At 50.6% G+C, this 115,343-nt stretch carries 116 protein-coding genes, 1 pseudogene and 1 riboswitch (1 of these 118 cut by a window edge); of the genes and pseudogenes, 48 read left to right on the top strand and 69 right to left on the bottom strand.

Going from position 1 to position 115,343, the window contains the following annotated elements:
- From PQG83_RS06660 to PQG83_RS06670, 3 genes are all read right to left on the bottom strand, one after another.
- On the bottom strand, positions 1-538 hold the beginning of the coding sequence (locus tag PQG83_RS06660) for a 2-dehydropantoate 2-reductase (RefSeq protein ID WP_312748030.1). 821 nt of this gene lie to the left of the window's left edge; 538 of the gene's 1,359 nt are visible here — the first part of the coding sequence; it begins with the start codon at positions 536-538; the stop codon falls past the left edge of the window.
- A 218-nt stretch (positions 539-756) separates the two neighbouring features.
- Entirely contained in the window at positions 757-1,221 is a 465-nt protein-coding gene (trmL, locus tag PQG83_RS06665) for a tRNA (uridine(34)/cytosine(34)/5-carboxymethylaminomethyluridine(34)-2'-O)-methyltransferase TrmL (protein ID WP_312748032.1), read from the bottom strand.
- Positions 1,222-1,255: 34 nt separating this feature from the next.
- Positions 1,256-1,606: a DoxX family protein gene (locus PQG83_RS06670; RefSeq protein WP_312748034.1), complete on the bottom strand. Its 351-nt coding sequence runs from the start codon at positions 1,604-1,606 to the stop codon at positions 1,256-1,258.
- A 228-nt stretch (positions 1,607-1,834) separates the two neighbouring features.
- On the opposite strand from PQG83_RS06670, the gene PQG83_RS06675 reads away from it, so the two are divergent.
- On the top strand, positions 1,835-2,074 hold the full coding sequence (locus tag PQG83_RS06675; RefSeq protein WP_312748036.1) for a hypothetical protein: 240 nt from the start codon (positions 1,835-1,837) through the stop codon (positions 2,072-2,074).
- A 105-nt stretch (positions 2,075-2,179) separates the two neighbouring features.
- On the opposite strand, the gene PQG83_RS06680 is transcribed toward PQG83_RS06675, so the two are convergent.
- Both PQG83_RS06680 and PQG83_RS06685 read right to left on the bottom strand, forming a co-directional pair.
- Positions 2,180-2,425, bottom strand: a complete 246-nt coding sequence (locus tag PQG83_RS06680) for a hypothetical protein (protein WP_312748038.1) — start codon at positions 2,423-2,425, stop codon at positions 2,180-2,182.
- 241 nt (positions 2,426-2,666) lie between these two features.
- Positions 2,667-4,253 carry a PGAP1-like alpha/beta domain-containing protein gene (locus tag PQG83_RS06685; protein ID WP_312748040.1) on the bottom strand — a complete coding sequence of 529 codons (1,587 nt, stop codon included), beginning with the start codon at positions 4,251-4,253 and terminating at the stop codon, positions 2,667-2,669.
- Between the two features lie 275 nt (positions 4,254-4,528).
- Here PQG83_RS06685 and PQG83_RS06690 point away from each other — a divergent pair, with 275 nt between their 5' ends.
- Complete coding sequence (locus PQG83_RS06690; protein ID WP_312748042.1) at positions 4,529-5,524, top strand: HEAT repeat domain-containing protein; 996 nt, start codon at positions 4,529-4,531, stop codon at positions 5,522-5,524.
- A 159-nt stretch (positions 5,525-5,683) separates the two neighbouring features.
- Here PQG83_RS06690 and nhaA read toward each other — a convergent pair whose 3' ends face one another.
- The gene (nhaA, locus tag PQG83_RS06695) at positions 5,684-6,991 is read right to left on the bottom strand and encodes a Na+/H+ antiporter NhaA (RefSeq protein WP_312748044.1); all 1,308 of its coding nucleotides are present in this window, start codon (positions 6,989-6,991) and stop codon (positions 5,684-5,686) included.
- Positions 6,992-7,020: 29 nt separating this feature from the next.
- On the opposite strand from nhaA, the gene PQG83_RS06700 reads away from it, so the two are divergent.
- Positions 7,021-7,233, top strand: a complete 213-nt coding sequence (locus tag PQG83_RS06700) for a hypothetical protein (protein WP_312748046.1) — start codon at positions 7,021-7,023, stop codon at positions 7,231-7,233.
- A 156-nt stretch (positions 7,234-7,389) separates the two neighbouring features.
- On the opposite strand, the gene PQG83_RS06705 is transcribed toward PQG83_RS06700, so the two are convergent.
- Positions 7,390-8,223, bottom strand: coding sequence for a DUF4412 domain-containing protein (locus tag PQG83_RS06705; protein ID WP_312748048.1), 834 nt, complete (start codon positions 8,221-8,223; stop codon positions 7,390-7,392).
- 547 nt (positions 8,224-8,770) lie between these two features.
- Between PQG83_RS06705 and PQG83_RS06710 the strand changes: the two genes are divergently transcribed.
- The 11 genes from PQG83_RS06710 (at position 8,771) to PQG83_RS06760 (ending at position 17,231) form a co-directional block, all read left to right on the top strand.
- The gene (locus tag PQG83_RS06710) at positions 8,771-10,528 is read left to right on the top strand and encodes a DEAD/DEAH box helicase (protein WP_312748050.1); all 1,758 of its coding nucleotides are present in this window, start codon (positions 8,771-8,773) and stop codon (positions 10,526-10,528) included.
- A 136-nt stretch (positions 10,529-10,664) separates the two neighbouring features.
- On the top strand, positions 10,665-11,399 hold the full coding sequence (locus PQG83_RS06715; protein WP_312748052.1) for an SIR2 family NAD-dependent protein deacylase: 735 nt from the start codon (positions 10,665-10,667) through the stop codon (positions 11,397-11,399).
- A gap of 84 nt (positions 11,400-11,483) precedes the next feature.
- Positions 11,484-11,684 carry a sulfur carrier protein ThiS gene (gene thiS, locus PQG83_RS06720; RefSeq protein WP_312748054.1) on the top strand — a complete coding sequence of 67 codons (201 nt, stop codon included), beginning with the start codon at positions 11,484-11,486 and terminating at the stop codon, positions 11,682-11,684.
- Positions 11,681-12,610 carry a cysteine synthase A gene (gene cysK, locus PQG83_RS06725; protein WP_312748056.1) on the top strand — a complete coding sequence of 310 codons (930 nt, stop codon included), beginning with the start codon at positions 11,681-11,683 and terminating at the stop codon, positions 12,608-12,610. Before thiS ends, cysK begins: the two co-directional genes overlap by 4 nt.
- A gap of 219 nt (positions 12,611-12,829) precedes the next feature.
- Positions 12,830-13,660: a HesA/MoeB/ThiF family protein gene (locus tag PQG83_RS06730; protein ID WP_312748059.1), complete on the top strand. Its 831-nt coding sequence runs from the start codon at positions 12,830-12,832 to the stop codon at positions 13,658-13,660.
- A 31-nt stretch (positions 13,661-13,691) separates the two neighbouring features.
- A complete protein-coding gene (gene thrC / locus PQG83_RS06735) occupies positions 13,692-14,930 on the top strand; it encodes a threonine synthase (RefSeq protein WP_312748061.1) in 1,239 nt (412 codons plus the stop codon).
- On the top strand, positions 14,927-15,202 hold the full coding sequence (locus PQG83_RS06740; protein WP_312641811.1) for a ubiquitin-like small modifier protein 1: 276 nt from the start codon (positions 14,927-14,929) through the stop codon (positions 15,200-15,202). Before thrC ends, PQG83_RS06740 begins: the two co-directional genes overlap by 4 nt.
- Complete coding sequence (locus tag PQG83_RS06745; protein WP_312641817.1) at positions 15,199-15,441, top strand: NIL domain-containing protein; 243 nt, start codon at positions 15,199-15,201, stop codon at positions 15,439-15,441. The genes PQG83_RS06740 and PQG83_RS06745 overlap by 4 nt, the downstream gene beginning before the upstream one ends.
- A 14-nt stretch (positions 15,442-15,455) precedes the next feature.
- Positions 15,456-16,256, top strand: coding sequence for a molybdopterin-synthase adenylyltransferase MoeB (gene moeB, locus PQG83_RS06750; RefSeq protein ID WP_312748063.1), 801 nt, complete (start codon positions 15,456-15,458; stop codon positions 16,254-16,256).
- 4 nt (positions 16,257-16,260) lie between these two features.
- The gene (locus PQG83_RS06755; protein WP_312748065.1) at positions 16,261-16,770 is read left to right on the top strand and encodes a M67 family metallopeptidase; all 510 of its coding nucleotides are present in this window, start codon (positions 16,261-16,263) and stop codon (positions 16,768-16,770) included.
- A 110-nt stretch (positions 16,771-16,880) separates the two neighbouring features.
- Entirely contained in the window at positions 16,881-17,231 is a 351-nt protein-coding gene (locus PQG83_RS06760; RefSeq protein WP_312748067.1) for a hypothetical protein, read from the top strand.
- 171 nt (positions 17,232-17,402) lie between these two features.
- Here the strand turns inward: PQG83_RS06760 and PQG83_RS06765 are convergent, their stop codons facing one another.
- From PQG83_RS06765 to PQG83_RS06835, 15 genes are all read right to left on the bottom strand, one after another.
- Positions 17,403-18,602, bottom strand: a complete 1,200-nt coding sequence (locus PQG83_RS06765) for an XRE family transcriptional regulator (protein ID WP_312748069.1) — start codon at positions 18,600-18,602, stop codon at positions 17,403-17,405.
- Between the two features lie 164 nt (positions 18,603-18,766).
- Positions 18,767-19,447 carry a hypothetical protein gene (locus tag PQG83_RS06770; protein ID WP_312748071.1) on the bottom strand — a complete coding sequence of 227 codons (681 nt, stop codon included), beginning with the start codon at positions 19,445-19,447 and terminating at the stop codon, positions 18,767-18,769.
- Positions 19,440-19,961 (bottom strand): peptidylprolyl isomerase, encoded by a 522-nt coding sequence (locus tag PQG83_RS06775; protein WP_376753578.1) that lies wholly within the window; start codon positions 19,959-19,961, stop codon positions 19,440-19,442. The genes PQG83_RS06770 and PQG83_RS06775 overlap by 8 nt, the downstream gene beginning before the upstream one ends.
- A 26-nt stretch (positions 19,962-19,987) precedes the next feature.
- A complete protein-coding gene (locus PQG83_RS06780) occupies positions 19,988-21,055 on the bottom strand; it encodes a ligand-binding sensor domain-containing protein (RefSeq protein ID WP_312748075.1) in 1,068 nt (355 codons plus the stop codon).
- A 58-nt stretch (positions 21,056-21,113) separates the two neighbouring features.
- Positions 21,114-21,914, bottom strand: a complete 801-nt coding sequence (gene tatC, locus PQG83_RS06785; protein ID WP_312748077.1) for a twin-arginine translocase subunit TatC — start codon at positions 21,912-21,914, stop codon at positions 21,114-21,116.
- Positions 21,915-21,952: 38 nt separating this feature from the next.
- A complete protein-coding gene (locus PQG83_RS06790) occupies positions 21,953-22,198 on the bottom strand; it encodes a DUF465 domain-containing protein (RefSeq protein WP_312748079.1) in 246 nt (81 codons plus the stop codon).
- Positions 22,199-22,245: 47 nt separating this feature from the next.
- Positions 22,246-22,800: a ribosomal protein S18-alanine N-acetyltransferase gene (gene rimI / locus PQG83_RS06795; protein WP_312748081.1), complete on the bottom strand. Its 555-nt coding sequence runs from the start codon at positions 22,798-22,800 to the stop codon at positions 22,246-22,248.
- Positions 22,801-22,844: 44 nt separating this feature from the next.
- Complete coding sequence (tsaB, locus tag PQG83_RS06800) at positions 22,845-23,540, bottom strand: tRNA (adenosine(37)-N6)-threonylcarbamoyltransferase complex dimerization subunit type 1 TsaB (RefSeq protein ID WP_312748083.1); 696 nt, start codon at positions 23,538-23,540, stop codon at positions 22,845-22,847.
- A gap of 51 nt (positions 23,541-23,591) precedes the next feature.
- Positions 23,592-24,404: a hypothetical protein gene (locus tag PQG83_RS06805; RefSeq protein ID WP_312748084.1), complete on the bottom strand. Its 813-nt coding sequence runs from the start codon at positions 24,402-24,404 to the stop codon at positions 23,592-23,594.
- Complete coding sequence (gene radA / locus PQG83_RS06810; protein ID WP_312748086.1) at positions 24,405-25,784, bottom strand: DNA repair protein RadA; 1,380 nt, start codon at positions 25,782-25,784, stop codon at positions 24,405-24,407.
- 112 nt (positions 25,785-25,896) lie between these two features.
- Entirely contained in the window at positions 25,897-26,763 is an 867-nt protein-coding gene (locus PQG83_RS06815; RefSeq protein WP_312748088.1) for a hypothetical protein, read from the bottom strand.
- Positions 26,764-26,792: 29 nt separating this feature from the next.
- The gene (locus PQG83_RS06820; protein ID WP_312748089.1) at positions 26,793-27,032 is read right to left on the bottom strand and encodes a hypothetical protein; all 240 of its coding nucleotides are present in this window, start codon (positions 27,030-27,032) and stop codon (positions 26,793-26,795) included.
- Positions 27,033-27,161: 129 nt separating this feature from the next.
- Positions 27,162-27,449 carry a DUF507 family protein gene (locus tag PQG83_RS06825; RefSeq protein ID WP_312641850.1) on the bottom strand — a complete coding sequence of 96 codons (288 nt, stop codon included), beginning with the start codon at positions 27,447-27,449 and terminating at the stop codon, positions 27,162-27,164.
- Positions 27,450-27,495: 46 nt separating this feature from the next.
- Positions 27,496-27,777, bottom strand: coding sequence for a DUF507 family protein (locus PQG83_RS06830; protein WP_312748091.1), 282 nt, complete (start codon positions 27,775-27,777; stop codon positions 27,496-27,498).
- Positions 27,777-28,172, bottom strand: a complete 396-nt coding sequence (locus tag PQG83_RS06835; RefSeq protein ID WP_312748093.1) for a cyclophilin-like fold protein — start codon at positions 28,170-28,172, stop codon at positions 27,777-27,779. Before PQG83_RS06835 ends, PQG83_RS06830 begins: the two co-directional genes overlap by 1 nt.
- A 110-nt stretch (positions 28,173-28,282) precedes the next feature.
- Between PQG83_RS06835 and PQG83_RS06840 the strand changes: the two genes are divergently transcribed.
- Both PQG83_RS06840 and PQG83_RS06845 read left to right on the top strand, forming a co-directional pair.
- Positions 28,283-29,056 (top strand): ribonuclease H-like domain-containing protein, encoded by a 774-nt coding sequence (locus tag PQG83_RS06840; protein ID WP_312748095.1) that lies wholly within the window; start codon positions 28,283-28,285, stop codon positions 29,054-29,056.
- Positions 29,053-29,832 (top strand): Stp1/IreP family PP2C-type Ser/Thr phosphatase, encoded by a 780-nt coding sequence (locus PQG83_RS06845; RefSeq protein ID WP_312748097.1) that lies wholly within the window; start codon positions 29,053-29,055, stop codon positions 29,830-29,832. The genes PQG83_RS06840 and PQG83_RS06845 overlap by 4 nt, the downstream gene beginning before the upstream one ends.
- 21 nt (positions 29,833-29,853) lie before the next feature.
- On the opposite strand, the gene PQG83_RS06850 is transcribed toward PQG83_RS06845, so the two are convergent.
- The gene (locus PQG83_RS06850) at positions 29,854-30,594 is read right to left on the bottom strand and encodes a HalD/BesD family halogenase (RefSeq protein WP_312748099.1); all 741 of its coding nucleotides are present in this window, start codon (positions 30,592-30,594) and stop codon (positions 29,854-29,856) included.
- Positions 30,595-30,835: 241 nt separating this feature from the next.
- Here PQG83_RS06850 and PQG83_RS06855 point away from each other — a divergent pair, with 241 nt between their 5' ends.
- The gene (locus PQG83_RS06855; protein WP_312748101.1) at positions 30,836-31,504 is read left to right on the top strand and encodes a DUF6445 family protein; all 669 of its coding nucleotides are present in this window, start codon (positions 30,836-30,838) and stop codon (positions 31,502-31,504) included.
- 81 nt (positions 31,505-31,585) lie between these two features.
- Here the strand turns inward: PQG83_RS06855 and recN are convergent, their stop codons facing one another.
- From recN to PQG83_RS06870, 3 genes are all read right to left on the bottom strand, one after another.
- Positions 31,586-33,316, bottom strand: coding sequence for a DNA repair protein RecN (gene recN / locus PQG83_RS06860; RefSeq protein ID WP_312748103.1), 1,731 nt, complete (start codon positions 33,314-33,316; stop codon positions 31,586-31,588).
- A gap of 25 nt (positions 33,317-33,341) precedes the next feature.
- Positions 33,342-33,689, bottom strand: a complete 348-nt coding sequence (gene trxA / locus PQG83_RS06865; RefSeq protein WP_312748105.1) for a thioredoxin — start codon at positions 33,687-33,689, stop codon at positions 33,342-33,344.
- Between the two features lie 164 nt (positions 33,690-33,853).
- Positions 33,854-34,414 carry a tetratricopeptide repeat protein gene (locus PQG83_RS06870; protein WP_312748107.1) on the bottom strand — a complete coding sequence of 187 codons (561 nt, stop codon included), beginning with the start codon at positions 34,412-34,414 and terminating at the stop codon, positions 33,854-33,856.
- 442 nt (positions 34,415-34,856) lie between these two features.
- Here PQG83_RS06870 and PQG83_RS06875 point away from each other — a divergent pair, with 442 nt between their 5' ends.
- Positions 34,857-35,426 carry a cell wall hydrolase gene (locus tag PQG83_RS06875; RefSeq protein ID WP_312748109.1) on the top strand — a complete coding sequence of 190 codons (570 nt, stop codon included), beginning with the start codon at positions 34,857-34,859 and terminating at the stop codon, positions 35,424-35,426.
- Between the two features lie 10 nt (positions 35,427-35,436).
- Here PQG83_RS06875 and PQG83_RS06880 read toward each other — a convergent pair whose 3' ends face one another.
- The 3 genes from PQG83_RS06880 to PQG83_RS06890 all read right to left on the bottom strand — a co-directional run bounded on the left by PQG83_RS06880 (position 35,437) and on the right by PQG83_RS06890 (position 39,007).
- The gene (locus PQG83_RS06880) at positions 35,437-36,315 is read right to left on the bottom strand and encodes a sigma-70 family RNA polymerase sigma factor (protein WP_312748111.1); all 879 of its coding nucleotides are present in this window, start codon (positions 36,313-36,315) and stop codon (positions 35,437-35,439) included.
- A gap of 85 nt (positions 36,316-36,400) precedes the next feature.
- Positions 36,401-36,491: riboswitch (cyclic di-GMP riboswitch) on the bottom strand.
- 301 nt (positions 36,492-36,792) lie between these two features.
- Entirely contained in the window at positions 36,793-37,881 is a 1,089-nt protein-coding gene (gene lptG, locus PQG83_RS06885) for an LPS export ABC transporter permease LptG (protein WP_312748113.1), read from the bottom strand.
- A 28-nt stretch (positions 37,882-37,909) separates the two neighbouring features.
- Positions 37,910-39,007: an LptF/LptG family permease gene (locus PQG83_RS06890; RefSeq protein ID WP_312748115.1), complete on the bottom strand. Its 1,098-nt coding sequence runs from the start codon at positions 39,005-39,007 to the stop codon at positions 37,910-37,912.
- 318 nt (positions 39,008-39,325) lie between these two features.
- On the opposite strand from PQG83_RS06890, the gene PQG83_RS06895 reads away from it, so the two are divergent.
- The 6 genes from PQG83_RS06895 to aspS all read left to right on the top strand — a co-directional run bounded on the left by PQG83_RS06895 (position 39,326) and on the right by aspS (position 49,194).
- On the top strand, positions 39,326-39,547 hold the full coding sequence (locus PQG83_RS06895; RefSeq protein ID WP_312641881.1) for a cold shock domain-containing protein: 222 nt from the start codon (positions 39,326-39,328) through the stop codon (positions 39,545-39,547).
- A 271-nt stretch (positions 39,548-39,818) separates the two neighbouring features.
- Entirely contained in the window at positions 39,819-42,761 is a 2,943-nt protein-coding gene (locus PQG83_RS06900; protein WP_312748117.1) for a 6-bladed beta-propeller, read from the top strand.
- A 276-nt stretch (positions 42,762-43,037) separates the two neighbouring features.
- A complete protein-coding gene (gene guaB, locus PQG83_RS06905) occupies positions 43,038-44,498 on the top strand; it encodes an IMP dehydrogenase (protein ID WP_312748119.1) in 1,461 nt (486 codons plus the stop codon).
- A 56-nt stretch (positions 44,499-44,554) separates the two neighbouring features.
- A complete protein-coding gene (gene guaA, locus PQG83_RS06910; protein ID WP_312748121.1) occupies positions 44,555-46,111 on the top strand; it encodes a glutamine-hydrolyzing GMP synthase in 1,557 nt (518 codons plus the stop codon).
- 2 nt (positions 46,112-46,113) lie between these two features.
- Positions 46,114-47,352 carry a pseudouridine synthase gene (locus tag PQG83_RS06915; protein WP_312748123.1) on the top strand — a complete coding sequence of 413 codons (1,239 nt, stop codon included), beginning with the start codon at positions 46,114-46,116 and terminating at the stop codon, positions 47,350-47,352.
- Between the two features lie 57 nt (positions 47,353-47,409).
- On the top strand, positions 47,410-49,194 hold the full coding sequence (gene aspS, locus PQG83_RS06920; protein ID WP_376753579.1) for an aspartate--tRNA ligase: 1,785 nt from the start codon (positions 47,410-47,412) through the stop codon (positions 49,192-49,194).
- Here the strand turns inward: aspS and PQG83_RS06925 are convergent.
- On the bottom strand, positions 49,191-50,222 hold the full coding sequence (locus tag PQG83_RS06925) for a molybdopterin-dependent oxidoreductase (RefSeq protein WP_312748126.1): 1,032 nt from the start codon (positions 50,220-50,222) through the stop codon (positions 49,191-49,193). The genes aspS and PQG83_RS06925 overlap by 4 nt on opposite strands.
- 100 nt (positions 50,223-50,322) lie before the next feature.
- Between PQG83_RS06925 and PQG83_RS06930 the strand changes: the two genes are divergently transcribed.
- Both PQG83_RS06930 and PQG83_RS06935 read left to right on the top strand, forming a co-directional pair.
- Positions 50,323-51,339: a UDP-glucuronic acid decarboxylase family protein gene (locus tag PQG83_RS06930; protein WP_312748127.1), complete on the top strand. Its 1,017-nt coding sequence runs from the start codon at positions 50,323-50,325 to the stop codon at positions 51,337-51,339.
- A 175-nt stretch (positions 51,340-51,514) separates the two neighbouring features.
- Positions 51,515-52,705: an amidohydrolase gene (locus PQG83_RS06935; protein ID WP_312748129.1), complete on the top strand. Its 1,191-nt coding sequence runs from the start codon at positions 51,515-51,517 to the stop codon at positions 52,703-52,705.
- 310 nt (positions 52,706-53,015) lie between these two features.
- Here the strand turns inward: PQG83_RS06935 and PQG83_RS06940 are convergent, their stop codons facing one another.
- The 20 genes from PQG83_RS06940 to PQG83_RS07035 form a co-directional block, all read right to left on the bottom strand.
- Positions 53,016-53,351: a hypothetical protein gene (locus tag PQG83_RS06940; protein WP_312748131.1), complete on the bottom strand. Its 336-nt coding sequence runs from the start codon at positions 53,349-53,351 to the stop codon at positions 53,016-53,018.
- A 352-nt stretch (positions 53,352-53,703) separates the two neighbouring features.
- Positions 53,704-55,122: a TolC family protein gene (locus PQG83_RS06945; RefSeq protein ID WP_312748132.1), complete on the bottom strand. Its 1,419-nt coding sequence runs from the start codon at positions 55,120-55,122 to the stop codon at positions 53,704-53,706.
- A gap of 77 nt (positions 55,123-55,199) precedes the next feature.
- A complete protein-coding gene (locus PQG83_RS06950) occupies positions 55,200-58,409 on the bottom strand; it encodes an efflux RND transporter permease subunit (RefSeq protein ID WP_312748134.1) in 3,210 nt (1,069 codons plus the stop codon).
- Between the two features lie 32 nt (positions 58,410-58,441).
- Entirely contained in the window at positions 58,442-59,536 is a 1,095-nt protein-coding gene (locus PQG83_RS06955; protein WP_312748136.1) for an efflux RND transporter periplasmic adaptor subunit, read from the bottom strand.
- A 1,104-nt stretch (positions 59,537-60,640) separates the two neighbouring features.
- Positions 60,641-62,176, bottom strand: a complete 1,536-nt coding sequence (locus PQG83_RS06960; protein WP_312748137.1) for a proteasome accessory factor PafA2 family protein — start codon at positions 62,174-62,176, stop codon at positions 60,641-60,643.
- Between the two features lie 22 nt (positions 62,177-62,198).
- Positions 62,199-63,017 carry a hypothetical protein gene (locus PQG83_RS06965; RefSeq protein WP_312748138.1) on the bottom strand — a complete coding sequence of 273 codons (819 nt, stop codon included), beginning with the start codon at positions 63,015-63,017 and terminating at the stop codon, positions 62,199-62,201.
- The gene (locus PQG83_RS06970) at positions 63,010-63,804 is read right to left on the bottom strand and encodes a proteasome subunit alpha (protein ID WP_312748140.1); all 795 of its coding nucleotides are present in this window, start codon (positions 63,802-63,804) and stop codon (positions 63,010-63,012) included. Before PQG83_RS06970 ends, PQG83_RS06965 begins: the two co-directional genes overlap by 8 nt.
- 2 nt (positions 63,805-63,806) lie before the next feature.
- Positions 63,807-64,022 carry a ubiquitin-like protein UBact gene (locus tag PQG83_RS06975; RefSeq protein ID WP_312748142.1) on the bottom strand — a complete coding sequence of 72 codons (216 nt, stop codon included), beginning with the start codon at positions 64,020-64,022 and terminating at the stop codon, positions 63,807-63,809.
- Between the two features lie 21 nt (positions 64,023-64,043).
- Positions 64,044-65,567, bottom strand: a complete 1,524-nt coding sequence (locus PQG83_RS06980) for a proteasome accessory factor PafA2 family protein (protein ID WP_312748144.1) — start codon at positions 65,565-65,567, stop codon at positions 64,044-64,046.
- Between the two features lie 59 nt (positions 65,568-65,626).
- Positions 65,627-67,408, bottom strand: a complete 1,782-nt coding sequence (locus PQG83_RS06985; RefSeq protein ID WP_312748146.1) for an AAA family ATPase — start codon at positions 67,406-67,408, stop codon at positions 65,627-65,629.
- 201 nt (positions 67,409-67,609) lie between these two features.
- Complete coding sequence (gene rbp / locus PQG83_RS06990) at positions 67,610-67,939, bottom strand: RNA-binding regulator (RefSeq protein WP_312748148.1); 330 nt, start codon at positions 67,937-67,939, stop codon at positions 67,610-67,612.
- Between the two features lie 280 nt (positions 67,940-68,219).
- Positions 68,220-69,500, bottom strand: a complete 1,281-nt coding sequence (gene clpX, locus PQG83_RS06995; RefSeq protein ID WP_312748150.1) for an ATP-dependent Clp protease ATP-binding subunit ClpX — start codon at positions 69,498-69,500, stop codon at positions 68,220-68,222.
- A gap of 122 nt (positions 69,501-69,622) precedes the next feature.
- Positions 69,623-70,654, bottom strand: coding sequence for a WD40/YVTN/BNR-like repeat-containing protein (locus PQG83_RS07000; protein ID WP_312748152.1), 1,032 nt, complete (start codon positions 70,652-70,654; stop codon positions 69,623-69,625).
- An 82-nt stretch (positions 70,655-70,736) separates the two neighbouring features.
- Positions 70,737-71,654, bottom strand: coding sequence for a M48 family metallopeptidase (locus PQG83_RS07005; protein WP_312748153.1), 918 nt, complete (start codon positions 71,652-71,654; stop codon positions 70,737-70,739).
- A gap of 73 nt (positions 71,655-71,727) precedes the next feature.
- Entirely contained in the window at positions 71,728-73,215 is a 1,488-nt protein-coding gene (locus PQG83_RS07010) for a M16 family metallopeptidase (protein WP_312748154.1), read from the bottom strand.
- The gene (locus PQG83_RS07015) at positions 73,212-74,771 is read right to left on the bottom strand and encodes a M16 family metallopeptidase (protein ID WP_312748155.1); all 1,560 of its coding nucleotides are present in this window, start codon (positions 74,769-74,771) and stop codon (positions 73,212-73,214) included. The genes PQG83_RS07010 and PQG83_RS07015 overlap by 4 nt, the downstream gene beginning before the upstream one ends.
- A 287-nt stretch (positions 74,772-75,058) precedes the next feature.
- Positions 75,059-76,171, bottom strand: coding sequence for a dipeptide epimerase (locus PQG83_RS07020; RefSeq protein ID WP_312748157.1), 1,113 nt, complete (start codon positions 76,169-76,171; stop codon positions 75,059-75,061).
- Between the two features lie 254 nt (positions 76,172-76,425).
- Complete coding sequence (locus tag PQG83_RS07025) at positions 76,426-77,559, bottom strand: hypothetical protein (protein WP_312748158.1); 1,134 nt, start codon at positions 77,557-77,559, stop codon at positions 76,426-76,428.
- A 238-nt stretch (positions 77,560-77,797) separates the two neighbouring features.
- The gene (traT, locus tag PQG83_RS07030; RefSeq protein WP_312748160.1) at positions 77,798-78,481 is read right to left on the bottom strand and encodes a complement resistance protein TraT; all 684 of its coding nucleotides are present in this window, start codon (positions 78,479-78,481) and stop codon (positions 77,798-77,800) included.
- Between the two features lie 176 nt (positions 78,482-78,657).
- Positions 78,658-79,302, bottom strand: a complete 645-nt coding sequence (locus tag PQG83_RS07035; RefSeq protein WP_312748162.1) for a sulfite oxidase-like oxidoreductase — start codon at positions 79,300-79,302, stop codon at positions 78,658-78,660.
- 400 nt (positions 79,303-79,702) lie between these two features.
- On the opposite strand from PQG83_RS07035, the gene PQG83_RS07040 reads away from it, so the two are divergent.
- Positions 79,703-80,242, top strand: coding sequence for an FKBP-type peptidyl-prolyl cis-trans isomerase (locus tag PQG83_RS07040; protein WP_312748164.1), 540 nt, complete (start codon positions 79,703-79,705; stop codon positions 80,240-80,242).
- A gap of 103 nt (positions 80,243-80,345) precedes the next feature.
- Here PQG83_RS07040 and smbP read toward each other — a convergent pair whose 3' ends face one another.
- A complete protein-coding gene (smbP, locus tag PQG83_RS07045; protein WP_312748166.1) occupies positions 80,346-80,729 on the bottom strand; it encodes a small metal-binding protein SmbP in 384 nt (127 codons plus the stop codon).
- A 616-nt stretch (positions 80,730-81,345) separates the two neighbouring features.
- Entirely contained in the window at positions 81,346-82,617 is a 1,272-nt protein-coding gene (locus tag PQG83_RS07050; RefSeq protein ID WP_312748168.1) for a DEAD/DEAH box helicase, read from the bottom strand.
- Between the two features lie 323 nt (positions 82,618-82,940).
- Between PQG83_RS07050 and PQG83_RS07055 the strand changes: the two genes are divergently transcribed.
- Together PQG83_RS07055 and glgC are read left to right on the top strand one after the other, a co-directional pair.
- The gene (locus PQG83_RS07055) at positions 82,941-83,441 is read left to right on the top strand and encodes a glutathione peroxidase (RefSeq protein ID WP_312748170.1); all 501 of its coding nucleotides are present in this window, start codon (positions 82,941-82,943) and stop codon (positions 83,439-83,441) included.
- Between the two features lie 125 nt (positions 83,442-83,566).
- Positions 83,567-84,790, top strand: coding sequence for a glucose-1-phosphate adenylyltransferase (gene glgC, locus PQG83_RS07060; RefSeq protein ID WP_312748172.1), 1,224 nt, complete (start codon positions 83,567-83,569; stop codon positions 84,788-84,790).
- A 41-nt stretch (positions 84,791-84,831) separates the two neighbouring features.
- Here the strand turns inward: glgC and PQG83_RS07065 are convergent, their stop codons facing one another.
- Entirely contained in the window at positions 84,832-85,470 is a 639-nt protein-coding gene (locus PQG83_RS07065; RefSeq protein WP_312748173.1) for a DUF2182 domain-containing protein, read from the bottom strand.
- On the opposite strand from PQG83_RS07065, the gene PQG83_RS07070 reads away from it, so the two are divergent.
- Positions 85,469-85,786, top strand: a complete 318-nt coding sequence (locus PQG83_RS07070; RefSeq protein WP_312748175.1) for a hypothetical protein — start codon at positions 85,469-85,471, stop codon at positions 85,784-85,786. The genes PQG83_RS07065 and PQG83_RS07070 overlap by 2 nt on opposite strands.
- A gap of 204 nt (positions 85,787-85,990) precedes the next feature.
- Here the strand turns inward: PQG83_RS07070 and PQG83_RS07075 are convergent, their stop codons facing one another.
- From PQG83_RS07075 to PQG83_RS07105, 7 genes are all read right to left on the bottom strand, one after another.
- On the bottom strand, positions 85,991-86,629 hold the full coding sequence (locus PQG83_RS07075; RefSeq protein ID WP_312748177.1) for a HEPN domain-containing protein: 639 nt from the start codon (positions 86,627-86,629) through the stop codon (positions 85,991-85,993).
- Positions 86,630-86,834: 205 nt separating this feature from the next.
- Positions 86,835-87,470 carry a DUF1326 domain-containing protein gene (locus tag PQG83_RS07080; protein ID WP_312748178.1) on the bottom strand — a complete coding sequence of 212 codons (636 nt, stop codon included), beginning with the start codon at positions 87,468-87,470 and terminating at the stop codon, positions 86,835-86,837.
- 339 nt (positions 87,471-87,809) lie between these two features.
- A complete protein-coding gene (locus PQG83_RS07085) occupies positions 87,810-88,289 on the bottom strand; it encodes a hypothetical protein (RefSeq protein ID WP_312748179.1) in 480 nt (159 codons plus the stop codon).
- A gap of 519 nt (positions 88,290-88,808) precedes the next feature.
- A complete protein-coding gene (locus tag PQG83_RS07090; RefSeq protein ID WP_312748181.1) occupies positions 88,809-89,135 on the bottom strand; it encodes a YnfA family protein in 327 nt (108 codons plus the stop codon).
- Between the two features lie 279 nt (positions 89,136-89,414).
- The gene (locus PQG83_RS07095) at positions 89,415-90,755 is read right to left on the bottom strand and encodes an ATP-grasp domain-containing protein (protein ID WP_312748183.1); all 1,341 of its coding nucleotides are present in this window, start codon (positions 90,753-90,755) and stop codon (positions 89,415-89,417) included.
- Complete coding sequence (locus PQG83_RS07100) at positions 90,752-91,957, bottom strand: SGNH/GDSL hydrolase family protein (protein ID WP_312748185.1); 1,206 nt, start codon at positions 91,955-91,957, stop codon at positions 90,752-90,754. Before PQG83_RS07100 ends, PQG83_RS07095 begins: the two co-directional genes overlap by 4 nt.
- Before the next feature lie 83 nt (positions 91,958-92,040).
- Positions 92,041-92,277, bottom strand: coding sequence for a SemiSWEET transporter (locus PQG83_RS07105; protein WP_312748187.1), 237 nt, complete (start codon positions 92,275-92,277; stop codon positions 92,041-92,043).
- Between the two features lie 275 nt (positions 92,278-92,552).
- Here PQG83_RS07105 and PQG83_RS07110 point away from each other — a divergent pair, with 275 nt between their 5' ends.
- Positions 92,553-92,888, top strand: coding sequence for a hypothetical protein (locus tag PQG83_RS07110; RefSeq protein ID WP_312748189.1), 336 nt, complete (start codon positions 92,553-92,555; stop codon positions 92,886-92,888).
- Positions 92,889-93,035: 147 nt separating this feature from the next.
- Here the strand turns inward: PQG83_RS07110 and PQG83_RS07115 are convergent, their stop codons facing one another.
- From PQG83_RS07115 to PQG83_RS07135, 5 genes are all read right to left on the bottom strand, one after another.
- Entirely contained in the window at positions 93,036-94,127 is a 1,092-nt protein-coding gene (locus tag PQG83_RS07115) for a hypothetical protein (RefSeq protein WP_312748191.1), read from the bottom strand.
- Positions 94,128-94,330: 203 nt separating this feature from the next.
- Positions 94,331-95,383: an NAD(P)-dependent alcohol dehydrogenase gene (locus tag PQG83_RS07120; protein ID WP_312748193.1), complete on the bottom strand. Its 1,053-nt coding sequence runs from the start codon at positions 95,381-95,383 to the stop codon at positions 94,331-94,333.
- Between the two features lie 50 nt (positions 95,384-95,433).
- Positions 95,434-96,282, bottom strand: a complete 849-nt coding sequence (locus PQG83_RS07125) for a CBS domain-containing protein (protein WP_312748194.1) — start codon at positions 96,280-96,282, stop codon at positions 95,434-95,436.
- 84 nt (positions 96,283-96,366) lie between these two features.
- Positions 96,367-96,768, bottom strand: coding sequence for a hypothetical protein (locus tag PQG83_RS07130; RefSeq protein WP_312748196.1), 402 nt, complete (start codon positions 96,766-96,768; stop codon positions 96,367-96,369).
- Between the two features lie 170 nt (positions 96,769-96,938).
- Positions 96,939-97,493, bottom strand: a complete 555-nt coding sequence (locus tag PQG83_RS07135; RefSeq protein WP_312748198.1) for a hypothetical protein — start codon at positions 97,491-97,493, stop codon at positions 96,939-96,941.
- A 239-nt stretch (positions 97,494-97,732) separates the two neighbouring features.
- Between PQG83_RS07135 and PQG83_RS07140 the strand changes: the two genes are divergently transcribed.
- The 15 genes from PQG83_RS07140 to PQG83_RS07210 all read left to right on the top strand — a co-directional run bounded on the left by PQG83_RS07140 (position 97,733) and on the right by PQG83_RS07210 (position 112,649).
- Positions 97,733-98,704 (top strand): aldo/keto reductase, encoded by a 972-nt coding sequence (locus tag PQG83_RS07140; protein ID WP_312748200.1) that lies wholly within the window; start codon positions 97,733-97,735, stop codon positions 98,702-98,704.
- Positions 98,705-98,961: 257 nt separating this feature from the next.
- Positions 98,962-99,366, top strand: a complete 405-nt coding sequence (locus PQG83_RS07145) for a hypothetical protein (protein WP_312748202.1) — start codon at positions 98,962-98,964, stop codon at positions 99,364-99,366.
- Between the two features lie 475 nt (positions 99,367-99,841).
- Positions 99,842-100,105, top strand: a complete 264-nt coding sequence (locus tag PQG83_RS07150; protein WP_312748204.1) for a hypothetical protein — start codon at positions 99,842-99,844, stop codon at positions 100,103-100,105.
- 120 nt (positions 100,106-100,225) lie between these two features.
- Entirely contained in the window at positions 100,226-100,900 is a 675-nt protein-coding gene (deoC, locus tag PQG83_RS07155; RefSeq protein ID WP_312748206.1) for a deoxyribose-phosphate aldolase, read from the top strand.
- A 221-nt stretch (positions 100,901-101,121) separates the two neighbouring features.
- On the top strand, positions 101,122-101,718 hold the full coding sequence (locus PQG83_RS07160) for an RNA polymerase sigma factor (protein WP_312748207.1): 597 nt from the start codon (positions 101,122-101,124) through the stop codon (positions 101,716-101,718).
- A gap of 201 nt (positions 101,719-101,919) precedes the next feature.
- Positions 101,920-102,138: a heavy-metal-associated domain-containing protein gene (locus PQG83_RS07165; RefSeq protein ID WP_312748209.1), complete on the top strand. Its 219-nt coding sequence runs from the start codon at positions 101,920-101,922 to the stop codon at positions 102,136-102,138.
- A complete protein-coding gene (locus tag PQG83_RS07170; protein ID WP_312748211.1) occupies positions 102,135-102,302 on the top strand; it encodes a hypothetical protein in 168 nt (55 codons plus the stop codon). Before PQG83_RS07165 ends, PQG83_RS07170 begins: the two co-directional genes overlap by 4 nt.
- 209 nt (positions 102,303-102,511) lie before the next feature.
- Entirely contained in the window at positions 102,512-104,938 is a 2,427-nt protein-coding gene (locus PQG83_RS07175; protein ID WP_312748212.1) for a heavy metal translocating P-type ATPase, read from the top strand.
- Positions 104,939-105,399: 461 nt separating this feature from the next.
- Complete coding sequence (locus PQG83_RS07180; RefSeq protein ID WP_312748214.1) at positions 105,400-106,416, top strand: ligase-associated DNA damage response exonuclease; 1,017 nt, start codon at positions 105,400-105,402, stop codon at positions 106,414-106,416.
- Entirely contained in the window at positions 106,413-108,029 is a 1,617-nt protein-coding gene (locus PQG83_RS07185) for an ATP-dependent DNA ligase (protein ID WP_312748215.1), read from the top strand. Before PQG83_RS07180 ends, PQG83_RS07185 begins: the two co-directional genes overlap by 4 nt.
- Positions 108,026-110,506: a ligase-associated DNA damage response DEXH box helicase gene (locus PQG83_RS07190; RefSeq protein WP_312748217.1), complete on the top strand. Its 2,481-nt coding sequence runs from the start codon at positions 108,026-108,028 to the stop codon at positions 110,504-110,506. The genes PQG83_RS07185 and PQG83_RS07190 overlap by 4 nt, the downstream gene beginning before the upstream one ends.
- The gene (pdeM, locus tag PQG83_RS07195; RefSeq protein ID WP_312748219.1) at positions 110,503-111,183 is read left to right on the top strand and encodes a ligase-associated DNA damage response endonuclease PdeM; all 681 of its coding nucleotides are present in this window, start codon (positions 110,503-110,505) and stop codon (positions 111,181-111,183) included. Before PQG83_RS07190 ends, pdeM begins: the two co-directional genes overlap by 4 nt.
- Before the next feature lie 150 nt (positions 111,184-111,333).
- Positions 111,334-111,609, top strand: coding sequence for a type II toxin-antitoxin system ParD family antitoxin (locus PQG83_RS07200; RefSeq protein WP_376753554.1), 276 nt, complete (start codon positions 111,334-111,336; stop codon positions 111,607-111,609).
- Entirely contained in the window at positions 111,602-111,892 is a 291-nt protein-coding gene (locus PQG83_RS07205; protein WP_312748221.1) for a type II toxin-antitoxin system RelE/ParE family toxin, read from the top strand. Before PQG83_RS07200 ends, PQG83_RS07205 begins: the two co-directional genes overlap by 8 nt.
- Before the next feature lie 91 nt (positions 111,893-111,983).
- Positions 111,984-112,649 (top strand): class I SAM-dependent methyltransferase, encoded by a 666-nt coding sequence (locus tag PQG83_RS07210; protein ID WP_312748223.1) that lies wholly within the window; start codon positions 111,984-111,986, stop codon positions 112,647-112,649.
- 587 nt (positions 112,650-113,236) lie between these two features.
- On the opposite strand, the pseudogene PQG83_RS20900 reads toward PQG83_RS07210, so the two are convergent.
- The 3 genes and pseudogenes from PQG83_RS20900 to PQG83_RS07225 form a co-directional block, all read right to left on the bottom strand.
- Positions 113,237-113,566: pseudogene (locus PQG83_RS20900) on the bottom strand (type II toxin-antitoxin system RelE/ParE family toxin).
- Entirely contained in the window at positions 113,563-113,796 is a 234-nt protein-coding gene (locus PQG83_RS07220) for a type II toxin-antitoxin system Phd/YefM family antitoxin (RefSeq protein ID WP_312748225.1), read from the bottom strand. Before PQG83_RS07220 ends, PQG83_RS20900 begins: the two are co-directional and overlap by 4 nt.
- Before the next feature lie 218 nt (positions 113,797-114,014).
- Positions 114,015-114,152 carry a hypothetical protein gene (locus PQG83_RS07225; RefSeq protein ID WP_312748226.1) on the bottom strand — a complete coding sequence of 46 codons (138 nt, stop codon included), beginning with the start codon at positions 114,150-114,152 and terminating at the stop codon, positions 114,015-114,017.
- A gap of 179 nt (positions 114,153-114,331) precedes the next feature.
- Between PQG83_RS07225 and PQG83_RS07230 the strand changes: the two genes are divergently transcribed.
- A complete protein-coding gene (locus PQG83_RS07230; protein WP_312748227.1) occupies positions 114,332-114,532 on the top strand; it encodes a type II toxin-antitoxin system VapB family antitoxin in 201 nt (66 codons plus the stop codon).
- A 115-nt stretch (positions 114,533-114,647) separates the two neighbouring features.
- Complete coding sequence (locus tag PQG83_RS07235; protein ID WP_312748228.1) at positions 114,648-114,890, top strand: hypothetical protein; 243 nt, start codon at positions 114,648-114,650, stop codon at positions 114,888-114,890.
- 112 nt (positions 114,891-115,002) lie between these two features.
- Here PQG83_RS07235 and PQG83_RS07240 read toward each other — a convergent pair whose 3' ends face one another.
- On the bottom strand, positions 115,003-115,329 hold the full coding sequence (locus tag PQG83_RS07240) for a hypothetical protein (RefSeq protein ID WP_312748229.1): 327 nt from the start codon (positions 115,327-115,329) through the stop codon (positions 115,003-115,005).
- Positions 115,330-115,343 lie beyond the last annotated feature (14 nt).

The raw sequence follows: 115,343 nt of genomic DNA on the forward strand, positions 1-115,343 counted from the left end.
GGATATCAGGATTAATGAAACAGGGAATCCCCGCCCCTTTCAATAAGGCCAGGATGGCTTGGAGTCTGGGAGTTTCCATCCCCAATGGTTCGCCAATAGTCAGCATGCCTTTCTTATAATGGTCGATCACCCCCGGCTCGGCGATCTTGCTATAGATAAATGCCACTCCGCCCACAATCCGCTCCCGGCCAAATCGGACCATTAGGGTATCCTCAATCGTCACCCCGTTTTGCAAGGTCAGAATAATGGTATCCGGTTTCAGCACCGGCTCAATCTGGTTCATTGCCTCATCCAGGTCATAGGCTTTGATCCCCAGCACAATCAGGTCCGGTGGGGGCAGCTCCTCGGGATCTGAAGCTACGGGGGGATGCACGGTAAAACTCTCACCAATCGCGCTCCGGATGGTCAGCCCGTTTTTAGCCACGGCCTCCCTGGTACGCGGTCGCAGGAGGAACGACACATTCGGATTGTGGCGAGCCAGGTGCGCCCCAAAATATCCCCCAACTGAGCCCGCCCCCACAAACAAAATCTCCTTCATCCGATTACCTTTGATTACCTTTCCATTTTTACTGAAATTTCGCGTGATGGTTTACTTATCAACAAGCCAAATCAGGATGAGACCTGACCATTGCTGTCATCCTGAGCTTTTGCGAAGAATCTGTGCCCAAAGCAACAGGCTCGGGCTCCGATGTATGACGCCAAAACAGAATCCCTCACTCTATCAGAATTGCCCCCGCTCTCCTACGGACATTTGTCTTACTTGGCACCATGAAACTGCAGCTGCCGCCAGGCCTCATAGACAACGACGGCAACAGCATTGCTCAAGTTTAAACTACGAGAATCGGGCCGCATGGGGATGCGCAAACGATGCGTGGGAGGAAGCGCTTCTAAAATATGGGCAGGCAAGCCCCGCGTCTCGGGACCAAAATACAAGGCATCGCCAGGCTGAAACGCCACGTCGTGATAGGGTCGCTGCCCTTTTGTGGTGATCGCAAAAATACGCGAGGGCTTTTGAGCATTAAGATAGTCTTGGAGGGTGGGATAATCCTTCATCCGGGCCAATTCATGATAATCCAACCCGGCCCGACGGGCCCGCTTGTCATCCAACTCAAATCCTAACGGATGAATCAAATGCAAACCGAATCCGGTATTCGCACATAACCGAATAATATTCCCGGTGTTCGGGGGAATCTCCGGTTCATAGAGGACAACATCTAACATTACTAGTGCTTCAGCAAGTTCATTATTCGAGAAGTCATTGATCTCCTGCATGCTTTCCAGGCGTTTCTCTAATTGCCCAAGCCAACAAAAGCAGAAGACCAAGCAGCACAAGTGGAACCGGCACAGCACCCATTTCTCCAGCTCTCAGGTGTGTCAGCGTTGCACCGACCATGGTGATGCTCAAGACCCCAATGCCATACCATTGGGTCCTGGGAATAAACAAACAGAGTCCGCCGCCGACTTCAATGATCCCGGTCAAATACAGAAACCAGAAGGGATATCCCCATTGCGCAAAATGTTCGACTTGGGATGGGCTGCCCATGAGCTTGGCTCCCCCTGCCGCAATAAAAAAAATCCCTAATAGCACACACAGGAAAATTTTCATCACGCGCTTCATGGCATCGCCAACCCATTTAAAAAAGAAAGATCTGAGCCCAACCAAGCTCTTACTCTTAAACCTTTTTCAATACGACAGAACAACAGACGACTCGTAGTATATGCAAGACTCTCGTTTTTCCCATTTCTGCACCTCCTTGTCATCTTAACGATTACACCGGTTAGAGCCAGTTTCGATTCCGTCCTTGCGCAAAAGCCGAGTGACCATAGGTGCAGCATGCTGAAGAAGAGAGTTGATAAGCCAGGTTCATTCAGCAAATCGGAATGGTTGTCCTTGGGACAAAAAGCATCGAGTCGGGCGGAGAATCCCTTTACGCCTCCAGCGAATCACGCCCATGGCCGAGCATCCCGCGCAGGCCAGGGGGAGATTTCTGCTGGATGGGGACATGGATCGCAAGGCCCGTATTCATTAGCTCCTGATGAGCGGGCGCATTTCTGTGTTGACGCCGAGCGATAGGGCTGAGAGGCACCGCCTTTTTGCGGCGCCCTTCTCAGACCATTGATTGAGTAAATGTTTTTCGTGGTCCAAGGTCAAATTCAGCTTAATTTGTCAGGAGCACCTCTATGTTTCTTCTTCTCCAATTTGCTCAGTCGAGGTTGTTAGCCACTTTTTGCCGGTACTACTTTCAACGTAATAGACCGGCTTCTCATTTCGTAACATATCGGAAAGATAGACGGCATTCTCCTTTGGGGGAAACCAATTCACATTTTTCCAAACTCCAGACACTTTATAGTGAAAAATAAACCAAGGACGCTGTTGTTCCAAGTCATACCGGAGAACATAGTTTTCGACCATATGAACAGCCATGATGAACTCCTTCCTCCTGAAATTTTGCATGACGGTTAACACAAATCTCGTAATGCTATTCCTGAGCTATCACCCCCTTTTCAATCCTGCTTAGGAATGATTGAATGGATTGGCATAGTATGCGAGATCATTCTATGCTGTCGGTGTAACACGACTGCGATTCTTTCGAAAAATACACAATAGTCTCTTTAAACCATACTGCCAAAGCTGCGAAGCGGAATCCGCTCACGTCATTTACTTCTCAGCTCCACGGTCTTGCTTCGATGCGTAACGTTCCAACCAGGCCAGGACGAGCGTTCTGCTCGATGGGAATATCGAAGGCAATGCCGGAATTCGGTTTTCCCTTGATGAGAGGACGCGAGTCGACCTCTTTGCCGGGTTTGCCGGGATTCATGTCCTGGTAGCCATATTTGATGCGCCATCCACTCGGACTTTCTTTATCGGGAAAGGCCTCGACCAGAATCAGCTCACGATAGATAAACCCACCCTCGTAGTGCCGCTTCATGAAGAGCAAGCCATCCACGACGTAATCGGGTACCAGCACCTTGATGTCGAAGGCAAAGCTGACAGACTTGGACGATTTAACGCTTTTACTCGGGTCCAGAAAAATGGAGAAGAGGTGTGGACTCTTCGTGCGGTCGGGCTTGCGTTTGGTACCAGCCTTTCCGGGAAAGAGTTCATCGTAGCTCCGGAAGATCGCCGAACTCTCACGCACCTCGCGCCGCGTCATCTGCCACTGACAGCCGCGCACGCTGGCGGCAATTTCGAACTGATACGACGCCCGCACTGTCTTACCGTCGTCAAGTGCCTTTTGCACCTCCACCGGTAACGTGATGTCGTCGATGTTCAGAATGCCATCCACGCGTAATTTACCGAACAGGAACCGCGTGAGGTTCTGGTAGCCTTCCTCGGAGTTCACAATACCGTAATGGCCCGAATGGCTCCTGTGCACAAACGCGCGGGGCGAACTCACATCCTTGCCGTTGGGACCCGCGCCATGCGTGGTGGCATTCTCGATGCGCACCAGCCCGTCGCTGGCATCGCCCGCCGCCCACGCCGAGATGCCGCCGGCCACGGTATAATCGCGTGAATCGGTGCCGACCAGATTAAAGATGCGCTCGGGCGGAAAGTTTTTCACCACCGAGACGTCATTACCCTTGGGCACCGCAAGGTAGGAGGCCATCTTGTCGCGATTGAAATTATTGATATCGCCGAACGAGAGCCAGCCCGGAACATTGCGTACGATCCGCATGTCAATGCCATTGTGAGGCGTGGCATAGGTAAAGACTTTATCAACCGCACCTCGCGCCTCCGCTGAGCCGAGTTTCGTATTCTGCAGAAAGGCCCGGCAGATCAGCCCTCCCATGGAGTGCGCCACGAGATACACACGATAGTCGTTGGGCGTGACTTTATTGGCCTTATTCGCACAGACCTTTTCGCGCAGGCGCAGAATGAGAGTGCCCAGGCCTTTGGCGAAGTGCTCGATGGGCGGCGTCTTGCCATCCCCAAAGTCTTTCGAGGCTTCATCGTAATAGCGGTAGATGATAATCGAGCGATATGGGACGGGATACTCGGTACGCTCAGCTAACACGAGGTCGTCTCCATCCACAAAAACATCCTCATATTCGTGGTCGCTCATTAACCGCACGAGGGGCGACTCAAAATAAAAACGCTTCACGTCGCCGGTCCAGGCCGTGCGCGATTTGGTCGAACCGATATTAAATCCCATATAAGGGTCGGCCACCGTTTCCTCAATCTCGCTCTGTGTCGCTGCGAAGCCACGGACATAGATAATCGGGTGGTAGGGATGCTGCGCGGATGTCGTCATGAAGGTACCTCCGAATTACGGTTGGGCGAATGTCAGTGTGAACTAGCCTTCTTCTGTTCCAGTTTATTTTCCATCGCAGATGCGAGAATCGGCTGAGAGGAGATTTTTGGTCAATTCAGGAAATTAGTCAAGGTGTGAAGAGGAAAAAGAAGAACTAGAAGGGTCAGCAAGACAGCAGGAAGATTTGGAATTTCGCATTCACTCTTGATAGGGTATATCTACTACGTTCTTGATGGCCGGAGAGACCAGATTCGTCCAACCCAATGGAGCGTTCTATGCTTCACAGTCTCAGCCGATGCAATCCGAGCAGACTTCTTTTCTTTTTCTCCCCACGATACGAACATGAACGAAATGCCGAGCGGCCACGGCAGCGATTAGGGATCCGATACCTGAGGCCTGCTCGGAGCGCGTCTGTCCTGCTGATCAGTCTGACCCTGACGATTTCTCTCACGGATAGACTGTGGGCACATGAGGAGCCGCTGACCAAGTCCTCATGGTCGCAGGAGGATCAAAAAATCCTACAGAACATTCAGACCATACTCGTCGCCGGCACTGTCCAAACGTGGTTGAATGTGCCGAGTCCACCCTACAATGTGGGGGTGACCTTGAAACTCAAACTGGAAGATGCGGGGTTTCAGGTGGTCTTTGATCCCAAGCAACCACATGATGCGATGCTATACATTCAATATGAGGAAATACCCAGCGGACAGTTTCAGGTATTGGAACAAGCGACGGCTATCCGCTACGACATGAAGCTGGTGCATGACCGTTTAGGCAAAATCTTTTCACATCACTTTGAAGCAGAACCCAATGCGGTTCCCCTCGGAAGTCTGTATTGGGACGCGATTGGTAATCTGGAGGAAGATCCGTATTACTGTTTTGTTGGAGATCTGATTCGGGGACATATTGATCGGGACCAGAATGCACAGGAGATGTTAATGGAGGTGTTGGTAAGGCCCTTTACCCAAAAAGAGTTGGTGAATGCGGCCGGAGCCCGGGGAGCGACTCAGGCTATTGTCCAACAACGCGCCAGGTTGAATATCATTCAGGAACTCGGACAGGGGGCATTTCATACCCCTGAAGCGCAAGCAGTCTTATGGACGGTTGCCAAAAAAGCGCAACCCACTGAACGGGGGGCCGCCATGACCCAACTTGGCGAGATTGGCGACACCACGTTTCTCTCTCCACTCTCAACATTGTTGGAAAAAGAAACCGATCCCGAAGTGCGGTCGGCTGCGGAGCATGCGATCCAACTCATTGAATCCCGGTAACGTACACGAGAAAAAATTTCACGTGGGTATAGCAGTCCTGTAGCGGTAGCCCTCGCAAATAATCTTCCTGAAGCATTTCCAGCCTCTGGTTTGATCATTTTTGCAACTTCCCGCACGGCACATTCCTACTGCACAATCCACAGTCTTCTATTGAGAAAATCACCCTGCCCGCCGCAGCAGATAGTATCCCGAAATCCCACCTATCAACGAGGCCAGTAGGATGCCTAACTTGGCTTGGAGGATCAATACGTCATCGTTGAAAGCCAGTCCGGTGATAAACAGCGACATCGTGAACCCCACCGAAGCAAGCATCGCAGCACCAAAGAGATGCCGCCAGCCGGTCTGTTCCGGAAAAGAGGCCCACCGCAAATGAATCAGGAGGAAGCACATGCCCATGATGCCCAACACCTTTCCTCCGAGCAGTCCCGATGCCACTCCTAATGTGACCGGACTGGCCAACTGATTCATGAAGTCAGCCGGAAAGCTGATGCCGGCATTCGCCAACGCAAAGACCGGCATCACCACAAACGCCACGAAGGGGTGCATGCCATGTTCCAGCCGTTGGAGCGGAGTCAGTGCCTCCCTGGCCACCGCGCGAATGTCTTCAAGCACATGGAGTTGCTCATCTGTCACCAGAGTCAGGTCATTGCTTTTGGCTGTCTCGAATCTGTCCCCCAATGTTTTGATGCGTGAAACGAATCCCTTGTCCGAGATTTTCACATTGGCAGGAATCGTGAACGCGGCCAGCACCGCGGCAATGGTGGCATGCACTCCTGATAAGAGAAACGCCAGCCACAGGCCGCCGATTCCCAGCAGTCCATACCACAGAATGTTGCGGACACCCAGCAGGTTGGACGTCACCAGCAGGATCATGAATCCCGCACCGGCCGCCAGATTGATGAGATCGATGTGTGATGTATAAAAAACTGCAATGACCAGCACCGCGCCCAGGTCATCCGCGATCGCAAGAGCGGTCAGAAATACTTTAAGTGATAAGGGGACCCTGTTGCCCAACAGGGAGATGATGCCGAGCGCGAAGGCGATATCGGTCGCCATGGGAATGCCCCATCCGTCACTGGCGTCGCCCGACGAATTGAACGCCAGATAGATCAACGCCGGCACAACCATGCCGCCTACCCCCGCTGCGATAGGGAGCAGCGCATCACGGGGATTGCTTAGTTCACCCGCCATGATCTCGCGCTTCAGTTCCAACCCGATCACAAAGAAGAAGACAGCCATCAACCCATCATTGATCCAATGGTGCAGGGTCTTGGTGATCACGAAATCGTTAAATCCGACTGAGATTTCGTTGTCCCAAAGATGGTGGTAGGCGTCCGCAAAGGGAGAATTGGCCACGATCAATGCCAGCAGGGCGGCAACGAATAGCACCATGCCACTGGTGGTCTGCCTGCCAAGAAAGCTGTTAAGGGGATCTGTCAGCCAAGTATCAACTGGAGTTTTCTTCATGCTTCGAAACTACCATGAAGGACGGGCATGTGAAACCGGATGCCGGAACGATTTCTTATGGCACGGAATCTGCGTTCCTCAACTTCCTAATATCCTTGTGCAGTATGCCCAATACCATCTGGGACAATGCCATCACCTATCATGCCGCCGAACATTGGGGCAGGCGCCACCACACGTACCACCGCACAGTGGGGGGCATTCACATCAAGATGAGGGTCATGAAGGATCAACGAGGGAGATAATGGAATTCTCTTGTATAGAAAATTCGATCGGACCACGCAGACAGTGACCGGCGACCATATGCTTCTGGCAGGCCTCATCCACCTCTATCCACCGGGGATCCTGAACCGGATGCGGGCCAGGGAGAGAAACCTGAGACTCAGCAAGGCTCTTCTCTCCTATTGCCCCATGGGAGTAGAAAGATTTTTCGGCAAGAAATCTTTTTTGACATAACCGTTGGGAGGGTCAAATTCCTTCGCGGCGACCGACTTCTCCTCTACTCCGGTCAACCGGCTTTCTGTGACAATGGTCCCATTGGAGAAAATTCTCGTGAACACCGGGTAGCCTTCAATCTTCCCTAGGGATTCAAAAAACGACGCTGGACCTCCACCACCTTTGAATGCTCCTTGCCAGACCTCCTGAGAAAAGGCAGCCATATCTTGAAACACGCCTCGGGCTTCCTGGCTGCCGGGAACCTGCTTCCAATCACTCACGCAATGTTCTGCAACTTTTTCGTTTCCCCGCCAGGTTTCATATTTCACACACGGATAGCCATTGATGGTCTGCCTTTCGCCCGTTTTTTTGACCTGCATCTCGACCTTCCCGCCCAACATGGCAGGATTAATCCCCTGCCCGGCAAACATCTTTTCCATCATGGCTCGTCGTTCCGGTGGCATATTCTTCAACATTTCCTGCATCTTTTCCATGGCCGGGTTGATCTGTTGGCCAAGACTGACCATCGTGGCCTTGTCCATCGCACGCCAGGTGTGATCTCCATGATTGATCAGCAGAATTTCCTCCAGATCGCCTCGATAAATAACTGTAGATTGCGTGGTTCCCGCCTCATTGATCGTCATTTTCAGTTTCTTCCCGTCAACCGTCATCGCGTCGATTCTGGAAGGGACCGCTGTCCGATTGGGAAAGGTGGTCTCGACATGAAAAACCACGCCTGCACAGACCGTGGTCTGAATACCCAGCACCAACCCGCCCACAAGACCCAGAACCTTCACCATATCAACCTCCTGACGCGTGATAGATGGCACAACCTGCTACTTTGACAAATGGAAACACTAAGACCCGTCAATTTCTCAAAATTCTACCCGATTCACAAGGCATTTTATTGTGGAAAAGCTTTAACGCACGCTTCTCCCACCTGCCATTTTGATCCCACCAAGAATCATTTTTCATACAGAGAGCTAGGAATTGGTTTCCCCTTCCTGGTAAAAGAAGTATAGACAGGTAAGGCTCGTTAGACGACCACCCCACATAACCGACAGGCAGACATCCCTTAAAAGAGGTCACGAGTTGTCGTGACCTTTCACGGTTTCGTCATCATGGTCAGGGACCATATGCTGCCCGGCGCGACACGACCATCGGGTCGCGGGGTAGGACAACGGTAAGAAGGCCCAGTCTCTTAAAGGTGAGGCCAACCAGCCCAAGGAAGACGGTTTCCACCGTCCCTTCTTTTCGTCTTTAACGAACATCACATATCGACAGACCGGCACAAAGTCGGCCTGCACACAATATCAGGACCTCATCCAGAAAGGTTGCAAAACCGTCATGAAACACGATGCCTCCAACTCACCCACGGCTCCAACGATGAAGGGCTTTTCACCCGGCTTTGCCGCTCTTGGCCTTGAAGCGGCGCTGCTGACCACGCTCGAGGCATTAGGATATGAAGAGCCCACCCCCATCCAACGCGAAGCCATTCCACCGCTATTGGCCGGAAACGACCTTCTGGGGCGTGCCGCAACCGGAACTGGAAAAACCGCTGCCTTCACGCTTCCCTTGCTCCAGCGTCTTGCCCATTCGCCCAAGCAGCCACATCCTTCCGCCCTTATTCTCGTGCCCACCCGCGAATTGGCCATACAAGTTTGTGAGGCTGTCCAGCGTTATGGGAAGCAACAGGCCATCGCCATCCTCGCGGTTTATGGAGGTCAAGCCATCCGACCACAGCTCATCGCGTTGAAACGCGGGGTTGATATCGTTGTGGCGACGCCAGGCCGGGCACTGGACCATATCCGGCGCAAAACCCTTCATCTCAAAGACCTTCAGATCGTGGTCCTGGATGAAGCTGATGAGATGCTGAATATGGGGTTCGCGGAAGATCTGGATGCCATTCTGAAACAAACGCCGACGACCAGGCAGACCGCACTATTTTCAGCAACCATGCCTCCACGCATTGCATCCATCGCACGACATCATCTACGCAACCCCATCGAGATTCAGATCATCAAGGAACCCGTAAAGGCCGGGATGACTCCTCGGGTGCACCAGACGGCCTATCTTGTGGCCAGGCCACATAAAGTGGCAGCCCTTGCCAGAATCCTGGATATGTCCAGTCCAAAGTCCGCCCTGGTATTTTGCCGAACACGCTTGGAAGTCGATGAGCTGACCTCCATGCTCAACGGCCGCGGATACCGGGGAGAAGGCCTGCATGGCGGGATGAACCAGGCTCAACGGGATCGGGTGATGCAATCGTTTCGTGCCGGGAAAACCGAGCTGCTTGTTGCAACGGACGTGGCGGCCCGCGGTCTGGATATTCCTCACGTATCACACGTCGTGAATTATGATGTCCCGTCCTCTCCCGAAGCCTACGTCCATCGTATCGGACGAACCGGACGCGCCGGACGGGCTGGTGAAGCTATCACCCTTGTGGAATCCCGAGAACGCTGGCTGCTGCAAAATATCGAGCGCGTGACCAAATGCAAAGTCGAGATGGGCACCCTCCCGACGGGGGCCGACCTTCAAGCCAAGCGCCTTGGACAGATTGGCGTTTCTATTCAAGAAATTCTCAAGGCCAACGACTTTGAGCAGTTCCGAGCCGTCGTCAACACCCTCACCGAAAAATTTGACCCTGCGGATGTCGCCGCAGCCGCCCTTCAATTGGCCTATGGGTCAAAAACAGGTAATCGGGTGGAAGAGGATATTCCTACAATACGGGACCGGGCACCTGACACATCCCAGACGTCCAGACGGCCAAGGCGAGGGCCATCGGATCTCCCAGACTCTGGGAGGGTTCTCAGAGGAGGTGGAGGGGGTAGGCCCGCGGGCAGGCGGGAACGTCACCGTCAATCCACAAGCATGGCAACCTTACATGTGAACGCCGGTCGAATGGCAGGGGTCCGCACAGGAGATCTGGTCGGTGCCATCGCCAACGAGGCCGGAATTAATTCCAATGTCATTGGCCCCATTAAAGTTTCCGATCAATTCTCTCTGGTCAAAGTGCCGGAAGAGCATGTCCATGGCATTATCAAGGCTCTGGGCCGGACACGAATTAAAGGGCAAAAAGTCACCATCCGCCTCTATAAGGAATAAGAGATTTCCTGACACCGGCAGTGACGGAATGTTCTCAATAGTGTGCTTAGGCCATACATGATAACTTTAACTAAAAAATAGACATGAAAACCTAACATGGCGTCTGGCTATCTCACTCTGAAATTGAATTTATGCTATGCCTAGTGGTCTGACGATTCTTGATGTGCGTGACCGTATTACCAAAGCCCGGTCGGTCACGGTCCTTACCGGTGCGGGAATTTCCGCGGATAGCGGCGTGCCGACGTTTCGCGGACCTGAAGGCTTGTGGAAAAATTACCGGCCGGAAGAACTGGCATCGCCCGAAGCCTTTGCCCGTGACCCGAAACTTGTTTGGGAGTGGTATAACTGGCGCCGTGAATTGGTCGCAACCAAACACCCAAACGCGGCACACGAAACCATCGTTGAACTGGAACGAAGGATTGAACACTTTTGGCTCATCACGCAGAACGTCGATGGACTTCATGCCCTGGCCGGCTCGCAACGTCTTTCCGAAATCCATGGCAACATCTGGAAAGTGCGTTGTACGCAATGCAACCGGATTTCGCCGAACCGCGATTTGCCTTTGGTCTATCCACCCATCTGCACGGACTGTTCGGGGTTATTACGCCCTCATATCGTGTGGTTTGGAGAATCATTGGATCAGGAAGATATGAGCCGCAGTTATCAGGCATTGCAAACTTGTGATATTCTTCTCATTATTGGGACGTCAGGCGTGGTTTACCCGGCTGCATCTTTTGCTTCGATTGCCAAAGACGGTGGCGCATTAGTGGTCGAGCTGAATTTGGACCCGACGCCAAATTCCTCCGTTGTGGACGTGGCCTTTCAAGGCCGTGCGAAAGACCTGGTGCCGCTGTTGCACGGAGTCACCTAATCGCGGCATTTCTTGACTCCCTTCATGGGGGTTTGTTACGTTTTTTTGTTTAGGGATTCTCAGTACTTACGTTTGGAGCACGGTATGCAATTGACGATCAATGGGAAACCTGAAACCCTGGAGGTTTCGACGGTGCTGGACGTTTTGAAAACCAAAGATATTGACCCGCAACTCGTTGCGGTAGAACTGAATACGCAGATGGTTGATCAGGAGCAACTAGGAACCACCTCCATTAAAGATGGCGATAAACTGGAGTTTTTGTTTTTCATGGGCGGTGGCGTGTGAGTGCCGCATTTCTTCGGAATATTACGGATGGCATCGGGCATACTCCGTTAGTACGATTAAACCGGCTTTCCCCTCCAGGCGGGGCCATCATTTATGGGAAGGCGGAGTTTTACAATCCGGGCGGCAGCGTGAAAGACCGCATCTGCCTGAATATGATTGATGAGGCAGAGCAGAAGGGACTACTCAAGCCGGGCGGCACCATCGTGGAACCCACCAGCGGCAATACCGGCATCGGGTTAGCTTTGGTGTCTGCGGTTCGGGGGTATAAACTTATTCTCGTCATGCCGGAAGGGATGAGCCTGGAACGGGCCAGTCTGCTCTCCTCGTATGGTGCGCAATTGGTGTTGACTCCCGCTCGGGAAGGAATGCGCGGATCAATTAAAGAAGCAGAGAGTATTTTGGACCAAAATCCCGAATACTTCATGCCGAACCAGTTTTCTAATCCGGCCAATCCAGCCATGCATCGAAAGACCACGGCGTTGGAAATCTGGGAAGCCTTGGATGGAAAGGTGGATGCATTCGTGGCGGCAGTGGGCACCGGCGGAACGATTACCGGCTGTGGAGAACTGTTTAAAGAAAAAAATCCCTCGGTCAAGGTGATTGCGCTAGAACCAGCCGGCTCTCCCGTTTTATCCGGAGGAGAACCCGGGCCACACCGAATCCAAGGGATCGGCGCAGGCTTCGTCCCCAAGGTGCTGAATCGCTCACTCATTGATGAAATTATGACTGTGACTGATGAAGAGGCCTACCAAACTACGAAGCAACTTGCCAGGAAGGAAGGGCTCCTGGTGGGAATTTCTGCTGGAGCCAATGTATTTGCCGCTCAAAAAGTCGCGGAATCCTTAGGGCCGAATAAAAATGTGGTGACCATTCTCTGCGATACAGGTGAACGATATCTGAGTATCGAGAAATATTTCAATATTTAGGGGATTTCCACTGAACCCTTTCCATGAAGGAAGAGCCAAGATGAGGAGGAGCACATAACGCCCCTCTCTCAAACAAGATAAAGAAGTTTACGATATGCCAGGGCATATCGGCTTTTTGAAAAAAATTTTCATGGCCAAGAATTATTTTTGAATATCAACACGCCTCATTCTCCTCTAATGTGGGGATGACCCCATACACCGTCAAAGGTCAGAGATCATATGAGTTTCACAGAAGATCAGATTACCCGTTATAGCCGACACATTTTACTACCCGAAATGGGCGGCAAGGGTCAGAAAAAGTTATCGCAGGCCAAAGTCTTTATCGTTGGAGCTGGAGGTCTAGGAAGCCCTGTCGCCTATTACCTTGCCGCAGCCGGCATTGGCACTATTGGATTGATTGATAGTGATGTGGTGGATCTTTCCAACCTTCAACGACAAATTCTTCATCATACTCCGGATGTAGGACGGTCCAAGGTGCTTTCGGCCAAAGAAAAAATTCTGGCGTTAAACCCTGATGTCCAGGTCAACATGCATGAAGAACGATTGACGTCTCGCAATGCTCGAGACCTGATCAGCCAATACGATATCGTTATCGATGGCGTCGACAACTTCCCGGCAAAATTTTTGATCAATGACGCCTGTTATATGGAGAATAAGCCCCTCGTCCATGGCGGAATCCTCCGGTTTGAAGGACGGGTCTTCACTATTATTCCCAATCAATCCGCCTGCTACCGTTGTATTTTCAAAAATCCTCCGCCCGCCGGCGTGGTTCCTACCTGCCAGGAGGCCGGAATCATTGGAGTCGTTGCGGGAATTATCGGGACCATTCAGGCCACAGAGGCCATGAAACTCATCCTCAACATTGGAACGCCATTGACGAACCGCATCCTGGATTTTGACGCACGCACCACCGCGTTTCGAGAAATTCGCGTCAAACGGAATCCTTCCTGTGCACTTTGCGGCCCAAATCCTTCGTTGACGGAGCTCATCGACTATGAACAAGAGGCGTGCCAACTTCAACCATCGGCTACAACGCTAACCAACGGATAAACCCCACCGGTTAAGAGGGGAGGATGATGCTATGAAAAAAATGCAAGCTCTGGTGTGTCGGGAGTGCGGGAAAGAATATCCTACCCAGGATATTCATGTATGCGAATTATGCTTTGGACCACTGGAAGTCAAATACGATTATGCCGCCATCAAACAGGTCATGACGCGTGACAAGATTGCATCCGGTCCTCACAGCCTTTGGCGATATGTGGATCTCCTCCCCGTGGAAGGCACGAATTTCATCGGTCTTCATGCCGGATTTACTCCGCTGGTTCACGCCAAAAACCTTGGAGCATTCCTCGGACTGGACAACCTGTACATTAAAAATGATTGCGTCAATCATCCAACGCTGTCGTTTAAAGATCGCGTGGTGGCCATTGCCTTAACTCGAGCCAGAGAACTGGGATTTGAAACAGTCGCCTGTGCCTCAACCGGCAATCTGGCAAATTCCGTGTCGGCCCATGCAGCCTCCGCAGGGATGAAATGCTATGTGTTTATTCCCGGTGACCTGGAAGCCGCGAAGGTGCTGGGGAATTTGATTTATCGTCCCAATGTCGTGGAAATTGAAGGAAACTATGATGATGTCAATCGACTTTGCAGCGAAATCGCGGGAGAACGTCACTGGGCATTCGTCAACATCAACATCCGCCCCTATTATGCTGAAGGCTCAAAAACCTTGGCTTTTGAAACAGTCGAGCAATTAGGGTGGCGGGCTCCGGATCAGGTCGTGGTGCCCATGGCTTCGGGCTCCTTGCTCACGAAAATTTGGAAAGGGCTCAAAGAATTTGAGAAGTTGGGCCTCGTGGATTCGGTGAAGACCAAGGTAAACGGGGCGCAAGCAGAGGGCTGCTCCCCCATTGCCACGGCATTTCGTGAGAATCGGGATTTTTTTAAACCGGTGAAGCCACACACTATTGCCAAATCACTGGCCATCGGCAATCCGGCGGATGGATATTATGCCTTAAAAACCGCCGCGGAAAGTCAGGGGGCCATGGAGGCCGTCACCGATGATGAAATAGTGGAGAGCATTAAACTTCTGGCTCAAACCGAAGGGATTTTTGCTGAAACCGCCGGGGGGGTCACCATCGGCGTCCTTCGCAAATTGGTAAAACAAGGGCGCATTCAAAAAAATGATGTGACTGTGGCCTACATTACCGGTAACGGACTGAAAACCCAGGAAGCGGTCGTCGATTCCGTTGGACGCCCATTTCGCATCCCACCCAGTCTCAGTCACTTTATTAAGACTTTTGCCATAGAGGAGTCAGCATGATTAAGGTCAGAATTCCCACTCCCTTGCGCCCCATGACCGGAGGAAAAAGCGAGGTGGAAATAGCAGGGAACACGGTGTCGGAAATTATTGACAACCTGGGGTCTGCCCATCCCGGCATTAAGGAACGAGTCTATGATGAACAGGGAGAGGTACGACGGTTCATCAATATCTACGTCAACGAGGAAGATATTCGGTTTTTGACCGGCAAGGACACCCCACTGAAAGACGGAGATGAAGTCTCCATCATCCCCGCAATCGCAGGAGGTTCATGATGGCCAAACTACGCTTTCACATTCGCTATCCCGAAGATAAAATTCCTTCTCCCATCCTGTATGAAATCGGACAGGAATACCAGGTGGTGCCCAGTATTCGACGTGCCGATGTCCGTGAGACGACCGGATGGATGGATGTGGAATTTTCTGGAGAAACGGATGAAATTGACCGGGCTATTCAGGGTCTTCGTCAAAAAGGCTGCATGGTAGATCCAATTGAACTGAACGTCGTTGAATAAGGATTTCGCTTCTCATGGAATTTACTGAATCTCAAATCCAGCGTTACAGCCGTCAGATCATTCTGTCGGAAGTGGGTGGCAAAGGACAGAAAAAGTTACAGGATGCCAAAATCCTGGTGATTGGAGCAGGAGGGCTTGGTTCTCCGGCAGCTCTGTATCTGGCTGCGGCCGGAATAGGAACCTTAGGTCTGACTGATGGCGATGTCGTAGACTTATCCAATCTGCAACGGCAAATTTTGCATACAACCGACCGGATAGGTGTTTCAAAGGTTGAATCCGGCAGAACATTATTGTCAGCCCTCAATCCTGAAACCACACTCAAGCTGTATCCCGAACACGTAAGCGCCACCAATATCCTCTCCTTAATTGAAGCCTATGACATCATATTGGACGGATCAGACAATTTTTCCACACGTTTTCTCGTCAATGATGCCTGTTTTTTTGCGAAAAGGACACTGATTTCAGGAAGCATTTTTCGCTTTGAAGGACAATTAGCCACCATCAAGCCTCATGAAGGATTTCCCTGTTATCGCTGTTTATATCCAGAGCCTCCCCCCGCCGGCCTTGTGCCAAATTGTCAAGAAGCCGGGGTGTTAGGCGTGTTAGCCGGGACCATTGGAGTTTTGCAGGCCAATGAAGCTATTAAAGAAGTCCTTGGTCTTGGAGAAAGTTTGGCCAAACATCTTCTTCTCTACGATGCCCTGGATATGACATTCAGAAAGGTTGGTCGCCCAAAATCTCCAGACTGTCCTCTTTGTGGACCTCATCCCACAATCACCAAACTTGTGGAACAGGAAGTCTCCTGTAGCATATAGGTCCATGCTTGCCATTCCGTCCAGCATCATCAACAATATGATTCTTCATGCCCGGGAGCTAGCTCCCCATGAATGTTGCGGCATTCTCTCAGGAACAGAAAATACCATCGCCGAGGACTATCGCATTACCAATATTCTGGCTGAGTTATCAGAACAGGATCTGACACGCTTTGACGGAGCCAAATTGTCCGACCTGCAACGCTTATCGCCGGAGGAGCGAGCGGATATCGCCTTTCAGATGGATGCCAGGGAAATGGCCATGGCTCAGCGGGACATTCGTTCAAAAAATCTTAATCTGTTAGGTTTTTACCATTCCCACACCTTTAGTCCGGCTAGGCCATCTCAAACGGATATTACTATTGCCATGGAATTTGAAAGCTACCGAGCCAAACTCCACCTCCCGGAACCGTTTCACTTGATTATTTCCCTAGAGCATACGGATCAACCCGTAGTCCGGGCCTATAAAATCCAGGAATCCAAAGCCACAGAAGTTCCCATCCATACCTTGCCCTAAGTGGTGTCCTCCCAATCATGCCTGCAATTTTTATTGGAAAGAGCATAGACTTACACCCGAGATCTTGAGATAATGAGAAAGGCTTCTCAAAGCAACAAGAGGAGAAAATTATGCCAATCCCCCATCACCTGTTAGGTTTTCTGCTAGGGTTGATTGTATTTTTTCAGCCGGGTTCACAGGTGTTTGCGGAAGCTTCCACCTCGCTGCAGAAGTTCAACAGCCCCATTATGAAAATTGAATCTGACAAAGGGGTATTTTTAATTACCACCGATTCTGGCATTCAATGGGTTCAAGTTGATGAAGTGGCAAAGATTCAACTGAAGACATTGGATGTAGGAGATATCATCGACGTGATCGTCGAAATGCGATCAGATAACACCCCACCATTGGTTAAATCCTGGAAATTAGCCAGAAGTGGTTCCTCCTGTAAAGTGTTCAATGGTAAGACCTGCAGTCCTTAAGACTTTCTTAATAGGACAATTCTACCCGCACCTCCAACGACCTCAGCTGATGTCCATTGCCTCAAAGCGGCTTAACGCAGCCGAAACGTTCCTGGCAGCTTTACGCAAGTAAAACATATGGCCCTGGGCCGTATCTCCGGACATACCAGGGATATCGGGAGAGAGCCAGCTTTACCAATGAAGAATTTTTCCGATTTCCGTCACCGTATATCCCCCCAGTGATTCGATTTCCCGCCTGAATGGTTGACTGACCATCGCATCAAGAAATTGAGACATGATAGGGTGGGATTTTAGAAATTCTCTGCGCATAATTAAGTCATACTGTTCTTCGCGAAGCGGAATGAAACCAAGACCATAATGACGAGCTGCGGCTTCCACTCCAATGCCCACGTCAGCCATGCCATCTCGAATCAGGCGAGCGACTTCGAGATGAGACGGTACTTCGTGCGCATATCCCAGTACCTGGTCTCCAGTGAATCCTGATTTCTGAAGCAGGGAATCCAAAAGAAATCTCGCTCCGGCTCCCAATTCCCGATTGACGAGACGAAGTCCCGACTGGCCAAAGTCATCCACACCACCGATGTGTTTGGGGTTTCCCGGGTAAACCAACAGGCCTTGCACCCAAGAAGCAAAGCGCACTCCGACAAAATCATGACCAGGAATATGGCGTTTCAGATACGGAACGTTACTTTGCCCGGATTTCACATCCACAAGATGCAATCCCGCCATATGCACTTCATCCCGTTGCAGAGCACGGAGTGCATTCGCGCTTCCCATCGTCCAATTCGTAATTCCCGCCAGGGTATTTATCTTGCGGACATGCTCGCCGGCGAGAAATAACGCCGGGTCACACCCGGCAATAAGAATCCCTTTTTTGATCACGTCCAAAGAATTCAGTAATTGAACCTGCACAGAGGGCCTTTTTCCGCTGGAAGATTTCTTCCCCTGTTCCTGAATTATTCCATCAGCCGGCATCACAAAATTCAACACATCGCCCAGTTCGGCCATCGGTCTGGCCAGTATCCGGGATCCAACGAATGACAGCTTCACCCTTGTTGGCTGACCCAGTGGCGTTGTCCCACCAATGAACTCAGCTTCAACAGTTTCTTCATGATCGGCAAGGATAAAAAGATCCTCAACTCGGCACTTCAACGCACGAGCGAACCGTAGGGCAATGTGGGTGCTTGGCAAATATTGATTGGCCTCTATGGCGTAGACTGCTTGTCGTGTCAGGCCAACAAGGACTGCTAATTCTGCCTGTGAGATTCCCTGTTTTTTTCTTCTATCCCGTAAGCGATTACACACGGATTCTTGAGGCGAGACCTTCGCCTGCCGTGAAATTTTGGGACTTTTAGAAACCATGTTTTTCATGATCGTACGGCTCTATCAAGGAGAATGCCTGCTGTCTTTATGACCTGCTCAAAATCCCTTAAGCATCCTTGCGCCTCTCTCAACCCAACACCATTGCTATAGGACCCGTAGATGGCAGTCCCGCCCCCTATCACATCCCCTACCGGTCACCTTAGGACCCATCCTTACATTTTCATCATCGACAATCGGGAAAGATCGAGAACTATTTCGCCGCTATGTTCGTCTCCAAAAATAGCGTCCCATAAACTTTTCTTTTTCGGCAGTACCGTCTCTTCTGTCTCATAGAGTAAATCCACGTCAAGTGGAGCAAGAGAAAACAGTGGATACCGCCGATCATAGATCAGTCCTGCAGGGGGAATCTCATAGTTAGTACGGTGATTACTGATGATGACGTGGAGATGCCCATCTCTGACATACATCCCTCCGGAAGTCACTTCCCGTTTCGTAGCATTCACCGGGTGACTGATGTAAAACGTGACCAGTTCCTGGGGAACAGCTAATCCTAGTCCCTCCAGCAATCGTGGCACCAATAATTCAATTTCCTCCTTATTGAAAGCCGGCTCGGGATCCGCGAGGCCACGAATCCAGCGAATGGGGCCGGAACGATACTCACGCACCCGTAATCCGCTCAGGGCCTCGATCATTTGGCGGCGAGACAGGGTAGCGGGATGCTCATTCAATGTCTGAGGAATATTAGGATCGACCCATGGGGAGACCTCAAGGCGAACAAAAGAAGTGGGATTTTCATAGACCAGGTAGGAATAGAATGGAGGGGCAACACATCCCGCGAATAGCCATCCAATAAATAGGCAACACAACCAGACGCCGCGCCAAGGCTTAGGCATTCGCTTCAGTGACACTCATCGTCATTTCAATTCGTTCAAAAGGATTATCATTGGCATCCCGCTTGGCACTGACGATTCGATCCACGGTCTCCATACCACTCACCACCTCACCAAAGACCGTATATTGACCATCTAAAAAACTCGAATCCGCCACACAAATAAAAAACTGGGAGCCCGCGCTATTGGGATCTTGTGATCTCGCCATCGATAGCGTTCCGCGTTTGTGAGGCTTGGAGCTAAATTCCGCATTGACGCGATGGCCTGGACCACCCATTCCATGGCGTGACCGATCGTGATCCTTACTATTGGGATCTCCCCCTTGAATCATAAAGTTGGGAATCACCCGATGAAATGTCGTGCCGTCATAAAACTTCTCCTTGGCTAATTTCAACATATTCTGGACATGGTTAGGCGCGACATCCGGAAAAAGCTTTAAGTGGATATCCCCCCAGGCCTCGCCGTTCACCTGGATGTGAATAGTGATTGCCTGACTTTCAAGTGTTGCGTCGCTCATCATCCCGTCCTTTCCGTTCCACCGATTTATTCATAAGGGCCTTTGGGAACCAACTGGATACCCAACCCCTGGCTAATATTCGTCCAATGCGCACCCCCGTCTTGACTCCGAAATGCTCCGCTACTGGTTCCGGCATATAACTCGCCGGCATTCGATCTCGTGAGACTTTGAATAGCCAGGTTAGTCAACCCGGTATTCATGTCCATCCATTTTTGCTGATCATTTTTCCAACGAAAAATTCCGTTTCCCGTCGCCACAATGACATCTTTATGATCGGGGACAATGCTTCTGATTGAATCATTGGGAAGATTCCGACTGAGGGAGGACCAGGAATGCCCTCGATCCGTACTCGTGAAAATCCCCCCATCCTGTGTCCCTAAAAAAATGTGTTGCGCCTCATTGACGGCAATGACCCGAAGATAGCGATGCGGCAACCGCTCCCGTGGATCGACAAATACTGATTGGGAGTCCACCCATGTAGAAGGAGGAGAGTGTTGTGTCTCCAGATGAAAGAGACCTTTGCCTGAAGTCGCCGCTAACAGCTTGCCATCATCCATAATGGCAAGGCCCGGAACCAGAATCCGATCCAATCCGGCTCCGACAGTGACCCACTGTTTCTCAGCTTCAACCCACCGATACACCCCGGTTCCTGTTCCCGCATACACGACATCCTGGTGAACCAAAAATGATTTGACTTCCGACTCATGTAATCCGGTTCCAATAGACTCCCACGTCGTCCCCTTGAGTTCAAGCCGATAAATTCCACCACGCATTGTCCCGGCATAGATATGCTTCCCGGGAATCACGGCCAGACACAGCAAGAAAGGGTCGGTTAAGCCTCGATTCAACGGCTCCCAGGATTTCCCCTTATCCTGGCTCCGAAAAAGCCCCATTCCAAAGGATCCTGCATAGACAACTCCGTCCGGGGTCACCACGAGGGTTTGAATACTGGGGGAAAATCCTTTTTGGGAGTTTTGGGAATCATCCGGATGAAGAGACGGAATATTCGAGACGGAAAACCACGGCGGTATTAGAGAATGACTTTCTCCAATTCCGGAAAATCCCATAAGCCAGAACGAGGCAACTGTGCCCACAAGACAATTCCATAGAGGTCTTGGCATTCGGGTCGATTGGTGAACGGGTCTAATCCATTTAATCTTTTGCTGCATGGTCGGGTGCCTCTCCCTCCTCAGTCGCTTCACACTTCTCCCCCGCCGGCAGAGGAGCACGCCCAAAGACCTTTGCCCCCCAAATACCTATTTCATATAGAATGATCAACGGGACCGCCATTAATAGCATGGTGAACATTGTCGCGTCCGGGGTGATCACCGCAGAAAGAATCAACGCCACCAGCGCCGCATGCTTGCGGAACCGAACAAGGACAGATGCTTGAATGACACCCACGCGGGCCAAAAGAGAAAGCACCAGTGGAATTTCAAACGCAAAGCCAAACGCCAGAAGAAATTTGACGTTAAAATCGACATAGGTGCCGACAGCTAATTCTGGAGTAATGGCTCGATCCATGCCGAACGTGACAAAAAAGTTGATGACCAACGGCAGGATCACCATATTGCAAAAGCCCAACCCTAGAAGGAAAAACCCCAACCCGAGGAAGAAAAGCGGCACGGCCCATCGTTGCTCCTTCTGGAGCAACGCCGGCTCAATAAATTTCCAAAATTGGTACAGAATGATAGGGACACTGGCAATCACCGCCGCCATAAAAGAGATTTTTATGGAGGCAAATAATGCCTCTGCCGGAGCGTAAAAAATCAGATCATCTTCAAATGGCCGTTTGAACCAGTCGATGAGAATGGATGAGTAGGAAAATGCTATAACAAAAAACACCATGATCGTGGCTCCCACGATCAGTAACCGGCGTTTAATATCACGAATGTGGCGCTGTAGGGGATGCACCACCGCATTCATGGCCATGGAAGGGGAAAAAGCAGCCATTAGAAAGTGGGACTTAAAGTGCGAAGTAGCCGTTCGGATTAACCAGGTGTTTTGGCATTATCACGTGAGGCACGATGTTCACGAATCAGAGCGGCCATTCGATCTTTCTTGCCAAGCTTTTCCTTCTGTAAATGTTTTTTAAGAATTTCTTCCTGAGGAGTCAACACATGGTGTTTTAATAACTGCTGAAGCTCCAGATCCAACCGGTGATGGGATTCCTCCAACTCCTGATACTCCACATTGGATGCCCGCAAATTTTCGGCGATTTGTTCGTCCGTCACCATCGGTGCCCTCCTGTGTTAGTAGTGAATGTTGAACTGGTGACCGTTGCTTATTTACATTCGGCCGGGATTCCCAGGAGATCGTTTTTGTCAGATTTAGGCTTGAACAGAGGCTCCAGAATCATAAGGATAGCATCCTCATTTGGATTCGTATAGTAGGAACTTCTTCTGCCATATTCCTTAAATTCAAAGCTCTCATAGAGACGTTTCGCCCCCTGATTGGAGTTCCGAACCTCTAACATTCCCCGACAACATCCCTGAGCACTCCCGATGCATAAAGCTTGTAAAATTAACTGCTTAGCCAATCCCTGCCCACGGAAATGAGGGTGAACCGCCAGATTTAAAAAGCGGATTTCTTCAAAAATCACCCACACGCAGCAATAGGCCAGCAAGGGAATTTCCTGTTGTTCCTTTGAACCTGGGATGACAAGAATTCGGCTAAAGGCATTCCCTTGCAATTCGGCTTCAAAACTTTTTTCCGACCAGGGAACAGAAAAGCAGGCCTCTTCCAGACTCACCAATGCGTCCAAATCAGCCAATGTGGCCAATCGGATACCCTCATTGTGTGAAAGTTCACTCCCCACGACAGGGTCATGTGCGCCCATGCTTCCACTCCTCTGATGTCACAGGACCAGGTACCCGAAAAGTCTCACCCGATGGGATCCAAGCTTTTCGTTTTCGATATTTCTGCATACGATGGCTGAATATAATGTGGGGTGCAGCCTAACGGAAGGAGAGCCCGTCGTTCCAGCAGGACCCGTCCTGCCAACCCAATCCCTTTGGCTGATGGCCATTGCTCATCGGGAGGAGCTTCGATAAGAGAGAACCCTTTTGAAAGGAGAGTCGTCCGATTTTGCATCCACCCATCTCCGAGCACAACGGTCGGCTCGGTCAGACCGCCACAGACCTCCATGATGTCCCCAATGCGTGACTCTTTCACGCACACCATCCGGTGATTCTCCCAACGAAACAGTGCCCAATACACGATTTCCTGCCGAATACCGATAGTGCTGAGCAGAGGGAGCTCGGTAACAGGATGATTCCAGGCAAGCCCTTCGAGTGTAGAAACTCCCACCAAAGGAATCTGTAAAGCCAGCCGGAAGGCCGTCATGGTCGCCAAGCCCACCCGTAATCCGGTGAACGTCCCCGGTCCTATGGACACTACCAAGCCTTCAAGATTTGATAACTGCAAAGAGACCGAGGATAACAGCCGATCTATGGTGGGGATGAGTTGCGGGGTCAAAGGTTGCCCCGACTCACAGGCCAGACTGGCTAACAGCTGTTGGTCCCGGAACACGGCCACACTCTGATGGGAGGTGGCAGATTCTAGAGCTAAAAACAACATAGTGATGGATCCTGACTTACCGATTAGTGGTCCCTTGATGCATTAGGGCAACTATGAGGCCGCATTGACGATAAACTCCTTGAAGTGCAGGGTAATGGATCCTCCGCTGGGCCGATAGTCTGTCGCCCGAACCAGAAACGGCAATCGAACCGGAGCGCTCTCTTCGCCCGTGGCGACTTTCACCTCTCGATAATCTTCACATTCTACAAACACGACAATGTCATCGAACGAGCGTCGGTATTCAATCGACGTCAGATCCAGGGTCTGGACATCCACCCACGTCCGTACGGTGAACTCATCCTGAGATGAGATAGATGAGGATGGGTTTGCAGCCAGATCAATGCGATAGTGTTCGTTATTCTTCCACACGCGAGCCTCCTCATCGCCTACCCCCGAGACTTTACCCAACATGGCATCCAACGCACGAAGGCTCAGCATCACGGTGTGATCCCAGGGTGAACGCTCCTGAGGTTCATCTACTCTTCCGGTGATCACCTTGTCTTCACCGGATAAATACAATTCATACTCGTTGCCCCTGCGATGAAAAGTCATCACGGGAACACCCATACGGATAAAGGTTTTCAGATCCAAGATATCGGGATGCACATACGAAACCGTGCCAAGAACATTTTGGGAAAGCGGCACTCCGGAACCAGAGATGGACGCCTGAAATAATCCTCGAAGGGTGCGAATGGTCGACTCTTTTTGACGTAAGGCTTGGAATACCTTCCGTCGGTCCGGCTCGTCTTCAACCAGTTGTAATGATCCTTGAAAGATTCCGGCGCATCCGACAAGGAACACCAGCGGCAACAAGAACCAGCGACTGACAGCATTCATAATAACTAATCCGATTGACCACGCCATTTATGAGGCAGGACTCACAACCGTTTCCCAAATATCCCCAATGTCACGAATGCCAACGACTTCCATGCCAGCCACAGGTTTCCATTGGTTACGATTCGGCTCAGGAACCACGCAGCGTTGAAACCCCAATTTCATCGCCTCGCGAATGCGTAAGTCCGCATGTTGCACCGGCCGGACCTCTCCACCCAACCCGACCTCGCCCATCACGACCAATCTGGGATCCAACGCTAACTCCCGAAAGCTGGAAAGCACCGCACAGACGATGCCCACGTCAACGGTCGGCTCATCAATCCGAAGCCCTCCTACCACGTTCACGTACACATCGTACCCGCTAAAGTGCAACCCCAATCGTTTTTCAAGAACGGCCAACAGCAAGGACACCCGATTCACTTCCACACCTTTGGCCATACGTTTCGGCATGGGGTAGGTGGTCTCCGCGACCAGAGCCTGCAGCTCAACCAATAAGGGCCGAGACCCTTCCACGCTCGACACGACAATAGATCCGGCCCCATGTCCGATGCGTCCCGTTAAAAACAGTTCGGAGGGATTCCCAACCTCGGTCAACCCCTCATCCTTCATTTCAAAAACCCCGATTTCATTGGTCGGCCCGAAGCGGTTTTTCACGGCTCGAAGAATTCGGTAGCTCTGGCCTTTGTCTCCTTCAAAATACAACACCGTATCGACAATATGTTCCAGAAGCCTTGGCCCGGCAATCACGCCTTCCTTCGTCACATGCCCGATAATAAAGATAGGAACATGCGTCCGCTTGGCATACCACATCAGGCGGCAGCCAACCTCCTGAACCTGGCTGACACTCCCTGGGGCCGATGTGAGTTCCTGCGTAAAAACTGTTTGAATGGAATCCACGACGATAACACCGGGATTCATCTGCTCAGCCACTTTGAAAATTTCTTCCAGGGAGGTGGCAGCAGCCACATACAGGTTGGGGGATTGAATGCCTATACGATCCGCCCGCATCTTAATTTGCTGAGGTGATTCTTCTCCCGATACATACAACCCGACCTGTTTGGCCGTTCCCAGGGAGGCAAGGGTTTGGAGCAAAAGCGTCGTTTTACCAATTCCAGGGTCGCCTCCAATCAAGATAACCGATCCTGGAACCACTCCCCCACCGAGCACTCGATTCAGTTCTTGGATACCAGCCTGAAGACGAAACTCCTGAGTCTGTTCAATAGAGCTGATTGGAACAGCCTCCGGTGTTCCTGCGGCGACACTTCGCTCTTGAAGGGTTGAAAGATCTCGATCAACCTCCTCCCGCAAAGAATTCCATTGCGCACATTCCGGACACCGACCGCTCCAGCGGACGCCTTGATATCCACATTCCTGACACACAAAACGGGTTTTGGGTCGTGCTGCCTTCACGAAGACTTCTTCCCTACAATCGGTTTCATGAATAGAAAATTATATAGAATTTATAATATCCACATCCGGTCGTTGGACCGATCGTCGACCGCCTATTTGCTAATTGGCTCCATCAAAGATGCCGTCGAATACGTGACCAATCATCGAGGACAATGGCCCGGCGTGGAAACCGACCCTTTGTCTGTGGTAGCGGTAAAATCACGGTTTGCAAACGATTTTGAACGAGTACTTCCGCAAACTCTGCCGTGCGCCCGATACCTCCACTCACTTTTTCCCACCCCTCTGTTTTCAGATCGTGTATGAGCTCGATCAATGCCGTTGGCGTCTTCGGAAGGATTCTAATCATTCCTGGAGGGAATTGGTGCTCGCGCAACCAATCCTGAATATGTTCAAGATGCCCTCGCCCGGTCAAGTCCAGATACACAAGGTTGTAATAAAATTGCGCAAGCTTGCCCAATTCTGCCGCTGCTGCCGGATGGGCATCTCCTAATATGAGGCCCGGATCCTCATAGGGTTCAGGCGGGGGCGGATCCATGATCAGTTCCCCTTCCACTAACACCGCCAAGTCAATCAGCAATATAGGACGACGACGTTCCCAGGATAGGAGGACCCCTTTTCCTTCGATGGCCTCGGTTTTAGATGGTGTCACCACCTTCACAATGATTGACAAATTCCCCCGCATACTGGGAGTAAAGTCGAGCCGAGCCCACCCGTGCGCGTCGGTATTCGCCTGGCCCACCGTCCGGCCATGCACAATAAATTCCAAGGGGCGGTCCGGCAAACCAATTTCCCCTTCGGCCTCGGGATTGGTTAAACGTGCTTGTAACTGAATGGGCTTCCCGGGAGAGGTGAGCAAATCAGTCACCGACAAATTAGCCGCCTGAGCCAGTGAGGCATTTAACCCTATTAAGGTCACCAAAATTCTCAAACCCCAATCTAGCAACACTAACCTCGGCATGGGACGATCGCCTTGCTTCATTCTACGGTCTCCATGTGGCTGGCAGATGGTTAAAATAATCCTCTTCCGCGCTTACCAAATGCAAACGCATCGAAGCCAGCCAGAATGGCAAATTGCATATAAATTAGCCACCCTGTCGGCCAGAAAAACTTGGAAATAATCAATAAAAAAATCCCACAGACCAGGTAAATATTCCCGCGTTTGACACCTAAGTACAGATGACCGATCCCCGGTAAAATGGAGAGGGTGGCGGCTCCAAGAGCATGCATGGTCTTTTCACGATCATTCATGAGAGTACCCGTCCCAAACCATACCATTGGCCCTCAAGTGAGTTCCAGGGATAGGCATCTGCACGATAAAAGAGTTGGCGGCCCACTCGCTGAAAAGCAGAAATCTGGAGGGATGGAAGGAGGAGTTCTTCAGGTAAGGTTCCGCTTGCGTAATTCTTCCTGGTAGGTTTTTTGATAAAGGACATCCCATTCTTGGGAACCTTCTGGAATCGGCCGTGCATATGATTGCAATCGACTCCGCACTTTTTGAACCAATTCCTCCTCTGCTTTCATGTGCTCGGCCAGCACGCGCTTCACTTCACGAAGAGCATGAGCAGAATCGCCAATCATCTTTGCCTCGGGCATGTCGGTGACACTAGTCAGAATTACATGGGCAAGATGAGTTTGTTTTTCGTCGCTGAGAATGGGTGTATTCATTAGCAATTCAGTCCTATGGCATTCAACGTCCTTTCTGCCCTATACCCTATAAAATGACCCCGCGTTCCTTGATGAGCTTTTGTTTCACCATCGTAAACATTTTCTGATAATCCGCCCGACCTTCTGCAAACTCTCGTTCAAACTGTTTCAACATCTCCCGGACATCCGCGTTCAAACGATCTTCCACCTGCAACTCGGATAGAATGGCTGCTTCCAATTTCTGAATCACCACTTCCGGTTTCCCTTGAATCTGTAACAATCCACTCGACTGTAATCGTTCAATGACTGAGACGGCCATATGATGTACGCGAACCTTATTGAGTCGCATCAGGTTCCTTCAGGAAGCTGTTCCACTCTCATAAGGGACGCCCCTGTGGCCTCCCTCAACACTTTCGGATCCCCTATTACTTTTCCAATGACGTTCACTCGATCAGCAGGAACCGGATCATCTCCGAGACTCATAGGAGTGCGTCCAAAAAAGACCGCCAACATTCCCCCCATGCCCCAAAAAGCGACATCGCCAACTTTTACCTGAGTGGTGGCAACTTCTCGATAGTCTTTGACCCCCGGCATGTTGCAATAAAACTCTTCTCCCCACTGATTCACTGGGGCCTCAATAGGAAGAGCTTCGACCACAGCCTGTGCGGTTCGATTCGGTTTGAGTTGTGCAATGACCTGGATCCCACCGATGGTCATTTTGATTTTCTGAGGACGGAATTCCATATATTCTCGCTTATGCTAGGAATGAACGAAGATCTCAAGATTGCATCGAATGTAGCTTGTCCTCTTGGTGAAATCAAGGTTAGAATTAACCTCTCTTCGCGTTAAGACTCATGTTACAATCCACATTTCTTTTTTTACCCGGCATTGGAGAATCCACTGAACGCCTCTGGTGGGAGGATGGCATTGGCACATGGGATACTTTCCTCGAAAAACCTATCGCACCCCGCATATCCCCGTTTCGAAAAGCCCAATATGATGAAGACATTCTGGAAGCACAAAAACAGTGGAAGGCACAGAATTCCCGTTTTTTTACCCGCATCCTGAAAGCGCGTGACCACTGGCGTCTTTATCCTAATTTTCGATCTCAGGCAGCGTTTCTCGATATTGAGACAAACGGAATTCCGTTCCCCGATGGCGAGATTACGGTGGTGGGTATTTACGGAAAAGGTCGCATGACCACGTTGATTCAAGGAGAAAACTTATCCGGTGAACGCTTGCAGGCGGAATTTGCCTCATACGATCTTCTTGTGACCTTCTTTGGCTCAGGCTTTGACTTGCCATTTTTAAAGGCCAAATATCCAGACTTGAGGATGGATCATCCCCATATCGACTTGTGTTTTGCGGCCAGACGTCTCGGATTAAAAGGTGGGCTGAAGGCAATTGAGACCGAAATAGGCTGTTATCGCCCGACTTTGGTGGAAGGACTGACGGGGTGGGATGCGGTCCGCCTGTGGGGAGAATGGCAACTCGGACAATCGAACTCTAGAGATGTACTCATCCAATACAATGAGGCAGATTGCAAAAACCTGGAGCCTTTGGCCGACCTTATTTACAACCGTTTGGTCCAACGTCATGGACTCCCTGAATTTATTGATTTCCTATGACATCCGCGCAACGCTCTGACAAATGGACCGGCGTCGGATTGACGGACCTCGGTCTAGTTAGAAAACTGAACCAGGATGCCTTTTCACTCGATAACTCCCTACAATTGTGGGTGTTGGCAGATGGGATGGGCGGACATGCCGGGGGGGAGGTAGCCAGCCAGATTGCGGTCAAAGCCATTCCCGATGTCGTCCGAACCCAGCTCTCTACTGAAATTTCTCCCTCCGTTCAACCTGACAAATTAGAATCGCTGCTGGATCAAGCTCTTGAATCCGCCAATCAACGTATTCGAAACGCCGCAGCAAAAGACGAATCCCTGAAAGGGATGGGAACAACCATCATCGTGGTCGCCATCACGCATTCTCCTAAAGGATACCAGGCAAGCGTGGCGCATGCCGGCGACAGCCGCGCCTATCTCTTTAGGCAGGGCACACTTTCGCTCTGGACAAAAGATCATACCCTTATGGAGGAACGGTTAGCCCTGAATCTCATTACAGCCAAACAGGTTCGCACTCACCCCCTTCGACATGTGTTAACCAAAGCCCTTGGAATTGATCCTGAGACACGTCCTACCATTCAGACCTATCCGCTTGAGCCATCGGATCTCATTCTGATGTGTTCAGACGGACTCACAAAAATGCTGACTGATCAGGAAATTCAAACGATTATCCGCAAGGAAGCTCCACAGGCCGAAGCGATATGCGGAACACTTGTGGATACTGCCAACCGATTAGGTGGAGAAGACAATACAACTGTCGTGTTAATCGGGTTGCACTGAGGAGGGATAAGGAGGAAGGTTCTAACGATGGGGTTTTCGAAACATGGCCGACCATCCAAAATATCCCACGGCATCTTTCATGTTTGAAAACCACCGTTGGGCCAGACCCATGGACGGATTGGTGACGTATTGTAGCGTGAGCACAACCCGCTCTTCTCCAGCCCCCAGCGGCGTAACGGCATGATGCAATTTATCGCCATTAAAGAAAATAAATGTACCTGGATCAGTCGGAAGGGATAACTCTTTAACCTCTCGACCCTGTTCTTTGGTATGTAAACGGCAGACCAAGCGGCTGCTTGATTGATCCTGCAATCCCAATAAAACCGTAAATCGTTTACCCTTATAATACGAGGTATCATAATGATACCCGATATGATCTCCAGCCTCGGTGTAAAAATACAGTGCACAGGAATGGGGATCCTCCTCAGGGCACAGCATTAACGGAACTCCGGCAATCCGGCTCAAAAGGTCGATCCATCCCTGGTGGTGATAGAACGCAAGAATGGCCGGAGCCGATTGCTGCAGAAGATAAAAACTGACACTTCCCCCCTTTTTATGCCCTGGTATAAAGTTTCGATTGATTTGGGGCCGCACCCGCTCTACTTCCCGCATAAATTCCTGAACAATCTGAGTGGGGATCAAATGCTCTAAAGCCAAGAACTCACCCTGTTCCCAATAGTAACGCGTGACCTCCTCAACCTTGATGATCTGAAGGGTCTCAGTCAACAGTTGATCAATGTCGGACACCGCTGGATTGAGCATAGGCACTCTCCTTCATCCCTTCAGATTCAAAACTTTCAGTCTATTCTTTTTTCAATGTGGTCATTGCCACCATTGATCGTAGCTTATCATGACAACCATCACATTCTCACCAGGCTATCAAATAATCTATCCGCTTGACCTCACCCTGACTGACGTTTTATGGTGCCCATTTTCGTCCACGAATTTTCATGTCGTCTCACAATTTTCTCCGCTGATCACACACTCCGTCTGGCTTGTATTCATGAACAGACTCCCCTATCGCGAATTAATTCATGGCCAGGATTATTGGATTCAGGATCAGGCCCTTCCCAACGCATTAGAGATTGCCCAACGATGTATGGCCATTCCAACCTGGACATTGGGATCCCCCTGGCGCCCGGAACCCTGGCCCGGCATGCGGGCTCCTGGAGCTCTGACTCCCGATGAACTGCACACCGTGGAAAGCTATGTGACCACACATTTAGGTATTCCCAACCTCTCTCCCCAATCGCATAACGAGGCAGGAATTTCCGGGCACAATCACATTCAGATATGCGGAGGAGCTGAAGGGGTCGCTCGTCCACATGTCGACTCTGCCAGAATTTGCAACTACGCCGCCGTCCTCTACCTCCATCCAAGCCCACCCACATCACATTGCGGCACATCCTTTTACCGACTGAATCTTCCCGGTGAACCACCAGACGGCAACTATTGCCCAAAAGGTTATGAAAGTCTTAGCGAAGTGCCTGGGGTATCACAGGAAATGGATCCCACCATGTTCAAAGAAATCCTGGAGGTCCCGTATGTCTTTAACCGCCTAGTTGCCTATAAATCGGATCTCATCCACTCTGCAACAGCGTATTTTGGCTGGGACCATGCGTTAGCTTCAAAACGAATGGCTGTCGTATTTTTTTGGAAAGCCGGATCTTGACAATTCTCGAACACAGAGAAAAAGCTATCCACTCATTTATGAATGGCTATCCTGCATGTATCAAGCTCATTCGAATTTAGATTAGGTTTTGGCAGGTTTTTTGGGGGGCTTATTGTGACCGGGGGCTACGTGAGGACGGTTTCCCCGATCCAGCATTTCACCGGCGGTTTTTCTGATAGTGGGAGTTAGCGTGCCTCCTCCCAACATGCGAGCGATTTCGGTTTCCCGATGAACTCCTGTGACTTCGTGGACCCTCGTGAGGGTTCGGTCTTCTAGCGTTGTTTTCTCAACCACAAACTGTGCATGAGCCTGAGAGGCAATCTGCGGAAGATGGGTGATACAACACACTTGATGAAATTGAGCCAACTGACGCAATCGACTTCCCATGACGTTGCCGGCTTCCCCACCAATCCCACTGTCAATTTCATCAAAAATGACGACAGGCGTCTGATCATTTTCCGCAAACACGGTTTTTAAGGCCAACATAATTCGGGACAATTCTCCACCCGATGCAATCCGGCCCAATGGCATCAGCGGTTCTCCAGGATTGGGAGCCAGTAACATCTCAACACGATCCATTCCTGCCGTCCCAAATCGGTTGTCTCCGTTGGCCATTTCAATATTAACCTGCACCTCCATTGTCGACATTTTAAGAGCCGCTAATTCCTGCTTGATTTCTTTGACCAAATGCTTCGCAACTGCTTTCCTCCTGGCCGACAAGTCTTCCGCCAAGGCCTTCATCGATTCATATCGACTGGTCACTTCTGCTTGCAGATACCGCACCTGCTCTTCTCCATTTTGGAGTTGCGCTAAATCTTGCTCAAGGGTCTTGGTAAGTTCTACTAAATCTTCGACCGGCTTTCCATATTTCTTTTTCAGCCGCTGAAGACCGGCCAACCGACTATCAATCAGATCCATTCTCTCAGGATCATACTCGATCCGAGTCCGGTAATCCCGAAGGTTATCTGTCACTTCCCGCAACGACATGTTCGCTGCCTCCAACAATGGGACCCACGATTCACCGTGCGCATCAATTTTTGCAAGCTCTTGTACCCACTCAGTCACCTTACCCAGATAATCCAGAATCGATCGTTCGCCTTCATGTAATGCCGTAAAGGCTTGATTCGATAATTCTCCTAATCGACCGCTATGTTTCAACCGATGGTATTCCTGGCTGAGAGTCTCTTCTTCTCCGGACTGCAACTGCATTTTGACTAGCTCGTCATATTGATATTGAAGAATATCTTGCCTATTGGTTTGATCCCGTAACCGGACCACATATTCATCCAAAGCTGCCTTTTTCTCGACCCATTCTCGGTGCATCACCTGATAGGATCCGACGACATCCTCAAGGTTCCCAAACGCATCCAACAATTTGAGCTGGGTCTTAGGGGAGAGCAATGATTGCTGATCATGTTGGCCATGGATATCTACCAACTGAGGGCCGATGTCTTGAATCGTTTGAAGAGGGGCAAGTTGCCCGTTGAGGAAATTCCGATTCCTTCCCGACCGCGATAAGATCCGACGAACGATAATGTCCTGTTGATCGGGAAGGAGGTATCCGTCCCCTTGCAATCTGCTCGCTAGAGGATGAGTCAGTGGGATGAGGAAACAGGCTTCCAGCAGAGCTTCCTCGGCACCAAACCGAATATGCTCGGCGGAGGCTCGTCCCCCGGTGATTAACACCAATGCATCAATAAGAAGAGATTTTCCAGCGCCGGTCTCCCCCGTCAAGACGAGAAACCCAGGAGGAAATTCCAAATGGAGTTGATCGATGAGGGCAAAGTTGGAGATACGCAGCTCGGTCAGCATAACACCGAGTCATCGGTCTCGCTGATCAGGCAGGAGACGTGGATTGAGCCAGGAGCGAGTCAATAACTTGTTTGAATTGTTGCTTCGGTCTTGCACCAACAATTTTTTCGACAACTTGGCCATCCTTGAAGAAGAGAATACTTGGGATACTCATGATTTGATATTTCCCCGCAACTTCGGGAGCATCATCGGTATTGAGCTTCATGACTTTAAGTTTTCCCTGATATTCCTGTGCAAGCTCATCGACGATTGGGGCCACCATTTGACAGGGTCCACACCAAACTGCCCAGAAATCCACCATCACGACCTCTGAAGATTTCAGTACTTCCCCATCCCAATTCGCTGCATCGGCTTTGGCCACTAAATCAGACACTGACTGCCTCCTTGGATAAATACGACAAAATGTCCAGACTGTCTTGCCATCCTAAAACCGCTCTTATCGGACTGTCAACTCACTCAAATACGATTAACCTATCTCCAGAGAGGGGCACCCTGTGTGCTCTGCTTGACCACTTCACTCACAGGCAGAGATAGAATTCACCATTGCCATTCATCCGGGGTTCCAGTCCACCATGAATCAGGCTTCAATGCACGCCAACGAGTTTGTTGCGCCCACAATTCATCCGTCCGTGTCCGACTCAACCGATTGGCCATTGCTGCGGTCACATCAAATTGTTGCCGAATGCCTTCATGAATGAGTTCTTGCGCCATACGAGGCATGACATTCGGCGGATCAATGAGATCGAGAACATCCCGTGCGGTCAAATTCAGGGCTAATTGCTCCACTTTCACATAATCTTCCTGCTTGGCTAATGCTCCTAAATAACCATCAATTGCCTCATAGACATAGGCCAAATAAACGTATGCTTCAACCGAGGGATTGCGGTCAATATTTTCCTGGCAAGCCTCTACTGCTCGACGGTAATCTCCGGCCATCAAAAACACTTTAGCGTGTGCAAGAGATTGCATAGGCAAGACAGGCGTCTGATCTGACTGAGCCCAACCATTGGAAAGCGGTAACGTACCAAGAAGAATTACTCCCACCCCGAGACACATCATCATTTCCCTTCCTCTTTCGCTCAACGACGAAATAGTCATGTTCTCCTCCATCACTAAAATCGCGCAACAAACATCATTCTCGATAGATTCTCTGTTCGTTCTGAAAATTTACGATGATTCACTAGACCCATTTTCAAGATTGTCAGATTTTTAATCAGTACGAGAATCTCGAAATCCCTCTGTTTCCAATCACTATTGCATGATATACGGCTGACCTAATCTTTGATGTCCCGAAACCACGACACAATGCTGGATAAAGGCCCCTTGTTATTTAGAAAAACACAAAAAGTCTACCACCAGACTCATCCCTACAACTCAAGACTCCCATAAACGCCTTCCATTGAACAATCTAAAACGTCAATGGCATGCACTTTGCGAAAGACCGTGTCCAAAAAGCATTTAATTAAACCTGGCTTCTCAATATCTAAACAAAAAATAATGAGGGAAAAATTCTAAACCCATTAAGCATTAAAGGAATAAAATGAAACGAAACCAAACACTGTTATCTTGTGTCCTCATCATTGGTATAGAAACCTTCTCCATATGCTTACTCCCCGTTTCACCAACTCCTGCAAATTCGGCCGATATCGCATTAGTTCTTTCGTCTTCTTCGCCTGTATCACCATTGCCTCCGGAAATGGTCCATTGGCCGGAATCTAGCCACAGCGACGACACCTTAGCGGCCCTCACCATCTATCTGGAAGCCGGCGGTGAAAGTTTTGCTGGAAAGTTAGCTGTCGCGGCCGTCATTCGGAACCGAATGGCTCTCAAATACCATAGCGATGGCACGGTCAAGGGCACGGTTCTTCGGGCCAAACAGTTTGAACCATGGATGGGACGAAATCCAGAAGAAATGGAATTTGATCAAACCAATCGAAACATGAAAGATAGTTTATTAGCCTGGAAGGTTGTACAAGACGGGCGAAAGATGGTGAATGGGGCTGTACTGTTTTATAATCCCCAACTGGTCAAAACTCCCCGGTGGGCTCAGATCAACCGTAAAGTGGCAAAAATTGGCGGACACGAATTTTTTAATAAGCACACCATTTAATCTAGTTTAATTAGTCACGGACCACGGGTGTTTTTCGCAAATTCCTGGGTCGGGGCGCACTGGGTCCCCCATCCTCTATACGTTTCAACTCTATGCGTAGATGTCGAATGGCACCGGAATGCACCCGGCAGACCCCAGATTCGGTCAGACCCATTTGCCGACCAATTTCTTTCATCGTCAATCCCGCATGATAATACGATTGAAGCACCTCTTGCTGGCGTGCCGATAATGTCTGGAGCGCCGCTGACAGGGCCGCTTTCATTTCTGCATCCGCACAGGCCACAAAAGGGTCCAGATGGTTAACGTCCGGCAAAACATCACGAAGGGTGCATTCATCTTCCCCCTGCCCAACCGGCTCATCCAGACTAATTAACCGGGGATCACACCCGCCCACTCCTTCTATCTCCTCAATGGGGACGCCCAACAGTGTGGCCAATTCCTGTGTGGTCGGTGGCACCCCATTTTTCTGAAGATGCTCTTCAACTATTTGTCGCACTTGATCTCGACGAAATCGAACAGACCGAGGAACCCAATCCATAGACCGAATTTCATCTAACATCATGCCACGAATACGATATTCGGCAAATGTGCGAAATTTAATATCACGTGTCGGATCATAGCGCTTCAACGCCGACAACAGCCCCATAGCCCCTGCGCTGGTCAAATCCTCGACATCCAGGGAAAAGGGATTTCTGAATGCCATAATTCCGGCCATCCGACGAATGATCGGGAGAAACTCTAATAAAATCCGGGTAACATATTCCTGATCGAGCTGGCCCTGTGCCTCCGTATGTTCTACTTTTTTCGGACTAACCGAACAGAGGTGAGATGTGTCGGGTTCTTTGATACCAACTGTTGTCTCCGTGGAATGTTGTGCGTCTTCGTCCATATTTTGGCCTTTCCAGGGTGACCAAAAAAAAGCGCCCCTTCCAGGAAAGGGGCGCATGAACGAACGCATGGATCTACCAACACAGTTCGGTAACCAGACGAACCCTGCAACGACAACGTTCTCAGGGTTTCTTGGCTTTGCGCCCTACCCTCACGGATAGTTTGCCCTTGTCACCTGTTGAATTCGTTAGTCGATAATTACAACCTCATGTAAGTGATGGTTTTTTGAAATTTTCCGATTAACTGTCTGTCTTGGATCTTCGGATTCTCCCCTACTCTTCGACCTCTATCTCTTTGGAAATGTTATCGGATCCGAGTCAAGGGGAATTAAGAAAATCCCTTGCGTGTTTATGAAAAAACTACGCAAATTCATATATTGCACAGTATCAAAAACCAATACGAATGGTGATCAGGAACAGATGGTCAAAATCTCATTCACACAATCCCTCCAGTGCCCTTCATGACAATCGCGGATCCTTCATTTCAGCCTCAAAAACAGATTTATTCCTATGATCAAAAACATGACTGTGGCAATCCAACCGCCAATGATCGGTAATACCGCTCCATTTCGTCCTAAGACAATGCCTACTGAATGCGCCGCCCAGAAAAAAAATCCAATTGCCAGAGTTTGCCCAAGCCCTTTAGCTATTCCAACCTCACGCACACCACTTCCGCGCAGACTCACCGAGATCCCTAACAGTATCATCACCAGAGGAACCAGAGAGTACGCAATTCGAGACCAATAATCAGTTAAAAAACGATGAGGACTATGGCCATCTTCTATTAACCTTTGAATATAGTCATGCAATTGATACAAGGACATATGCTCTGGAGACTGAGCCAGCCAATTCTGAAAATCATCAGGCGTGAGAGAGAGAGGCAACGTCTGCCGTGGGATAACATTCACTTGCAGGCGTTCTTTAGCCTGAAATGTTCGCTCAATCGCATGCTCCATTATCCATTCTTCATCGACAAACGTTGCCCATTCTCCTTTAAGAATCCTTTTGAGACTGAAGCGATCATCGAGGGTGTATTGGTGGATACCATTCAAACGAAACCCATCTTCTGTCACGGAATCAATTCGCATAAGGTGATTGCGTCCCACCCGAAGCCATAAACGTTCCGGAGTTAGTAAGAGGGGCTCTGGTTTATTTTGGATTAAAACCGATTGAACAAATTCAGCTTTAATATTGGCCAAAGGAATCAACACGGACGTCAAACTCAGACCCACCACACTCACAAACCCGCCAAAGACAAAAAAAGGAATGGCAATTTGATAAAAACTTAATCCACAACTTCGCATCGCCGTGATTTCACGAGTCCGATTAAGCCCACAAATTGTCAAAATTGATGCCATTAGAGCCGCTAGCGGGGCTAAGAGAAAAGCAATTTCGGGAATTCGATAGACAAAAAAGCTTAAAATAACGCTTAGGTCTGCATCATATTTCAAAAATTTTCTCAATTTTTCAAAAAAATCCACGACCAGATAAATCGTCAGCACGGTTACAAGACACATTAAGAAGACGCGACTAAATTTCCCAAATACATACCAAGAAATTTTTTTCATGATCTAACTTGCTTGAGAGAATGCTGGGTCATTGTTTTCCAGCTTGAAATAGAAGGAACCCTGTGAAGAAGGCCAGGATAATGTTGGGCATCCACGCACCGAAAAACGGAGAAATCACCAAAGTCGTCACGAGAAACTCTCCCAATACATTTAATAAATAAAATCCGATAACCACGAGAACCCCAATCGCAAACCCTCCAGCTTTCCCGGACCGCTTCGACACAATCCCCACCGGGACGCCCAATAACCCCAGCACAAAGGTGGCGACCGGAAAGGCGGTGTCTTTATGAAACTCTACTAATCGACGAAGGGCTCCTGCGTCCGTTCCACCTGATTCCTCCAATTGCTGAGTGAGGTTGTGGTAGGTTTTCCGTTTTGTCTTATCTTTCACGGAGGAAAAAGGCGAAGAAAGCCAAAAATCATAGGTATCAAAGATAACCCGATGAAAATTATTGGCATCTTTGGGGATTTGATGAATTGCCCCCTTAAACAATCGAATGCCAAACTGCTGACGTTCGCTTTGTTTCAACATGTGAAAATTCTCCGCCACAATTATTAAGGGTTGCTCCGGATTGCGTTGGTCCGAAATGAAGATCCCCTTATCGCCAGAAGCATTCTCCGAGTGTGGCACATACACCATGAGTCCGGGGATTGGTTCATTAAACACTCCCGAATCAACCGCAAGAGTCAACTCATCTTCGATGACGCTCAAAGCCAAAGTCTTCAAAGACACATTGGCCCAGGGCTGGCCCCATTGAGAAAGATATACCGTCAAGAGGAATACAATGCCGGAAAAAACCACCACAGGAAGGTTGATTCGCCAGAAACTGACCCCCGCAGCTCGAATAGCAATGACCTCATTGTCAAACGATAGACGATTAAAGGCCGAAATTGAGGCAATTAAGCAGGCAATTGGTAAGGTTAGGACTAAAAAAGAAGGAAGCAAATGCAGCACAATTGACCCCAAGGCCGCCAAACTGATTCCCCGGGATACCACTAAATCCACCAACCGTAGCATTTCCTTGGTAAAAATGATGAAACACAACCCGGTCAGGCTGGTCAAAAATGGGGGAAGCAACTCAAAAAAAATGTACCGATCGAAAAGTCTGATCAAGGTCTTGGACAATTCAAATAAGTGGAAAGTGATGATATATGTTGGCTGATTAGCAGGGCCGCTTTACTCATTTTCAATCAAATATCCGAAATAATTAGCTTATAGGCGGTTATAGGAGAATAGTAGGGAATGAATTTCCTCCTGTCATTTATTGACAGATTCTGTAAACTGTGCTACATCCTCTTCGTTTTTGTAATGGGTAAAGAAGTGAGAAGAATATTACGCCGTGAAGCCGAGAGAGGAATGGACTCCTTTTTCGGCTTTTCTTTTTAAATACGCACAACTTTTTTGAAATATATATCCACAAGTACTCTAATGGGGAGGGCCATCATGAGAAGTAAGGGAACCGTAAAATGGTTTAATGATCGAAAAGGTTTTGGCTTCATTCAAGTTGAAGGTGGACAGGATGTGTTTGTCCATTATTCCGCACTTCAAGAAGACGGCTTTAAATCTTTAAAAGAGGGGGAATCGGTAGAATTTGACTTGGTAGAAGGAGCAAAGGGTCCACAGGCTGCCAACGTCACAAAATCAGGAATTGGCCAACCATCTTAAAGTGGTAAATCTCTGTCGCATTCTCGCCATTATTTGCTGATGACGAAAGGGTGAATTTTTTGGGACATTAGATCTCAACTTTTCTTCAACGGAATAATCTGGAATTCCTCGTCTTTGACTTGTTGTCAAAGAAGTCTAAGAGGTAAATAGCCTGCTGGGACTTTCCTTGACTTCCCTCTTTTTCTCCTGGTAGACTTTGCCGTAAGTAGTTGAATTTATTGCATAAATTACAAATTTTACACAACTGCCTCATCAGTTTCAGGGGAACAGCATGACAAAACTTTTCGATGTTTTATTTTATGGAAATCCGCTCTATCGAAAGATTGTGACCGTAGAAAGTGGAGTGGAGGACTGGGGAGCAGGGCAAAACGAGGATGCCAATATTCCACAGGCACCAGCAAACCTACGCGCTAACCCTGATCACACGCGAATTACCCTGACTTGGGATCCTGTCCCGGAAGCCCTCTATTACAATGTTTACTTCATGACCACCAAAGGCGTTCAAATTAAGCCCAACGAACTAACCAGGCCAGTCGCAGGCCAAGAGGATTTCATCCCAAAAGTTGGGATAACCAAAGAAAAAGCCAATTGCATTGAAGGAGCGATCTCTCCTTACGAACATAACGACCTAGCCAATAACTTTTGTTATCACTATGCAATTTCTGTGGTCACGGAAGAGGGTGAAAGTCTCTTATCCGAAGAGATAATGTCCATTCCTTCGCCCTACCTCCCCGTGATGCAAATCGGGTGTGAAGGCGTCGACGATGGAGAATTCAAATCACCAACCGGCATTGCTATAGATAAAGACGGAAATATCTATGTCGGCGATACGGACAATCATTCAATTCAGAAGTTTGACCGATCGGGAAAATTTCTTGCACGTTGGGGTGACGAACCTGATTCAACCGAAGGAAAATTTTACTACCCGCGGGGCATTGCCACATCCCCCGAAGGGGATGTGTATGTGGCAGATAGTGGGAATAATCGGATCCAAAAGTTTGATTCTGAAGGAAATATTATCAACGCATGGGGAAAATTCGGTTTTGCCTGGAGAGGGGCGGAAGCGGGGAAATTTGATGTCCCCTGGGGAGTTACCACCGATTCCCAAGGCAATCTGTTTGTCTCGGATACCAGCAATGCCAGAATTCAAAAATTCCTTTCAGACGGCTCTCCTGTGCTTAAGTGGGGGCGTGACGGGGGATATGACGGCGCCTTCTTTTATCCCCGCGGGCTCGCAGTTGACTTTGTCGGGAATATTTATATTGCCGATGAGGGGAACCATCGAATTCAAAAATTTGATGCACGAGGTAACTTTCTCCTGAAGTGGGGAAAGGAAGGGAATGCCCCTGGCCAATTTAAAGCACCATGGGGGGTCGCCTGCGACCCTTTAGGATATGTGTATGTGGTCGACAGCGGAAATCACCGTGTCCAAAAATTTGATTCTAGCGGGACCTATCTCACTTCGTGGGGAAATCGGGGATTAACCGAAGGACAACTGAATTTCCCGTCAGGGATTGCGGTGGACAAAGAGGGATATGTGTATGTCATAGACAGCGGCAATCACCGTTTAACCAAGTTTGCCCCAACTGAGGATGAACTCAATCGAGGCAAACAAGAAAAACGGGTTGCCAGCGATCTTACAGCCCCCATCAATCTTGCCGTCAAACCCGGAGATACAGAAAACATCCTAAGTTGGCTCGAAGTGCCCAATGCTGTCAGTTACAACCTCTATTTTAGTACTGAACCCAACCTCTCAACAGATACCTCCACAAAGATCGAAGGTGTGACCACTCCATACATTCATAGTGGCCTCACAAATAACACGGCATATTTTTATGCTATGACGTCGGTGACCGAAGATGGAGCTGAAAGCCGGCTATCTGAAGAGCAGACCGCTATTCCGGTTTTGATCGACATCTCGGCACCTCAAAATCCTGACATCGTCATTAATCATGGGGCTTACATGACCAATAGTCCTGATATGGTCGCCACCATCTCAGCCAAAGACGTGGATAGCGGAGTGGCTGCCTATTTCATCTCTGAAAACCCCATGACTCCAAGCGGGACCATGCCTGGATGGGTTGAAGTGGAACCGGAACAAAAGTTTGGAGCCACTATTCCTTTTACCACCTCGCCAACCGATGGCACAAAAACCGTCTACGTTTGGTTTAAAGACGCCAACAACAACGTTTCTGTTCCCGCCAGCACCAACATCCTTCTCAACACGTCTGGGTATATTTGTGCCGCCAAGTGGGGAAAACCAGGCCGGGGAGCTTCCCTTCTCCATGGTGGAGAATTTATTAGCCCTCTATACGGCCTAACGATTGATCGCCAAGGGTCATTGTTTGTGGTTGATAACGGGAACAACCGCATCCAGAAATTCGACAGAAATGGCAATTTCATCCTATTATGGGGAAATTTCGGATCCGCTAATGGAGGCTTTAATAATCCCACAGGCATCGCATGCGATGGAAATGGGAATGTGTATGTGGCTGACACCAATAACCATCGGATTCAAAAGTTTGATGGCAAATTAGGCCATTATATGATGAAACTGGGATCCCGCGGGAATGGGGAAGGGCAATTTAATGCTCCATGGGGAGTGGCGGTCGACCGGGTACGCGGGTACCTGTACGTCGTAGATAGTGCCAACTTCCGGGTTCAAAAATTTGATGAAACCGGAGAATTCATTATGCAGTGGGGAAGCTTTGGGAATGGGGACGGGCAGTTTTATTTTGCGCGAGGCATTGCTGTAGATCAAACGGATGGAACCGTCTATGTGGTCGATATGGGTAATCATCGGATTCAAAAATTTGATACAAGCTCAAACGTCCTCCCACAATTACTTACCAAGTGGGGCGGAGGCATTGGGCCTGGCCATGCCAGCAGCGCTCAGGCACAAGAACCTGGACAATTTCGATCACCCTGGGGTGTGGCAGTAGATGAATCAGGAGACGTATTTGTCAGTGATACCGGCAATCAACGCATTCAAAAGTTTGATCGAGACGGTAACTTTATCACCCAATGGGGCGGTTTTGGCTCTCAGGATGGCCAATTCAACTTCCCCTATGGAATTGGAGCTGACTCCAGAGGACACGTCTATTCGGTTGATAGCGGAAATATGCGAGTTCAAGAATTCATGCCGGCAGAGGAAGCCGAAGATCATTTCCAGGAAGAGGAAACGATGGCCTTTATTCCTGAGGCAGCAGAATAGCCACATCGCTCTGGCAGAACCCAGGAAACAACCACACACTTTAACAACAAATGCCAGAGGGTACAGGGATTACCCTTTGGCATTTTTCATAGTGCCGAACCGGATTCCCCGGTATGGGAATACATTTACCTGCTGATTCTGAGCAGTCTTGTGTGTTTTTCGATAAGCCCATTAAGTATAACAAAAGGCACATTGACTGCCTTTCAAAAGAAAATTAAGATGAAAGGCTTTTTCACATCCACAATTCTGCAGGAGACGAAATACAAGGCCTAACCCATGTTGGAAAAACAATTACGAATGGGACTCACTTTTGATGACGTGGTCCTGGTGCCGCGCCATTCAAATATTATCCCATCTGAGGTAGACCCCTCCACCCAACTCACTCGAAATATTCGGATTAATATCCCAATTCTGAGCGCGGCCATGGACACTGTAACTGAAGGACGATTAGCCATTGCGATAGCACGCGAAGGGGGAATTGGAATAATTCACCGCGCCCTCTCCCCTGACATCCAAGCCTCAGAAGTCGATAAGGTCAAAAAATCAGAAAGTGGAATGATCCTTTCTCCAATCACCATCTCCCCAGATCATACCATTCGCGATGCACACCATCTTATGGCCACTTACCGCATATCTGGAATCCCTGTAACTAAAGATGGCAAATTGGTCGGCATCTTAACGAACCGAGATCTTCGTTTTGAAAATCGTTTGGATCTCAAAGTTTCTCAGGTTATGACTAAAAACAACCTCGTGACCGCCCCTGAGGGCACGGGATTAGACCAGGCCCAAGCAATTCTTCATGAGCATCGCATTGAAAAACTTCCTGTGGTAAATGATCAATTCGAGTTAAAAGGGCTGATCACCATCAAAGACATTCAGAAGAAAATCAAATATCCCTATGCCTGCAAAGATGCGCACGGACGGTTACGCGTCGGCGCCGCCGTCGGAGTCGGGCCCGACGTAGAAGAACGCCTGGAGCGGCTCACTAAAGCTGGAATCGATCTAATCGTTGTCGATACCGCCCATGGGCACTCCCAAAGTGTCCTGGAAAAAGTCAAAGATATTAAATCTCGCTATCCAGACCTGGAACTAATGGCAGGAAATGTCGCAACTTCTGCCGCCACGCTGGATCTCATTAAAGCCGGAGCAGATGCTATTAAAGTTGGAGTCGGGCCAGGCTCAATCTGCACCACCAGAATCGTATCAGGAGCCGGTGTCCCACAATTGACCGCAGTGGCGGATTGCGCCACCATCGCCAAAGAACACCAAATACCCTTGATTGCTGATGGAGGCATTAAATATTCGGGAGATCTCACCAAAGCCCTCGCGGCCGGCGCCTCTTGCGTGATGATCGGATCACTCTTTGCGGGAACCGAAGAATCTCCAGGGGAAACGGTATTGTATCAAGGCCGAACCTACAAAGAATATCGGGGAATGGGATCACTGGGGGCCATGGAACGCGGAGGAAAGGATCGTTACTTTCAAGAGGGGCGCGAATCTTCAAAATTAGTCCCTGAAGGCATTGAAGCCCGCGTTCCCTACAAAGGAAACCTCGCAGTCATGGTCTATCAATTAGTGGGAGGGCTGAAGGCAGGAATGGGGTACTGCGGATGTCGAACAATCGAAGAACTTCAACAGAATGCTCAATTCATTCAACTGACCTCTGCAGGGCTGCGAGAAGCCCACGTTCATGATGTAGTGATTACTAAGGAGGCCCCCAATTATCGGGCTGACTAAGATCTGATTCCGCCCCCAAGTCAGTCAGGTCCCCCGTTGACAAATTCCGGCACGCCATGCACTCGCACCACGATACCATTGTCATTCTGGATTTTGGATCGCAGTATACGCAACTCATTGCACGGCGGATACGCGAATTCCACATTTTTTCCGTGATTCTCCCCTCGCAGGCGACGGTTCAGGATATCCTTACCTATCACCCCAAAGGGATTATTTTCTCAGGAGGACCCGCAAGCGTCACTCAGGCCCATTCTCCGAAAATTGATAGCCAAATCTTTGATCTGGCCATACCCATTCTGGGGATCTGCTATGGTATGCAATTGCTTGCGCATCAATGTGGCGGAACCGTCAACCCCACACCTCATCGTGAATTCGGGCGAGCCGACTTAACCGTTGACGACAACACGAATTTATTTCTTGGTCTCGATCCCACAATGGCATTTCCTGTCTGGATGTCCCATGGGGATTCGGTACAACAGCTTCCACCTGGATTTCATGTGATCGCCCACACGGCCCATGCCCCGATCGCCGCGATGAAATCCTCCAATGACACGCAACAGCTCTTTGGTATCCAGTTTCATCCTGAAGTCATGCACACCCTTCATGGGTCAACCATTCTTCAAAACTTTGCACGTCATATCTGCCACTGCGAGCCAACCTGGACAATGGGTTCATTCATTGAAAAGGCCGTGACCGACATCCGGCAAACTGTGGGAAACGGCAAGGTCATTTGCGCACTCAGCGGAGGAGTGGATTCCACTGTGGCCGCTGTTCTGGCCCACCGGGCAATCGGCGACCAATTGACCTGCCTCTTCATCGACAATGGCCTCATGCGAAAAAATGAAGTGGCACAATTACAAACAACATTCGATTCCGCCTATCATCTGAAAGTCCGCATTGCCGACCATGCAGACACATTTCTGGCAGCACTGGGGCGCACAACAGACCCTGAACGCAAACGAAAAATCATTGGTCGTCAATTCATTAAAGTTTTTGAACAGGAAGCGGTCTCTTTAGGTAAGGTCGGGTTTCTGGTTCAGGGAACACTGTATCCGGACGTGATCGAAAGTCTGAGCGTCAAAGGACCATCGGCAACGATAAAAACACATCATAATGTCGGTGGCTTGCCGAAGCGCATGAAATTCAAACTGATTGAACCTTTTCGAGAATTGTTTAAAGATGAAGTTCGTCAATTGGGATTGGAGTTAGGTCTACCGGAGGATATTGTCTGGAGACAACCCTTTCCCGGTCCAGGCTTAGCGATTCGCATCATCGGTTCCGTGACCACCCAGCGCCTAGCCATTCTTCGTGAGGCGGATGCTATTGTTCGAGACGAAATTGAACGAGCCGGGCTGTCAAGAATCATCTGGCAATCGTTTGCGGTCTTGCTGCCGATCCAAACCGTGGGAGTCATGGGCGACCAACGGACCTACGAATCAGTGATTGCCATTCGTGCCGTCACCAGTACGGACGGCATGACTGCGGACTGGGGCGTGATTCCAGCAGAGGTGTTGGGCAAAATGTCCAATCGGATTATCAATGAAGTACAAGGGATCAACCGTGTGGTGTATGACATTAGCTCAAAACCGCCAGCAACGATCGAATGGGAATAGATATGGCTCAACCAGAGAAAACAGTCCGTTTACAAAAAATCATCGCCCGTTCCGGAGTCGCTTCCAGACGCAAGGCGGAGGAACTGATCCAACATGGGCTGGTCACCGTTAATGGGGAAACCGTCATGACGCTAGGGACCAAAGTTGATCCTGCTGTCGACCACATCAAGGTCGAAGGGCGCCATCTGAAGTCCCGACCTCCTGATATGTTTCTCATGCTTAATAAGCCAGTGGGATACATCTCCACCTTGCATGATCCTGCGGGTCGTCCCACAATTAAAGCCTTGGTCCCGAAACCTTCCATACGGCTATTTCCGGTCGGACGGTTAGATTATGATAGTGAAGGCTTACTTCTGCTCACCAATAACGGTGATATTGCACAAGCCTGCCTTCATCCCGCACACCATGTCCATAAAACATACCTGGTGAAAATTAAGGGTATCCTAGAAGAATCTGAAATCCAAAAACTCCGACATGGGCTGATATTGGAAGATGGGCCCACCGCTCCGGCCAAAGTAAAAAAAGCCGGAAAAGCGGCGGCTAATTCCTGGGTGGAAATCACCATCCATGAAGGACGTAAACACCAGGTCAAACGAATGTTTGAGCAAATCGGCCATCCCGTGATCCGGTTAAAACGCGTTCAGTTTGGGCCTCTGAACCTTGGAACTCTTCCCCCAGGCCAGACGCGATATTTAACAGATAAGGAAGCGAACGACTTACGCCATTTACTCATCGCACCTGAATCGCCAGGTCCGACTGTCCGCCAGCCGAAAACTGAACTGATGCGCCTATCGAGACCTGCAGGTCAATTACGACCACGTCCCGCAATCCCCAATTCCATCAGAAGTAAGAATATGGCGTCACCTGCCGAAAAGGCCGGTCAAACACGACCATGGACACCAACCCGTCCGCAAATTAAGAAAACGGAAAAATCTGCTCCCTCCAGACCTGCGGCTCCTTCGCGACCACGCTCACCAAACCCGAATTCCATCAAAAGGAAGAGCACCCCAACGTCTGCGGGAACGATCGGCCAAGCAGGGCTACACCGATCCAAAGATCAACCGACCCAAAGAATGGAAAATTTTCCTAAATCGGGACCCGCTGGTCAGTTTTGGCCACGCCAGGGAAACCCCAAACCCATCAGGAGCAAGAAGACGATCTCAACTCCTGGCACAACCGGCAACGCACGGCCCCGCCGACCCGGCGTCACATCAAACAGCCGGTTCAAGTTTAAAACTTAAGTATTCCGAATTCTCGGTTTTATGTTCTGCCATCAAAGCTGTTAGGCGTTGGAAAGGATTTTTTCGTTGAAACGATCACATCATTGCGGTGAACTCTCCATAGACCATGTAGGCCAAATCGTGACCTTAGCCGGCTGGGTTGCCAGTCGCCGCGACCATGGCGGAGTGAGGTTCATTGATCTTCGTGATCGCTACGGCCTCACACAAATCGTGTTTGATTCAGAGCAGCAACCCACCGTCCATCAACTAGCCGATCGGCTCCGCAATGAATACGTCGTGGCAATCACCGGTGAGGTGGCCTTACGTCCCGAAGGCTCAGCCAACCCTCATATTCCGACTGGCGCCATAGAAATTCGAAGCACATCCCTCGTGATTCTCAATGAAGCCAAACCCCTCCCCTTTGCCCTCGACGACACCATCACCACCACTGAAACACTTCGGTTAAAACACCGGTATCTGGACCTTCGCCGGCCAAAGATGCAAGAACTCCTTCAACTCCGCAGTCAGGTGTCCCATCTTGTACGGCAATACCTTCATGGCAATCAGTTCATAGAGGTGGAAACACCGATTTTAACAAAAAGCACTCCCGAGGGCGCACGAGATTATCTCGTCCCGAGTCGAGTCAACCCTGGTGAATTTTTTGCTCTTCCCCAATCGCCGCAACTCTTTAAGCAGATTCTTATGATCGGGGGAACTGATCGTTATTATCAAATAGCCAGATGCTTTCGTGATGAAGACCTCCGGTTGGACCGCCAGCCAGAATTCACGCAAATCGATCTGGAAATGTCTTTCGTCGATCAGGAAGATATCATGCAGTTGATCGAACATATGGTCAGACTGGTTTTTAAAGAGACGAAAAATATTGACCTTCCCTCCCCATTGCCCCGGCTGTCCTTTGAGGAGGCCATGGGACGCTATGGGACCGACAAACCGGATCTTCGCTTTGATCTGCAGTTACAGGACCTGAGTCAATTCGCTGCAACCTGTGACTTTAAAGTTTTTAAGAGCGCAGCGGAAAACGGCGGAATCGTGAAAGCCCTCGTCATTCCCGGTGGCAACGCCTTTACCCGCAACCGGATTGACAATCTAATCGGTACCGCAAAAGAATTTGGTGCCAAGGGACTCGCCTGGGTCAAAATTAACGAAGAGGGCAATCTGGATTCCTCTATCGCCAAATTCTTTAATTCCCAAACCCTACGTGACGCCCTACCCTCGGCCAAAACCGGGGACCTGCTCATCTTTGTCGCAGATCAAGCGCCTATCGTCCATCAAGTCTTAGGCCGCCTTCGCCTGCTGCTGGGGGAGGAGCTAGGATTAATTGATCGAAACCGGTGGGAACCGCTATGGGTCATAGACTTTCCCATGTTTGAATTTGACGATACGGCCAAACGATATATCGCTCTGCACCATCCCTTTACGGCCCCTCACTCAGAAGATATGCCGCTTCTGGAAACCGATCCTCTCCAGATTCGAACGCAAGCCTATGACCTGGTTTTGAATGGCTTTGAGTTAGGTGGAGGAAGCATTCGAATTCATGCGCCACAAGTTCAGTCAAAAGTCTTTGACTTACTCAACATCTCCAAAACGGAGGCTCGTGAAAAATTTGGATTTCTCTTAGATGCCTTGGAATCCGGGGCACCGCCTCATGGAGGCATCGCGTTGGGACTTGATCGGTTGGTGATGTTACTCGGCAAGACGGAATCGATTCGAGAAGTGATCCCGTTTCCCAAAACCCAGAAGGCTCAATGCCTGATGACCGAAGCCCCCTCCCCCGTCACAACAGAACAACTACAGGAGCTCTCTATTCGCACGACGGCTAAAAAGCCTGACAACCCGGTTTAAGCATTCAGCACATTTAGAACAATGGAATGCAATCCCGTCGCCCCAGCCGGTTGTGGTCTCGTGATTTCCGAGGTTTGGATCTTTCCCTTCGTATCGATAGCCCTCACAGACACCATGTGCTTGCCAGGTCTTGGCGGGCTCCAATGATAATTCCAAATCACCCATGTTAAAGGAGACAACGGTGGTTCGATTTCGGCGGACACCCAGGTTTTCTCCTGATCAAAACTCAGTTGAACCTCACTGATGCTCTCCGGTCCTCCATAGGCAATCCCACGTAATCGTTGTTGAGACGCTTGTAAAGACTGGTAATGACCCGGGCTATCAATGCGGGAAAAAATATGAATGGTCCCATCATCCGTCCAACCTTTCTGTTGCCAGTAGCCAAGATAATCGCCGTTATAGACCTCGATTTCCGTAATCCACTTCACATTTTTAATCCCGTAGAGACCTGGAACAATCAGGCGGACCGGAAAGCCGTGATCCTTAGGAAGCTTTTCCCCATTCATCAGATATGCCAACATGACATCATCTTCCATGGCTCTGGCAAAAGGAATACTGTCGGAATATCCGTCAGATGCTCGAAAAATCACATCCCGGGCTGTGTCTTCATCGGCTCCGATGTCTTGCAAAAGTTTTTTAAGGGAAATCCCTCTCCACATAGCGGTCCCCAAACTACTCCCGCCTGGAAGGGTATCTATACACATCAGCGTCACAGCCTGATCAAAGGATTCCCGATTGAGGAGGTCGCGCCATTTCATCACCAGAGGGCGTTCCACAGCGCCCTTAACCACCATTTTCCATTGCTCCACATCCAAGTCACGGGTAAAATTATAAGAAGCATCCATGAAATTTACAGTGTAAAATTTATCGTTTGATGTAAAATAGGTGGTTTCCCGTGGAGGAACTGCAAACATCGACCCCAGATCGCATCCAGGAAATCCCATGCTGATGGTAGCCAGTCCCCCAAGCTTGAAAAGGGCCCGACGGCTCAGTTGAAAAGAAAAGGGAGAATTATTTAAGAATGACATAGACATCTTCTCTATTATCTAATACCTTAACGACTTTGGACAAGATCCATCCGACATTTGAAGTTATCATGGATTTTTTGCGGATAGAAGGAGAAACGGCATGCGGATATTTTTGACCGGAGGAGCCGGTTTTTTAGGAAGTCATTTATGCGAAACGCTTATCCATCAAGGACATACAGTCATATGCCTGGACAATCTCCTTACCGGACGTACAGAAAATATCGGTGCCCTCATGGGGCATCCGAAATTCTCGTTTATTCACTACAATGTCTGCGATTATCTTCATGTCGACGGACCAGTCGATGCCGTCATGCATTTCGCCTCACCGGCGAGCCCGCAGGACTATCTGGAATTTCCCATCGCCACCATGAAAGTCGGCGCGTTAGGCACACACAAAGCGCTGGGCCTAGCCAAGGCGAAACAGGCGCGATTTCTCCTGGCCAGCACATCGGAAGTCTATGGAGATCCCCTGGTCAACCCACAGCCGGAATCCTATTGGGGCAACGTCAACCCCATTAGCCCCAGAGGCGTCTACGACGAAGCGAAACGATTTGCCGAAGCCTTAACCACCGCCTACCATCGCTTTCATGGCCTTGATACAAGAATCGTCAGAATCTTCAACACCTATGGCCCACGGATGCGCCCAAAAGATGGGCGGGTGGTGTCCAACTTTATCGTGCAAGCCTTACAAGGGCATCCGTTAACGGTCTATGGCGATGGGTCACAGACTCGCAGCTTTTGTTACGTCGATGATCTGGTCGCGGGAATCCTATCGCTTCTCCAGGCCCCGCCAGACGAATTTCGAAAAAATCAAGATGTTCAAGATTCGGTTCGATTCGGGAAAACTCAGGCCAACCTCGGCTCCATACATGACCCGGTTAACATCGGCAATCCACAAGAACTCACCGTCATGGACATAGCTAAAACGGTCATTAAACTCACCAACTCATCGAGCACAATCACGCAACATCCCCTTCCAATCGATGACCCTAAAGTACGCCGACCAAATATTGAAAAGGCTACCACTCTGCTCAAGTGGGAACCTCGGATTACTTTGGAACAAGGCCTGGAAAAAGCCATCGACTATTTCCGGTCTCATTTAGACCATGTAAAGTGAATCACGGATCATGAGGTTCATCGATTCCGCGCAATCTGTGACCCTTGACATGCCCTGTCCCGATCGTAATCGGATACAACACCATTGGCGCAACACATCCGAGTTTGGCCAAAGCACCGAACACAATTAATCCGCGCCAGTAGACAGAGATCCCTTGCCCCCATAAAATAAAAACATGCAGAACATTCGGCAGGACCACATTCTTGAAGGCATTTTAGTCACCCTTCGTGGCTCTCTGGCGGCTTGCCCGGAAGTGGCCGGGTCGGAGGTCATGACATCAACACTCATCACAAATTTTTTACATTCCTATCCACCGGACAGACTGTTGACCCATCTCGGTGGGTATGGAATTGCAGCGGTCTATGATGGCCAACATCCCGGGCCAACGGTGATGATACGCTGTGAACTGGATGGACTGCCTGTGGAAGAAGCAGACAAAACCCAGTGGCTCGTGCCAGGAGCGAACATCGCCCACCGCTGCGGACATGACGGACATATGGCCATCGTGGCGGGTTTGGCTCCCTTACTTCATCGCACCCCACCAACCTGTGGACGAGTGGTGCTCTTGTTTCAGCCCGCAGAGGAAACAGGGGCAGGCGCACGGGCAATTATCGATGACCCGAATTTTGAGAAGTTCCGTCCTGACTGCGCGATCACCCTGCATAATCTACCAGGATTTCCCAGGGGGCATATCGTGTATCGACGGGGGACGTTTGCCAGTGCGTCTGTCGGGATGAGAGTTCGTCTCCTTGGCCAAGCGTCTCACGCGGCCGAGCCGGAACAGGCTCGTTCTCCTGCGAATGCCGTCGGAAGGCTTCTGGCTGAGCTGCCCCAACTGAGCAGGGTCACGGACAATCCCTATTGTATGCTCACGCTGACCCATGCGCAGCTGGGACTCATGTCATTTGGGCTCACACCGGGAGAAGCAACCGTGTGTGCTACGCTTCGTGCAGCTTCCGCGGCAGGCCTTCAAAATTTACGTCGCGACGCGGAGCAGTGCGTTCGCCTTTGTGCCGAGGCGGAACGGCTTTTTGCAGAAGTCGAGTGGGTGCAGGATTTTCCGGCGACCATCAACGATGATGCCCTGGTGGATACCCTGGAGCGCGTGTGCCTGGAAACGGGAATTGAGGCCATGGAAATTTCCAAACCGTTTCGGTGGTCGGAGGACTTTGGGCATTTTGGCGATGTTTGCCCCATCCTCCATTTTGGACTCGGTATTGGTGAGCATGCACCAGGCCTTCATCAGCCGGATTATGAGTTCTGCGACGATACCATCCTGATTGCGGTGAGTGGCTTTTATGAAATGGTCAAATCGCTGTTGATCGGATATGGAAGTCAAGGAGAGAAAGCCGCAACCGGTACCTGAGCAGCTCGAAAAAATTGCCGAAGGTACTGCGACAAAGACAGTCATTAAAAAAAACTCTAAACAAAGCCAAAAGCCGGTAGAGAGATCTCCGGAGTATTCAGGGGTTCGACTGGACCCTCCTTCCAATTCGTTTGTCATTCCGCCATCCGGTTGAGGACCCATCCCGAAGTATGGACTGAACCAATGGACCTCTACCCGATGGAAATTATCCACAGCAAAAGGAGAAAAACGTCCCCTATCATTTCCATTCGTCTTCTTTATGTATCTTGTTATGGGAGAGTGGTTGAAGAAAAAGACAAGAAACCCATTCTCACCGCATCTTCAGGGACTTGGGTGGTGTTGGAGGGGTTGGGGGTGTTGGGAGTGTGGCATCAGCAATACCTGTCGATGGGGAAAGAGTTTCTCTTTCGAATTTTTTTGATAGGACTGGCGAGTCAGTCTTCCTTAATGTTTGAGCAAGACAGATTTGTAATTGCGCGATGGCTTGTACTGTAAGGGAGTTGGGATCGTTCGCATAATCCGTGGCTATTTTTTTGCAAATGGCCTCTTCCACGATTTTCTTGACTTCGAAAAGATCGCCCCAGGCCGATCCCGTGAAGACCACAACACCACACAAAGCTCCCAATATGCCCGCTTGCACTTTCATGCATTATTTTCCGGGTTCAAGGCTATTTACTAGCGGTCCCATAATTGTATTTTCAAAATAAAATGGAGCGCGAGAGTCATGATACAAGAAAAACCTAGAGTACATTGGATCCAAATTAATAGCGAGCTCTAGGTAAAGGAAAGAGTAATAGCCTGCTCATCATATCGGTTGAAGTTTTCAACCATATTGGATATTTGGGGCTATTGAAGCTTAAACTGCTACAGGAAGATCACCCCCCGTTCTTATCAAACACGATTATCTCCCATCTAGGAGAAATCCTGCCCAATCGATCCAATCCCAGCCTCTTAGTCACCGCTCCACAATCCAATGTTAATTCCGGAAGTAACCATTCTTATTTCCATCCTCCTCCTAATGCCTTGTATACTTTGACGACCGCTATTCGTAATTGCTTGGCAAAATTGATTAATTCGAGGTTGGATTGCAAAGCATTCCGTTGTGCAATGAGGACCTCCAGGTAGCTTGCCCTGCCATATCTATAGAGTAAGTGTGACGTTTCGACAGATTGTCGCAACACTTTGTTTTGTTGCTGTTTCAGAGCATTGATTTTTCGCAAGTTATGAATGTTAGAGAGTTCATTGGCCACTTCAACATAGGCGTTCAAAATTGTTTTCTGATAATGATACATGGCCGTCAGCTGATGAGCTTCGGCAAAATGGAACTGGGCTTGTAAGGCATTTCTATTAATAAGTGGGGCGACCAACGTGCCCACCGCGGTATACGCGATTGAGGCGGGCGCCACAAATAAAAAATCGGGATTGAAGGCTTGAAACCCAAAACTTGCCGTAATATTAAAAGTTGGGAAAAACGCAGCTTTAGCCACTTTCAAATCGAACTTACTGGCCTTGATCTGAAATTCGGCTTCACGAACGTCAGGGCGGTTTGCTAATAATTGTGAAGGCACACCCGATGAAATCTCCTGTGGAATATCTGTGAAATATTCGCCTTTGGTCCGTTCAATGGGTTGTGGAAAGCGCCCTAACAAGAAGTTTATATGATTTTCGGTGATCGTAATTTGTTGCAGCACCTCTTTTTCCAAGATACTGGTATTGAGCACTTGAGCCTTGAATAATTCCACGGCTAATTCGGTTGCCCTGCCGGTTTCCTTCTGTAATTCAATCACCTCCAACGATTCGTACTGTGTGTGGAGGGTTTGCCTGATGATTTCCAATTCATTGTCCAATGCCCGCAATTCGTTATAATAAATTGCGACATCGGCTACCAGATTAGACACGACAAAGCTCGTCCCTTCGATACTTCCCAAAAATTTCGCCATGGCGGAACTGCGCTGGTTTTGCAGCTTCCCCCAAATATCGACCTCCCACGATGACTGTAAGCCCACAAACAAATCAGGCAAATTGGTGGGAACGGTTTGTCCGGGAGTAATGTCGGTCGTCGAGTTCCCTGCCCCGTCCATGGTGTACAGTCCGAATCGGCGAATGGCGGTTCCGACGCCCAAACCCATCGTCGGCATCAGTGCTCCGGTTGCTGCTCTGACACTTGAACGCGCAATTTCAATTCGCTGCAATGCCATTTGTAAATCAATGTTATTCTTGATGGCGGTTTCTATTAATTCATGGAGGAGGGGGTCGACAAAGTAATCTTTCCACTGGATGTCAGCAATATTGGTGGTATCTGTTTTATCCTTAAAGCTTGTGGGCATTTCGTTTTCCGGAATGGCCAAGTCGGTTTTAAGTCCTGTGCACCCATTGAAAAATACAATTATGGACAGAATGATAAGACTGGTATACATATAACGTTTCATGGTTTATGAGCGAAAAGATCCTAATATTCGTTGAAATTCGGTGGAATTCCCTGAGGAATCAGGAACTATTGAAGTTTGGCCAACCTGCGGGCAAATTTAAACCGGGACTTGAAACTCAATCGCGGAGCCTTCCCTGTTTTTGATTCTTCCTCAAGATTTTTTGTCGTTCCCATCGTTGCAAATACCACAAATAAACCCGGGATAAGAATCACGCCGAAAATGGTCCCGAACAACATACCTCCAGCCGCCGCCGAGCCAATGGTATTGTTCCCAATCTCCCCTGCACCCGAGGCAAACATTAACGGAAGAAGCCCGGCAATAAATGCAAATGATGTCATCAAAATAGGACGCAAACGAATGGCCGCCCCTTCAATGGCTGCTTCAAGCGGGGTTTTCCCTCCCTTTTGTTGCAACGTGGCGAATTCGATGATCAGAATGGCATTTTTACCGAGGATGCCGATTAACATGATCATCGCAATTTGAGCGTAGATATTATTTTCCAATCCCATCAGCAAGAGGAAAAATAAGGCTCCAAACACCCCAATGGGTAGCGAAAGAATCACCGGCATGGGCAGCAGAAAACTCTCATATTGTGCGGCGAGGAGTAGATACACGAATATTAAACAAATGAGAAAAATGTAAATGGCCTGATTGCCCATCTGGGCTTCATCTCGCGAAGACCCTGCCCAATCGTACCCAAACCCTTTCGGTAATTTACTGGCAGCCACCTCTTTGATCGCCGTAATAGCTTGACCGCTGCTATACCCGGTTGCAGGCTGCCCATTGATCATGGCGGATGGGTACATATTGTAACGGGTCACCTGTTCAGGACCATAAATTTTTTCAACACGGAGAAAAGAAGAAAAGTGGACCATTTCACCCGCGTCATTTTTAATATATAACTTCATCAGGTCTTCAGGTTCTGCACGAAATTCGGGTAGCGCCTGTACCATGACTTTATACATCTGACCGAAACGGATAAAGTTGGTCGCATACACACTGCCAATCAGGGCCTGAAGGGTATTCATCGCGTTTTCCGCCGTGACACCCTTTTGCGCCGCCTTCTCGCCATCAATATGTAACAAATATTGTGGAAAACGGGCATTGAACGTGGTAAAGGCATTAGCGATTTCCGGCCGTAGGTTGAGGTCATCGACAAAGTCATCGGCCGTTTTTTGCAATTCCGCAAGGGAATCCGAACCGGTTTTGTCTAATAACCGCATTTCAAAACCACTGGAATTCCCATAACCCGGTACGGGGGGAGGGGTAAAAAATTCAATACTGGCATCTTTAATATGTTTGGTTTTTTCCTCCAGAACGCCAATAATATCCCTATCAGAGGCCGTTCGGTCATTCCAATTTTTCAAACTGATGAGATTCATCCCATAAACGGAACCCGTACCTTCAGACAGGATGCTAAATCCCGCAAGGCTTGAGACGGATGTCACATCCTCTAATCCGGATGCAATCTGTTGCACTTCATCCACAACTTTTTCCGTGCGTTCAAGAGTCGCGCCTGTTGGAGCAGTAACATTGGCATAAATTGTCCCCTGATCTTCATTAGGAATAAAGCCCGAGGGAACAAACGCCCCGACCAAACCAGCGCCTACGGAAAAACCAAGCAGGATCCCAAAAGTCACTACTCTTCTGTTCGCTATCGCGCTGACAAGTTTTTTATAATTATCGGACAGATTGTCATACCAATGATTAAACCCATGAAATAATCTCTGCAGCCGCCCATCTTGAGGCTGTTGGCTGTGGTGAGTATTTTTAAGAAAAACGGTACAGAGGGCAGGAGTCAGTGTGAGGGCGGTGACCCCTGAAAGAATAATTGAACAGGCCATAGTCAAGGAAAACTGCCTATAAAAAATTCCCGTCGGGCCATCCATAAACGCGACAGGCAAAAACACAGCCGACATGACGAGAGTAATGGCAATTATGGCCCCGCTAATTTCATGCATGGCTTGTTCCGTAGCCAGCTGGGCTCCAATTCCTGAATTCTCCATTTTGGCATGAACGGCTTCAATCACCACGATCGCGTTGTCGACAACAATACCTATGGCAAGCACCAACGCAAATAGTGTGATGAGATTCAGGGAAAAACCCATTATGTGCATAAAGAAAAATGTGCCGACCAGGGATACCGGTACGGCCAAAATAGGAATGAGGGTGAGTCGAACATTCTGCAAAAAGACAAACACCACCAGGGATACCAAAAGAAATGCTTCAATTAACGTTGTCAGAACTTGGTCAATGGAGGCATCCAAAAACTCAGAAACATCATAACTGATACTGTAATCCATTCCCGGGGGAAAAGCCGTTGATTTTATTTCCTGCATTTTTTCCTTGATCGATTGAATCACTTCCTTGGCATTGCTGCCAGGCCGCTGTTTTAACAGAATCGCAGCAGAGGCTTGCCCGTTTTCTTTGGAAAGAACATCATAATCTTGTGAATCGAATTCAACGTCTGCGACATCTTTTAGCCGCAAAATTTCCCCTTCATCCGTACTGCTTAACACAATGTCTTCATAGGCTTCTTTGGTGTTGTGCTTGCCGGTATATTTTAATACGTACTGAAGGGCCTGGGCGTTCTTATCCCTACCTGAGCTTTCACCAATTTTACCCGGCGCGGCCTCTACATTCTGGGCCTGTAGTTTTTCAATAACCTCGAGGGCTGAAATGTTGTACATGACCAGTTTATTGGGCCTTAACCACACACGCATGGCATATTCCCTTGAACCCATAATTTCAGCAAACCCTACCCCATCTATTCTTTTCAGCTCCTTCAGGATATTGATATCGGTAAAATTGTAAAGAAATTTTTCGTCTATGGTGGGATCCAGGCTGAGAATGTTGATATACAACAACATACTGTTTTGCACCTTCTCGACGATTACCCCGGATTTTATTGCTTCTGGGGGCAACTCTTCCAAGGCGGAAGCCACTCTGTTCTGGACATTCACAGCGGCAATTTCCGGGTCGGTCCCGGCGTTAAAAATAATCTGGATAATGCTCGTGCCATCATTGCCGGAAACGGACGCCATGTAGGCCATTCCGGCGACACCATTAATGGCTCGTTCAAGCGGGGTCACAACCGCCTTGACCACCGCTTCGGCATTTGCCCCGATAAATTTGGACGTCACATTGACCTCGGGAGGCGTAATCTCTGGAAACTGAGTGACAGGGAGCTGGGTAAAGGACAACAAGCCCAGTAAGGTAATTAACAGAGAAATGACAATGGAAAGGACCGGACGATGAATAAATATAGCTGTCATGTGTATCTAATTCTTTTCCGGTCGGTAGGGATTCACATCATCGCCCTGGCAATTTTCACGTGAACAGGATGCACTTGGTCTCCATTCATGACATTCTCCACACCCTCGAAAAGTATCTGTTCGTCATTGGATAAACCGGACTCCACAACATAAAATTTTGGCAACCGCATTTTTGAAACAATATTCCTTTGCTCAAGGACATTATCCTTATTGACGACGTACACATACAATTTGTCTTGAATTTCAAAGGTGGATTTTTGCGGAATCACCAACGCATCTTGAAGGGTTTCATTGACGATGACCTTACCATTCGCCCCTTGTTTTAACAGTCCGTCAGGATTAGGAAACCTTGCCCGTAACGCAATATTCCCTGTTGAGCTATCGAATTCACTTTCAATCATTTCTATAGTCCCTTCATACTCATAAAGGACTTGATTGGCGAGTTCAAAGCTCACAGCTTTGGCCCCTTGTTCGCCAGAAGCAATGTAGTTAAGATAATCCACTTCTGAAAGGTTGAAATAGGCGAATACCTCATGATTATCAGACAGTGAGGTCAAGATGTCTCCTTCGGCTATCAAACTTCCCACCTTATTTGGAATACGATTAATAAAACCGTCAAAAGGAGCTCTTATTCTTGAAAACGAAAGATTTAAGGCTTGCTGCTCTTTATTTGCCAGAGCTTCTTCCACGTCCGCTTTCAACGCATCGACCTTGGCTTGAATGACATACAGTTCGGTTTTGGACACAATGGTTTTTTCTACCAGCACTCTCACGTTTGCTAATTCAACTTCCGCGACCTTTAGATCTGCCACGGCACTTCGGAATGCCGCATTTGCTTTTTGTAATTCTTTTTCAAATACGTTATGGGTCAGAGCAAACAATAACTGCCCTTTCTTGACCGGTTGCCCTTCATCCACATAGATTTTCCCAATATACCCTCTAATTTTACTTCGTATCTCTACATAGTTTACCGACTGAATTTGGGCGACATATTTTTTGCTATAGGTGACGTCTTCTAAAATGGGATAAATCACCTTATGGGTATCAACGCTTTCTGCCTCTTTTTTATAGGTGCAGGATACCGTGAGTAAGCAGACGGCAAAACACAGGACTACGTGAGTTTTCATGTTGAGTGCTTTATTCGAAGTAAAATTTTGAACAATGGAACGGATTGTGTTCCCATGCTTCATAAATACGGATGGGGATATCCCAATCACATAAAGTCTTGAGTATAAAAATCTTTAAACCTACTCCGAACATTCATCTATCAGAAAGAAAAACCGAGCCCAACCCAGGTAGATGAAATTAGGGTAAGGAAGCGGCTATCCCATAAAAGGAACTCAAGCGTTATATGCTTGAGGTACACGGCCTGATACGGAAAGCCCAGTAAGACACCAAGAAGTTTCCTCAAATCAAGACAATAACGATTTGAGTGCAGGGAGGGACATCCACTCCTACCAGGGAGTTTCCCCAAGGGCCAAAAGGTGAACGTTAGGATTTTTCCGCACCGAGGCTAGCTTTACTGAATGTTGATTACAAAGTGTCTGTCATGACAGACAACAGGTTATCTTGGAATTTGACACCAAGATTATTTTCCAAACGTGGTCTATAAAAGTTTAATCCTGATTAATGACTACATAATAACCTTGAACATTCCGCCAACTTTTTTTTGACAGAACAACATTAAGTTTTCAGCAATCAAGATCTAGGGCATACTCGTTTCACTCTCGATTTTGCGAAAAAGCGCACTCGATTAATTGGCACGGCATTGACTCATCCTTATGCAAGACTAGCTTAGTTTGGGTGAATCTAAAGTTTTGACCGCATTGACAATGAAAAAATTCATTCATCTCTTATTTTAATAAAGAGCAAGTGATGAGCCAAATTCTCATCGGCTCGACTAGTTAAAAACATCTAATAAAATGCCCATAATTCTAGGATTCCCTTGTCAAGAAATATTCCCATGCGCCGGAGCCCCACGATTAACCACAGCCAACCACCACGAAACCACGAAAGCCTGAGACTCCAGGCGTGTCATTTCACCTGCACTTCCCACAGGAAAAGTTCAAAAAAGTCGAGAGCTGAGGTTGCTTGAAAACAGTTTTAGTAACGCTCCAGACAATCACCTGTCTGGCTTCCCCTCTCAAAGATTAAATTACCACTCAAAAAAAATGGGAGTAAAGGAGCAAAAAGATCAAAACGGCTCAGTCGCAGGGTCTTTTCCCTCGACCTTACTTAGGCATTTCCTTCTTCGAGAGGGATTCATGGGAAGGACGAGAAGACCAGTCTGCGCAATAATCCCGACTTTCCTGCACATAACTGCGAAAGGGATCGGCCATGACAAAAGCCGGACTCCCCTGAAGTTGCAAAACCGACCAATTGATGACATAGGGCGGACGACGCGGATCGTGATGGCCTGTCGCCTTTTCTAAAAAATCCGCCCACCCTTCCTTGACGACATGGCGAATGATTTCTGCTCGCCCAAACGCACGAGTGTTTCGTGGCGGTTGCCCTTTCGCCAATTCGACCAAATCATTCGTCGTGAAGCGCGGTGCATCGCCTTCTTCTGTCATGCCATGATAAAGCCCTGCCTGCGGATCCACATTGTGATATTCCAAATCCAGACTTTTCAACCAGGGATCGTCCCATTCCAACTTCTCCGCTTTCCGAAAGTTCTCCAACAACCAGAGCTTGGAGGCCCAATCAACCCGGCCGACCACCGCTTGAAAGCCCTCTCGTAAATCCTTCACGACCGATTCCCAATGGCCCAGGACCCAGTCGGTTTCCTCATCCTGCCCGGCATACTGTTTGGCGGCGGCTTCCCAAAACTGCTCTTGAATATCCAAAGCAGAAAGATGCCGGCCGGTTGAGAGCGTGACCATCCATTTTTGCTGAGGGTCGTGAGAGATAGCTCGCAGGGTCTGGACAGGATCATCGAAATCCAATCCTTGCGGGGCATGCCCTTCTTCGATTAATTGCAGAACCAAGCCGGTCGTCCCCATTTTTAAAAGAGTCGCTTCTTCTGCCATATTCGAATCGCCCATGAGCAAGTGCAACCGCCGGAATCGTTCTGGATCGGCCAGGGGTTCATCCCGAGTATTCACAATTGCCCGGTTATGCTGAACCCATTCAAAAAAGTCGTTGACGATATAATCCGGACGCTGGGAAATCTGATAGATCACCCCCTCTTCGGTTGATTTCCGTGACTGGGGCCCTCCACGTCCCTCAATATCATCCAAGCCAATCCAGCCGTCCACGGAACGCGCCTTCCCGATTCGCCCCGCGCCCGTAAAGACCTGGCGGGTGACCAGAAACGGCATGAGCATCCCCAACCCTTGATAGGTAAACGGAAAGTCCCGCGTGACCAGATAGTTTTCATGGCAACCAAAGGTCGCGTCTGTCTCATGATCAATATTGTTTTTAATGATCGACACCAGTTCGGAAAGCCCAAGCTCTTCCAGACAGTCCTGCAACAGCCAATCTCCGGCGCGGTCTACTGCCACTAAATCCCACAGCGAATGACATTCCGGTGAGGCATATTCAAGATGTCCCATATCGACATACATCCGGCCTGCATTTAACAGAAAGCCTCCATTGCCTGGAGGTTCATCATGCCCACGATAATGCCAGTCAATGACGCCGTGTTTTTTCCGGCCAAATAAATGTTCAATGATCCGGTGGGCAATCCAAGGAGAAGACACGTCCGGTTGATCGGCCTTGATGAGCAGGCCATATTCGGTTTCAATACCGAAAATTCGATTATGCATAGGGACCTCGCTCTGCCAGAATTTAGATGGCAGGTTGAAACACGGTAGGAATGAAGGACTGTAGTTCCGACTGACTCAGAGTACGATAGGTTTCCATCTTCGTGCTCTCCCGATCCAGGAAGACACATTCCAGTGTTTCTTTGGACAGCGTTTCACGAATTCTGGAGGCAATTGCCTCCTCCTCTGGAATGGTGGAGATGGAACTGCCTACCGAAGAGGTGGTTCCTTCCTCTTCTGTATCCGAAGAGGGATGTACAGATTGGAGAAGACTTGCGATCCCCCACAAACGGAGACTCCGCTCCACAGCCGACTGAAGAGAAGACAGCAGACTCTGGCCTTTCCATTCCTGAGTGAGCAGACCACGAATGGAGGCGGAGGCTGCCAGCAAACCGAATTCGCGTTGTTCCTCAAACATGCCATCATAATTGATGCTGAACAGGCGATCCCGTTCCTGAGAAGCCCCGACTTCTGCCAGTAGAATTTTGGCGATGTACGGTGCCTTGAAAATTTCCTCAAACGCTTGTTTGATGACAGGAGCCAGACCATTTTTCATCAGGCGGGAAGCGGTCACATCGGCCGGAGACCGTTGGAACCCTTCAACGTGGGCCATATCCAATAGGGTATACCGTAATTTCTCCAAATCTGCAGGGTGGCCCATGCCTCCGAGCGCAATGCGATCGTATATTTCATAGATTTTGTCCGTACCCCGATTAAAGGTCAGCAACAAAATCCCCTGGGTAAAGGAGACGGCAACTAACGGATTGCCTTGTGTGAATTGATCGTCCAAATATTGCCGACGATTGGCGACAGCTTCAATCCATCGATAGGGTTCTTCATACATGATTCAGCACCTTTTCAGAAAACAGTGATTTCAACCGCTCCGCCGGAATGGTTCTCACTCCTTCCGCAGATATGCGTTTCACGATGGGATAGAGTTGCGCCTGCGCATCCACTCCACCAGTAGCGGAATCAAACTCTGCAGCACTGGTCATCAGCCGTAGCACGAAGGTCAAAGCTTCCTCTTCATTCATTCCGGCAACGGGACCATTCCCCCACCGATTCATGTAAAATAAAATCCCCCGGATCGTGGAAGACCCGGACCCAGAGACAGCATATTCCACCGCCTCGAATTCTGCTCCTAAGATGTCATAGAAAAAGATTTTTCCGCTCCCTTCAAGTTGGTCATACCCCGCAAAAATTGGCGCCACGGTTCCGGTTCCTGCCAACGCCGCAGGGGCATTATTTTTCAACAATGTTGATAAGGCTCTCAACTTTCCCTCGAAACTCAAATCCTGTAATTGGCTTCTCCGGTAATACTTAAAAGAATGCTCTAATATTCTGGCCATTTCAAACGCGGTGGCAGGAACACCTGCAATGGCTAAGACAGAAAACCGATCCAATTCCAAGACCTTATCGGTGCGATCATACATCACGACATTTCCGGCCGTTGCCCGCCGATCACCAGCCACGAGGACCCCGTCAGCATACTTGATGGCAAAGACCGTCGTCCCGGCTGTAATCTCAGGATGGCCTGATAGCGTCCCGCCATTGAACGCCTGCCGAAGGTCTTCGACCGCATAGCCACGTTCTCGCAGAACCTGAAGGAAGTCACCCTGTTGTCCCATCATCCTTATTCCCCGGTCCGTTGGCGATATTTTTCCGCCTGCTTGGGATCCACCTTGCGCATGCGCTTCATGAGATTATCACGGGATGGTGAATCAGTTTCCGGGCGTTTAGGACCTGATTCCTGATCGCCGGGCCCCGATGGTCTAGAGAGTGGATCGATTGGCCGTTCTTTGCGTTCAAGACCGCCAACGGCTTGGGCATATTCATATTCGTTTGTCATAAATCTCATCCTCCACATGAACTATTTTTTTAAAACCATGGATTCCATCATATCAAAGGGGGTCTCGGCATGCTCAATCACAGACCGACATTGAGCGACTGCCACCGGCTCAAGGTGATCCAGCAGGTCAAGATGCAGTCCCCCATTTTGACCCTCAAAATGTACTCCTTCCCATTGTATCGATGTAATGTCTTGACCAAATCGTTGAACACACAACCCCCGGAGACCTCCACGGGTATCACGAGGCCCATGCTTCATTGCTTCCTGAATATCTTGCTCCTGTGATATCCGGGTTGTTCGCCCTTCGGCTTCCAACCCGAAAAACAGGCCACGATCGGGATCCAGATTATGATATTCCAGATCCAAGCTGGCAAGCCAAGGATCATCCCAACCGATATCCTCGGTCTGCCTAAAGGTTTCAAGCAACCACCATTTAGTCACCCAATCGATTTTTCCCACAAGCTGCCATCGATCCCGTTCGAGAAGGCCTAATACCTGCTCCCATTCGCGCAGAATCCAGGTGGTTTCTTCATCCATTTCAACAAAATATTTCCTAGCCAAATTCAAGTACTCCCGTTGAATATCCACCCCGGAAATCATGCCGCCCGACTGCCGTTTCACAAGGGCGCTCAAATCAGGGTCACGAGAGAGCGTCTGAATGGCCTGCACCGGGGAGTCAAGCTCACAGGGCGGCAAGAGCCCGCCGGCAATCATATCCAACACCACCCGAGTCGTGCCGATTTTCAGGGCCGTGGCATATTCACACATATTGGCATCACCCACGATAAGATGTAGTCGCCGGTAGCGCTCACGATTCGCATGCGGTTCGTCTCGCGTATTGAGAATCGGTCGGTTGTGCATGGTATCCACCCCCAACTCGGCCTCCATAAAATCTGCGCGTTGGGACAATTGAAACCCGCCAGGCTCAAACCCGCGCTCTTGCGCTTCCCGACCGACCTTGCCTGCACCGGCGATCAATTGCCTGCTGACCAGAAAAGGCATGAGTCCACGAGCCAAATTCTCGAAATTGAGCTCGCGCGAGACCAGGTAATTATCATGGCAGCCATAACTATGCCCATGAAAATCCGTGTTGTTTTTATACAGCTGAACCATTGGGCCACCAAGGGCCTGATTTCGGCGTTGCGCCGCCATCCACAGGATACGCTCGCCGGCCCGATCATGCGCGACCATATCCTTGAGAGACCGGCATTCCGGCGTGGAATACTCAGGATGCGTATGGTCATTATAAAATCGCGCCCCATTGGGAAGGACAAGGTCACTTTTCATTTCATGGAAGGAAAAAGGCCGATGGGCATCCTGCTCCGCGAACAGGTCCTCTTCTTTATCCTGTGCTAACTCCGTCACCCGAAAACCCCGTTGATCTTCATGGGGATGCTCACCACGATAATCCCAGCGGCGGGTAAAATGTCCGTCAAGATAAGCTCGCACCAGTTCCATGGATTCCACGACAGGATCGGCGGTCTCGATATCTTCCCGCGCAATCCCATATTCAGTTTCAATACCAAAGAGGCGAATAGGATTCATTTGTTCCAATCTTTCAGCTGAGAAGGTCGCATTTGACACAGCGTGATGGAAAAGGAGATTTACACAATCTGAGATGTCCGATGCTCTTCTTCAGCCTTTCCAGGTCGAAGGGAGGATACTCCAACAACCTGGTCGGGATGATAATCCAGGAGCTTCAACCATTCCTCAGCTGAATCATCCGGGGGGAAAATTTCACTTTCCTTGAACTCTTCATTGCTGGCGATGAGTAAATCATTGAGACTCAGACCCGAGGCTACCTGATCGCCCGCTTGAATCGCCCTCTCAATAGCTCGTTCCTTTGCACGCCGGACGATTCCCGCCAACACCGCTCCACTCAATAAATCCCGCCGGTAGAGAATTTCACGCCGTCCATTACGCAACCGAATGGCCAACACTCGATTCTCCTGGCTTCGTTGAAAGAGATCCTCTAACAGTCCGTCGATGATCTGCGACACCGGTGCCTCATCCTCCTGTTCACTGCCGGCAGCCTTTTTCGTGTCGTAAGGCAGATCAGCTGTCAAATAGACACGCAATATTTCCGCCACATCGTTTCGCCCAGGTCGGCCCACCTTTATTTTTCGATCAATTCTTCCAGGTCGCAGCACAGCCGGATCAATCATATCCGGACGATTTGAAGCCAGAATCACCACTACTTGGGAAAGGCTTTCAATCCCGTCGAGTTCGGCGCAAAACATCGGAACCAGGGTATTGGAGACATTGTAAGACCGCACCGCCCGTCTCGTCCCTAAAATGGATTCGGCTTCATCGATAAAGATAAATGGCAACTTCCCGGCTTGCCTTTGTTGCCTGGCTTGAAGAAATAAATCGCGGATGATTCGTTCCGATTCCCCGACCCACATATTCAGAACTTCAGGACCTTTCACATGGAGAAACACGCCACCCTCAATCGGCGGAAGTTGAGAGGCAGAGCCTTGCTCTTGCGTTCCACCATGAGGCGTAAGCGTTTCACGTTCTTTCGCGAAGAGTTGCCCAAGACTTGCCGCCGTGGCTTGGCCAATCAGGGTCTTTCCACACCCAGGAGGGCCATACAGGAGAAAGCCCTTGGGTTGCTGAAATTGATACCGTGAGAACAACTCTTCATGCAGGAGAGGATATTCTATCGACCGGCGGATGGCTTGAATAGCCTCCTGCTGTCCACCGATATGTTCCCAACGGACAGTTGGCAATTCCGCTAAAAGATGCGATTGCCCTTGTGGGTTCTCTAATCGTTCGATGGCAATCCTGTGAGATGGGTCCAGCCGAACCTCATCGCCGACCTTCAATTCCGTATCGGTAAGATCATCCGCCCGTTGAATAAGAATGCCTTGCCTGCCCGCCTCTTGATCAATACGAAGACGCCCATCACCTAAAATCTCTCGAACTTTCACAATCGGGCCATTCCGATCATATCCGAGAGACCGAATGACCACATACGCCTCATTCACTAAAATCTGATGTCCAACCTTTAAACCCTCTTCCTCAAGCCTGGGATCGACATTGGCATAATATTCCGCCCCACCAACCATGATCCTCGCCACACCCTTATCAGGCTGACCAAGCAACGTCCCGACTCGATTTGCCGGGGCCGTCAGTTTTTCAAGCACTCCTTGAAGTTTTTTCATATCGGCTTCCTGTTGTTGTGAAGCCGTCGTTTGTTCAACCAGCCCGTGTCGAAGTTGATAGAGCAGCGGAATCCGGTGATCCCCTTCAGGCAAAGACGCCAAACATTGGTCAATGACCGCTAACGGGGAATTCCCAGATTTCCTGGAGGATTTCGGGAATGAAGATCCAGCAGACGGAGAAGAATCCTTGGAGGAAGAAAATTCTGAAGAATCACTCATTGTGTATGGTATTCCATTCTATTTCAATTTGGACATGAAAGCCGCGATGGCCTTCAACACTCCGACAAGGCATCTTGGCCGACGGTCAATATCTCATTCTACAATGTTTCCGGACCATTACCCAAGGTATAAAAAAAGCAGGGGATCCCTCACCGGATCCCCTGCTTCTATTGATGAGTAGCCTGTTAGTGACTTAGCGACTTACCAACGGTCTCCACCGCCGCCACGGTTTCCACCACCGCCACGGTTTCCGCCACCACCGCCACCAAATCCGGTTCGCGGTGCTTGGGGCTTCGCTTCATTGACCGTCAGGGTACGCCCTCCCATTTCGGTTCCATTGAGCGCCTCAATCGCCGCCTTGGCTTCAGCATCCGAAGCCATTTCCACAAAACCAAATCCTCGAGATTGCCCCGTGTACTTGTCCGTAATAATTTTAGCCGACGTCACGGCGCCGTGCTGGCCAAATAGGTCAGCCAATTCTTGCTCTGCCGTGGAATACGGCAGGCCACCCACATAGATCTTTGAACCCATCGGGGTCCCTCCTTCTAAATGCGATATTGTTTTGCATGGTTCGAAGAGAAGAGAAGGGAAGGAACGGCCCGAGAACGCAAACCAGGTGGCGACTTAGGACTAACTTCCAATCAGACTCCTTGCGGATTCCTTGGCAAAACAACATCAGTGATGGGCCCGTCACTTAAACATTCACCACGTGGCCCGAATGTCGTGATGAATTTCTTTTAATTAGCATAAGTCAGAATGGAAAAGAATGCAACAATCTCCGGCAAGGAAACTACGCCTCCGAGCATTATTTTCAGGAAATTAATTGTGGAGCCCCTCTGCCGTCAATAGCTTCCTCGGAGATAATCACTCGCTTGATGTTTTTCAAGGCTGGCACATCATACATCAAATCCAGCATGACTTCCTCCAGAATTGAACGCAATCCCCTGGCTCCGGTTTTCATAGACGAAGCCCTGGTGGCAATGGCTTGAACCGCCTCCGGAGTGAAGTCCAACTGCACGCCATCTAATTGAAACAAGGCTTGATATTGTTTCAGGAGAGCATTTTTCGGTTCCTGTAGAACCCGAACCATATCCTCCACGCGCAAATCATTCAGGGAGGCCAGAATGGGAAACCGGCCGACAAATTCAGGGATGAGTCCATACTTTAAAAGATCCTCCGGCTTAAGTTTTTCCATCAATTGATCAGGTCTCAAAGTCTCACCATTGGAGGAAACCGCCCCAAAACCCATTCGTTTCTGATTGGTCCGCTGAGCAATAATATCCTCCACCCCGACAAACGCACCGCCACAAATAAAGAGGATATTCGTCGTGTCCACCCTGAGAAATTCCTGCTCAGGATGTTTTCTTCCCCCCTTGGGAGGCACATTGCATAACGTCCCTTCCACCAATTTTAACAACGCCTGTTGGACACCTTCCCCGGACACATCCCGCGTAATAGAGGCGCTTTCAGATTTCCGGCTGATCTTATCAATTTCATCGATATAAATGATGCCCACTTGCGCTCTGGCCATATTAAAATCACACGACTGCAATAACTTCAAGACCACATTTTCCACATCCTCGCCAACATATCCCGCTTCCGTTACCGTGGTGGCATCCGCGATGGCAAAGGGGACATGCAAAATTTTCGCTAAGGTTCTGGCGAGTAAGGTCTTGCCGGTTCCCGTCGGCCCGATCAGCATCACATTCCCTTTTTCTAATTCCACATCAGGCAGATCTTTACCGCTAAATACACGTTTATAATGATTATGGACGGCGACCGACAGAACCTTTTTGGCACGGTCTTGTCCTATCACATACTGGTCAAGCACCTCTTTGATTTCAGGAGGGGTCGGCAGGGGACCCGCTGGCGGCTCGATGGCGGACTGGCCTTCCGTGTGGCCTGATAAAAATTTTGAACATTGTTGAATGCAATCCGCACAAATCAAGACCGACCCCGGTGCCTGACATTGCGTGCAGGCCTGTTTCGTCGGGGCCTGGATCAAATTGGTTGCTCCAGGTTTTGCCCGACCACAGAAGGAGCAGACCGCATCCGCTCGATTTCGTCCTTGCTTCGAATCCCAAAAAGCCACGGCAGTTACCTTTCTTACTCGTCACCAGAAATCAGTCTAAAAGACTCTATCACATACCCATGAAGGGAGATCTTAATCTTCAAGAAGAAGGATATCAAATCATCTCCCATTCAGGATAATCCTCAAAGGGATTCAGCCACAACCAGGGGCACAGCCTCCCATGACATTCCACGGTCACCCGTCCGAAAAAGGCCTTTTCCGTTCGTCCCCACATACAGCACATCGGAATCAACCGCGCTCATGGCTAGAGCCCGAATATTAACATTCGTCAAGCCCGCACTTCGAGCTTCCCAGGTTATTCCTCCATCTTCACTTCTAAAAACACCGTCACGATTGGTCACATACACGACATGGGGGTGGGTGTGATCGAGAATGAGGTCACTCAACATCTGATCGGAGAGTGTCTCCCCAATGCGAGTCCAGACTTGGCCTCCATCCTTGGTGACGTACAGTCCACTCAGAGTCGCAGTATACACCGTATCGGAATCATGAGGGTCAACCTTAATTCGAGTCACGCCCAATGCCCGCGAGGACTTCAGCACCTCAGAGGCTACCAACCCATTATTGACCATTTGCCAAGTGCTTGCCCCGTCAATAGATTTATAGACTCCCCCGCTTGTCCCGGCATAGAGGGTTTGAGGCTGACGGGGATCGCAGTCAAGCGTCACCACCATGAGCACTTCTTTCATGCCCTCCATCCGCTTACTCCAGGTTTCTCCCCCATCATCTGATTCAAACACCCCCAATGAGGTGGCGGCAAAAATATGGGCACTGGATCCCGGAGCAAACACTAATTGATGGACCACCGAGGAAATCGTCACATCATCCAATCCCGTCCGTCGTGACACCCATCGTTGCCCGCCATCATAACTTTTATATACCGCATCTCCTTTGGTCCCGGCGACAATATTGGCGGGAAACAGGGGATCAATGGCCAGAGCAATGACGCGAGAATGGGTCATACCCGCAGACATGTTCTGCCAGGTCATGCCTCCGTCCCGGGATTTATAAATATAATCGTTCGTGGCGAGGTAAAGAATGTTGGGGTTTGTGGGATGAAGGACAATTTCCACCACCGCCTCACTTTTCCCACAGCCAGCTAACATCATGCAGGCAACCACTGGCAGCCAAAAAAGACGGAGACGGACGATCATAGCCTGCCTTGAATATAGATCAATTCCGTTCCCAAAAAGCGAGAGAACGTGTTAAACACCATGCGAGCTCCTTTTATCATAGCTACTGACGGAAACGAGCCGCGTTTGGTTGTTGTGGCGGGCGTTGAGGAGGAGATGGTGTAATGAGGGGCAAATTGGCCACAGGAGCTTTTGGAGCCTTTTCATAGAGCTCCATGGCTTCCGGCATCCATTTCGTGAGATCGGCAATCCGGGTTTCATGCGCTGGATGGGTAGATAAAAATTCCGGTGGAGCGCCATCAGAAGCCGCGGCCATCCGTTCCCAAATATGAATCGCTTCCCGAGGATCGTATCCCGCATCGCCCGCAAGCAAAAGGCCGATATAGTCAGCTTCCGATTCGTGTTTTCGGCTAAACGGTAACAGAACTCCCGTCTGCACACCAAGCCCCATCGCCTGCATGGCTAATGCATTTAATGCCGGATTTTGGCCTTGGGTCGAAAGTACGATCGCGGCGGCGGTCATTCCAAATTGAGCCACCAGTCCCTGGCTCATCCGCTCTCCTCCATGTTCCGCCAACGCATGAACGACTTCATGCCCCATGATAGCCGCCAATCCGGCCTCATTTTTCGCCATAGGGAAAATCCCGGTATAAACCGCAATTTTCCCACCCGGCAAAGCCCACGCATTCTTCGTATTGTCGTCCTTAATGACCGTTACTTCCCAATCAAACTCTTTCGCCACCTCCCCATATTTTGAACGCTTGGCCGCCTCAATAATACGAGCCGCGACACGTTTAACCGGCTCAATCTCTTGAGGATCTTTGGAAATCACAACATTGGGGTCCTGCAAAACTTCACTATACTGGGCGGCCCCCATCTGGTTCATTTGCCCGGACGGCATTAATAACAGCTGATAACGTTGCGTATAGGGATTGGTTTGGCATCCCGCGATCAGGATGTTCAGGAGCAGGACACAGAAAAAGAACCGACGATCTGTGGCGACCCACCGGAGTATTGGCATCTCACATTCTCAAGAATTCAGTGTCGCGCAGCAAGAGGTCGCCATGACCATCCTCCCGTCATTCAGACGACCATTACATTCCGGCAGTGGGCTCCGGAATACGAATGTCCAATTCCTGGATTTGTTCGTAGCGAGCCAATGCCGGTTTGGTGCCGGCACGAGGTCCCACCACAAGAATCGCAAACTCCTCCGGACGCAAATGTTTGTGTGCAGCCCTTCGGACTTCAGCCGTGGTGACTTTTTCAATTCCCTGGCGAAACTCTCTTAGCCAGCTCGAAGGATATCCATAATATTCATATGTCAGGTATTTACCAAGCACTTTCGTGGGAGAATCCACAGAAAAGACAAAGGAATTTAAAATACTGGCTTTCGCGCTCGCCACTTCTTCATCCGTAGGAGGCAGAGCCACCATGTTTCGAGCCTCTGCGATTAAGGCATCAATCCCCTTCCCCGTCGTTTCCGTTTTGGTCGACATCGAGAGAATGGCCATGCCGGGATAGTCCCATTGCAATCCAACGCCACCGTGCACATCATAAGCCAGCCCTTGCTTGGAGCGGATGTTATAAAATAATCTCGCGCCAAATGACCCGGAAAGAATTTGATTGACGATCACCAAGGGATAATAATCAGGATCGTCCCGACGAATTCCCAAATGCCCCATGGCAATTTTGGCTTGCGTCATATCGTTTTTTTCAACATAAAAGACCCCAGCCGGAACCGTTGACTGAATGAAGACGGAAGCATCCTGTACCTCCGGACCCTTGGGCCAGTCACCAAAAATGGATTGAATGAGCGCGAGTGTTTTTTCACGTTCAAAATCACCACTCACCCCTAAAATAATGCGATTGGGATGAAAGTACGTCGCATGCCACCCAATCACATTCTCTCGGGTGATAGACCCCACGGAGGCATAAGTCGGCTCCCAGGTATATGGAGAATTCTTCCCATAAATTAACTTCTTATATTCTCGTGACGTAATCTCATCCGGATCATCGTTCTGACGGGAAATGCCGGCCATTATCTGATTTTTGGCAATCTTTAACTTCTCAGGATCAAACACCGGAAACCGCAATACGTCTCCAAAGACCTTCAATACCTCGGGAAAATCCTCAGTAAGAGAACCCATCGACGCGGTGCCAGACGAGTCCCCAATGTGCGTTTCAATGGCGGCGGCCTTCCCTTCTAAAAACTCATCCAGGGCATCTCCGCTCAGATTTTCCGTCCCTCCCGTGCGAAGCACGGTTCCCGTCAAGGAAGCCAACCCGATGGTTTCCTGAGCGTCCAATCGGGAACCCGTCTTGATCATGGCTGACACACCCACCAACGGTAATTCATGGTCTTCCATCAGCAAAACCACCATTCCATTATCCAGAACGACGCGTTCAGGTTCGGGAATGACCAGTTCCGGCAATGGCGGGAACTCCAACTCCTCGACTTTTGTCACTTGCGCTTGCACCCAAACGGGTACACAGAAGATGAGGAGAACGACCAATCCTGCGCTCAGGCTTGACCATCGACCTACCCTACACCAGGTATGCTGATGAGCTATGCTGTGATTCATGATTGACCCTCCCCGGAAGTGACTGGTTGAGGACCACCGGCAGGAGAAACCGTCTCAATCATGCCCACAATCCGATTCGTTGGTTGAAACATCGTGTTGGCGACCCGACGAATATCGGCCTTGGTCACCTGATCCAATCGATCAATGGACCGGAATAACTCGCGCCAATCTCCAAACAACATCTGGTAATCAGTCAAATGCATGGCCAGACCAAGGTTATTATTCAAAGCCCGAACCAACCCCGCTTTGGCACGGGTACGAAATCGTTCCAGTTCCTCATCGGAGACATCCTGAGTTTTCAGCCGGTCAAATTCTTCCCGTAATGCCTGCTGTACCGTGTCATTCGTCACACCCCGCCCCGGAACTGCATAGGCCATCCACACGTGCGGGTATTTGTCCCCCGGATATTCCCCATACGCTCCCACCGACACCGCGATGCGTTTGTCCCGAATCATCGATCGATACAATCGAGAGGTCCGCCCATTCGTTAATATATCATCGATCGCATCGTACACCGGTTGATCAGCATGGGTCACGGGTGGCTTATGATAACCCTCCACGTATAAGGGTTGTGAAGGATCCTGCAGCCTCACAATTTTTTCTGCGATGGACGGAGGCTCCACGATTCGAAGCGGAGGAGGCGCGGGAGCAGGGGGGATGCGATTGAAATATTTTTCAAGAATCGGGATGACCGCCTCCGCTTTCACATCTCCGACGATCGCCGTCACCAAATTCGTCGGCACGTACTGCTCTTCATAAAACTTTTTTGCGTCGGTCATTGTGTAGGATTGAATATCACTGGCAAAACCAATCACCGGATGATGATACGGGTGAGCCATATAAGCCGTCGCAACAAACTGTTCGAGCAACCGGCCGAAGGGTTGGCTTTCCGTACGCATTCGACGCTCTTCCATGACCACGTCCCGTTCTTCGTAAAACTCCCGAAACACCGGATGCAAAAACCGCTCCGACTCTAAGTACGCAAACAATTCGACTTTATTGGCCGGAAGAGCATAAAAATATCCAGTGACATCGGCACCGGTAAACGCATTTAACGCCACCCCACCCTCCCGTTCAATAATATCGCCGAACTCATTTTTCACTACATACGAAGAAGCCTCTTGTTGTCGCTCCTTAAAAACCGCATAGAGGCGATCCACTTTCTCCGGGTCAGGATCGGAAGCAAACTTCTCCGTTTGATAAGCCTGGTAAGCTTCTTCCAATGCCTCTAACGCAATCTTCTCTGCGTCGTAATCAGTCGTCCCGATGTGAGGAGTTCCTTTAAAGGCCATATGTTCAAACATATGAGCCAGTCCCGTTTGCCCCATAATTTCCTGAGCCGATCCCACATTGACTCGCGTCATAAAGGCAAAGACCGGCGCCACAGGACGTTCCACAATTATGAAGGTCCACCCGTTCTTTAGCGTATGCCGGGTCACACGTTGCTCAAAGGAGGCCAGATCCTGACCAAATCCCGTCCCCGCGCAGACGCACCAGATCAGCCCCATAAGTCCGAGGCTCTTGCTCCATCCCATCAATCGATTACCCGTTCCCATTCATCACCATCCTGGTTAAGCCAACATCTTCAAACCGGCCACTAAATGATCCTACCCAGTAAATGAGAATTCTGGCAAGCAAGACATTATTGCATACAGGAAACGCATTCTTACTAGCCTTGTCCATATTATTGGGGAATGCAAAAATTATCCTGAGACAGGACGTAGGGAAAGCTTTCCCTGAGCTACTGATAAGAAAAGCTGTTGACCATCAAACGGTCGCCTGTGCGCTGCAGATATCTGTTTACAACCAAACGGTGAAAATGCCGATCGTACCCCAAGGTTCCCTATTCAACGAGGATCACCGAGGAGGGCTCTTGGCTCATCTCCATCCCAAGGCCCGATTCCTCCCATGGCTGTAAGACCGGTCCCTTATAGGCATACCCCCCCCGTACTGGATCTATTGCCAAGAGAAGCGGCATATCAAGATCCAAAAATCCAAACCCTCCCAGCCCCATGGCCATACTAAAAGAACACCCCATGGCCACCCGACTTTCGACCATCCCGCCAACCATCAATTGGAGACCGCACGATTTAGCCAAACGAGCAATCTCCCCTGATTCCACCACCCCGCATTTGGTGATCTTGATATTCATCACATCCGCAGCCTTTTCACGAATCAACAATTCCGCATCATGAAGGGATCGAACCGATTCATCCGCCGCAATGGGAAAAGGACTGTCCCGTCGGACAGAGGCCAGACCTTCCCGGTTATCTCGATGAACGGGCTGCTCTAGCAACAAAACAGGAATGGCCATTCGACTTATCGATTCAATAAACTGCAGAGCCTCGGAGACGGTAAACCCCTGATTGGCATCAACCACAAATGAGGCTTCAGGTAACGCTCTAAACACGGCCTCAATCCTTCGAATATCGGCATCAACATCTTGTCCCACCTTTACTTTAAATACCCTGAATCCTTGAATAAACCATTCTTTGGCCTTGCACACAACTTGCTCGGTTTCTCCAATCGGCAAAGTAATGTCGGTTTCGCGAGGCCGAACATCCGCTCCACCCCACAGAGCCCACATGGGAACGGCCATCTCGCGACACAGGGCATCAAGAAAAGCGGTTTCCAGACCGCATCTGACCGAAGGCATCTCTCGGGCCACCTCCGCCAGTTGATGTGCCAGCTTCCGCCAATTCCAAACCGATTGTCCAAGGATACACCGGGCGGCGGCAGGAAATGCGGCCAGGCAGGCAGCCTGGTCTTCGCCAGATATGTCCGGGAACGGCGCCATCTCCCCATACCCGCATGTCCCGCTCTTGAGGGTCAGTCTGATGAAAATATTGTGGGCGACCGACATGGAACCTGAAGCCACCACGAAAGGTGCATGGAGAGGTAATTGAACCGGCCAGGCTTCAATGGCCGCAATACCGAGTGCTTCCGAATGCATCATGGGTGAAAGAATAGACCCCCAATCAATTGTATGTATAACAATAGGGTTAGGGAAATTCTGCAATCTCGGGGGTCAATAACCAAACACACAAAACATCCCATTCCGGATAAATGCAGAAAACCCAACCTGGGTGAAAAATTATAAATACATTCCTGTCATGGTACAGGGCAACCAATCTGACAACACAATGCCGAGAATCTGCGGCGGGGTAGGCAATAAAGTTGGCTAATATGGCGAATGATGATGTTGATTTTTTACTGATTACCAAACAATCCTTTAAACATCTCCAGGGCTTTTTGGGTTTCAGGTGGAAGATTTTCTAAATTCTGCCCTGGCACAGAAGAAACGCCGCTTGAATTTACCGGATCGGCATTGCCGGAACAGACAATTTCTCCATTCACTTTTTGGCAGACGTTGTCGTCTTTTTCAGAAGATTTTTGAATCCTCTCAGGAGAACCACTAAATGATGCCCCTGACATGCCGGACTCAAGAACATAACCCTCCGGTGGGCCATAAGCCACCGTCATTTTTTTTGTTCCGAGATATCGCTGTTCACTGAAGAGCCTGCTTCCATCCTGGCTCTTCGTAATGGTAATGATGGGGAATCCTTCAATTTTTTTGTGTTGTTCATGCAACCCATTCCCAAAGGGAAGTCCCTTCGCCCATTCCTCCATGTAATCCATCCAGGCATGATAGAGCTCCTTGCTCCGCTCGCCGCCTGGAATGTCGTCCCATGCCGCGGCACAAATGTGCCGAACATCAAAAACCTCTAACGTATACCATTCACAAGAGATGCCCCCTTGTCGACCGGTTTCTCCCGTTTTCGTGACTTTCAGGGAGATCCCCGGAGAACTCTCGGAAGTTTGCGTATTCAATGCTTGTTCCAATCGAGAGCGTTCTTCAGGAGAAAGCTCTTTATTTTCCATTGCCTTTTCTAGACTAATCCGTTGTTGATCCCGGATGGAATTCATGACATCCCCCAAGACATTGTTCATTCCCTGATCTTGGGCGGAACCCGGCTTAACTCCCAATTTCTGCATCATCTTTTGGCTGGATTGCTTCAGAGCCTCCATCTGTTGCTTGGTGATGATAGTATAAGTTTTGGCCTGATGCCTGACGTACATCATCTCCTGGCGATCCAGAAATATCTGCATATCATTTTGGCTGTCTATCGGTGAGGAAGACGTCCGTTTGTCCTCTAACTTGTCCGGAGCAACATTAAGGCGCATCCAATCTTTCGGTATGGCAACATTGACGGATCCCTCTTCCGAGGAACCATCGGGATACGTGGTTTGAAAAAGGTGGACGTGGGAAGTAGTCGATTCTTCAGCCCACACCATAGCGGGAAAAACCCCAGCCAGCAAACAGAAGAAAATGGTGAGTTTCATTGTTGGTATTTCCTCTTGAAGCATCCAGAATGACACAGGTGACAGCGTCCATTTTATGAATGAAAGCAAAAAAAATTTTCGATTAATCGATTGCTTGCCAACTTCGTGGGTTGAGATTGTCAAAATTCCTATTCCGTTGTTTTAATATCTGACAGTTGGTCTTTCTCAAAAAATTGGGGAAGGTAGAAACTCCACCCTCCCCCTGTGATGATGAGGCTAACGGCACACGGTCTTTGGACTACAGGAGGCCACCCAACGATTTGGCCAACCCGTGCACCAGTGGATCCTTGGTTTCTTCCCATTCTAAATTAACCTGTTCGGCGGTCGAAGCCACACGGGCTTGATGAATCTTCTTCCCCTTGCTAGTTTTCTCAGTTAATTGTAAATCGGTCATCACGGCAAATGTCACATCTTTAGTTAATGAACCCGTGACCAATTCCGTAGCCCCCACCAAAAAACCGCCAATGCCAGCACCAAGAGCCGCGGAACGACCCGTTCCACCCAACCCATAGCCTACAGCCCCTCCGACGGCTCCTCCGCCCCAGGCGGAACCATAGCCAGCATGGACCGCTGTTCTCAAGGCGGCAGGATCGGCTTCGCCCACATACAAGACATTCACCTGATAAATATAGGCGGCTTCCTTAGCATTATCCACAATTTTGTATCCCCGGTTTTCAATGGCCTTTCGCACCGGGGTATCAAAATCAATTTCTTTGTCTGAGGTGTTTTTGATTTCCAAAAATGCACTTTTTTCTATTTGATTATCCAAATCCAAAAAAATAGATTGCGACATCTTGGTCTGGACTTTCAAATCTTTTTTCTCCAGAGCAACCTGAGTCGCCGAACAGCCTAATCCTACAAGCATCACACTTCCCGCCGCCATGAGCACAATTTTTTGAATGCCAGAGACCCGTCTCATCATGAATTTCTCCTTTTTAACTTGTAGGATTTCTTGAGGAAACGAGCGGGATTATGCCACATCCTTAGGTCTTATTGAACCCCTCAAAAGCCTATTTTTAAGACTGAACACCATGGGCGGCCGCGTACGGTTGACCTCTCATTTCTGTTCGTTAAAAAAGGAAGGGAGTTTCTCCTTCGTCACCCATACCGGTCATTGTCCCATGGAAGCGCGGTATTGGAATATCCGCGCACTTCCCAAAACCCCTTTTGGTCGCGATCGGAAAACGTAATTTTTTTGACCCACTTTGCCCCTTTCCAACCGTAGCGTTTGGGAATAATGACGCGTACCGGTCCACCATGGTCTCTGGTCAATGGCCTTCCATTCCAATGGGTGGCCAGAAGCACATCCTCATCGTCGCAAACCTTGAGAGTGACATTGGTCGTGTACTCATCAAACGCTTCAAATAACACAAACTTCGCCTCGGGCAAGGGACGAACCAATTCCAAGAGATGCTGAAACCTCACACCTCTCCATTCATTATCCAACATGGTCCAGGAGGTGACACAGTGAAAGTCAGCAGTGATCTGCACCTGAGGCTGCCGTTCAAAGGTTTCCCAATCCCATGTCAGCGGATTGGCCACGCACCCATCAATACTTAAGGCCCATTCAGCCAGCACGATCTCCGGCTTACAGCCCAAATCCAGGACCGGAAAATTATTCACCACATGTTGGCCGGGCGGAACCCGTTCATCCTGAGGTTCATCCACCTCTCGACAGGAAAATTCTCGCCGATGTTGAGCTACCTGTTGCTTCGCTTTCACCATCCGTTCGTTGGGTTCCATTGCAAGCCTTTCCTCCTCCAGTCAAGGAGAGATATCTTAAGACCACTAAACAGACTTCTCATGATCAAAACCTTAGAGGTGAACGCCGATGGACGCATTATATCGGGGTTGCCGGCTCAGCAATAGTCAAAGAACCCAAAACACACTCCCCTACACCATCCAGCTCTCATTTCTTCATGATATCCTTCCTTAAGGCTTTTTGGGGACAGGTCCAGCGTCATGCGGAATACAGCAATAGGATATTTCCTGATCTCATAGCCAAGCTATTTATTTTTCTGATAAATTACAATATTCGTTCACAACAGCCTGGAAGCGTCCGGTTATTACCCCCTCATTTTCAACCGCCCTCTTTTCCAGCCAACTGTTATATCAGCCATAATTTTTGCGGAGGATCAGTCTCATGGCACTGCATGTATTAGCCCGGGTTGTATGTTGCTCCTTGCTGGTGGCCTCAGCGATGACCACGTCTGCGCAGGCAGATTCTCAAGAGGGAGGCTCACCCATGACCGTTTCTGAAGGAAAGTCCATCTCAATGGAGTACACGTTGACCTTGGAAAACAAAGAGGTCCTCGACTCCAACGTAGGAGGAGAACCTCTGACATTTACTCAGGGATCTCACCAAATTATTCCTGGACTGGAAACGGCCCTGGATGGAATGAAGGCGGGAGAACGCAAACAAGTCACCGTCTCCCCTGAACAGGGGTATGGCAAGGTCGACCCTCAGGCCATTCAGGAAGTTCCCATTGACCAAATTCCACCTGATGCACGGAAGGTCGGGGTGCAATTACAAGGGAAGGACGGACAAGGCCGTGTCGTACACCCGACAGTAACGGAAGTAAAAGAACAGGTGGTCGTCTTAGACTTCAATCACCCTTTAGCGGGGAAAACGCTCTATTTTGACGTGAAAATTTTGGACGTCAAAACTGCCACTGCTCCTTAAAGTTGGGCGAATATTGCATCCAAGTGCCCCGCCGGAATTGGCGGGGTCCTTGGATCCCCGTCCTATCATCACTTCTGGCAGAAACATGAAACAGAGAGCCCCCTCAATAATACCCTCCCCTGGGGGGTGTCATTCCATTAATTTCTTTTAAATGCATCACCGCAGATTTGGCATGATCGGTTGCCACATCCGCATGCCCGGCTTGGCCATGCGTGATAGCCTCCCCTAATTCGGCAATGGCCGCATCAAGGTGAGGATTCGTCATGTCCTTTTTCGCGGCCTGCGCATGTTGGAGGGAGGCTTCCGAATGGGTCACGACCGCATCGGCATGCCCCATGCCGCCATGATCGACGGCTTCCTTTGCATGCGCGACGGCTTCCGCCACATGTGGATTAGTATTTCCAGTTGAATGAGAAGCGCAAGCCGCAACGAGTCCCAGACACAATAGGCCGACACTCAGTCGAGTGATCCAAGATAGGACACGCATCGTCAACACCTCCTTCTAAAAGTAAAAAGACGTCCCCATTATCGAATTCTAGTGCAAAACTCATAGTAAAATCTTCCATACCTCGACGACGGTCGGTAAGGAACCATCTCCTCTCTTCCATCAGTCTTTCCAGCACCTGCACTAAGACACACATAGGCTACATCAATTTTCATCAACTCGTTGAGACAAAACATCTGCATGCCATGTTCCACAGGAACTTACGCGACTGTATCAGGATCAAGGCCTAAAACCGCCCCTGGGTCTTTTTGACGCCCACGACACGAAAACGATATTTCCCCACAAGAACCATGACTGGCCCTAAAAAATGCGATCCCCAAACCAAACCCGTTTTTCGTTTGGGTCCCCGACCACCATAGGCACAGTACGAGGCACAAGCGCTGTACTTTTTCAGACGAGAAACCTGTAACACAGGCTTTCTACAGTCACATGACCACGAACGATGTGGAGGCATGACTTGGAATAAAAAGACCAGGCAAGGGAAGAGGAGAGACCGAGACATTTCAAAAACGATGAAGCCCGGACCAGAATGATCCGGGCTTCAGGAAAACTCGCAAGGACTCTTTTACAAATCAACAAAGAGCATGCGTGTGGGGTGTTAGGAAGCTAAGGTAGACGGACGCGGTCGACGAACAGCCGGTCGATCATGCCTGCCAGGGCTCCCCGATCGAGGAGTACCAAATCCTCTACCCGCGGAATTAGGCCGAGGCCCACGTCTCTCCGGTGCAATGGCCGGCATTGGCGGACGGCTTCCAGGTGCGCAGGGAACCGCCTTCCCCAGCAATTTTTCAATCATTCGTAACGAACGATTGTCTTCACCGGTGACAAAACTTGTGGCCCAACCTTTGGTATTCTTCCGCGCCGTCCGACCAATACGATGGATATAATCTTCCGGTACATGAGGCAAATCATAATTGATCACATGTTGAATATTGTCCACGTCCAACCCACGGGCGGCAATATCGGTCGCAACTAAAATTTCAAACCGTCCCCGGCGAAACCCTTCCAACGCCGCACGGCGTTGGGGAAGTCGTCGTCCCGCATGTAACACTGCCACGCGACAACCGACCTTTTCCAGGGTTTCCCCGATCCGGTCGGCACGATGTTTGGTCCGGGTAAAGACAAGGACTGACCCCTCTGTCTCCTTTAAAATAGATAGCAGGAGTGAGGTTTTATCGGAATTGGCAGTGTGATGCACCGTATGGGTGACGCCTTCAGCCGGTGTGGCCGATTTCGCTACCAGAGCTTTAAACGGATCGTTGAGTGACATCCGAGCCAAATCAGCCAAATTATTCGGCATGGTTGCCGAGAAGAGTAAGGTTTGCCGGGTTTCCGGTAATGCCTCAATGATTTGATTGAGCTGAGGCGCAAACCCCATATCAAGCATTCGATCGGCCTCGTCGAGGACCACCATCCGAAGCTTGGTAAACGAAACCGTCCCCTGCCACATATGGTCGAGAAGGCGACCCGGCGTCGCGACGATGATATCGGGACGTTGCCGTAATCCACGAACTTGCGCATGCATATCAGCACCACCCACCAGCGTGGTCGCAAAGATCCCGCGCACACGCCCGAACTTATCAACGGTTTCTTGAATTTGAAATGCCAACTCCCGGGTTGGCGCTAAAATCATCGCACGAGGGTGGCCCTTAGGACCATCTACCAAACGTTCAATGATAGGAATGACAAAGGCGGCGGTTTTTCCGGTTCCGGTCTGGGCACACCCCAACACATCCCGACCTTCCAAAGCCGGAGGGATGGCCTGTACTTGAATCGGGGTCGGTTCCGTTAAACCGAGCTTATTCAACACCCCAACCAAAGTAGCAGACACACCAAGCGCACCAAACTGTGACAACGCAGTTGAAGACATAAAACTATTCCTTTTGTTACAAGGATCGTATGTAAGCGGGTTCAGAAAACCGAGTGAAGCAGAATCAGGTGGGAAGTCCGCTCCGAGCAGGATCTGGTCGCGATACGATCGCGGGGCCCGAAGATTAATTGAATGTTCCCGTCGTCGGACCGAATCGACAAGAACAGACCTTAGGTTACAGGACAATCCATATTCTGTCAAATTTTCCTGGTCTTTCGCGTGCCCAGCCTGCCATTCAAATGTTACGATTGAAAGTTGAATATCCAGTCATATGTTACACCCCACCCATTCATCCACTTAAGCACTGTAAAGGCATACAACCAATGAGTACTATTTACGACATCACCTGCCGGAACATTCAGGGAGAGAATGAAACCCTCGCCACCAGAAAGGGTAAGGTCTTACTGATCGTCAATACGGCCTCCAAATGCGGATTCACCCCTCAGTTTCAGGGGCTGGAAGATCTCTATAAAAAATATCATCCACAAGGACTGGAGATCCTCGGATTTCCCTGCAATCAATTTGGAAGCCAAGACCCGGGTGAGAACGAAGAAATCCTCACGTTCTGCCAAACCAACTATGGAGTGACCTTTCCGATGTTTGCCAAAGTGGACGTCAATGGGCCCGATGCTCATCCCCTCTTCAAATACCTCAAAGCCGAGGCACCGGGAGTACTCGGATCAGAGGCCATCAAGTGGAACTTCACGAAATTTCTGGTAGACCAAACCGGGGCGGTCAAGGAACGCTATGCCCCCGCAACCAAACCCTCAGACCTTGAGTCAGACCTCACAGCACTCCTCAACGCCAAGGCGAAGCAAGCTTAAATCAGACAAAACCTCTCCAAGTACCAACATGTATTGACTGCCCAGGGCTTGCCGGCCAAACAACAGCCCGTACCGTCCCCAACCCATTCCTTCCATCCCGGTCATTTGATATCATGGTTTCCCCCATGATTGATGTCTATACCATGATCCTTGCCGGTGGCCGTGGCGAACGGCTCCTCCCGCTCACCCAACACCGGGCCAAACCTGCGGTGCCCTTTGGAGGCAAATACCGAATTATCGACGTGACCTTGAGCAATTGCCTCAATTCGGGGCTTCGCAAAATTGCCGTGCTTATCCAATATAAATCCCACTCGTTGGACCGCCACATCCGAAGAGGTTGGTCGATTTTCAACCCGGAGCTGGGCGAATTCATCTTTTCCATCCCGCCGCAACAACGTATCAACGCCGAGTGGTACCGGGGCACAGCCGACGCGGTCCATCAAAACCTATTTTTGCTGGAACAGGAACACCCGAATTTCTTATTGGTGCTGGCCGGAGATCATCTTTACAAAATGAACTATGCCGACATGTTCAGGTTCATGCAAGACACGGAGGCGGATGCCATCGTGGGCGCCCTTGAATGGCCGGTCGAAAAAGCTCGACAGTTCGGGGTCCTCGGGGTAGATTCATCAAATCGCGTCACCCGGTTTGAAGAAAAACCGGCCAACCCGTTTCACCTACCTGATGACCCAACGCATGCGTTTGTTTCCATGGGCATTTATCTTTTTCGCACAAACCACCTCTATGAGGAACTGCGAAAAGATTCCGAAATGCCCACGGCCCATGACTTCGGGAAAAATATTATTCCCAACATGATTCAGAACAATAAAAAAGTGTTTGCCTATAATTTTGAAGATGAAAACAAAAAAGAGGTCAAGTACTGGCGGGACATCGGTACCCTGGACGCCTACTACGAAGCCAACATGGATCTCGTCGGAGTTGATCCCCACCTCAACCTCTATGATGAGGCCTGGCCCATCCGCACGTACCAAGGCCAATACCCGCCCGCAAAATTTGTCTTTGCCGATGAGTTCAAGGGGGGGCGCAGAGGCATGGCACTGGATTCCATCGTCTCAGGAGGCTGCATTATCTCCGGAAGCCTGGTGCAAAATTGTGTGCTCTCACCCAACGTCCACATCGAGCATCATGCCGAAGTCTACGATTCCGTCATCATGGAAAATGTCAAAATCGGCGACCGGTCCCGTATCCGACGGGCCATCATCGATAAGGGCGTCGTCATTCCCCCCGATACCGTCATCGGGCACGATCTCCAGCACGATCGCCAACGCTTTCCTGTCACCGAAGACGGCGTGGTCGTCGTGACACCCGATTCATCCACAAAAGAATGAAGCAGTCGTGAAACGGGCACATCCCCGAAACTGACAACTCATTACGCCAGAACCAATACGCCTACCCCACTCATAATGAGGCCGATACCGGCCACCCATCCCAATCCTCCGCTCCAGGCGCCGACCGGCAAGATCTTTTCTAAAAGCACAAAGACCGTAATCGCCGCGATCCAGAGCACATTCATCACCCCACCCACAAACAACAGCCCCATCAAGGCCCAGCAGCAGCCGAGACAAAATGCACCATGATGCAGCCCCAATCGAAACGCGCCGGAAGTGCCCGGTCGCCAATGCTCGGCAATAAAGTGAGCGGGAGCCCGACAATGTTCTAAGCACACAGTCTTCCACGGGGTGAGTTGATACATCCCAGCGACAATTAAAAGCCCGGCACCGACCACATGACTTTTGGCCACCATCATGGGCGAAAGCATGGCCGCTGCATGCAATCCCCACTGCACGACAGTCGCGCCTATACTAAAGACACTCCATAGAGCCAGATACCCGGCCACAAATGCCCCCGTCGGAGCCATGAGTGAACCCTGCCGTTCGGCCTTGCGAACCATGCCTGCATACAACAACGTCATCGGGACAGCACCGGGCAACATCATCCCGACCATCATGACAGCCCACATCAGATACACAAGCACAAAATCCACCGGCGTCCATGAATGTAACTGCATGATCGCCCCGGGCACATCAGCATTCATCATGGGCATCTTCGCCCAGAGATACAAGACATACATCCAGGACAAAAAAATTATCCCAATCAGAGCTGAGAGAATCGTGATTCGATCACGCTTGGGTAACATAGGAAAAGAAGGAGGAGAAGAGGGGTTCATGGAAATGGACTATAAGAACCCCTGGAACAATCAGCAACTGACAGGCAGGTCGAATAACCGGGAACCGGACACTTTTCTGATAGAACGTTCTCTACTTCACCAGGAAATGGGACTCGGCATCGAAATCCCTCCAAGCCTCGGCCTTGGCATAGCCTAGAAAAAGAGAACCGAAGAGAAACAGCCATCCTTGTGACAATGAAACGTATTCCTTTACCCAAAAATATCGGCGACTTCAATGAGAACCCCGATGCGTAGTCCGTGGCAGAAAAAGTGTTTCGCTCACACGGGGCTTTCGGCACCACTCCAAATATAACACTCGCCATCCAGCCGAAACCGGCCTGGATCTCAAATACTCCTAGCTTTATAGATTTCGGTTTGCTTTGATTATTCTGTCTATGTTTTTACTTATTCCAAAAAGATCTGATTCCCAGTGAGCTCTTTGAGAGTTGTTTGCCAACAATGCGTTGAGTAATAGTTCGCCATGTGTACCGGACAGTTGAAGAATTCGGTGAAGACCTTGGAACCGAATCTCTACTGGAATCTCTGTGCGAACCCTTGCAACGAGAAGGTCAGCGCTAGTCAGCCCGTCGTCCATGGCCTTGCGCGTTTGTTTCAATGGCCTATCTTGATAACGCCATTGCTGTAAAATGTTTAAGTCCGATATTGCATTTTTGACCTCAGGTACATCGAGACATTTTTTTTGATTCTTTACATCACTGTGGAGGGCACATAGATTATGACTGCCTTGCTTTTCAGGAATATCAGGCGATAACACCTTCCTAAGTGTCTTGAGATACTTCTCTACAGCCTGGTGAAGAAGGTAACCCACCGGGGAACGGAAGAAAACATTCTCGGCAAATAAAAGATGTCGAGCGGCACAATAGGTTAAATCTGCATCGCGCAGCCACTGTTGTTTGTTATCAAAATTGAACATAGTGCACATTTGCTCGGAAAAACTTGGCAACTGCCCCTCTTTTTCGTTATCGAGGGATTGTGACATACCTCTCCTTTCACCTACATTTATCATCACGAAAATAGTAGTACAGCGGCTATATCCAATTGTATAGATCTAGCGAGCACAGAGTTGACATATTTCAACCATTTAGGATAGGGCAGGATTCAGAGCAAGTTCGACGAAGAAAAGAGGGAACAATCATCGACCTTAAATCACCTTCCTTACTAAGGATAGACACATCGCTCAACAATCAGGCTCTGATCACTCCATCCTGATTCATGTGAAGAATATTAAATTGCCCATAGCTATTAGACAGGTTCAATGTAATTCCGGCTTGAGCTTTGGTCGATCCGTTGCCCACTTCGGCCACGGTATATTCAAATCCTTCCGGCAAATTAATTCTGGCGCGATGATCTCTTCCGGTATGAGGATTGGAGATGGGTGTCCCCTTCGATTCCACCAAGCCCGGCACGTGGACCGTGGCCTGTCTTGCCTCCACATCTATGGAGAGATCAATCGGAACAAACCGGGGTTCCAACACGTTAGACATCGTACTATTGAACACAAAAAAGTGGGTAGCTCCCGTGGCGGTCGCCTCGCCATGTAGAATTTTCCGAAGTGCTTCGCGTTGCAAGGCATCCGCTCGCGCATCGATTAAAATCTGCTGAGTTCCATTTCCTTGGGCAATTTCCCCTGGCCATTGCAAGAGCATGACGTAGTTCAATCCATCCAAACGCGTGTCATTGAAATACCCCTCTTCAATATATCCCGAGCCCATTGCCTCGCAAAATCCGTTCGTCGAGGGGGCATTGAACTGACATCCACATCCATAGCTACAGTTGCAATTGGCGAACTCGACACCACGCAGCATCCATTGATCAGCCATTGTGCGCTCCTTTCGTAAGCAATGTCAGACACCCTCTCAATTATGCCCAGCTTTTACCATGCCACTCCCATGAGACCGAATGGGCATGATCGTCGTCACCCAACGCAGCAAAAGCCCTCCGGCAAGCCGATTATAATTTGCACGATGCACCGCATTGATGTGAGACAATAGACATGCTTAATCAACCCGTTAGACCTATCATTGTAGTGTCTCGCAAATTGCGTTACACCCTGTTCGTGGGGAGATTGTCAAGTCATCAACGCAATTCAATTGATGAATTTAGTTCCTCAACATACCCAGGGCGAAAGAAGTATATCAATAAATTTACGAGGCACTACTTTAGCAATCTATCTCCTGACATTCCTTTACAGGTTTCATAGGTTTCGATTCGCTTCCAGCCCCTAACCCTGAGCGCCCTTGAGTTTGGGTGGTTGAAATGTGCCGGACGATGCCATTTTCATCAAAGACCACAGTGAATGTGCTCATATTTGAAGTGGCACCACCAGCAAAGAAACCCACAATGGGAATAAAAGTGGCCGCATCTACGTCAACATTCATGTGTGAATAACTCCATACTTCTATGTTGGACTGAGATATGGAGAGCGGCAATCCTGCAATGGCAGAATAGCTTCCAGAATGACGAGAGACTCCATTAGGTTGTCCGAGAATCTGCCTTACATCTTCTTTCGTGGAAGTGTTGAGTTGGATTTGCGCAGTGAGTTCTTGATCCATAACAGAAGGATTTCCACCACTCACACAACCTGAAACTATTAATGAAAGCACTACCCATATTCTCAAAAGAATTTGTTGGCTCCTCATTAGAGGATCTTCTTTAAAACCTACACAATTCACTAGATCCAGACCGAAGGTGAACGGCTAAAAACCTCTAGCAATGGCTATTTTAGGAGAGAGTGTCTCTGGGTACAAGTACGGAAAGTCAGTTCTTCATTAAAAAATCTCCCACGATTTTTCCTTAATACTCTTTCCACACAATGAAGTGCCACACCATCTATACTTTTTCCCACAGGTTCGCTACCATTCGCCTCCGAACGACACCATAGAAAAGCCGCACCATTAACAACACAAGGAGCACACCCATGGGCAAAAGCCAGGACGCACGCAAAGAAACCAAAAAAAAGCCAGCGAAAACCATGAAGGAAAAGCGGGCCGAGAAAAAAGGTAAAAAATAGCATAGGGCATTCGTGCCCAATAGGCGAAGATCCGCGAGTTGACGAGGCGGAAGGAAACACCCCCTCGTCAACGCTCAGAAGATTCCCCCCTCAGCATCCGCCAACCTGACTAATCCACCCACCGCGAAATCCATTACTCTCCCATTTATTATGCGGGACGGGGTCCCCAAAGAATCACCGCCGCTCCGACAAGACACAGCCCGGCCCCAAGCCAATCCCAACGATCCGGTTGGATCTGTTCAACACCCCAGAGCCATAAGAGAGAGGCCGCCATATAGACTCCGCCATATGCGGCGTACGCCCGACCCGCAAAGGCAGCTTCCGTTCGCGCCAATAAGAGAGCGAACACAAGCAGACTCACCATGCCGGGAACCGTCCACCAACCCGATCGCCCCAGTCGTAACCAGGCCCAAAAGGCAAAACACCCGCTAATTTCTGCCAGCGCGGCGCCTGCGTACCAATAGAGGGTATTCATATCTTCTCCTTATTCCTTGAAACCACAAGGCACCATTACCCTCGCTTCGGATGTAGGGTTTCCGGATTATGTTGAACAAACCCGAGCAGTGCGACAGCCGTCAATACCGCTCCCCTCAGAAAGGTGGCGGAAGGACCGAATTGGTCTCAGAGGAATCCAACCGGCACCGCGGGAAGGACGGAGAGAAGATACAGGATCAACCATAGCAGGGCTTAGAGTGGTTTATTGCACACGAGAAGGGAAGATCTTGATTGATCATCCGGCAGGGGGGACCTCAGGTCATCGCCCTGATAATTGCGCAACACACTCCTCATGCAAGGCCCTCACTTCATGTCTTGTGGGTCCCAGGAATACTATATTACAGCACATTTGTCGTTGGCAGAATCCATAGGGGATCATCCCGCGGCCAGTGCGAGGATTGAACAGCCCTGCGTCAAACACATGGCGAAACTCTGAAAAAGACACGGTCTGAATTCTGGCAAGCATAGAAAAAAAAGCGCCAATCACCGGGAAACCGCTGTCCCTTTGACGCACGTTGAGATGCGCCATCAAAAAAGTTGGATAGACGGAACCATTCGACCTGGCGTTAATCTCTGCAAAAAACCACCGTCTTCTTCCGTTCCGGATATCCGCATGTTCCACAAAATCAAACCCGGCCAACCCTGTGAAGCCATCCTCCTGCAGCCATCGTCCCAATGCTTCAGCAGCCCGACTCATGTCATTCAGCATCTGTGCTCCGGAGGGAAAGACATTTCCGATATGTCCCAGATGAAGGTTCAAGCGCTGATCGGATATTCCGACCACGGTCACCGCCCCCCCATCAGGCTGGACATTGACAAGAATATTAGGGGAGAACGCGACCTCATACAATACCTGCACGAGATAGCCCGGTGATAAGGGCCTTTGAGAGATGAGCTCCATTGCCTGTCGCTCGCTTTCGGTATTATCCTCGATAAGAAAGATACCGGACCCGCTCCGTCCTTCGGCGGATCGAATAATCACCCGGCCGGTCTCAGAAATGTAACGACGAATTGCCGATCGAAGCATCGTCACATTCTTGGCTTGGCCATCAGACGGCTCAATGATTTCGCCCCGAGCAACCGGAATACCAAGTTCCTGAGCCTTTCGATACGCCACGTGTTTGAGATTCGCCGCCTCCGTCACCTCAGGATTGCCACCCATGAACTTCACGGTCCTGCCAAGGATGGTCTCCAACGCTTGGGCCATCACATACCCCTTCTGCGACACGGCATCCGGATTCAGAACGACCTGATTTTGGGGTGAGATTCGCTCACAAATTCTGTGTAAGGAGTCGACAGAGGGGCAGAAGAGATCATTGTCGAGGCATTCGCCAAAGACAGGGCCTGATTCAAGTTCAATGATATTACCCAGTTCCGGCCCGACACCCAACTCGTGCAGAAATCCCAAATAGGACAGGTCAACCTTTCCTGTCAAACAGACCACATCGTGCGGCCTGGCCATGACGAGCGCGCGCTGGTCGTAGCCACGGACATTGGGAGGACGCATCTCTAGGGGAATATTCTTTGAAAGTGCGACCGGATCATGCACAAAAATGTGCGTCACATCAGACCCGCCGAGGGTGGAAATAATGGGTGTCATTCCGCCTGTATGTCTTTCGCCGAAACTGTCGATTCCACCATCCGGCAGATCCTTTCGGACATCAGCTTCCCTGCAAGCCGGTGACCGGCGGCGTTCCAGTGGCCCTTCCCCAATTCACTGTTCTGAAATCCATGCAGGAACACATTATGCTGTTCAGCATAAGTGGCGAGAGGTTCTGCCAGGCTCAATAACTCGGTATCTTCCCGTTTCGCCAAAGCCTGGATGCGACGATCAGGATACAAAAGATCCGGTACGCCAAGTTGACGGGCCAATGCCTGTCGATGTTGCACGTCGGGATGAACCTGGTCGGGATTCGAAAGGCTCACAAGAAGGAACCGGCGTCCCCCCTCTTCTACCTCACGCTTCATTTGCACGATCAATCGTTCGGTAATCTTCCAGGCATGTTCCCAGGATGGGTCCGGCTGGTCGAGATAGACCAGTAGATCGAGGCGAAGAGCGGGATCTTCCCAGTCCTTCATCTGCTGTTGCTGGGCCATTTCCTCCAGAAAGGATTTGAGTTTGTATTTGGCGTGGCGAAACACCTGTAGGACGCGGGAGACTTCAAAGGCTTCGGCACTCAGCGGAAATTGTTGAAGCCGAAACTCCATCGTGTGATGGAAGGAATTGTCGAGGACCAGGCGCCCGCCGCTCATGATGAAATAGGGGATATTGTTTTTCCCGTATAGTGCTCTCAGGTTCCCACGAATATCGTTCTCTGTATACAAGGCCAGCAGGACGAGATCCGGATCATAGAGAGAAGCTTTATGACGCAGCACCAGTAATTCCTGGGCTGTACTGAAGCCGGACACACCGAAATTTATGGCTTCTACCTGACGCCCGGCGAGGGAGGGACAATCTGACAACTCGTGTTCAAGCCTGGCCGCATAGATCTGCTCGGCCGGAACCTGCATCGCCTCCGTGAAGGAATCGCCCAGAAGCGCAATCCGGAAGGTCCCCAGAGGCTTCTCCAGAGTGTGCTCACGGTCGCGCAGCCCCATACTATTGATCCGAATGTAGGCTTCACCTTCATTAGAATAAAGACCTTCAGCCCCCGGTTTATGAGCATAGCCGGTCAGGTCGTCAGCTATAAAGAAAGAGGGGTAGGAAATTCCGAAAAGGAAAAGACCGATTTCAACGAGGACAAAGGCAATTCCACATCCCATGAAGACTAATGCGAGGTTTGCTGCCCACTTCCTTACCACCCGCTCTCATCCCCCTCATTTTTCCCTATCATCATACAAAACCGACCTTCTAAAACAAGGGCAACATTCCCCATAACTGCACTCTACCCGTACCGGAGTTTCAGGACAAAAATCCAACCAGCCAGAAACAGGGTCACCATATTGGCGATGACTAACGGCCAATCATGATTGATCAAGCCATAGACGCTCCAGAGCATCAAGCCCGAAGTTAAGATCGAATACATACTCAGGGAAAGATCTTTGGCATGTTTAGTTTTCACAATTTGAATCGCCTGGGGAAGAAACGACGAGGTCGTGCAGGCTCCCGCGACAGATCCCATAACCGTCACTCAATCCATGTGGCCTCCTCTGTGATGTTTCCCATTAGCCGATGCGGGTTGTTCAGTGAAGCACTCGGGTTAAATTACCCAAACGTGCCATATACCGACCGGCTTCCCGCAAAAATCCTCTACAGATTATTGACATAGAAAACCCTTCTTTCAGCTGCCCCTCAGTTTCGTTGCGGTTCATGGGGAACGTTGAATCGCCGGAAGAAAATGCCGTATGGTGTGTAGCGATCTTTTACAAATCTCCAAACGAAGGGATTCTCAATCCAATGACCTTGCAAGCCCATGCGGAAGCATTGTATGCAGGCATTCGATCATTATTGGGACAGCATGACGCAAACCAGGTTCAAGCGAAACTGGAACATGACCTGTGCCATGTGGTTCCAACCTGGAACCACACCACACCTGCCTGTCCCGGATGGTATTGGTTTAAAGCGCCGGGCGTCAGTGAACCACAACTGTTGCATGTGACACATGGCCGGATTGATACCAAACTCATGGCCGATCTTGGTCCGCCGAATAATCTGGTGGATGTTCAGCGCATTAAAGGCCAATGGGCGGGGCCCCTTCTTCCCCCAACCCAAGTGGGAATAGGGGCTTGTTGAACGCGATCCGGTGTGCTCCGGATTGCTCCGTAAGGAAATGCTGAGGGGTGAAACTGGTGGAACTCGAGAACGATGCAACAGTCTCTCAGCGTGTCTTCTTTCTTCAGCCAATCCCGACTGTCACGTCCTTTCACTGACATCCACTGTTCAAAGCTGATTGAAATCCTGATATTTGTGGACGACACTGACCACATCCCGTAATTTCTTCATCTCCGGTGAGTTATCGTAAATCAGCCACAGTCGGTCTTGGAGGTTGTTAATGAGTGCGACCGTCGGTCTATGGTGAATGGACCCAACTCCCCACACGACTTCAGTGAGCACAGGAAATTCAATATCAGAAGAAGACCGAATTTTCGACGTGGCGTTGGTCAGATACGTCAACAGAATCGTCATCACCTCAAGATCCCCTTCGGCTCGTAAAATCCGTCCCAATCCCTTGGCTGCCGCCGCTCGAATCGAGACCGGTCTGTCCTGGCTTTCGAACAGCTCTTGCAGGTGCGGAACGACCTCGAGTCCAAGACCGGAAATGGCCGCAATCGCTTGCTCCGGAGCCTGCCCCTGTTCAACTTCTTTCAGGAGATACGGAAGGGCTTCGGGGTCCGGGAACTGACGGAGCAAATCAAGAATAATCAATTGACGGGTTGGGGACGTCTCGGGATTGGTCAGCACGGACACCAGTCGATGGGTTTGCCCCCATTCACTGAGGAGCATAACCGGAAAATCAAACCGTTCAAGTTCCCTGGTGAGTTGCTCAAAAACAGCCACTCCGGAGTCTACGTCCTGCGCCTCTCGCAGAATATGAGAATCCTGCTCGATTGAGGGATGTACTTCTTTGTGCCAACTCAGATCCCTCCCCTCAAGAAGATACGATAATTGGCAGGCCGGGCCATGCCAGAGTCGGTCGGGCGTATTGGTCAACTCATTATCTCCGCCAAAGCGAGCGACGCTTTGTTGGTGTTTACGCTCTTCGCAAATGATGTGGAATTCCACATCATGGGGTTGAGTGGCATCCGTGACCACATGAAATCCCAGCTCTTCGAATCGCCGCTGAACCACCTGGAGGATAAGCTCGTGCGAGGTGAAACCCTTTTCGGTCAGCGCCAGGGCGGAAACCCGGATGGTTTGAATGCGGGAGAGCTGTGCTTTTTGTTCAGGTGTGAAAGAGGCGCGGCGGGCCACACTGTCCGTCGGAAAAATAAGCACCAGAAGGATAACGAGATGCACCACTATTCCCATCATGGCAATCTCCCTTTTGAGCAAGAGTACCAGAGATTAATGGAACCGCAACCCTCTTTTTTGGAGAAAGAGGAATTTTATGAAAAAAGATTAGTTGTTCTTAAGGGGAATGTGAACCGACATCTCCTCCTCTTACCGCAACCGGGCTGGCGAGCCAAAGATATCCTTCCCGAAGTTGCCGGCCATACACACATAAGCTCTCGTTACTAGGGGCTGTCTGTTAAGGTTGCCATATCGATGACAAAACGAAAACGGACGTCCCCACTAAGGACCCGTTCATAGGCTTCGTTAATCTGTTGAATGGGAATGACCTCCACATCGGAAGTGATCCCATGCTCCCCGCAAAAATTCAGCATTTCCTGCGTCTCACGAATTCCGCCAATCAGGGAACCCACCAGACGCCGCCGCCGCATAATAAGCGCAAACGCCTCAACGGAGAGCGGTTCGCTCGGCGCGCCGACCAAAATGTACGTTCCATCAGTTTTAAGCAACCCCAGAAAGGCATTGAAATCATGGGTACCAGAGACCGTATCCATCACGAAATCAAACTGACGGGCCAAACGCGTCAAGGCCCCTTCCTGCGAAGTCGCGGCAAACCCTGTCGCCCCAAGACGCTCCGCATCCCCTCGCTTCATGTCCGTGCGGCTCAAGACGGTGACCTCCGCCCCAAATGCCTTACCAAATTTGACGGCCATGTGACCGAGCCCCCCGAGCCCGACCACACAAAGTTTATGGCCTTTCCCCACACCCCACTGCCGCAAGGGAGAGTACGTGGTAATTCCGGCACATAACAGCGGGGCGACACCTGTCGGCGGAAGGGAGTGAGGAATCTTGAGCACATATGATTCATGCACCACGATTTCGCTGGAGTAGCCGCCATAAGTCGGCCGGCCGTCTTTGTCGAGACCGTTGTAGGTCAGGATCATGCCCGCTTCACAATATTGCTCTACGCCACGGGTACATGAGGAACAGGTGCGACATGAATCGACAAAACATCCGACTCCGACCGTCTCTCCTTCACGAAACTTCTTAACACCTGCCCCCACCCTGGTCACCGTCCCGACCACCTCATGCCCCGGGACCAGAGGAAAGATGGATCCACCCCATTCGTCTCGCGCCTGATGAATGTCGGAGTGGCAGACTCCGCAATAAAGGATTTTGATCAGAACGTCATTCGACCCGACCGGTCGCCGGTTAACGCTGAACGGTTCGAGTAAGGCTCCGGCTTGCAACGCGGCATAGGCTTGGGTTGCCCCCATCGGTGCGCTCCTTAAATTGAAGAATTCAATCCGGCCATGGGTGAGAAGTCTTATGATGGCTTGTTGAGAAATCTGGGGCGATCCCTGACGGAAATCATTCGCATCAGATCCCTCACAGACAAAATACCCACAATCGCATGATTTTCCGTAATCGGCAGATGCCGGATATTTTTTTCGGCCATGAGATCGCTGGCATCATGCACCGTCCGGTTGATATCAATATCGATCAGCGTTTGCGTCATCACCGAACCCACTTTGGTCTGCGCAAGATCCTGGTTCTGCGCCATACCTTTGTGGACCAGATCACGCTCCGTGACTATTCCCACCACCTCACCACCCTGCGTCACCATGAGGGCGCCGATCCGCTTGTCGGTCATACGCTTGGCGACGGTGATGAGGGTCGCTTCCCGATCGATCGATTCAATATCCCGCCGCATCAGCACACTGAGAGGCCGATACACATCATCAAGATCCCGAATCGGCCCCTTCTCCGCATACACAAAATGTTTCACCAGATCTCGAACGGATATCAGGCCGACAATGGTTTCCCCTTCCGTCACACAAAGATGTCGAATGCCATGCTTCTCCATGAAATGGCTGGCATCCAGCATCAGGCGATCGGAGGGAAGAGAGAGTACCGGGCTTGCCATAATCTGCCCCACGTTCGTTCCTGCCGCGGTCAGGTCTTGGGCGATCACCCGGCGAAGGAGATCGGTCTCTGAAATAAGCCCGATAATTTTTGAAGGGTGAGACTCCTGCCCTGCCGGGTAGACCACGAGACTGCCAATCCGTCGTGCCGCCATGAGACTGGCCGCATTCACGACAGAGGTGTCTTCGCTCACCCCTTCAAGATCGCGCTGCATATAATGTCCAAGGGTTTCCTTGAAATCGACGCTCATAACCTTCCCTTCTTCATCAAGGGGTGAATATCGTCCATCCCGCTTATTCCCATTCGAGCCTGGTCTCTGGCCTGAACATCCCGATTACGTACGTTCCTGTTCCTGAATAAATTGTCGCGCATTGGTGAGTTCCTCATACAGGCACAGTTGATTTTTCACTAAGAGATGCTCAATTGCGGCAATCCGGAACATGACTTCAGGGAGCATGATATCGAGGCGTTCGGTGAGAGACTCAACGGTTTTGGCCATCCCTCCCGGTGCACGAGAGACACCCACGCGTTGAGGCCGCGTGGCTTTTCTGGAGGCAGTCCCCTTTTTTCGAGATGCAGTCCCTTTCTTGGAGGAAGCGGTCCCTTTCTTCTTGGAGGAGACTGGTCCTTTCTTGGAGGTGGCTGGTCCTTTTTTGCGAGAAGGCGCCTGTTTCTTTGGGGAAGAAGGAGTGCGTTTGTTAGCTGCTTGACGAATCGACTTCTTTGTTACGGCCATACTACCCTCCAATTGACCAATAATAAATCTCCCAACGAACAACCGGTCACAGAGATTTGCGTCCTTTTGTCCACGAATACACTGAACGACTATACACCACCATGTCAGATTTTTTCGAGCACACGGCTTTCATCGCCAGGTAGAACAGGGCCATGGACTGTTCTACCTGGTCACTTCAGGATTTTCAACTCTTTCTCGATATTGCCCTTACATTTCTGACAAATCCCATGCGTCAGGGATGGCACAACCTCCCTGCCAAGAAGATTGAGATAGTTCACCACCTCCTCCAACTCGACCCATCCCTGGTTCGGGAGATGGACTTTCATACACCAACTACAGATCGTCAGAAAGGGCTCCCCTCTCTGGACATCGGGATCGAGGAACAAAACAGGGTCTCGTGGAACCACACGAATGGGGTGAGTCGAAAACATCAGTTCGTCCTCCTGAAGAGGAGACACCATGAGTTGAAAATACCGGCGACATACCGGGGAATCGCAACGAAACTTGAAAACCGCTGCTTGTTGATACTTCCTCACGGCTTTAAATATGTGGCGGTATATCTGCCGGAGTTCCTCCCCTTCGATGAAATCCCAGAGGGACTTTCCAATGACATACGCACGATTCAGATGGCCTCCGGCATTTTGACAGGCAAACTGTAACCACCCCTCATTGATAAATCGAATGCAATCGGCTTTATCGATGCTATATTGAATCGACGTGTGCATGGTGGACCTCCGGGTTGGATGGGGCCTCCCACTACAATCGTGAAGGACGGGTCATAATACGCCAAATGGGAAAGCAGTTCAAAATAATCATTAAGGATGAGGCCGGGGCGATTCAGGGCACTCCACACCAGACCCATTCCGCCGATTGTGTTCCTTATCTCCTGGAAGAGATTTATTCATTCTTGCTAGAGTGCTGCAATGCTCGGCTGTGGGCGTTATCTATGATGAGGAGGGGCTGAATGAAATATGTCCATCTGGGTCGATCCGGCTTGAAAGTCAGCCGGTTGTGTCTGGGCACGATGAATTTCGGACCGGAAACCACAGAAGCCGACAGTGGAACCATCATGGATACCGCACTGGAGCTCGGCATTAATTTTTTCGATACCGCAAATGTGTATGGCTGGGAAGTGGGGGAAGGCATTACCGAACAGATCATCGGTCGTTGGTTTGCGCAGGGGGGCCAACGCCGGGAAAAAGTCGTCCTGGCCACCAAAGTGTTCGGGCGGATGGGAGACTGGCCCAACCAATCCCGTTTGTCCGCACTCCATATCAAGCGGGCCTGTGAAGCCAGTTTGCGCCGGCTCCAAACCGATTATATCGACCTGTATCAGATGCACCATGTTGACCGGCACTCTCCATGGGAGGAAATCTGGCAGGCCATGGAACAGCTCATGCGCGAGGGGAAAATCTTATACGTGGGGAGTAGTAACTTTGCGGGATGGCATCTGGCGCAAGCGCAGGAAATGGCCAGGCACCGGAATTTCCTGGGACTGGTGGCGGAGCAGAGTTTGTACAACTTAAATGACCGCATGATTGAGCTGGAGGTCATTCCGGCCTGTGAAGCGTACGGCATTGGCCTCATTCCCTGGAGTCCGGTCGCGCGCGGCCTCCTGGCCGGGGCGCTTGAACCCGCGACCAGCGGACGGCGGGCCGATGAGGATCTGCGCAAGAACGTGGAAAAATTCCGGCCACGGTTGGAAGCCTACGAATCGCTGTGCCGGGAAGTCGGCGAGGCGCCTGCACATATCGCCATGGCATGGCTTCTTCAGCAACCAGCCGTCACGGCACCCATCATTGGCCCCCGAACGCTGGACCAGTTACAGGGCGCCATGCGCACTTTCGACATCACACTGTCCAAAGAAGTATTGAAAAAATTGGATACTATCTTCCCCGGACCGGGAGGTCCCGCACCCGAAGCTTACGCCTGGTGAGACCCCTCACCGGGTGTCAAATATTTGCAACTTGTGCATAAAGGGATAAATCATCGACAAAATATTGACGGGTGCGTTGTCCCCACATCGAGCTCACCACCATTCGAATTCCTTTCAACTCAACAGGTTCACCTCCCCTGAATCACCACCAACCGTTCACGTCATCTTTGGCATACCAGTTGCTCTAAGGAACAGAGAGGAAGTCCACTCACAACCAGGTGGAGTCGGGCTCAGGGCCTCAAGCCAAGGAGGATGTCATGCGAACGACCATCCCCATTCACGCATTCGCCATCGTTTTAGCCCTTATTCTCATTGGAGGGGAAATCGTCACAGCAGAAATGCCGCCACCCGAACCGGATGAAGCCTACCTGGTCGACGAAGATATCAATATTGTCACCGGCCTCTACATTCGAGAATATTCCCTCCGCAAAGACGGCATCGTCGATTACAAAACCGCCCGCCAAATTCTCATCTCGGAATATAATGAACATTGGAATTCGGTCGTCGAAACTCAAGAATGGCCGTTATTCTACTGGCATGATGTGAACCGGGACGGACATTGGATCATGTATGTGGACCGAAAGGTCAAAGGCTGCACCTGCGATATCGTTCCCTACGAAGTGAAGACGGAGGACGCGATCGCACAAAAAGATCCTTTTTAACTAGCAGGGTGTTGAAAAAGCATGCCCTGAGTCTGGCCAGGGTCCGCCAGTGGCGTTCTCGCCCCTTGGCCGTGCTCACGTACTTCTCTGTACGCTCCGCCCGCCCAAGCGGCTGCGGCCTTGCTAGACGGGCCTTTTTGAACATCCTGCTTCGCTCAGGGAAGATCGTAAAATTCTGGATCCCGATAAGCTCTCAGAAGAACTTTGAGGTTTTCAACACCTGCTAGATACTCACACTCGTCAACCATTACTCGACCCGACAAAAACCTCGGCTCCACCGGACCAGGTTCCAAGCTCCCTGGCCTAGTCCTGGAAATCGACACGGTTCCTGCCTCCCTGCACCGCAAAGGCATCGCCGGGTGACTGATGAATGGATTCGCCATTGTGGCGAAGTACACTCCCGGTCCGGTTTCTTGCTAATCTATTACAAGATTCATCAACCGGTTCTGCAGGGTTTCAAGATAAGGAGACATTCATGGGGCATTCATTAGAACAGCTGCAAAAGATTGCCGATGATCTGAAACGCCAACGTGACGAGCTTCAGGTAAAATTACACCTGGCCAAAGCGGATGCGCGTGATGAATGGGCGAAACTTGAAACACGGTGGGAGGACGTCAAGACCAAGATGGAAGCGGTCAAAAAGGAAGCGAGTCACACAACCGAATCCGTATCCTCCGGATTGGGACTGGTGCTGACCGAACTAAAACAAGGATACGACAACATTCGCAAGACATTGTAATCCATGCCCTGTCAGCGCATGTTTATTGTCTGATCCGGGTACCCAAACGACACGGTCAGATCATACGAATTGCCTGAGGGGACATCGCCACCTCTCGAAACCCTCATCGGAGCCTGCAGGATGACCCGCGACGAATTCACAAAAATTATTGACCATACCGCGTTAAAACCGGAAACCACCAAAGACCAGATACGACAGCTCTGCGAAGAGGCGGTGACGTTCGGGTTCGGAACGGTCTGCGTCGCTCCGCTCTGGGTTCCGTTTGCCACGCGTTGTCTGACGGGATCTCCCGTCCGGATTGCCACGGTTATCGGCTTTCCTCACGGCAACACGCTTCCGGATGTGAAAGCCTACGAGGCCAAACTGGCGATCGAAGCCGGAGCGCATGAATTGGATATGGTGATCCAGATTGGCTTGCTCCGAGCGGGCAATCATGGAGCGGTCCTGGACGATATCCAGGGCGTCGTGAACGTGGCGCGTCGTGCCTCCCGATCAAAAATCCTGGTCAAGGTCATTCTCGAAACATCGCTCTTAAATAAGGAAGAACAACAAACAGGTTGCCAACTCGTGGAAAAGGCCGGAGCCGATTATGTGAAAACATCGGCCGGATTTACCGGTCGCCACGTCACCATTGAAGAGGTGGGGTTTCTGCGGAGTATTGTCGGTACACGGGTGGGCGTCAAGGCGGCCGGGGGCATCCGCGACCTGATCACTGCCGTGGCGTTGGTCAATGCCGGAGCGTCCCGCCTGGGGAGTTCGTCATCCGTGTCCATCATGCACATGTGGCCCGGATAAAGCCCGTCGGCATTGAACCTTCTAACCCGCGCACGATATTGAATGACCAGCCATCCTTTTTATTCCTTTTCCTTTCGAGTCATCATTCCCGCAGGGCGTAAGCGGGAAGCTATTGTTCCAGGTCGTCTCTTCCGTTAGACGTACCCGATCTTCCCGAATGCCGGTCGGGCGTGCTATCGTCTCGCCCTCCTGAACGTGTTGACGACAACCTTGAGTCGAACATGAAAACCGAAGCCAAATCCGAAATGGGGAGAGAGGCCCAACACCCTCCTCTCTTAGATGAGGTGATGAAGCAGTTAACCGATCATCGCCAGGCCTTTCACGCCTTCCTGACCCGCCGTCTGGGTAATTCGGCCTTTGCCGAAGACCTCCTGCAACAATGCTTCATGAAAGCCCTGGCCCATTTCCATTCCATCAAAAAGATGGACCGGATAGTCCCCTGGTTCTACCAAATCCTTCGACATGCGCTGATTGATTATTATCGAAGCAAAGAAACGGACACCAAGCGGTTTCAAGCCTTTCTTGTCGAGACCGAGACACTGGGCACCCATCAGGTCCCTTCGCTGGATGAACTGCAACCGACGATTTGTGCCTGTCTGGATCGCCTCGTGTTCACCCTCAAACCCGAATATGCCGACATCATTCGCCGGATAGATTTGTCCGGAGAATCGCTGAAATCCGTCGCCAAGGATTTACACATCACCACCAATAATCTCACGGTCCGTTTACATCGAGCGCGCCAGGCCTTGCGCAAGTCCCTGGAAGATTCCTGCGGGATTTGCAGTAAGCATGGGTGCTTGAATTGCACCTGCGAATAAGCCTCAACACCCCTTCTCCCTACATCTCCCACTTCCCCCTTCATCTTTATTTTTTTCTAAGTTTCTTCCCGTTTCAGCTTTAAACATTCCCTCACTGTAAGAATTCGATCCGGGCTCCGTCTATATAAGCAAACGGGGCATGTCGGACACCGAACAGGACATGCACCACACACAGACCAATTTCAACAGACGGAGGTTCCCATGGAAGATCTCACACTCACGATTGAAGGCATGAGTTGCGGACATTGTGTGCAAGGTATCACCAACATCCTTTCCAATTTGAAGGGCGTGAAGGTGGATCAGGTGAAAATCGGGGAGGCGACCCTTGGCTTTTATCCTCAGACCATCACACCCAACCAAATTATTCACGCGATCGAGGAGGAAGGCTACAAAGCCCGGCTCAGCATGGAGGCCGTATGAACACCATCGAATGGATCGTCATCCTCGGTGGACTGACGGCAATTGCCTGGGTCAATTGGTATTTCTTCATGGCCCAAGCTTTTGCAGCCAAGCGGGTGCAGAGGAAGGCGGAACTCAGGACATCCGCCCCACGAAGAACGATCAATGAAACCTTAACGTCCTAGCTTCCTTGCCATCCTGAGCCCTGGCGAAGGATCTGTGCCCAGGTGCAGATATCTAGGCTGAGCCAGATCCTTCGCTTCACTCAGGATGACAGAGTTCCTCAGGATGACAGCAGGTGAGACCCGAACCGAGGCAGCCTATTTTTTAATATCTGAAAATGAAATCACATGGTACCCAATTCACATCGTGCAACAAGAATAAGGAAACAGACATGAACACCGTCATCGCAAAACCAGAGAGCATACGATCACATCCCACCGGGAGGAAACGGGAGGAATCCCCTGACATGAGCCCTCCCCGACGGGTAAGTCTTTCGGTCGGCGGGATGACCTGCGCGGCCTGCCAAATCCGCGTGCAACGTGCCCTGGACAAGGAACCCGGCGTCATTCAGGCCTCAGTCAATCTGATGTTGAAATCGGCTGAGGTGATTTACGATCCCGGCACCACGACACCGGATACGGTCAGACTGGCCATTACACAGACCGGGTATGAAGCGGAGATCAATTCGTCGGATCACAACGACCAGGATGAGCAGGCGCAACAGGAACACAAGCAGGCGGAGGAATTTCGATCATTTCGCAACAAGGCGGTGGTCAGCGGAATACTCGGGGTAGTTGCCATGGTGCTCTCCATGCCGCTCATGAGTGCCGCACCCACACACCCGCACGGTGGGGTAACCGATCCGTTCATGCACTGGATCATGGGATGGATGACACCCGCCCTCACATCATTCGCCCCCAACCTCTATGCCATAAATCCAAACATCCTGGCATTCACCCTGCTCGTCATGACCGTCTTCGTCATGACCTGGGCAGGCAGACATTTTTATACGCGGGCCTGGGCCGCCTTCCGCCACCATTCCGCCGACATGAATACCCTGGTGGCCGTCGGCACCGGCGCAGCCTTTCTCTTTTCCCTCCTGGCTACTCTCGCACCCGAGATCTTTCTGGGCCGGGGCATGGCGCCGGAACTCTATTACGAAGCCGTCATCATGATCATCGCGTTGATCCTGACAGGCAATGCACTTGAATGCAGGGCCAAGCGCCAAACATCGGCGGCCTTGCGAAAACTCATGACGCTTCAACCCCGAACCGCCCGGATCATCCGGGATGGCCTGGAACGGGAGATTCCGGTCGAAGACATGCGAACCGGAGACACCGTGCTGGTCCGTCCCGGAGAACGCATCCCGGTGGATGGCACCTTGCTCGCCGGAACCAGCTCAGTCGACGAATCGATGCTGACGGGAGAATCCATGCCCGTCGACAAACGGCCCGGCGATCGCCTGATCGGGGGCACCATGAATACCACCGGGGCGTTTCAGTATCACGCCACAACCTTGGGCACAGACAGTGTGCTCTCTCGCATTGTGCAACTCATGCGCGAGGCCCAGGGGTCGCGCGCACCCATTCAAAAACTTGCCGACCGTGTCAGCGGAATATTTGTTCCCGTGGTCCTCTCCCTGGCGATTGCCACTTTTATGGTCTGGTTTGTGATGGCGGATACCGCCCCTGCCATACGCGCCCTGGTCGCCGCGGTGTCGGTGTTGATCATCGCCTGCCCCTGTGCGATGGGATTAGCCGTGCCCACGGCCGTCATGGTGGCCACCGGAAAAGGTGCCGAACTGGGCATACTCATCAAAGGTGGAGAAGCGCTCCAACGGGCAAGTAAGGTCACGACCATCGTGATGGACAAAACCGGCACGCTCACCGAAGGACAACCGGCCGTCACCGAAATTCTGTCGGCCCCCGGCACCACCCACACCGCACAAGAGATCCTTCGTCTCGTCGCCTCGGTGGAAAGTTCGTCGGAGCATCCGCTCGGCCAGGCTATCGTGCGGCATGCCACAACCCGGAAAGACTCATTGGCTCCGGTGCACGCGTTTCAAGCGATGACAGGACGGGGTGCCGTGGGGATCGTCGAAGGTTACAAGGTCGCCGTGGGAAACCAGGCCCTGATGTCTGAGTTAAAAATCCAGACCGGCGCAATCCAGGAGGATGTCGAGCGATTCGCCAGGGAAGGGAAAACCCCCGTGTATGTGGCCATCGACGGAACCGTGGCGGCTTTAGTGGCTATTGCCGACCCGCTGAAAGCCTCTTCCCGCGACGTCGTCGACCGCTTGCACCGGCTCGGGTATCAGGTGGCGATGCTCACAGGGGATCATCAACAAACCGCAGAAGCGGTAGCACGAATGGCCGGAATCACACGGGTCGTGGCGGGTACCTTACCGGAAGGAAAGGTGGCGGAAATCACGCGGCTCCAGGAAAAAGGAGAAGTTGTCGCCATGGTCGGTGACGGGATGAACGATGCACCCGCCCTCGCCCAGGCGGATATCGGCATCGCCATGGGAGCAGGCTCCGATATTGCCATCGAGGCCGGCGATATCACCCTCATGCGCAATGATCTGCGGGCAGTCGGGTCCGCCATCGAATTGGCCCGGCAGACCATGAAAACCATGAAGCAAAATTTGTTCTGGGCCTTTATCTATAATGTCGTAGGCATTCCGGTTGCGGCCGGCATCCTCTATCCCATCTGGGGCATGATGCTTAGCCCCATCCTGGCCAGTGCGGCCATGGCCTTCAGCTCCGTCAGTGTCGTCACCAACAGCCTCCGGCTCCGCATGTGGTCGCCGGAGAACTGAGCATCGTAAGCCAACTTGATGGCCCAGGCAGCCGGGAAGAAGCGGACCCGTTTCCTCCCGGCTTCTGCGGCGACAGGACCGTTATATTCTTGTCATCCTGAATGAAATGGAGGATATCGCTTAGCCGGGAGATCTCCCGAGAAATAGATCATTGTTCCGGTATCTGGCTTCAGGAATTGGAGCCAACGTTTTTATTGGCTCTCATAACAGCGTCACACCTGAACCGTTGTCTCAACATATCTCGAATTCTTTTCAACGCTGTCGACAGGCGATGCCACACAAAGGGCTTACGCATCTCCCCTCCTCACAAGGCCCGCCATAAGTCGCCCGTCTAACCTTTTCGTCTTTTTCTCCTTCCCAAACCATATATATCCTTTTCTGAAGGAAGCGGAAGACCTCCGCCAACCTTGGAAGGTACGCCCATTTGATACAATCATGAATTACCTCTAGACAAAGCCAATATGACTTCTTTTGCACCTGAAACCGCATTGATCAAAATGACTTCTCACGGGCTGTATTGCCCACAGGGAAAGTTTTACATCGATCCGGCCCGGGGACCGGTCGAACGGGCCGTCATCACCCACGGACATGCCGATCATGCCAGAAATGTCGCCGAGACTTACTTCACCACCATTGGATCATCACCGATTTTGCAAAAACGGTTATCGAACGACATTTCTTTGCGCACGTTTTCGTATGGTGAACCGTTTACTCTTGGTGACACCACAGTCAGTTTGCACTCGGCCGGGCATATTCTTGGCTCTGCTCAGGTCCGCGTGGAGCATCAAGGAGAGGTCTGGGTGGTCACCGGAGATTTTAAACGGGACCACGATCCAACCTGTCAGCCGTTTGAGGTCGTTCCCTGCGATACGTTGATCAGCGAAGCCACATTTGCCCTTCCTATTTATCGTTGGCCCCCCGCCGAGCAGGTGGCCCGGGACATCCTGGCGTGGTGGGACGAAAACATCGAACTCCATCAGGTCTCGGTCTTGTTCTGTTACGCGTTGGGCAAGGCTCAGCGTGTACTGGCTGAGCTCAACAAACTTACCGACCGGAGGGTCTTTCTGCATGGTGCCGTGGCTCCCATCGTGGATATCTATCGAGAGGCGGACATTCTCATGTTGCCAACGGAGAAAATCGATCTGCAAAACAAACGCGATTACTCCGGTGAACTGATCCTGGCTCCTCCCGGCGCGCTGGGATCACCCTGGATGCGACGGTTTAAAGGTGCTCAGACGGGATTTTGTTCCGGCTGGATGCGGGTTCGCGGCAATCGCCGTCGCTGCGGATATGATCGGGGCTTTGTTCTGTCCGATCACGCAGACTGGCCCTCTCTGTTACAAACGTTTGGCGACAGCGGAGCGAGCCATATCCAATTGCATCATGGACATTCCGATATTCTGGTCCGGTACCTCAACGAACAGGGCGTGGATGCGATCAGCCTGGGATCACCGTTTGCGGACCTGGAGTCGATATGAAACGGTTTGCCAATCTTTACCGGGCGTTGGATCAAACGACCTCGACGAACGGCAAACTCGCGGCCCTGCAGAAATATTTCGAGTCGGTCCCACCGGACGATGCGGCCTGGGCGCTGTACTTTCTATCTGGCCGCCGATTCAAGCGCCTTGTGGGACCAGCCAATTTGAGACAGTGGATGATCGAAGTCTCAAATCTTCCGGCCTGGTTGGTAGAAGAAACATACGCCACTGTCGGCGATCTGGCTGAGACCGCGGCGCTGTTGACCCATTCCCGACACGCTACGTTACTCGAGCACTCCCTATCGGAATGGATCCAGGAAGAAATGCTGGTATTAGGCAGGGAACTTCCGGACCAACAGCGCAGGCGGGTTCAAGGCTGGTGGCAACGTCTGGATTACGATACGTGCTATTTGGTGAATAAACTCCTGACCGGCTCACTCCGGGTTGGCGTCTCTCATCTTCTGGTCGCTCGCGCCTTAGCCGACAACGCTAAGTTACCGAGGTCGGTCATACTGCACCGGCTGATGGGCCATTGGGAACCGACTCCGGAATTTTATGAACAACTGATTGCGCCGGATGACGGCTCCACTGATCATTCCCGCCCCTACCCGTTTTGCCTGGCCAGCCCCTTTGAGCACCAGAAAACTCCTCAGGAGCTGAAAGCGCAATTGGGAGAGCCCCGCGAATGGATGGTGGAATGGAAATGGGATGGTATTCGAGCCCAACTCCTGCGACGGCCCGGGGCATGTTACATCTGGACCCGCGGGGAAGAACTGGTCACCGATCGCTATCCTGAAGTGAGGGACGCCGCGTATAACTTACCGGATGGGACTGTGCTTGATGGAGAAATTTTGGCCTGGTCGGAGGAGACAGGCGTGATGCCTTTTACGATCCTGCAACGCCGGCTCGGCCGCAAGACGGTGGGCAAAAAACTGCTGCAGGACATTCCCATTTGTTTTATGGCCTATGATCTCATCGAGCATGAAGGTCAGGACATGCGTCAGCATACGACCACGGAACGACGCGTCCTATTGGAGTCGCTCCTCGTTCAAGCCGGACCGGTTGTAAAAATTTCACCACTGCTGCCCGTGACCACCTGGGAGGAGGCCGCCCAATGGCAAACGGAATCGCGGGGGCGACTCGTGGAAGGGTTGATGTTGAAACACCGGCACGCCATGTATGAAGTCGGGCGCCGGCGCGGGCATTGGTGGAAATGGAAAATCACTCCTCACACCCTCGATACGGTCATGATGTATGCCCAACCGGGCCATGGGCGCCGCGCCAATTTATACACCGACTATACATTCGGCGTGTGGCAGGATCAGGAATTGGTGCCCATTGCCAAGGCCTATTCCGGGCTGAACAATGACGAAATTTCTGAATTGGATACATGGATACGACAAAATACGCTTCAACGATTCGGACCCGTGCGCTCCGTGAAACCCGAACAAGTCTTCGAATTGGCCTTCGAGGCGATCAACCGGTCATCCCGGCACAAATCGGGTGTGGCGGTCCGGTTTCCCCGAATTGCCCGATGGCGACGGGATCTTCATCCCAAAGATGCCGACTCGCTTGCCGATGTTCATTCCCTTTCTGAGACCGGAAACGCATGAGGACAAGCGCACGAATCAACGCGTATTTCACGGCGAAAGGGTGGACCCGATTCCGCTTTCAACGGGAGGCCTGGCGGGCCTATCGCGAAGGGCGGTCGGGATTGATCTACTCTCCGACCGGTAGCGGAAAAACTTTGGCCGCCTGGCTAGGCCCGGTTCGTCGCGCGCTCGAGACCCCCGCCGAGAACAAAGGGTTGCAGGTGTTGTGGATTACTCCTCTGCGCGCGTTGGCCAACGACCTGGTCACGAACCTACGGGATTCGGTCGAGGCTCTGGATCTGCCCTGGCGAGTGGAGATCCGGACGGGCGATACCGGCTCATCCGTCCGTTCCCGACAACGGCAAAAGCCTCCTGACGCCCTCATCACCACCCCCGAAAGTTTATCATTGCTGTTGAGCTACGCTGAAGGAGAGCAATTGTTTTCCCGACTGCATACCGTGATCGTCGACGAATGGCATGAACTCATCGGCACCAAACGCGGGGTTCAGCTTGAGTTGTGTCTGGCCCGACTTCGCCGCTGGCGGCCGGACCTGCAGACCTGGGGTCTCTCGGCCACCTTGGGGAATGTCGATGAGGCCATGCAGGCCTTGCTGGGTCCGCAAGGGAAGGGAATACTGATCCGGGATTCGCAACCCAAAACCACGCACATCGAAGCGGTCCTTCCGGTCTCAGCCGGAAAGTTCCCCTGGAGTGGCCACTTAGGGCTTCAGCTTCTACCTCAAGTCGTGGAGTTGTTGGAAAACAGGAAAACAACCTTGCTGTTTACCAATACGCGGGCGCAGGCCGAACAGTGGGCAGAAGCCCTTGTGAAAGCCCGGCCCGATTGGCAGCCGGTGATCGATCTTCACCATGGATCGATCGACCAATCGCTGCGTCTTCGAATCGAGCAAAATTTGCGGGCCGGGGCCTTGCGCTGCGTGGTGTGCACTTCCTCTCTGGATCTTGGAGTGGATTTCAGCCCGGTGGACCAAGTCATTCAGGTGGGAAGTCCCAAAGGCGTCGCCAGGCTTTTACAACGTGCCGGCCGGAGCGGTCATCAACCGGGCGCCGAATCCCGGGTGATGTGCGTCCCCACCCATGCCTTTGAACTCGTCGAAATTGCCGCAGCCCGGCATGCGGCGGAAGCCGGCCTGTTGGAATCCAGGCCCCCTCTCCGGTTGTGTCTGGATGTGCTTGCGCAGCATCTCATTACGATCGGCCTGGGCAGCGGGTTTGAAGCCAAGGCCATGCGGGAGGAAATCGAATCCACGATGGCCTTCGCCGGCCTTCAAGACGCGCAATGGCAATGGGTGTTGGACTTTATTACCCGGGGAGGCCAAACACTCCAGGGCTATCCCCAGTTCCATAAAGTTATCGAGCGCGATGGGGTGTATCGGGTGGAGGATCGACGTCTTGCCGCCCACCATCGAATGAGCATAGGAACGATCACCAGCAACACCGCCATGCGGGTCCAGTGGCTGCGTGGAGGCATCCTCGGGCATGTGGAAGAGGATTTTATCGCCAAGCTCAGGAAACACGATCATTTTCTGTTTGCCGGCCGACTGGTCAAATTGGTGATGGTCCAAGACATGACGGCCTACGTGCAACAGGCAAAGAATGGAGCACGAACGGTGCCCCGATGGCAGGGCGGGCGCATGCCGCTTAGTAGTGAATTGGCCGACAGCGTGTTGGCTCTGCTCGGACGTTCCCGATCGGAGGATGTCCCCGATCCCGAAATGCAGGCCGTCCGGGATCTGCTGACCCTCCAACACCGCTGGTCCCGCATCCCCGATCCCTCTATCCTCTTATGTGAGATGGTGAGAGGACGGGAGGGCGTGAGCCTGTTTTGCTACCCCTTCGGCGGGCGCCTGGTGCATGAAGGTCTGGCGACCCTTCTGGCCTACAGGTTGACCCGCCTTCGTCCGATGACGTTCAAACTTTCCGTCAATGACTACGGTTTCGAATTATTATCGAAAGAAGATCCCGACCTGGACGAACCCCTTCTTTCGAACATGATGACGACGCAGAATTTATTGGAGGATCTTCACGGATGTGTGAACACCACGGAACTCGCCCGCCGCCAGTTTCGGGATATCGCGCGCATCGCCGGACTGGTCTTTCAGGGATTCCCGGGGAAGAATAAAACCACCAAACAAATACAAGCCTCAAGCAGTCTTATTTACGATGTGTTCACCGCCTATGACCCTCACAACCTGCTTCTGGATCAAGCGTGGCGGGAGGTGTTGGAGAACCAACTTCAATCGACACGACTGACCACGATCTTAACGCGCATAGGCACCCAAACACTGGTTCTCACGCATCCGAAACGCCTGACGCCCCTGGCCTTTCCGCTCTGGGCCGAGCGGATACAAAGTCAAACGATCTCCAGCGAAACCTGGCGGGAACGGGTGTTGAACATGATCGCCACGCTGGAGAAGGAATCCCACGAGCGCCGGAGTGTCAGGATGCCACGCGTGCCGACCGGACATCGCCGATGAACGCGACGCGAACCGGTGATCATCACGAAGTGGTCATTGAGTGTGCGGGAGAAACTCTCATTCTCCATAGTCAACGTGCGCTCTATCGTCCGGCCACACGGACCTTGCTGGTGGCCGATATCCATTTGGGGAAAGAATCGGTTTTCGGACGGGCGGGCCTGGCCATGCCGTACGGGATTCATCCCTCAAATCTTTTGCGTCTTTCCCGGCTCATCTCCTGGTATCGTCCGGATCAACTGATGGTACTCGGTGATTTAATGCACACAGCTCCGGACCCGAACGAAACGTGGCCGGATGAATTTTTACGATGGTTGAATGTGCATGCGTCGTTGGATATTGCCGTGGTCGCCGGCAACCATGATCGCGTCAGGGCTCGGGGGGTGTTCGGTTCGCAGGTCACGTGGCTCGATGAACCCCATGTCGCAGCCCCCTTTGTCTATGCCCACCAACCCGTCACTTCTGAAGGACTCTTTACGCTCGCCGGGCATCTTCATCCCACCTTTTTACTTGCCGGCCATGGAGACCGTCTCCGAAGTCCGGTCTTCTGGTTCCGAGCAAACTCGGCAGTCCTCCCGGCGTTCGGCACATTCACCGGGGGATACAACATTTCACGCATTCCCGGCGACCGGATTTTTTTTATCGGCCCGGAGGAAGTCATTGAAATTCCACCACCCTGAACTCCACATCAGTCCGGTGTTCGATCTCAACCGTTCCATCAGGACCCAATGGCGTGATCCCCTTCAGTCTTTGACCGGCATCGAGTCAATTTTCTTTATGGCGATCCCCTTCACGCGCAGAGTAGACAGGAATTACCCGGTTGGAACGGATTGCCCATCTATGCCAAAATGCAAAACGGAGGCGAATCTATGGCAACGATGAACGTGTCGGTCCCCGATCCCATGAAAGACTGGGTGCAGGGCCAGATTGAAACGGGAAAATACGCAAACGCCAGCGAGTACGTGCGTCATCTGATCCGGCGGGATCAGGAAAAAATCGAAGTGTTACGACGGGCACTCCTTGAAGGAGACCGCAGCGGTGTGAGCCGCCGGAAAGTTGAGGATATTATGAACGATGTGAAAAAACGATGTGTGGACAATGAGTGAGTATCAACTCTCAAAAAAGGCAGACCAGGACCTCCAGCGAACCTATGAATTTTCCATCCAGCAATTCGGGCAAAATGTGGCGGATGAATATTTCCTCTCGCTCAGGGATTGCCTGCTGCAGGTGGCCGACAGTCCAACATTGGGAAGAGATTGCAGTGAAATTCTGCCCGGGTATTTCCGGTTCGAATGTGGCCCCCACTCAATTTTTTACAAAATGGGAAAGAAGCGGATTGTGATCGCCAGAGTCATCCACCAAAGTATGAATCCGGACATCCACATGTAAATCGTCTGGATGACTGCGCGCCTCTGCCAGGAATCTCCCCTCCCCCATCTTCCTACTGAGATCATTTCCAAAGAAATCCGTCAATACACAGATGAAGTATTGCCTGCAATTACACAATCAGCAATGGCAATTGATCGATCAGGATGCGCCGGACATGACGCCGGTGGTCATTGACTTTGTGTCCGGCAAAACCGCGTATCGGAGAAAATATGGCCACGCCGGTGGGGAGGCCATCAGCAAAGCCGTCGGCATCAAAAAAGGTAAACGCCCGACAATTGTGGATGCCACCGCCGGATTGGGGCGTGACGCCTTTGTGCTGGCCACCATGGGCTGCCGCGTGCATATGATCGAGCGATCGGCAATAATCGGCACACTTCTGGAAGACGGCTTACGTCGTGCCGCAGCCGATGAGAAAATTGGCGCGCTCATCAAAGACAAACTGACCTTCACCTGTGGCGATAGTCGTCAGGCGCTGCTCCAGGTGCCGTTTGCACCCGAGGTCATCTATGTCGATCCCATGTTTCCCGTAAAAGACAAAACAGCCTTAGTCAAAAAAGCCATGCGAATGGTCCAGGATGTCGTCGGCCAGGACACCGATGCCGATGAATTACTGAAGGTCGCGCTCACGATTGCCACAAACCGTGTCGTCGTCAAACGCCCCGCCTCTGCAGAGTATCTCGCCGGGATCAAACCCCAGGCCTCCATCAAAACCAAAAAACACCGCTTCGACATCTATCTCATACCCCAGCAGCAGTAGCCGCCCCAGGCATCCTTGACCCCTTCGCCTCCTGCGACCTTTTCCTCTTGCGCCCCTTCGTCATCCGGTGCCACTCCATTATCCTGCACCTCTCTGTCTCCTCTGCCCCTCCGTTATCCTGCCTCCCTCTGTCTCCTGTGTCACTCCGTTATCCTGCCCCCCTTTGTCTCTGTGCCACTCCATTATCCTGCTCCCCGTTGTCATCCTGAGGGCACCGAAGGATCTAGCAAAGCAGTAGCAGCGACAACACAAGCACCGACCTTTCGCGAGTTGGTCCGCCCTCCGTGGGTTTGCCTCGGTACGGTTTAATTTTAATCCGACGCCTGCCGGCTGGCCCCAGGGAGGGACGCTCTGAGCATTTGGCGGACCTTGTCTGAGCAGAGCGAGTTGGTCCGCTCTTCACAATGTTGGCGTCCCTCCCATCCCATGAGGCCGGACGGGGCGTCCATGGTTTTGGCCACTTTTGCCGAAACAAAAGTGGCTCGGTTCCCATTCTCAACTCATCCTTCAGTTGAACCATTTATGAGAACTGTTCATAAGCAATGAAAAGAGTCGAATAATGCTCAACAGGCCTGAACTGGCAGCCGTCACATAGTGAGGAGTCGCTTGAGTAGGATATCTTCGATATTTTGGCGTGCGTCAAGAACGGAAAGAACAAAAACTTTTTGCCCTGCAATTCGATAGATAATTCTCCAGGGAGACACAATCAATTCACGGTATTGCAACACCCCTTGGGCTTAGAGTTCAGGGATAATTCGGCCTCGCATTGGAGCCTGATAGAGTTTTGAAGCGGATTTCGTAATTTTGCGCAGAATCTGTAAGGCCCGGGAAACGCTATCCTCGGCGATGTAGGAAACAATCGTCTGCAGGTCATTTTCCGCAATTTCCGCCCAAATGACCTTATAAACCTGTTTCATCGTCGCTGCAATCGAGACGCTAAATTCTTGAATACCTCAGCTTGGGTTCGCGTCTTGCCGTCCTGGGCATTTCTCATATCCGCATAACTTTGGGGATCCTGAAGGACGGCTTTGGGTTCACCATTTTGTGTTATGACGACGGGGCGATGGGTATTATTTATTTGGTCTAACAATGCGGCCGCATTCGCTTTGAGATAGGAAATCGGTTTGATGTCTGACGTAATTTTCATACAGAGCCTCCTCGATCCTTAAGTCGAACCATATTCAGTCTGATACTGACAGATAAAATCTATCCCAATACCACAAAATTTTCCACCGAGTGAATGTTCAATAAAGTGGGAGCACGCATTTTTCTTGACTTGATCCAATGTCTTCCTCCTGATCTCAGGCTTTCACCTTGCTTCTTACCTCATTACTACCACCGTCGCTCCGATCACCAGACGGACCGTTATTTCGACGCCTGCCGGCTGGCCCCAGGAAGGGACGCTCTTCGCATGTAGCGGACCTTGTCTGAGCAGAGCGAGTTGGTCCGCTCTTCTAAAGGTTGGCGTCCCTCCCCTTCAATAATGCCAGACGGGGCGTCCATGGTTTTGGGTCCTTTTGCCGAAACAAAAGGACCTCGGCTGCCGGGCCGAAACACCGTCATAATTTAAACCCTCAAATTCTCACACCGCCCTCGACATAGTTCAACAAGCACCAATTGCCGTCTCCTCAACAACCAAAATGCTGTTGACGTATATACATAAATAGAGCATGTTCATACATATGAGAACGACGCTAAATATTGATGATGCCCTTCTGGAAAAAGCCGCAACATTGACCGGTGTGAAAGAAAAAGCCTCCTTAGTCCGGCTCGGGCTTGAGGCTCTCATTTCCAAAGAAGCTGGACGGCGCCTGGCTCAACTTGGGGGATCAGAAAAGCAACTACGGTTGCCTCCGCGACGGCGATCGATCCCCAAATCATGATGGTCGTTGACATATCCGTTTGGGTCAACCATCTCAGAGCAGGAAGTCTACGTCTCGCAACCTTCCTCAAAGAAAGTTTGGTCCTCACCCATTCGTATGTCTTTGGTAAACTCGCGTGTGGAATGAAAAAAAATCCTCAGAAATCTTAGCCCTGCTCCAAGCACTTCCCAAGGCACAAATAGCCGACGACCACGAAGTCTTACACCTGCTTGAGTCTCAAAAATTATATGGATCAGGATTGGTATGGGTAGATATCAATCTCCTGGCCTCCGCTCAACTAACAGGTTGTGGTTTATGGACCGCTGATAGTCCACTTCAAAAAGGCGCAATCAAACTACATCTTCAAGTCTACGAATAATCATTGCCTTGATTCCTCTCTTCCTCCCACTTCCCCGAAATCCCGCATCGGGAACAGAAAAAATAGGAAAAAATCTCCCCTATTTCCCACCTTCAGGTCGCTGACGCCAAAATCACCAGACGGACCGTAATTCCGACGCCTGCCGGCTGGCCCCAGGGAGGGACGCTCTGAGCATTTCGCGGACCTTGTCTGAGCAGAGCGAGTTGGTCCGCTCTTCACAAGGTTGGCGTCCCTCCCCTCCCATGAGGCCAGACGGGGCGGCAATGGTTTTGGCCACTTTTGCCGAAACAAAAGTGGCTCGGCTACCGGGCCGAGACCCGGTATCAATCGACCGCCAAACATTCATAAAGAATAATTCTGTACTTTTTTTAAACGGGTTGGGTAGCATGGTCGCGGGTTCGTTGATCAACCAGATTCGCGCCTGATCAAGACACAGCATGCGAATGGAACAGG

It is taken from the genome of Candidatus Nitrospira neomarina (assembly GCF_032051675.1).
Classification (GTDB): domain Bacteria; phylum Nitrospirota; class Nitrospiria; order Nitrospirales; family UBA8639; genus Nitrospira_E; species Nitrospira_E neomarina.

Bases quoted from the DNA above. Each gene is read 5' to 3' on its own strand.
- tsaB (WP_312748083.1), bottom strand. From the start codon at position 23,540: ATGTTGTTTTTAGCTCTAGAATCTGCCACCTCCCATCAGAGTGTGGCC.
- PQG83_RS07180 (WP_312748214.1), top strand. From the start codon at position 105,400: ATGACTTCTTTTGCACCTGAAACCGCATTGATCAAAATGACTTCTCAC.
- PQG83_RS06960 (WP_312748137.1), bottom strand. From the start codon at position 62,176: ATGCATAATCGAATTTTCGGTATTGAAACCGAATATGGCCTGCTCATC.
- PQG83_RS07175 (WP_312748212.1), top strand. From the start codon at position 102,512: ATGAACACCGTCATCGCAAAACCAGAGAGCATACGATCACATCCCACC.
- trmL (WP_312748032.1), bottom strand. From the start codon at position 1,221: ATGTTAGATGTTGTCCTCTATGAACCGGAGATTCCCCCGAACACCGGG.
- PQG83_RS06815 (WP_312748088.1), bottom strand. From the start codon at position 26,763: ATGAAGCAAGGCGATCGTCCCATGCCGAGGTTAGTGTTGCTAGATTGG.
- PQG83_RS07090 (WP_312748181.1), bottom strand. From the start codon at position 89,135: ATGAATACCCTCTATTGGTACGCAGGCGCCGCGCTGGCAGAAATTAGC.
- PQG83_RS06710 (WP_312748050.1), top strand. From the start codon at position 8,771: ATGAAACACGATGCCTCCAACTCACCCACGGCTCCAACGATGAAGGGC.
- PQG83_RS07230 (WP_312748227.1), top strand. From the start codon at position 114,332: ATGAGAACGACGCTAAATATTGATGATGCCCTTCTGGAAAAAGCCGCA.
- PQG83_RS06840 (WP_312748095.1), top strand. From the start codon at position 28,283: ATGTTACAATCCACATTTCTTTTTTTACCCGGCATTGGAGAATCCACT.
- PQG83_RS07110 (WP_312748189.1), top strand. From the start codon at position 92,553: ATGACCTTGCAAGCCCATGCGGAAGCATTGTATGCAGGCATTCGATCA.
- recN (WP_312748103.1), bottom strand. From the start codon at position 33,316: ATGCTGACCGAGCTGCGTATCTCCAACTTTGCCCTCATCGATCAACTC.
- PQG83_RS07125 (WP_312748194.1), bottom strand. From the start codon at position 96,282: ATGAGCGTCGATTTCAAGGAAACCCTTGGACATTATATGCAGCGCGAT.
- PQG83_RS07075 (WP_312748177.1), bottom strand. From the start codon at position 86,629: ATGTCACAATCCCTCGATAACGAAAAAGAGGGGCAGTTGCCAAGTTTT.
- PQG83_RS06705 (WP_312748048.1), bottom strand. From the start codon at position 8,223: ATGGTGAAGGTTCTGGGTCTTGTGGGCGGGTTGGTGCTGGGTATTCAG.
- smbP (WP_312748166.1), bottom strand. From the start codon at position 80,729: ATGCGTGTCCTATCTTGGATCACTCGACTGAGTGTCGGCCTATTGTGT.
- PQG83_RS06675 (WP_312748036.1), top strand. From the start codon at position 1,835: ATGCTGAAGAAGAGAGTTGATAAGCCAGGTTCATTCAGCAAATCGGAA.
- PQG83_RS06935 (WP_312748129.1), top strand. From the start codon at position 51,515: ATGCAGAACATTCGGCAGGACCACATTCTTGAAGGCATTTTAGTCACC.
- guaB (WP_312748119.1), top strand. From the start codon at position 43,038: ATGTTGGAAAAACAATTACGAATGGGACTCACTTTTGATGACGTGGTC.
- PQG83_RS06965 (WP_312748138.1), bottom strand. From the start codon at position 63,017: ATGTATGAAGAACCCTATCGATGGATTGAAGCTGTCGCCAATCGTCGG.
- PQG83_RS07020 (WP_312748157.1), bottom strand. From the start codon at position 76,171: ATGATGCATTCGGAAGCACTCGGTATTGCGGCCATTGAAGCCTGGCCG.
- PQG83_RS06715 (WP_312748052.1), top strand. From the start codon at position 10,665: ATGCCTAGTGGTCTGACGATTCTTGATGTGCGTGACCGTATTACCAAA.
- PQG83_RS06685 (WP_312748040.1), bottom strand. From the start codon at position 4,253: ATGACGACATCCGCGCAGCATCCCTACCACCCGATTATCTATGTCCGT.
- PQG83_RS06830 (WP_312748091.1), bottom strand. From the start codon at position 27,777: ATGCGACTCAATAAGGTTCGCGTACATCATATGGCCGTCTCAGTCATT.
- PQG83_RS07085 (WP_312748179.1), bottom strand. From the start codon at position 88,289: ATGAGGAGCCAACAAATTCTTTTGAGAATATGGGTAGTGCTTTCATTA.
- PQG83_RS06875 (WP_312748109.1), top strand. From the start codon at position 34,857: ATGAAACGAAACCAAACACTGTTATCTTGTGTCCTCATCATTGGTATA.
- PQG83_RS07165 (WP_312748209.1), top strand. From the start codon at position 101,920: ATGGAAGATCTCACACTCACGATTGAAGGCATGAGTTGCGGACATTGT.
- PQG83_RS06900 (WP_312748117.1), top strand. From the start codon at position 39,819: ATGACAAAACTTTTCGATGTTTTATTTTATGGAAATCCGCTCTATCGA.
- rbp (WP_312748148.1), bottom strand. From the start codon at position 67,939: ATGGGTTCAAAGATCTATGTGGGTGGCCTGCCGTATTCCACGGCAGAG.
- tatC (WP_312748077.1), bottom strand. From the start codon at position 21,914: ATGGCTGCTTTTTCCCCTTCCATGGCCATGAATGCGGTGGTGCATCCC.
- PQG83_RS06985 (WP_312748146.1), bottom strand. From the start codon at position 67,408: ATGAGTGATTCTTCAGAATTTTCTTCCTCCAAGGATTCTTCTCCGTCT.
- PQG83_RS06845 (WP_312748097.1), top strand. From the start codon at position 29,053: ATGACATCCGCGCAACGCTCTGACAAATGGACCGGCGTCGGATTGACG.
- PQG83_RS06825 (WP_312641850.1), bottom strand. From the start codon at position 27,449: ATGAATACACCCATTCTCAGCGACGAAAAACAAACTCATCTTGCCCAT.
- lptG (WP_312748113.1), bottom strand. From the start codon at position 37,881: ATGAAAAAAATTTCTTGGTATGTATTTGGGAAATTTAGTCGCGTCTTC.
- PQG83_RS06870 (WP_312748107.1), bottom strand. From the start codon at position 34,414: ATGACTATTTCGTCGTTGAGCGAAAGAGGAAGGGAAATGATGATGTGT.
- PQG83_RS07205 (WP_312748221.1), top strand. From the start codon at position 111,602: ATGAGTGAGTATCAACTCTCAAAAAAGGCAGACCAGGACCTCCAGCGA.
- PQG83_RS07080 (WP_312748178.1), bottom strand. From the start codon at position 87,470: ATGGCTGATCAATGGATGCTGCGTGGTGTCGAGTTCGCCAATTGCAAC.
- PQG83_RS06670 (WP_312748034.1), bottom strand. From the start codon at position 1,606: ATGAAAATTTTCCTGTGTGTGCTATTAGGGATTTTTTTTATTGCGGCA.
- PQG83_RS06925 (WP_312748126.1), bottom strand. From the start codon at position 50,222: ATGTCATTCTTAAATAATTCTCCCTTTTCTTTTCAACTGAGCCGTCGG.
- pdeM (WP_312748219.1), top strand. From the start codon at position 110,503: ATGAACGCGACGCGAACCGGTGATCATCACGAAGTGGTCATTGAGTGT.
- PQG83_RS07150 (WP_312748204.1), top strand. From the start codon at position 99,842: ATGGGGCATTCATTAGAACAGCTGCAAAAGATTGCCGATGATCTGAAA.
- thrC (WP_312748061.1), top strand. From the start codon at position 13,692: ATGAAAAAAATGCAAGCTCTGGTGTGTCGGGAGTGCGGGAAAGAATAT.
- PQG83_RS07095 (WP_312748183.1), bottom strand. From the start codon at position 90,755: ATGACACCCATTATTTCCACCCTCGGCGGGTCTGATGTGACGCACATT.
- PQG83_RS06790 (WP_312748079.1), bottom strand. From the start codon at position 22,198: ATGGTGACGGACGAACAAATCGCCGAAAATTTGCGGGCATCCAATGTG.
- PQG83_RS06680 (WP_312748038.1), bottom strand. From the start codon at position 2,425: ATGGCTGTTCATATGGTCGAAAACTATGTTCTCCGGTATGACTTGGAA.
- PQG83_RS07160 (WP_312748207.1), top strand. From the start codon at position 101,122: ATGAAAACCGAAGCCAAATCCGAAATGGGGAGAGAGGCCCAACACCCT.
- PQG83_RS06740 (WP_312641811.1), top strand. From the start codon at position 14,927: ATGATTAAGGTCAGAATTCCCACTCCCTTGCGCCCCATGACCGGAGGA.
- PQG83_RS07240 (WP_312748229.1), bottom strand. From the start codon at position 115,329: ATGCTGTGTCTTGATCAGGCGCGAATCTGGTTGATCAACGAACCCGCG.
- PQG83_RS06945 (WP_312748132.1), bottom strand. From the start codon at position 55,122: ATGTATACCAGTCTTATCATTCTGTCCATAATTGTATTTTTCAATGGG.
- PQG83_RS07070 (WP_312748175.1), top strand. From the start codon at position 85,469: ATGATCGCCCCGGGCACATCAGCATTCATCATGGGCATCTTCGCCCAG.
- PQG83_RS07015 (WP_312748155.1), bottom strand. From the start codon at position 74,771: ATGGGAACGGGTAATCGATTGATGGGATGGAGCAAGAGCCTCGGACTT.
- PQG83_RS07210 (WP_312748223.1), top strand. From the start codon at position 111,984: ATGAAGTATTGCCTGCAATTACACAATCAGCAATGGCAATTGATCGAT.
- PQG83_RS07050 (WP_312748168.1), bottom strand. From the start codon at position 82,617: ATGTCTTCAACTGCGTTGTCACAGTTTGGTGCGCTTGGTGTGTCTGCT.
- PQG83_RS06765 (WP_312748069.1), bottom strand. From the start codon at position 18,602: ATGAAAAACATGGTTTCTAAAAGTCCCAAAATTTCACGGCAGGCGAAG.
- PQG83_RS07120 (WP_312748193.1), bottom strand. From the start codon at position 95,383: ATGGGGGCAACCCAAGCCTATGCCGCGTTGCAAGCCGGAGCCTTACTC.
- PQG83_RS07225 (WP_312748226.1), bottom strand. From the start codon at position 114,152: ATGGACGCCCCGTCTGGCATTATTGAAGGGGAGGGACGCCAACCTTTA.
- PQG83_RS07035 (WP_312748162.1), bottom strand. From the start codon at position 79,302: ATGGAACCCAACGAACGGATGGTGAAAGCGAAGCAACAGGTAGCTCAA.
- PQG83_RS06930 (WP_312748127.1), top strand. From the start codon at position 50,323: ATGCGGATATTTTTGACCGGAGGAGCCGGTTTTTTAGGAAGTCATTTA.
- deoC (WP_312748206.1), top strand. From the start codon at position 100,226: ATGACCCGCGACGAATTCACAAAAATTATTGACCATACCGCGTTAAAA.
- PQG83_RS06970 (WP_312748140.1), bottom strand. From the start codon at position 63,804: ATGATGGGACAACAGGGTGACTTCCTTCAGGTTCTGCGAGAACGTGGC.
- PQG83_RS06745 (WP_312641817.1), top strand. From the start codon at position 15,199: ATGATGGCCAAACTACGCTTTCACATTCGCTATCCCGAAGATAAAATT.
- PQG83_RS07190 (WP_312748217.1), top strand. From the start codon at position 108,026: ATGAGGACAAGCGCACGAATCAACGCGTATTTCACGGCGAAAGGGTGG.
- PQG83_RS06940 (WP_312748131.1), bottom strand. From the start codon at position 53,351: ATGAAAGTGCAAGCGGGCATATTGGGAGCTTTGTGTGGTGTTGTGGTC.
- PQG83_RS06980 (WP_312748144.1), bottom strand. From the start codon at position 65,567: ATGAATCCTATTCGCCTCTTTGGTATTGAAACTGAATATGGGATTGCG.
- PQG83_RS06770 (WP_312748071.1), bottom strand. From the start codon at position 19,447: ATGCCTAAGCCTTGGCGCGGCGTCTGGTTGTGTTGCCTATTTATTGGA.
- PQG83_RS07220 (WP_312748225.1), bottom strand. From the start codon at position 113,796: ATGAAAATTACGTCAGACATCAAACCGATTTCCTATCTCAAAGCGAAT.
- PQG83_RS07105 (WP_312748187.1), bottom strand. From the start codon at position 92,277: ATGGGATCTGTCGCGGGAGCCTGCACGACCTCGTCGTTTCTTCCCCAG.
- PQG83_RS07185 (WP_312748215.1), top strand. From the start codon at position 106,413: ATGAAACGGTTTGCCAATCTTTACCGGGCGTTGGATCAAACGACCTCG.
- PQG83_RS06895 (WP_312641881.1), top strand. From the start codon at position 39,326: ATGAGAAGTAAGGGAACCGTAAAATGGTTTAATGATCGAAAAGGTTTT.
- PQG83_RS07040 (WP_312748164.1), top strand. From the start codon at position 79,703: ATGGCACTGCATGTATTAGCCCGGGTTGTATGTTGCTCCTTGCTGGTG.
- PQG83_RS06730 (WP_312748059.1), top strand. From the start codon at position 12,830: ATGAGTTTCACAGAAGATCAGATTACCCGTTATAGCCGACACATTTTA.
- PQG83_RS06975 (WP_312748142.1), bottom strand. From the start codon at position 64,022: ATGACAAACGAATATGAATATGCCCAAGCCGTTGGCGGTCTTGAACGC.
- PQG83_RS07065 (WP_312748173.1), bottom strand. From the start codon at position 85,470: ATGCAGTTACATTCATGGACGCCGGTGGATTTTGTGCTTGTGTATCTG.
- PQG83_RS07010 (WP_312748154.1), bottom strand. From the start codon at position 73,215: ATGAATCACAGCATAGCTCATCAGCATACCTGGTGTAGGGTAGGTCGA.
- PQG83_RS07145 (WP_312748202.1), top strand. From the start codon at position 98,962: ATGCGAACGACCATCCCCATTCACGCATTCGCCATCGTTTTAGCCCTT.
- nhaA (WP_312748044.1), bottom strand. From the start codon at position 6,991: ATGAAGAAAACTCCAGTTGATACTTGGCTGACAGATCCCCTTAACAGC.
- PQG83_RS07130 (WP_312748196.1), bottom strand. From the start codon at position 96,768: ATGGCCGTAACAAAGAAGTCGATTCGTCAAGCAGCTAACAAACGCACT.
- PQG83_RS06955 (WP_312748136.1), bottom strand. From the start codon at position 59,536: ATGAAAACTCACGTAGTCCTGTGTTTTGCCGTCTGCTTACTCACGGTA.
- PQG83_RS07135 (WP_312748198.1), bottom strand. From the start codon at position 97,493: ATGCACACGTCGATTCAATATAGCATCGATAAAGCCGATTGCATTCGA.
- rimI (WP_312748081.1), bottom strand. From the start codon at position 22,800: ATGGGCGCACATGACCCTGTCGTGGGGAGTGAACTTTCACACAATGAG.
- PQG83_RS06755 (WP_312748065.1), top strand. From the start codon at position 16,261: ATGCTTGCCATTCCGTCCAGCATCATCAACAATATGATTCTTCATGCC.
- PQG83_RS07140 (WP_312748200.1), top strand. From the start codon at position 97,733: ATGAAATATGTCCATCTGGGTCGATCCGGCTTGAAAGTCAGCCGGTTG.
- PQG83_RS06820 (WP_312748089.1), bottom strand. From the start codon at position 27,032: ATGAATGATCGTGAAAAGACCATGCATGCTCTTGGAGCCGCCACCCTC.
- PQG83_RS06850 (WP_312748099.1), bottom strand. From the start codon at position 30,594: ATGCTCAATCCAGCGGTGTCCGACATTGATCAACTGTTGACTGAGACC.
- PQG83_RS06775 (WP_376753578.1), bottom strand. From the start codon at position 19,961: ATGAGCGACGCAACACTTGAAAGTCAGGCAATCACTATTCACATCCAG.
- PQG83_RS06805 (WP_312748084.1), bottom strand. From the start codon at position 24,404: ATGGCGTGGTCAATCGGATTAGTTATTATGAATGCTGTCAGTCGCTGG.
- moeB (WP_312748063.1), top strand. From the start codon at position 15,456: ATGGAATTTACTGAATCTCAAATCCAGCGTTACAGCCGTCAGATCATT.
- glgC (WP_312748172.1), top strand. From the start codon at position 83,567: ATGATTGATGTCTATACCATGATCCTTGCCGGTGGCCGTGGCGAACGG.
- PQG83_RS07055 (WP_312748170.1), top strand. From the start codon at position 82,941: ATGAGTACTATTTACGACATCACCTGCCGGAACATTCAGGGAGAGAAT.
- PQG83_RS06880 (WP_312748111.1), bottom strand. From the start codon at position 36,315: ATGGACGAAGACGCACAACATTCCACGGAGACAACAGTTGGTATCAAA.
- PQG83_RS06855 (WP_312748101.1), top strand. From the start codon at position 30,836: ATGAACAGACTCCCCTATCGCGAATTAATTCATGGCCAGGATTATTGG.
- PQG83_RS06950 (WP_312748134.1), bottom strand. From the start codon at position 58,409: ATGACAGCTATATTTATTCATCGTCCGGTCCTTTCCATTGTCATTTCT.
- PQG83_RS06915 (WP_312748123.1), top strand. From the start codon at position 46,114: ATGGCTCAACCAGAGAAAACAGTCCGTTTACAAAAAATCATCGCCCGT.
- PQG83_RS07025 (WP_312748158.1), bottom strand. From the start codon at position 77,559: ATGAAACTCACCATTTTCTTCTGTTTGCTGGCTGGGGTTTTTCCCGCT.
- PQG83_RS07170 (WP_312748211.1), top strand. From the start codon at position 102,135: ATGAACACCATCGAATGGATCGTCATCCTCGGTGGACTGACGGCAATT.
- thiS (WP_312748054.1), top strand. From the start codon at position 11,484: ATGCAATTGACGATCAATGGGAAACCTGAAACCCTGGAGGTTTCGACG.
- traT (WP_312748160.1), bottom strand. From the start codon at position 78,481: ATGATGAGACGGGTCTCTGGCATTCAAAAAATTGTGCTCATGGCGGCG.
- PQG83_RS07115 (WP_312748191.1), bottom strand. From the start codon at position 94,127: ATGATGGGAATAGTGGTGCATCTCGTTATCCTTCTGGTGCTTATTTTT.
- PQG83_RS07000 (WP_312748152.1), bottom strand. From the start codon at position 70,654: ATGATCGTCCGTCTCCGTCTTTTTTGGCTGCCAGTGGTTGCCTGCATG.
- PQG83_RS06835 (WP_312748093.1), bottom strand. From the start codon at position 28,172: ATGGAATTCCGTCCTCAGAAAATCAAAATGACCATCGGTGGGATCCAG.
- guaA (WP_312748121.1), top strand. From the start codon at position 44,555: ATGCACTCGCACCACGATACCATTGTCATTCTGGATTTTGGATCGCAG.
- PQG83_RS06760 (WP_312748067.1), top strand. From the start codon at position 16,881: ATGCCAATCCCCCATCACCTGTTAGGTTTTCTGCTAGGGTTGATTGTA.
- PQG83_RS06690 (WP_312748042.1), top strand. From the start codon at position 4,529: ATGCTTCACAGTCTCAGCCGATGCAATCCGAGCAGACTTCTTTTCTTT.
- PQG83_RS07005 (WP_312748153.1), bottom strand. From the start codon at position 71,654: ATGCCAATACTCCGGTGGGTCGCCACAGATCGTCGGTTCTTTTTCTGT.